This window comes from Streptomyces sp. NPDC001380, assembly GCF_042895785.1.
Taxonomy (GTDB): Bacteria; Actinomycetota; Actinomycetes; order Streptomycetales; family Streptomycetaceae; genus Peterkaempfera.
In genome coordinates this window covers 339833-454880 of sequence record NZ_JBIAWP010000002.1, presented here as the reverse complement: position 1 = coordinate 454880, position 115048 = coordinate 339833, and the positions used below count along the sequence as shown (strand labels likewise).

Annotated in this window: 96 protein-coding genes and 1 pseudogene (1 of these 97 only partly in view); 48 read left to right on the top strand and 49 right to left on the bottom strand. The window is 76.7% G+C overall.

Annotation, left to right across the window (positions count from 1 at the left end; all coding sequences use genetic code 11):
• Window positions 1–693, top strand: the 3' portion of a protein-coding gene (locus ACFY07_RS04695) for an MBL fold metallo-hydrolase (protein WP_390867423.1). Its footprint begins 540 nt before the window's first position; the window shows 693 of its 1233 coding nt (coding positions 541–1233); its start codon lies beyond the left edge, outside the window; it ends in the stop codon at window positions 691–693.
• Window positions 694–719: 26 nt separating this feature from the next.
• Here ACFY07_RS04695 and ACFY07_RS04690 read toward each other — a convergent pair whose 3' ends face one another.
• On the bottom strand, window positions 720–2084 hold the full coding sequence (locus ACFY07_RS04690; protein ID WP_390867422.1) for an MFS transporter: 1365 nt from the start codon (window positions 2082–2084) through the stop codon (window positions 720–722).
• Window positions 2085–2123: 39 nt separating this feature from the next.
• Here ACFY07_RS04690 and ACFY07_RS04685 point away from each other — a divergent pair, with 39 nt between their 5' ends.
• From ACFY07_RS04685 to ACFY07_RS04675, 3 genes are all read left to right on the top strand, one after another.
• Window positions 2124–3095: a LysR family transcriptional regulator gene (locus ACFY07_RS04685; protein ID WP_230647995.1), complete on the top strand. Its 972-nt coding sequence runs from the start codon at window positions 2124–2126 to the stop codon at window positions 3093–3095.
• 441 nt (window positions 3096–3536) lie between these two features.
• Window positions 3537–4406: an EamA family transporter gene (locus tag ACFY07_RS04680; protein ID WP_390867421.1), complete on the top strand. Its 870-nt coding sequence runs from the start codon at window positions 3537–3539 to the stop codon at window positions 4404–4406.
• A gap of 109 nt (window positions 4407–4515) precedes the next feature.
• Window positions 4516–6579, top strand: coding sequence for a S9 family peptidase (locus ACFY07_RS04675; protein WP_390867363.1), 2064 nt, complete (start codon window positions 4516–4518; stop codon window positions 6577–6579).
• A 96-nt stretch (window positions 6580–6675) separates the two neighbouring features.
• Here ACFY07_RS04675 and ACFY07_RS04670 read toward each other — a convergent pair whose 3' ends face one another.
• The 3 genes from ACFY07_RS04670 to ACFY07_RS04660 form a co-directional block, all read right to left on the bottom strand.
• Window positions 6676–7620 carry a DUF389 domain-containing protein gene (locus tag ACFY07_RS04670; RefSeq protein WP_230647999.1) on the bottom strand — a complete coding sequence of 315 codons (945 nt, stop codon included), beginning with the start codon at window positions 7618–7620 and terminating at the stop codon, window positions 6676–6678.
• A gap of 119 nt (window positions 7621–7739) precedes the next feature.
• A complete protein-coding gene (locus ACFY07_RS04665) occupies window positions 7740–10472 on the bottom strand; it encodes a DUF6493 family protein (protein ID WP_390867361.1) in 2733 nt (910 codons plus the stop codon).
• A gap of 229 nt (window positions 10473–10701) precedes the next feature.
• Window positions 10702–12099, bottom strand: a complete 1398-nt coding sequence (locus ACFY07_RS04660; RefSeq protein WP_390867360.1) for an SWIM zinc finger family protein — start codon at window positions 12097–12099, stop codon at window positions 10702–10704.
• Between the two features lie 303 nt (window positions 12100–12402).
• On the opposite strand from ACFY07_RS04660, the gene ACFY07_RS04655 reads away from it, so the two are divergent.
• Complete coding sequence (locus ACFY07_RS04655) at window positions 12403–13932, top strand: helix-turn-helix domain-containing protein (RefSeq protein WP_390867359.1); 1530 nt, start codon at window positions 12403–12405, stop codon at window positions 13930–13932.
• 419 nt (window positions 13933–14351) lie between these two features.
• On the opposite strand, the gene ACFY07_RS04650 is transcribed toward ACFY07_RS04655, so the two are convergent.
• Window positions 14352–14651 carry a cellulose binding domain-containing protein gene (locus ACFY07_RS04650; protein ID WP_390867358.1) on the bottom strand — a complete coding sequence of 100 codons (300 nt, stop codon included), beginning with the start codon at window positions 14649–14651 and terminating at the stop codon, window positions 14352–14354.
• A 1143-nt stretch (window positions 14652–15794) separates the two neighbouring features.
• Here ACFY07_RS04650 and ACFY07_RS04645 point away from each other — a divergent pair.
• The 4 genes from ACFY07_RS04645 to ACFY07_RS04630 all read left to right on the top strand — a co-directional run bounded on the left by ACFY07_RS04645 (window position 15795) and on the right by ACFY07_RS04630 (window position 19322).
• Window positions 15795–16739, top strand: a complete 945-nt coding sequence (locus ACFY07_RS04645) for an acyl-CoA thioesterase (protein WP_390867357.1) — start codon at window positions 15795–15797, stop codon at window positions 16737–16739.
• A 211-nt stretch (window positions 16740–16950) separates the two neighbouring features.
• Window positions 16951–17562 carry a Rieske (2Fe-2S) protein gene (locus ACFY07_RS04640; RefSeq protein WP_390867356.1) on the top strand — a complete coding sequence of 204 codons (612 nt, stop codon included), beginning with the start codon at window positions 16951–16953 and terminating at the stop codon, window positions 17560–17562.
• 79 nt (window positions 17563–17641) lie between these two features.
• Complete coding sequence (locus tag ACFY07_RS04635) at window positions 17642–18532, top strand: phospholipid scramblase-related protein (protein ID WP_390867355.1); 891 nt, start codon at window positions 17642–17644, stop codon at window positions 18530–18532.
• A 172-nt stretch (window positions 18533–18704) separates the two neighbouring features.
• Window positions 18705–19322, top strand: a complete 618-nt coding sequence (locus tag ACFY07_RS04630; RefSeq protein ID WP_230648005.1) for a TetR/AcrR family transcriptional regulator — start codon at window positions 18705–18707, stop codon at window positions 19320–19322.
• A gap of 87 nt (window positions 19323–19409) precedes the next feature.
• On the opposite strand, the gene ACFY07_RS04625 is transcribed toward ACFY07_RS04630, so the two are convergent.
• The 8 genes from ACFY07_RS04625 to ACFY07_RS04590 form a co-directional block, all read right to left on the bottom strand.
• Window positions 19410–20243, bottom strand: a complete 834-nt coding sequence (locus ACFY07_RS04625) for a cellulase family glycosylhydrolase (RefSeq protein ID WP_390867354.1) — start codon at window positions 20241–20243, stop codon at window positions 19410–19412.
• A 63-nt stretch (window positions 20244–20306) separates the two neighbouring features.
• Window positions 20307–20555 carry a hypothetical protein gene (locus ACFY07_RS04620; protein WP_390867353.1) on the bottom strand — a complete coding sequence of 83 codons (249 nt, stop codon included), beginning with the start codon at window positions 20553–20555 and terminating at the stop codon, window positions 20307–20309.
• 263 nt (window positions 20556–20818) lie between these two features.
• Complete coding sequence (locus ACFY07_RS04615) at window positions 20819–21967, bottom strand: glycerate kinase (RefSeq protein WP_390867352.1); 1149 nt, start codon at window positions 21965–21967, stop codon at window positions 20819–20821.
• Between the two features lie 164 nt (window positions 21968–22131).
• Window positions 22132–23712 (bottom strand): NCS1 family nucleobase:cation symporter-1, encoded by a 1581-nt coding sequence (locus ACFY07_RS04610; RefSeq protein WP_390867351.1) that lies wholly within the window; start codon window positions 23710–23712, stop codon window positions 22132–22134.
• A 56-nt stretch (window positions 23713–23768) separates the two neighbouring features.
• Complete coding sequence (locus tag ACFY07_RS04605; protein ID WP_230648009.1) at window positions 23769–24800, bottom strand: TIGR03842 family LLM class F420-dependent oxidoreductase; 1032 nt, start codon at window positions 24798–24800, stop codon at window positions 23769–23771.
• A 138-nt stretch (window positions 24801–24938) separates the two neighbouring features.
• Window positions 24939–26339: a dihydropyrimidinase gene (hydA, locus tag ACFY07_RS04600; protein WP_390867349.1), complete on the bottom strand. Its 1401-nt coding sequence runs from the start codon at window positions 26337–26339 to the stop codon at window positions 24939–24941.
• Window positions 26336–27748 carry an aspartate aminotransferase family protein gene (locus ACFY07_RS04595; RefSeq protein WP_390867348.1) on the bottom strand — a complete coding sequence of 471 codons (1413 nt, stop codon included), beginning with the start codon at window positions 27746–27748 and terminating at the stop codon, window positions 26336–26338. Before ACFY07_RS04595 ends, hydA begins: the two co-directional genes overlap by 4 nt.
• Window positions 27749–27767: 19 nt before the next feature.
• Window positions 27768–28610: a nitrilase-related carbon-nitrogen hydrolase gene (locus tag ACFY07_RS04590; RefSeq protein WP_390867347.1), complete on the bottom strand. Its 843-nt coding sequence runs from the start codon at window positions 28608–28610 to the stop codon at window positions 27768–27770.
• 305 nt (window positions 28611–28915) lie between these two features.
• Between ACFY07_RS04590 and ACFY07_RS04585 the strand changes: the two genes are divergently transcribed.
• Window positions 28916–29152, top strand: coding sequence for a hypothetical protein (locus ACFY07_RS04585; RefSeq protein WP_390867346.1), 237 nt, complete (start codon window positions 28916–28918; stop codon window positions 29150–29152).
• A gap of 125 nt (window positions 29153–29277) precedes the next feature.
• On the opposite strand, the gene ACFY07_RS04580 is transcribed toward ACFY07_RS04585, so the two are convergent.
• A complete protein-coding gene (locus ACFY07_RS04580; RefSeq protein ID WP_390867345.1) occupies window positions 29278–31161 on the bottom strand; it encodes a DUF2398 family protein in 1884 nt (627 codons plus the stop codon).
• A gap of 117 nt (window positions 31162–31278) precedes the next feature.
• Window positions 31279–31512 (bottom strand): YkvA family protein, encoded by a 234-nt coding sequence (locus ACFY07_RS04575; protein ID WP_390867344.1) that lies wholly within the window; start codon window positions 31510–31512, stop codon window positions 31279–31281.
• Window positions 31513–31750: 238 nt separating this feature from the next.
• Between ACFY07_RS04575 and ACFY07_RS04570 the strand changes: the two genes are divergently transcribed.
• Both ACFY07_RS04570 and ACFY07_RS04565 read left to right on the top strand, forming a co-directional pair.
• The gene (locus tag ACFY07_RS04570) at window positions 31751–32638 is read left to right on the top strand and encodes a sterol desaturase family protein (protein ID WP_390867343.1); all 888 of its coding nucleotides are present in this window, start codon (window positions 31751–31753) and stop codon (window positions 32636–32638) included.
• The gene (locus ACFY07_RS04565) at window positions 32635–33339 is read left to right on the top strand and encodes a lysoplasmalogenase (protein ID WP_390867342.1); all 705 of its coding nucleotides are present in this window, start codon (window positions 32635–32637) and stop codon (window positions 33337–33339) included. The genes ACFY07_RS04570 and ACFY07_RS04565 overlap by 4 nt, the downstream gene beginning before the upstream one ends.
• A gap of 96 nt (window positions 33340–33435) precedes the next feature.
• On the opposite strand, the gene ACFY07_RS04560 is transcribed toward ACFY07_RS04565, so the two are convergent.
• The 6 genes from ACFY07_RS04560 to ACFY07_RS04535 form a co-directional block, all read right to left on the bottom strand.
• Complete coding sequence (locus ACFY07_RS04560; RefSeq protein WP_390867341.1) at window positions 33436–34446, bottom strand: LacI family DNA-binding transcriptional regulator; 1011 nt, start codon at window positions 34444–34446, stop codon at window positions 33436–33438.
• A 441-nt stretch (window positions 34447–34887) separates the two neighbouring features.
• Window positions 34888–35949, bottom strand: coding sequence for an ABC transporter ATP-binding protein (locus ACFY07_RS04555; RefSeq protein ID WP_390867340.1), 1062 nt, complete (start codon window positions 35947–35949; stop codon window positions 34888–34890).
• Complete coding sequence (locus ACFY07_RS04550) at window positions 35946–37184, bottom strand: ABC transporter ATP-binding protein (RefSeq protein WP_390867339.1); 1239 nt, start codon at window positions 37182–37184, stop codon at window positions 35946–35948. The genes ACFY07_RS04555 and ACFY07_RS04550 overlap by 4 nt, the downstream gene beginning before the upstream one ends.
• A complete protein-coding gene (locus ACFY07_RS04545) occupies window positions 37181–38212 on the bottom strand; it encodes an ABC transporter permease (protein ID WP_390867338.1) in 1032 nt (343 codons plus the stop codon). Before ACFY07_RS04545 ends, ACFY07_RS04550 begins: the two co-directional genes overlap by 4 nt.
• Complete coding sequence (locus tag ACFY07_RS04540) at window positions 38209–39192, bottom strand: ABC transporter permease (RefSeq protein ID WP_390867337.1); 984 nt, start codon at window positions 39190–39192, stop codon at window positions 38209–38211. The genes ACFY07_RS04545 and ACFY07_RS04540 overlap by 4 nt, the downstream gene beginning before the upstream one ends.
• 82 nt (window positions 39193–39274) lie before the next feature.
• A complete protein-coding gene (locus ACFY07_RS04535; RefSeq protein WP_390867336.1) occupies window positions 39275–40966 on the bottom strand; it encodes an ABC transporter substrate-binding protein in 1692 nt (563 codons plus the stop codon).
• Window positions 40967–41468: 502 nt separating this feature from the next.
• Here ACFY07_RS04535 and ACFY07_RS04530 point away from each other — a divergent pair.
• From ACFY07_RS04530 to ACFY07_RS04520, 3 genes are all read left to right on the top strand, one after another.
• A complete protein-coding gene (locus ACFY07_RS04530; protein WP_390867335.1) occupies window positions 41469–42581 on the top strand; it encodes a LacI family DNA-binding transcriptional regulator in 1113 nt (370 codons plus the stop codon).
• A gap of 522 nt (window positions 42582–43103) precedes the next feature.
• Window positions 43104–45035 (top strand): cellulase family glycosylhydrolase, encoded by a 1932-nt coding sequence (locus ACFY07_RS04525; RefSeq protein WP_390867334.1) that lies wholly within the window; start codon window positions 43104–43106, stop codon window positions 45033–45035.
• 154 nt (window positions 45036–45189) lie between these two features.
• Window positions 45190–46170, top strand: coding sequence for an acetylxylan esterase (locus ACFY07_RS04520; RefSeq protein ID WP_390867333.1), 981 nt, complete (start codon window positions 45190–45192; stop codon window positions 46168–46170).
• 70 nt (window positions 46171–46240) lie between these two features.
• Here ACFY07_RS04520 and ACFY07_RS04515 read toward each other — a convergent pair whose 3' ends face one another.
• Together ACFY07_RS04515 and ggt are read right to left on the bottom strand one after the other, a co-directional pair.
• Window positions 46241–47044, bottom strand: coding sequence for an exodeoxyribonuclease III (locus ACFY07_RS04515; protein ID WP_390867332.1), 804 nt, complete (start codon window positions 47042–47044; stop codon window positions 46241–46243).
• A gap of 220 nt (window positions 47045–47264) precedes the next feature.
• On the bottom strand, window positions 47265–49115 hold the full coding sequence (ggt, locus tag ACFY07_RS04510) for a gamma-glutamyltransferase (protein WP_390867331.1): 1851 nt from the start codon (window positions 49113–49115) through the stop codon (window positions 47265–47267).
• 348 nt (window positions 49116–49463) lie between these two features.
• Between ggt and ACFY07_RS04505 the strand changes: the two genes are divergently transcribed.
• The 5 genes from ACFY07_RS04505 to ACFY07_RS04485 all read left to right on the top strand — a co-directional run bounded on the left by ACFY07_RS04505 (window position 49464) and on the right by ACFY07_RS04485 (window position 56459).
• The gene (locus ACFY07_RS04505) at window positions 49464–49946 is read left to right on the top strand and encodes a MarR family winged helix-turn-helix transcriptional regulator (RefSeq protein ID WP_230648027.1); all 483 of its coding nucleotides are present in this window, start codon (window positions 49464–49466) and stop codon (window positions 49944–49946) included.
• On the top strand, window positions 49946–52435 hold the full coding sequence (locus ACFY07_RS04500) for an MFS transporter (RefSeq protein ID WP_390867330.1): 2490 nt from the start codon (window positions 49946–49948) through the stop codon (window positions 52433–52435). Before ACFY07_RS04505 ends, ACFY07_RS04500 begins: the two co-directional genes overlap by 1 nt.
• A gap of 282 nt (window positions 52436–52717) precedes the next feature.
• On the top strand, window positions 52718–53587 hold the full coding sequence (locus ACFY07_RS04495) for a YceI family protein (protein WP_390867329.1): 870 nt from the start codon (window positions 52718–52720) through the stop codon (window positions 53585–53587).
• A 207-nt stretch (window positions 53588–53794) separates the two neighbouring features.
• Window positions 53795–55420, top strand: a complete 1626-nt coding sequence (locus ACFY07_RS04490; protein ID WP_390867328.1) for a CocE/NonD family hydrolase — start codon at window positions 53795–53797, stop codon at window positions 55418–55420.
• Window positions 55421–55544: 124 nt separating this feature from the next.
• The gene (locus tag ACFY07_RS04485; protein ID WP_390867327.1) at window positions 55545–56459 is read left to right on the top strand and encodes a 1-aminocyclopropane-1-carboxylate deaminase/D-cysteine desulfhydrase; all 915 of its coding nucleotides are present in this window, start codon (window positions 55545–55547) and stop codon (window positions 56457–56459) included.
• Window positions 56460–56635: 176 nt separating this feature from the next.
• On the opposite strand, the gene ACFY07_RS04480 is transcribed toward ACFY07_RS04485, so the two are convergent.
• On the bottom strand, window positions 56636–57211 hold the full coding sequence (locus tag ACFY07_RS04480) for a hypothetical protein (RefSeq protein WP_390867326.1): 576 nt from the start codon (window positions 57209–57211) through the stop codon (window positions 56636–56638).
• A gap of 391 nt (window positions 57212–57602) precedes the next feature.
• Here ACFY07_RS04480 and ACFY07_RS04475 point away from each other — a divergent pair, with 391 nt between their 5' ends.
• Window positions 57603–58568, top strand: coding sequence for a threonine/serine dehydratase (locus ACFY07_RS04475; RefSeq protein ID WP_230648033.1), 966 nt, complete (start codon window positions 57603–57605; stop codon window positions 58566–58568).
• Between the two features lie 103 nt (window positions 58569–58671).
• Here ACFY07_RS04475 and ACFY07_RS04470 read toward each other — a convergent pair whose 3' ends face one another.
• Window positions 58672–59826: an ROK family glucokinase gene (locus ACFY07_RS04470; RefSeq protein ID WP_230648034.1), complete on the bottom strand. Its 1155-nt coding sequence runs from the start codon at window positions 59824–59826 to the stop codon at window positions 58672–58674.
• A 1536-nt stretch (window positions 59827–61362) separates the two neighbouring features.
• On the opposite strand from ACFY07_RS04470, the gene ACFY07_RS04465 reads away from it, so the two are divergent.
• Complete coding sequence (locus ACFY07_RS04465; protein WP_390867325.1) at window positions 61363–63507, top strand: bifunctional polysaccharide deacetylase/glycosyltransferase family 2 protein; 2145 nt, start codon at window positions 61363–61365, stop codon at window positions 63505–63507.
• Window positions 63508–63632: 125 nt separating this feature from the next.
• Window positions 63633–64883, top strand: a complete 1251-nt coding sequence (locus ACFY07_RS04460) for an acyltransferase (RefSeq protein WP_390867324.1) — start codon at window positions 63633–63635, stop codon at window positions 64881–64883.
• Here ACFY07_RS04460 and ACFY07_RS04455 read toward each other — a convergent pair.
• Window positions 64859–66481, bottom strand: coding sequence for a PucR family transcriptional regulator (locus ACFY07_RS04455; RefSeq protein WP_390867323.1), 1623 nt, complete (start codon window positions 66479–66481; stop codon window positions 64859–64861). The genes ACFY07_RS04460 and ACFY07_RS04455 overlap by 25 nt on opposite strands.
• Before the next feature lie 412 nt (window positions 66482–66893).
• Here ACFY07_RS04455 and ACFY07_RS04450 point away from each other — a divergent pair, with 412 nt between their 5' ends.
• From ACFY07_RS04450 to ACFY07_RS04430, 5 genes are all read left to right on the top strand, one after another.
• Complete coding sequence (locus ACFY07_RS04450) at window positions 66894–67784, top strand: xanthine dehydrogenase family protein subunit M (RefSeq protein WP_230648039.1); 891 nt, start codon at window positions 66894–66896, stop codon at window positions 67782–67784.
• On the top strand, window positions 67781–68263 hold the full coding sequence (locus ACFY07_RS04445; RefSeq protein WP_230648040.1) for a (2Fe-2S)-binding protein: 483 nt from the start codon (window positions 67781–67783) through the stop codon (window positions 68261–68263). The genes ACFY07_RS04450 and ACFY07_RS04445 overlap by 4 nt, the downstream gene beginning before the upstream one ends.
• Window positions 68260–70617 carry a xanthine dehydrogenase subunit D gene (gene pucD, locus ACFY07_RS04440; protein ID WP_390867322.1) on the top strand — a complete coding sequence of 786 codons (2358 nt, stop codon included), beginning with the start codon at window positions 68260–68262 and terminating at the stop codon, window positions 70615–70617. The genes ACFY07_RS04445 and pucD overlap by 4 nt, the downstream gene beginning before the upstream one ends.
• A 104-nt stretch (window positions 70618–70721) precedes the next feature.
• Entirely contained in the window at window positions 70722–71936 is a 1215-nt protein-coding gene (locus ACFY07_RS04435; RefSeq protein WP_390867321.1) for an XdhC family protein, read from the top strand.
• 110 nt (window positions 71937–72046) lie between these two features.
• Window positions 72047–72184, top strand: coding sequence for a hypothetical protein (locus ACFY07_RS04430; protein WP_390867320.1), 138 nt, complete (start codon window positions 72047–72049; stop codon window positions 72182–72184).
• Between the two features lie 73 nt (window positions 72185–72257).
• Here ACFY07_RS04430 and ACFY07_RS04425 read toward each other — a convergent pair whose 3' ends face one another.
• Together ACFY07_RS04425 and ACFY07_RS04420 are read right to left on the bottom strand one after the other, a co-directional pair.
• Window positions 72258–72698, bottom strand: a complete 441-nt coding sequence (locus ACFY07_RS04425; RefSeq protein WP_390867319.1) for a hypothetical protein — start codon at window positions 72696–72698, stop codon at window positions 72258–72260.
• On the bottom strand, window positions 72665–73006 hold the full coding sequence (locus ACFY07_RS04420) for a hypothetical protein (RefSeq protein ID WP_390867317.1): 342 nt from the start codon (window positions 73004–73006) through the stop codon (window positions 72665–72667). Before ACFY07_RS04420 ends, ACFY07_RS04425 begins: the two co-directional genes overlap by 34 nt.
• Before the next feature lie 245 nt (window positions 73007–73251).
• On the opposite strand from ACFY07_RS04420, the gene ACFY07_RS04415 reads away from it, so the two are divergent.
• Together ACFY07_RS04415 and ACFY07_RS04410 are read left to right on the top strand one after the other, a co-directional pair.
• Window positions 73252–73731 carry a hypothetical protein gene (locus ACFY07_RS04415; protein ID WP_390867316.1) on the top strand — a complete coding sequence of 160 codons (480 nt, stop codon included), beginning with the start codon at window positions 73252–73254 and terminating at the stop codon, window positions 73729–73731.
• Complete coding sequence (locus tag ACFY07_RS04410) at window positions 73728–74081, top strand: hypothetical protein (protein WP_390867315.1); 354 nt, start codon at window positions 73728–73730, stop codon at window positions 74079–74081. The genes ACFY07_RS04415 and ACFY07_RS04410 overlap by 4 nt, the downstream gene beginning before the upstream one ends.
• 1013 nt (window positions 74082–75094) lie before the next feature.
• On the opposite strand, the gene ACFY07_RS04405 is transcribed toward ACFY07_RS04410, so the two are convergent.
• Entirely contained in the window at window positions 75095–75466 is a 372-nt protein-coding gene (locus ACFY07_RS04405) for a GntR family transcriptional regulator (protein WP_390867314.1), read from the bottom strand.
• Between the two features lie 376 nt (window positions 75467–75842).
• Between ACFY07_RS04405 and ACFY07_RS04400 the strand changes: the two genes are divergently transcribed.
• Window positions 75843–76160 carry an Imm51 family immunity protein gene (locus tag ACFY07_RS04400; protein WP_390867313.1) on the top strand — a complete coding sequence of 106 codons (318 nt, stop codon included), beginning with the start codon at window positions 75843–75845 and terminating at the stop codon, window positions 76158–76160.
• 28 nt (window positions 76161–76188) lie between these two features.
• On the opposite strand, the pseudogene ACFY07_RS04395 reads toward ACFY07_RS04400, so the two are convergent.
• Window positions 76189–77310, bottom strand: a pseudogene (locus ACFY07_RS04395) (IS630 family transposase).
• Window positions 77311–77452: 142 nt separating this feature from the next.
• Between ACFY07_RS04395 and ACFY07_RS04390 the strand changes: the two are divergent.
• A complete protein-coding gene (locus tag ACFY07_RS04390; RefSeq protein ID WP_390867312.1) occupies window positions 77453–77803 on the top strand; it encodes a hypothetical protein in 351 nt (116 codons plus the stop codon).
• Between the two features lie 240 nt (window positions 77804–78043).
• Here ACFY07_RS04390 and ACFY07_RS04385 read toward each other — a convergent pair whose 3' ends face one another.
• The gene (locus ACFY07_RS04385; RefSeq protein ID WP_390867311.1) at window positions 78044–78415 is read right to left on the bottom strand and encodes a DUF6188 family protein; all 372 of its coding nucleotides are present in this window, start codon (window positions 78413–78415) and stop codon (window positions 78044–78046) included.
• A 211-nt stretch (window positions 78416–78626) separates the two neighbouring features.
• On the opposite strand from ACFY07_RS04385, the gene ACFY07_RS04380 reads away from it, so the two are divergent.
• Window positions 78627–78995, top strand: coding sequence for a hypothetical protein (locus tag ACFY07_RS04380; protein ID WP_390867310.1), 369 nt, complete (start codon window positions 78627–78629; stop codon window positions 78993–78995).
• Between the two features lie 446 nt (window positions 78996–79441).
• Here the strand turns inward: ACFY07_RS04380 and ACFY07_RS04375 are convergent, their stop codons facing one another.
• The 4 genes from ACFY07_RS04375 to allB all read right to left on the bottom strand — a co-directional run bounded on the left by ACFY07_RS04375 (window position 79442) and on the right by allB (window position 86352).
• A complete protein-coding gene (locus tag ACFY07_RS04375; RefSeq protein WP_390867309.1) occupies window positions 79442–82396 on the bottom strand; it encodes an SCO7613 C-terminal domain-containing membrane protein in 2955 nt (984 codons plus the stop codon).
• Window positions 82397–82727: 331 nt separating this feature from the next.
• Window positions 82728–83483: an IclR family transcriptional regulator gene (locus ACFY07_RS04370; protein ID WP_390867308.1), complete on the bottom strand. Its 756-nt coding sequence runs from the start codon at window positions 83481–83483 to the stop codon at window positions 82728–82730.
• A gap of 224 nt (window positions 83484–83707) precedes the next feature.
• Window positions 83708–84973 (bottom strand): allantoicase, encoded by a 1266-nt coding sequence (gene alc, locus ACFY07_RS04365; protein ID WP_390867307.1) that lies wholly within the window; start codon window positions 84971–84973, stop codon window positions 83708–83710.
• Window positions 84970–86352, bottom strand: a complete 1383-nt coding sequence (gene allB / locus ACFY07_RS04360) for an allantoinase AllB (protein ID WP_390867420.1) — start codon at window positions 86350–86352, stop codon at window positions 84970–84972. Before allB ends, alc begins: the two co-directional genes overlap by 4 nt.
• Window positions 86353–86783: 431 nt before the next feature.
• On the opposite strand from allB, the gene ACFY07_RS04355 reads away from it, so the two are divergent.
• From ACFY07_RS04355 to ACFY07_RS04330, 6 genes are all read left to right on the top strand, one after another.
• Window positions 86784–87032 (top strand): thiamine-binding protein, encoded by a 249-nt coding sequence (locus ACFY07_RS04355; protein ID WP_230648053.1) that lies wholly within the window; start codon window positions 86784–86786, stop codon window positions 87030–87032.
• Window positions 87029–87394 carry a helix-turn-helix domain-containing protein gene (locus ACFY07_RS04350; RefSeq protein WP_390867306.1) on the top strand — a complete coding sequence of 122 codons (366 nt, stop codon included), beginning with the start codon at window positions 87029–87031 and terminating at the stop codon, window positions 87392–87394. The genes ACFY07_RS04355 and ACFY07_RS04350 overlap by 4 nt, the downstream gene beginning before the upstream one ends.
• Window positions 87395–87592: 198 nt before the next feature.
• Window positions 87593–88174, top strand: coding sequence for a 2-oxo-4-hydroxy-4-carboxy-5-ureidoimidazoline decarboxylase (locus tag ACFY07_RS04345; protein WP_390867305.1), 582 nt, complete (start codon window positions 87593–87595; stop codon window positions 88172–88174).
• The gene (gene uraH, locus ACFY07_RS04340; protein ID WP_390867304.1) at window positions 88171–88542 is read left to right on the top strand and encodes a hydroxyisourate hydrolase; all 372 of its coding nucleotides are present in this window, start codon (window positions 88171–88173) and stop codon (window positions 88540–88542) included. Before ACFY07_RS04345 ends, uraH begins: the two co-directional genes overlap by 4 nt.
• A 6-nt stretch (window positions 88543–88548) precedes the next feature.
• Window positions 88549–89529 (top strand): factor-independent urate hydroxylase, encoded by a 981-nt coding sequence (pucL, locus tag ACFY07_RS04335; RefSeq protein ID WP_390867303.1) that lies wholly within the window; start codon window positions 88549–88551, stop codon window positions 89527–89529.
• A gap of 50 nt (window positions 89530–89579) precedes the next feature.
• Complete coding sequence (locus ACFY07_RS04330; protein WP_390867302.1) at window positions 89580–90956, top strand: 8-oxoguanine deaminase; 1377 nt, start codon at window positions 89580–89582, stop codon at window positions 90954–90956.
• Window positions 90957–91190: 234 nt separating this feature from the next.
• Here the strand turns inward: ACFY07_RS04330 and ACFY07_RS04325 are convergent, their stop codons facing one another.
• Window positions 91191–92006, bottom strand: coding sequence for a methyltransferase domain-containing protein (locus ACFY07_RS04325; RefSeq protein ID WP_390867301.1), 816 nt, complete (start codon window positions 92004–92006; stop codon window positions 91191–91193).
• 233 nt (window positions 92007–92239) lie between these two features.
• Here ACFY07_RS04325 and ACFY07_RS04320 point away from each other — a divergent pair, with 233 nt between their 5' ends.
• On the top strand, window positions 92240–93193 hold the full coding sequence (locus ACFY07_RS04320) for a zinc-binding alcohol dehydrogenase family protein (protein ID WP_390867300.1): 954 nt from the start codon (window positions 92240–92242) through the stop codon (window positions 93191–93193).
• Window positions 93194–93262: 69 nt separating this feature from the next.
• Here ACFY07_RS04320 and aceB read toward each other — a convergent pair whose 3' ends face one another.
• Both aceB and ACFY07_RS04310 read right to left on the bottom strand, forming a co-directional pair.
• Window positions 93263–94879, bottom strand: coding sequence for a malate synthase A (aceB, locus tag ACFY07_RS04315; RefSeq protein ID WP_390867299.1), 1617 nt, complete (start codon window positions 94877–94879; stop codon window positions 93263–93265).
• A gap of 231 nt (window positions 94880–95110) precedes the next feature.
• Window positions 95111–96256 carry an alpha/beta hydrolase gene (locus ACFY07_RS04310; protein ID WP_390867298.1) on the bottom strand — a complete coding sequence of 382 codons (1146 nt, stop codon included), beginning with the start codon at window positions 96254–96256 and terminating at the stop codon, window positions 95111–95113.
• Window positions 96257–96557: 301 nt separating this feature from the next.
• On the opposite strand from ACFY07_RS04310, the gene ACFY07_RS04305 reads away from it, so the two are divergent.
• Entirely contained in the window at window positions 96558–96893 is a 336-nt protein-coding gene (locus tag ACFY07_RS04305) for a MoaF N-terminal domain-containing protein (RefSeq protein WP_230648063.1), read from the top strand.
• A 112-nt stretch (window positions 96894–97005) separates the two neighbouring features.
• Here ACFY07_RS04305 and ACFY07_RS04300 read toward each other — a convergent pair whose 3' ends face one another.
• Window positions 97006–97665: a transglycosylase SLT domain-containing protein gene (locus tag ACFY07_RS04300; protein ID WP_390867297.1), complete on the bottom strand. Its 660-nt coding sequence runs from the start codon at window positions 97663–97665 to the stop codon at window positions 97006–97008.
• A gap of 666 nt (window positions 97666–98331) precedes the next feature.
• On the opposite strand from ACFY07_RS04300, the gene ACFY07_RS04295 reads away from it, so the two are divergent.
• The 3 genes from ACFY07_RS04295 (at window position 98332) to ACFY07_RS04285 (ending at window position 101294) form a co-directional block, all read left to right on the top strand.
• Complete coding sequence (locus ACFY07_RS04295; protein WP_390867296.1) at window positions 98332–99327, top strand: adenosine deaminase; 996 nt, start codon at window positions 98332–98334, stop codon at window positions 99325–99327.
• A gap of 156 nt (window positions 99328–99483) precedes the next feature.
• On the top strand, window positions 99484–100041 hold the full coding sequence (locus ACFY07_RS04290; RefSeq protein ID WP_390867295.1) for a DoxX family protein: 558 nt from the start codon (window positions 99484–99486) through the stop codon (window positions 100039–100041).
• 227 nt (window positions 100042–100268) lie between these two features.
• Window positions 100269–101294 carry an aldo/keto reductase gene (locus tag ACFY07_RS04285; RefSeq protein ID WP_390867294.1) on the top strand — a complete coding sequence of 342 codons (1026 nt, stop codon included), beginning with the start codon at window positions 100269–100271 and terminating at the stop codon, window positions 101292–101294.
• A 62-nt stretch (window positions 101295–101356) separates the two neighbouring features.
• On the opposite strand, the gene ACFY07_RS04280 is transcribed toward ACFY07_RS04285, so the two are convergent.
• The 6 genes from ACFY07_RS04280 to ACFY07_RS04255 form a co-directional block, all read right to left on the bottom strand.
• Window positions 101357–101968: a YceI family protein gene (locus tag ACFY07_RS04280; RefSeq protein WP_390867419.1), complete on the bottom strand. Its 612-nt coding sequence runs from the start codon at window positions 101966–101968 to the stop codon at window positions 101357–101359.
• 233 nt (window positions 101969–102201) lie between these two features.
• On the bottom strand, window positions 102202–102843 hold the full coding sequence (locus ACFY07_RS04275) for a GNAT family N-acetyltransferase (RefSeq protein ID WP_390867293.1): 642 nt from the start codon (window positions 102841–102843) through the stop codon (window positions 102202–102204).
• 286 nt (window positions 102844–103129) lie between these two features.
• Window positions 103130–103759, bottom strand: coding sequence for an MBL fold metallo-hydrolase (locus ACFY07_RS04270; protein ID WP_390867292.1), 630 nt, complete (start codon window positions 103757–103759; stop codon window positions 103130–103132).
• Window positions 103759–104859: an S-(hydroxymethyl)mycothiol dehydrogenase gene (locus tag ACFY07_RS04265; RefSeq protein ID WP_390867291.1), complete on the bottom strand. Its 1101-nt coding sequence runs from the start codon at window positions 104857–104859 to the stop codon at window positions 103759–103761. Before ACFY07_RS04265 ends, ACFY07_RS04270 begins: the two co-directional genes overlap by 1 nt.
• A gap of 67 nt (window positions 104860–104926) precedes the next feature.
• Window positions 104927–105079: a DUF6126 family protein gene (locus tag ACFY07_RS04260; protein ID WP_390867290.1), complete on the bottom strand. Its 153-nt coding sequence runs from the start codon at window positions 105077–105079 to the stop codon at window positions 104927–104929.
• A 104-nt stretch (window positions 105080–105183) separates the two neighbouring features.
• A complete protein-coding gene (locus ACFY07_RS04255; protein ID WP_390867289.1) occupies window positions 105184–105861 on the bottom strand; it encodes a helix-turn-helix domain-containing protein in 678 nt (225 codons plus the stop codon).
• A 146-nt stretch (window positions 105862–106007) separates the two neighbouring features.
• Here ACFY07_RS04255 and ACFY07_RS04250 point away from each other — a divergent pair, with 146 nt between their 5' ends.
• Complete coding sequence (locus ACFY07_RS04250; RefSeq protein WP_390867287.1) at window positions 106008–106511, top strand: hypothetical protein; 504 nt, start codon at window positions 106008–106010, stop codon at window positions 106509–106511.
• A gap of 70 nt (window positions 106512–106581) precedes the next feature.
• Here the strand turns inward: ACFY07_RS04250 and ACFY07_RS04245 are convergent, their stop codons facing one another.
• Both ACFY07_RS04245 and ACFY07_RS04240 read right to left on the bottom strand, forming a co-directional pair.
• The gene (locus ACFY07_RS04245) at window positions 106582–108315 is read right to left on the bottom strand and encodes an AMP-binding protein (protein ID WP_390867286.1); all 1734 of its coding nucleotides are present in this window, start codon (window positions 108313–108315) and stop codon (window positions 106582–106584) included.
• Complete coding sequence (locus ACFY07_RS04240; protein ID WP_390867285.1) at window positions 108312–109994, bottom strand: AMP-binding protein; 1683 nt, start codon at window positions 109992–109994, stop codon at window positions 108312–108314. The genes ACFY07_RS04245 and ACFY07_RS04240 overlap by 4 nt, the downstream gene beginning before the upstream one ends.
• A 97-nt stretch (window positions 109995–110091) precedes the next feature.
• Here ACFY07_RS04240 and ACFY07_RS04235 point away from each other — a divergent pair, with 97 nt between their 5' ends.
• Window positions 110092–111039 (top strand): response regulator transcription factor, encoded by a 948-nt coding sequence (locus ACFY07_RS04235; RefSeq protein ID WP_390867284.1) that lies wholly within the window; start codon window positions 110092–110094, stop codon window positions 111037–111039.
• 72 nt (window positions 111040–111111) lie between these two features.
• Here the strand turns inward: ACFY07_RS04235 and ACFY07_RS04230 are convergent, their stop codons facing one another.
• Window positions 111112–111630 carry an HD domain-containing protein gene (locus ACFY07_RS04230; protein ID WP_390867283.1) on the bottom strand — a complete coding sequence of 173 codons (519 nt, stop codon included), beginning with the start codon at window positions 111628–111630 and terminating at the stop codon, window positions 111112–111114.
• Between the two features lie 147 nt (window positions 111631–111777).
• Between ACFY07_RS04230 and ACFY07_RS04225 the strand changes: the two genes are divergently transcribed.
• Window positions 111778–112173: a VOC family protein gene (locus ACFY07_RS04225; RefSeq protein WP_390867282.1), complete on the top strand. Its 396-nt coding sequence runs from the start codon at window positions 111778–111780 to the stop codon at window positions 112171–112173.
• 230 nt (window positions 112174–112403) lie between these two features.
• Window positions 112404–113873, top strand: a complete 1470-nt coding sequence (locus tag ACFY07_RS04220; RefSeq protein WP_390867281.1) for a hydrolase — start codon at window positions 112404–112406, stop codon at window positions 113871–113873.
• A gap of 108 nt (window positions 113874–113981) precedes the next feature.
• Here ACFY07_RS04220 and ACFY07_RS04215 read toward each other — a convergent pair whose 3' ends face one another.
• Window positions 113982–114950, bottom strand: a complete 969-nt coding sequence (locus ACFY07_RS04215; RefSeq protein ID WP_390867280.1) for a hypothetical protein — start codon at window positions 114948–114950, stop codon at window positions 113982–113984.
• Between the last annotated feature and the right edge of the window lie 98 nt (window positions 114951–115048).

Genomic DNA, 115048 nt, shown 5'->3' with positions numbered 1-115048 from the left:
GGCGTGCCGGAGGGGCGGATCACCGAGCTCGACTGGTGGGAGTCGGCGCAGGTCGCCGGGCTCACCCTGACCGCGGCCCCGGCCCGCCACTACTGCAGCCGCGGCCCGCGCACCAGCCCGCACCTGCTGTGGGCGTCGTGGGTGGTGGCCGGTCCGGACCACCGGGTCTACCACAGCGGGGACACCGGGTACTTCCCCGGCTTCGCGGGCATCGGGGAGCGGCTCGGCCCGTTCGACGCGGCCATGGTGCAGGTCGGCGCGTACGGCGACCTGTGGCCGGAGGTGCACATGACGCCCGAGGAGGGCGTGCGGGCCCACCTCGACCTGCGGGGCGGCCTCCTGCTCCCGATCCACTGGGGCACCTTCGACCTGGCGCCGCACCCGTGGGAGGAGCCCGCGGAGCGCACGGTCGCGGCGGCGCTGGCCGCCGGGGCGCCGGTGGCGGTGCCGCGGCCGGGCGAGCCGGTGGAGCCGGCGGACCCGCCGGGGCTGCGGCTGTGGTGGCGGACGGCGGCCGTGGTGCCGCCGGGCGGCACCGGGTGGCCCGCGCTCGGCACCCGGGCCGTCCGCGGGGCGTCGGGGGAGGCGGCCGAGGCGAGGGCGGCCGCGGAGGCGGCCGAGGCGCCGGGACGGGCGGGGCCGGGGGCGCCGCCCGACGAGGACACCGTCCGGCCGGGCGGCGTGCACGCCTGACGGACGGCCGGGCCCCGCGGACCCGCTCAGCGCTCGGGCACGGGTTCGGGTGCGGGTGCGGGTGCGGGTGCGGGGGCGGCTGCCGGTGCGGGGGCGGCTGCCGCGGCCCCCGAGGCCACCCGCACCGAGCCCGTGCCCGGACCCGCGCCCGCCCGGCCGGCTCGGCGCGACAGGACGGTGAGCAGGGCGAGGCCGCCGCCGACGACCGGGACCGCGTAGGCGGCCACGGGGCCGCGGTGGTCCACCGTCCAGCCCCCGACGGCCTGGCCCGCGGCGATGCCGCCGACGATGGCGGTGACCAGCAGGCTCATCCCCTCGTGGAGGCGCGCGGCGGGGACACGGGCCTGCAGCAGGCCGGTGCCGCTCGTCATGGCCGGGGCGGTGGCCATCCCCGCCACCAGCAGGCAGGCCGCGAGGACGGCGGTGTGCCCGCCGCCCCACAGTGCGCCGGCCAGGGGCAGCAGCGTCGCCAGGGCCATCCGGGTGACGGCGCGGGTGAAGCGGCCCTCCGCGGTGCCGCGCGGCGCAGCCGTGCCGTACAGGATCCCGGCGGCGCAGGAGCCGGTGGCCTGGAGGGCGAGCATCCAGCCCGCCGAGGCGCGGTGGCCGAGGTGGTCGGCGAGGGCGATGGTGGCCACCTCCATGCCGCCGAAGACGACGCCGGCGGCGAGGAAGGCCGCCAGCAGCGGCGCGGTGCCGGGCGGCGGTGCGAGCGGGTGGCCGTGGGCGTCGGGCCGGTGCGGCGCCACGGGGGGCTCGGTGGCGCGCTGGGCGGTGAAGAGCAGCACGCCGGCGAGGAGGAGGACCGCGCCCGCGACCGTGCCGGCCTGCGGGGAGAGCGAGGTGCAGAGCCAGACGGCGAGGACCGGGCCGAGCATGAAGCAGAGTTCGTCGACGGCCTGTTCGAGGGCGTTGGCGGTGTGGCGGGCCGACGGGTCGTCACGGTGCAGGTGGGCCCAGCGGGCGCGGGACATGCCGCCGGTGTTGGGGGCGGCCGCGGTGGCGGCGTGCGCGGCGAAGAGCGTCCAGACGGGGGCGTGCCAGCGGGCGCAGAGGGCGAACGCGACGGCCCCGGCGGCGGCGAGGACGGCGGCCGGGAGGGCGACGCGCGCCTGGCCGCGCCGGTCGACCAGCCGGGCGGTGAGCGGTCCCGCCACGGCGGTGGCGGCGAGCCCGGTGGCGACGACCGCGCCGGCCAGGGCGTAGGAGCCGTGGGCGGCGGCCACCATGGTGAGGGCGCTGACGCCGAACATGCCCGCGGGCAGCCGGGCGACGAGGCCGCCCGCGGTGAAGGCGAGGGCTCCGGGGGTGGTGAGGAGGCGGCGGTAGGCGTTCACGCGACCACCCTGTCCGGGGGGCCGGGAAGGGTCAAACACCTGTTCAGACGGTATTCACACGGAGACGTTGTCAATCCGGTGTTGAATGGCGGGGTGCACCCGCGTACCGATCCCCGCCTGCTGCGCGCCTTCACGGCCGCCGCCGAGACCCTGCACTTCACCCAGGCCGCGGCGCGGCTCCACGTCGCCCAGCAGGCGCTGAGCCGGGACATCCGCACCCTGGAGCGCGACCTGGGCTGCGACCTGTTCGTGCGCACCACCCGGCGGGTGCAGCTGACCGCCGACGGCGAGCGGCTGCTGCCGTACGCCCGCCGGGTGCTGGCCGCCTGCGACGAACTGGCCGCCGCCTTCGCCCCGGCCGCCCGCCCGCTGCTCGTCGACGTCGGCGCGGAGCGGACCACCCCGGCGCGGGTGCTCGCGGCGGCCCGCGAGGCCGCCCCGGAGACGGAGCTGGTCGCCCGGTACAGCAGCGGCCTGACCGGGGCCGCGGACGCGATCCTCGCCGGACGGCTGGACGTCGCCTTCGGCCGGGCGGCCGGACTCGCCCCCGCCGTCCGGTCCCGGCTCGCCCACTGCCCGGTGCGCTACGAGCCGATGGCCGTGCTCCTGCCCGCCGACCACCCGCTCGCCGCCCGCCGCGAGGTCCCGCTGTCCGCGCTCACCGGCGAGGCCCTGTACGCGGCGGCGGGCAACCCGGCCACCGCCGAGTGGACGGACCTGGCCCGGCGGCTGCTGGACGGCCGGGGCGTGGACCTGGTCGCGCCCTTCCCCGGGATCGACGGCGCCCGGGAGTTCACCCGGCTGGTCGGCAAGCACCGCTGGTCGGTGCTGGCCAGTACGGACTTCGGCGAGGTGCCCGGCTTCGTGCTGCGCCCGCTCACCGACCCGGTGCCGCTCTCCCCGGTGGCGATGGTCTGGCGGCGCGGCCTGCGCCACCCGGGCCTGGACGCCCTGCTGTCCGCCGTCCGGGAGCTGGCCGGGGCCGCCGGGTGGCTGGAGCGCCCGCCCGGGAGCTGGCTGCCCGCGGCGGACGCCCGGCTGATGGCCGCCCCCTCGTCCGGCTGAGCGCGCGGAGGCCGGACGGACCCGGCGCGCAGCGCGGGCGGGGGCGGAGCCGGGGCGAGGACGGGAACGCGGCACGTCGGGCGGCGCGCGCCGGGCGGACGCGCCGGGACGGGACGGTGCGGCGGCCGGAGTGGACGGCCGATTGCCGCTGGCGCCTGGGCGGCGGCGTGCGGTGTGATGGTGTCCGCAGCCGTACAGCACCGTAACGAGGAGACGCCCATGACAGCCCAGGTGTCCGGGACCCCGGAGGGAGCAGCCCCCGCGGAGGCCTGCGCGCCCTCCGCCGTGCGGGCGGCGGCCCCGCCCGAGGCGCAGGCGGGCGCGGCGGTCACTGCGGCCGCGGTGCCCGCCTCCCCGACCGGTCCGGCCGGTCCGGCCGCTCCGGCCGCTCCGGCCGCCGGAGCGGCGCCCGCCGCCGCACGGCAGCGGACCGGCGGGGCCGTGTGGGCCGCCCTGGCCGTCGTCTACGTCGTCTGGGGCTCGACCTACCTCGGCATCCGGATCGTCGTGGAGACCATGCCGCCGTTCCTCTCCGCCGCCGCCCGGTTCGTGACGGCGGGTCTGCTGCTGGCCGGCCTGGTCGCGTGGCGCCAGGGTCCGGCGGCGCTGCGCGCCACACCCCGGCAGCTGGCCTCGGCCGCCCTGGTGGGGCTGCTGCTCCTGGTCGGCGGCAACGGCCTGGTGGTGCTCGCCGAGACCTCCGTGCCGTCAGGTCTCACCGCGCTGCTGATCGCGGTGGTGCCGGTGTGGGTGGTGCTGCTGCGCACCGCCACCGGCGACCGCCCCCGCCGGGCGACCTTCGGCGGGGTGCTGCTGGGCCTGGCAGGGCTGCTGGTGCTCACCGCCCCGGGCCTGAGCGGCACGATGAAGCTCGGCGGACTGGCCACCGTGGTCGCGGCCACCCTGATGTGGTCGGCGGGCTCCTTCTGGTCCGCCCGCATCCCGATGCCCGCCAACCCCTTCGCCGCGAGCGCCTACGAGATGGCCGCCGGCGGCCTGGGCTGCCTGGTGCTGGGACTGGTGCGCGGCGAGCAGCACGGGCTCGACCCCGCCGCGGTGTCGGGCCGCTCCTGGGCGGCGCTGGCCTACCTGGTGGTCTTCGGCTCCCTGGTGGCCTTCACGGCGTACGCCTGGCTGCTGCACACCGCGCCGCTCTCGCTCGTCGCCACCTACGCCTACGTGAACCCCGTGGTCGCGGTCCTGCTGGGGTGGCTGGTCCTGGACGAGCCGGTGAGCGCGTCGATCCTGCTGGGCGGCGCGGTCGTGGTGGCGGGCGTCTGCGTGGTGGTCAGCACCGAGCGGCGGCACTGAGGACGCGCCCGGGGCCGCCTCCCGGGCGCGCGGGTTTCGCCGAGGGCTGAGCGGTGGTTCGCAGGCGCACCCTGGCGGCGGCCGGGGGGCGGGGAGCAGGATGGCGGCCATGCCCGAAACCACTTCCTTCCACGACCTCGCGGCGTTCACCGCGCTCCCCCGGGTCTCCTCCCTGGCGCTGTCACCGGACGGGACCCGTCTGGTGACGGCCGTCCAGGAACTCTCCGCCGACGGCACCCGCTACACCGGGTCGCTGTGGGAGGTCGACCCCGCCGGGGAGCGCCCCGCCCGGCGGCTGACGCGCTCCGGGCGCGGCGAGTCGGCCCCCCGCTTCCTCCCCGACGGCACCCTGCTCTTCCTCTCCTCCCGCCCCGCGCCGGACCCCGCCGAGGGCGAGGAGGACCGCAAGGAGGCCGCCCTGTGGGCGCTGCCCCCCGGCGGCGGCGAGGCCGCCCCGCTGCTGCGGCGGTCCGGCGGGATCGGCGAGTACGCGGTGGCGTCCGCGGCCGGCGCGGACCGGGTGGCGTTCGCCGCGTCGCTGCTGCCCGGCGCCGAGGACGCCGCGCAGGACGCCGACCTGCGCAAGGCCCGCGAGAAGGCCAAGGTGACGGCGGTCCTGCACGAGGCGCCGATCGTCCGGTACTGGGACCGCGACCTGGGCCCCGACGTGCCGCACGTGTTCACGGCGGCCGCCGGGCCGGCCGTCGCCGCCGCGGGCACGGTCGCCGACGCCGACGCCGTCGACTGCGGCACGCGCGGCGTGGACGCCGCGGAGGGCCTCGCCCTCTCCCCCGACGGGACGCTGGTGGCGTACACCGTCTACCTCGGCACCCGGCCCGACGAGATCCGCGCCGCCGTCGTGGTGGCGGACGCCGCCACCGGCAAGGTGCTGCGCACCCTCCAGGAGCCGGAGGCCGAGTACTCCTCGCCCGCCTTCGCCCCGGACGGCCGCACGCTGGTCTGCGTCCGGGAGCGGCGCCTGACCTGGGAGGAGAGCTCCGACACCACCCTGTGGCTGGTCGACGCCGCCGACGAGCAGGACGCCGGGCGGGACCTGCTGCCCGGCTTCGACCAGTGGCCGGGCGCGCCGGTGGTCTCGCCCGTGCCCGGCCCGGACGGCGCGCCGGTGGTCTTCTTCACCGCCGACGAGGCCGGCCACGCCCCGGTCTTCCGGGTCTCCGCCGGGAGCGGCGAGGTCGTCCGGCTGACGGCCTCCGGCGCGTACACGAACGTGGTGGCCGCGCCGGACGGCGGCGCGGTCTACGCGCTGCGGTCCGCGATCGACGCCGCCCCGGCGCCCGTCCGGCTGGACGCGGCGGCGGCGGACCAGCGTCCCGAGGCGCTGCCCTGCCCGGGCGCCGTGGGCGACCTGCCCGGCACGCTCGCCGAGGTGGCGGCCGAGGCCGAGGACGGCACCGCCCTGCGCGCCTGGCTGGTCCTGCCGCACGGCGCGTCGGCCGACGCCCCCGCGCCGCTGCTGCTGTGGGTGCACGGCGGCCCGCAGAGCAGCTGGAACGCCTGGACCTGGCGGTGGAACCCGTGGGTGGCCGCCGCCGCCGGGTACGCGGTGCTGCTGCCCGACCCGGCGCTGTCCACCGGCTACGGGCAGCGGATGCACGACCGCGGCTGGGGCGACTGGGGCGGCGCCCCGTACCGGGACGTGCTGGCGCTCACCGACGCCGCGCTGGAGCGCGACGACCTGGACGCCGCGCGGACCGCGATGATGGGCGGCTCCTTCGGCGGCTACATGGCCAACTGGATCGCCGCCAGCACCGACCGGTTCAAGGCGATCGTCACCCACGCGAGCCTGTGGAACCTGGTCGCCTTCGGCGGCACCACGGACTTCCCGCCGTACTGGATGCGCCACCAGGGCGACCCGCTGGAGCGCACCGAGCGCTACGAGCGGTACTCGCCCCACCTGCGGGCCGCGTCCATCACCACACCGATGCTCGTGGTCCACGGCGACAAGGACTACCGGGTGCCGATCGGCGAGGGGCTGGCGCTCTGGAACGACCTGTGCCGCTTCGGCGTGCCGGCGAAGTTCCTGTACTTCCCCGACGAGGGCCACTGGGTGCTCAAGCCCAACAACAGCCGGCTCTGGTACTCCACCGTCCTCAACTTCCTCGCGCACCACGTGCTGGGCGAGGAGTGGCGGCGGCCCGAGCTGGTCTGACGCCGGGTCGGGACGCCCGGCGGTCCGGTCCTCCGGGCCGCCGGGAGGGCCGGCCTCCGGGAGGGCCGGGTCCGTCCGCGGGCGGCCCGGCACGCGCTACCGCGTGCGGGACCGCCCGCGGCGGCGGGCCAGGCCCCAGCCGCCGCGCTGGACCAGCAGGGTCAGGACGCCCGCGGCCACGATGCCCAGCAGGTTGAGGGCGAGCTGCTGGGACGACCCGACGGCCTGGGCGACGTCGCCGTAGCCGAGCGCCACCGCGGCGTTGGCCGCGGCCGGCACGGTGGTGACGGAGATCGCCACGCCCACCAGGGTCCCGGACCGGGCGGAGGTGAGCGAGAGCAGCCCGGCGATCCCGGCGAGGAAGGCGACCACGAAGGACATCGGGTCGGGCTGCCAGATGAACGAGGTGTTGGGGCGGTCCCCGTCGAAGCGGGCCCGGCTGAACAGCCCCAGGGCGTCCATCAGCAGGGAGAAGCCGACCGTCAGCAGCATCGCGACGGCGAAGCCGACCACCAGCGCCAGGAGCGAGCGCCAGGCCAGCCGGGGCCGCCGCTCGACCAGGGCCACGCACACCCCGGCCAGCGGGCCGAACTCCGGTCCCACCGCCATGGCGCCGACGACCAGGATCGCGCTGTCCAGCACCGCCCCGCAGGCCGCCAGCATCGTCGCCAGCGCGAGGAACGCCAGGAACGTCGCCGAGAGGGTGGACTCCTCGTGGGTGGCGTCCGCCACCGCCTCCCACACCACCGCGTCGGCGCCCTCGCCCGGAGCCTCCTTCTCCGCCCGGTCCGCGTGGCGGGAGAGGGAGAGGCCCACCTCCTCCGCGGTGATGGCGCCCTCCTCCTGGAGGCCGCACTTCTGCAGCGCGGCGATCAGGCCGTCCGCGGCCTCCCGCGCCACGTCGCACAGCACCAGGTCACCGGCGGGGCGGCGGGCCGCGCCGGGGAGGACCACGACGTGGGTGACGCCGACGGTGCCGTCCAGGCAGGCCCGCACCTCGTCGGCGAGGTCGGCGGGCACGATCAGGCGCAGGTGCAGCACGTCAGCTCCAACGGCTCCGGCGGGACGGGGCGGGCCGGACCGGGCTGCGCCCGGCCGGGGTCGGCGCCCCAGGGTACGGGGGCGGTCCAGGCTACGGGGCACGGGCCCGGCGGACGGGCTCAGCCCGCACCCAGGGCGTCCCGCAGCAGCCGGGCCTCCTTCACCAGCCGGGAGGAGCCGCTGCGGGCGGCGAGCGCGGTCACCTCCGGCACGGCGCCGCGCGCCCGGCTGCGGCGGGCGCAGTCCCCGGCGACGGTGAGCAGCTCGGCGGCGCCGCGCGGCGGCTGCCCGGCGAGCAGACCGGGCAGGGCGGCGGCGAGCACGGACCAGACGGTGCCGTGGGCGCCGGTGCGGGAGGCGTCGCGGAGCGCCTCCGCCAGCCGGTTCGGCTTGACCGCGCCGAGGGCGGTGAGCTCGGCGAGCCGCTCCCCGAGCAGTCCGGGACGGAGGTCGCCGCGGGCCGCGAGGACGAGCAGGGCGTCGACGGCGGCCGTGCGGTCCTCGGGGAAGCGGGCGCCGAGGCCGTAGGCGACGCCCAGGTGGACGGCCTCGCCGGCGGGGCCGCCCGCCTCGGCGAGCAGCGGCAGCAGGGCGGCGTTCCCCCGCTGGTCCAGGTCGGCGGCCGCGGCGAAGCGACGCTGGCAGCGCAGGGCGACGGTCTCGCGGTGGCCGGGGAGCACGGCCGCCCAGTGGGCGGAGGAGTCGACCCGGCCCCAGAGGTCGTTCCCCTCCCCCCCGAGGTGGCTGGTGGGCCTCAGCAGGCGTGCCAGGGGGTCGGCGAGCGGGACGGGGGCGGCGGTCTCGGCCGCCTCCAGGAGGACCCGGGTGGCGGAGAGGCTTCCGACCGGGGTCCAGGGGTCCTGGCCGTGCCGCGGGGCCGGGCGCTCGACCGGGACGGCGGCGGGCCGCGTGGTGCCGCCCGCACGCAGCCAGCGGGCGACCGCCTGGCCGTGGGGGGAGGGGAGGGAGTCGGCGGCGGCGAGGACCTCCGGCGCGGCGTCCGGGGTGAGCCGCAGCAGGGCCTGGGAGAAGTCCACCTCGCCGGGCACGGCCCCGGCCTCCTCGTAGGCCCGGAGGCGGCGGACCAGCTCGGCCGGGTCCAGGGCGCCGGTGGAGTGGGTGGGGGTGGCCAGCAGGCCGGGCGGGGGAACGCGGACGACCTGGCACGCGGCCTCGGCGAACCGGGCGGCCAGGACCGCGCCGAAGCCGCTGAGGCCATGGCCGAACGCGCGCCACCGGCCGGCCCGGGCCTCCTGGAGGCTCATGATGCTGTGCCGCCCGAGGACGGCGAGTGCCACGAAGGCGATGTCCGCCGTGGTGCAGTCGCCCCAGCTCTCCCAGCGCTGCCGCGTCTCCCGGGGCAGGACGGGCTCCAGGGCGGCGGCGAGTGCGGCGCGGTCCCGTCGGGCGTGGCGGACCAGGCCGTCCAGGGCGCGTTCGAAGGAGGCGACGTCGGCAGGGCCGGCGAGGAGCGCGGAGACCTCCTCGGCGACCTCCGCCGGAGTGGCGGGCGGCGGGGACAGGGGCTGCGGCACGGGAACGGGCGGCAGCAGGTCGGCCGGACCGTCCTCGGCGGCGTGGTCGGTGCCCAGCAGCGCGGCGGAGCGGGCGTGGTGGACGGGGTCGAGCCCCTCGGCGGCGGCGCGCAGCGCGGGCAGGACACCGTCGCCGGCGCGGGCCAGGTGGCGGGCGATCAGATTGAGGGCCCTTTCCTGGACGGCGGCGTCCTCGTGGCCGAGGGCGTCGGCGGCGGCCTGCACCACGTCGGCGGCCCGTGCGGGATCGCGGCGGGCGGTCCGGTCGAGCCAGGTGAGCTGGGCGCGGACCAGCTTCTTCTCGCTGCGGAACAGGACGGCGCGGGACGCCTCGGCGAGGTGCCCGGGGTCGAGGCGGCCGGCCTCGTCGAGCCCGGCGAGGACCTGCTGGGCGTGCCAGGCCACCGGTGAGGGGGCGTCGGGCAGCAGCCGGACGTAGGTCCGTGCACGCCGTGCCTGCTCGTCGGGGGTGGGGGCGAACGCTTCCAGGACGGCGAGGAAGACGCGCAGCTCCCCGGGCCGCCCGCCGCGCAGCAGCCGGGCGAGGCAGCGGTCGAGGAGGTCGGAGCGGTCGAGGAGGCCCTCGTCGGCGAGCCGGGCCAGGGCGGCGGGCCAGCCGCCCTCGGGGCCCTCCGGGTGCCAGGCCGGGTCCAGGACGGGGGCGGTGCCGGGGGCCTCGAAGAGCCGGGGGGCGAGGGCGGGCAGGTAGCTGTCGTTCCGCAGCCGCTCCAGGAGGGTGGCGCCGGCGGGGAGGACCGCCCGCCACAGGTCGCGGCCCGAGCGGATCCGGACCTGCTGCCGGGTGCGCTCCCCGGCCCAGCGGGCGACGAAGGCGTCGGAGGCGGGCGCGGGGGTGCCGGTGGTCCGCAGCAGGTACTCGACGAACGGGTAGTCGTCCCAGCCCCAGGCCCCGTCGGGGCGTTCGGCGAGCCGCCGGGCGACGTCGGACCGCCACTCGGGGGCGCGGTCGGCGAGGACCTCCACGAGGGCGGGGAGGGCGGGCTCCGGGAGGCCGCCGCGGGCGGCGCGGCCGATCCACTGGGCGGCGGCCGCCGCACCGGAGTGGCACGCGGTGCCGGCGACGAGCAGGGTCGCCGCCCGGGACTGCCTGTCCGGCCCCCACACGTCCCGCAGCTCCCGCCGGAACTCCTTGAGCGCGGGCAGGCAGGCGCGGCGGTCGGCGGGGCCGAGGGCGGGCAGCAGACGGCGCACCAGGTCGAGGCGGCCCTCCCGTACGGCCGCGACGAGCCGGTCCTGCGGTGTCCCCTCCGCCGCGGGACGGGAGGGGGCGGGGGTGGGGAGGGATGCGGTGGTCACGGGATCCTGTTCTTCCTGTTCGGGAGGGGTGCCCGCCCGGGACGGGTGGGCTGCGCATCGGCGGGGTCACCGGTCGCCGGGGCGAGGGACCTGCGGGCCCCGGCGGCGGGGCGGCACGGCGGGACCGTCCGCAGAGGCGGCGGGGAAGGAGGCGGGGTCCGGGCGGGGCAGGCGCCGCGCCGGAGCCGGGATCCGGGCCGCCCCGCGGCGGGGGCCGGACCGGACGGGCTCAGCGGGCGGCGCGCACGGCCGCCCCTGACGGCACACCGGAGCGGCGCAGCATGCGGACGGCGAGTGCGTGCCGGCACGGGCCGCGCCCGCCCCGGTGCCTGGCCCACCACAGGCAGGTGCAGTTGAGCCGCCCGCCGTCGGAGCGGACGTGGTGGACGTGGTCCTCGACGGTGACGACGGCCAGGTCGGGGCCGTCCAGGCGGACCGCGCCGGCGTCCACCAGGGCGCGGGCGGCGCGCAGCCGGGGGTTGTGGCGTTCGGCGCGGTCGGCGTCGTAGGGGAGTTCGCGGTGGAAGTGGGCGGCCTCCGCGGTGTCGTAGCCGATCCGGCCGGCCGTGCCGAGACGGGTGAGGGCCGCCCGTACACGCCCCGGGGGCAGGCCCGACCGGTCGGCGAGGTCGGCGACCTCGACGCGGGGCTCCCAGGCCAGCAGCAGGCCGACCAGTTCGGCGTCCTCGGCGGCCTCGTCGCCGGCGAGGGCCTCCAGGACGGCGCCCTCGCCGGAGAAGCCGCGGGAGGCGTCCGGGGAGAGCGTCAGGGTGAGCCGCATGTCCGGCAGGACGACCTCCCAGGCACTGGCGGCGGGCGCGCTCGCGGCGGTGGCCGGAGGGCCGTAGAGCCGCAGGCCGACGGCGTGGCGCAGGACCCGCCGGAGGGCCGCCAGCCGCTCCGGGCCGGGCAGGCAGACCGCGCCGGGGACGGGCCGCGCGGTGGGGCGGAGCGCACGGCCGGCGGGCACCACCCACTGCGCCCCCCGTGCGGCGCCGCGGGCGCCGCCGCGCGGCAGGGAGCGCAGGAAGCGGACGGCCTCGGCGGCGGGGACCTCGGCCCGCAGGTCGAAGGAGGAGGCGATGACCTGGGTCTCGGCGAAGCCGCGCAGCCAGCGGTCGGGCAGCGGGACCTTCCTCTCGGCCACCGGGCCGTCGAAGGTGGTCACGGTGAGGTCGTCCGGGCCGACCCGGAGGTGGAGGGGGTCGGCGGGGCCGACGAGGGTGAGCGCGTCCCGCAGCGGGTCGTTGACGTCGACGTTGGTGGTGCCGTGGCCGATGTCGCCGCCGTCCAGGCCGCCGGTGAGGACGTCCAGCCGGGCGTGGACTCCGCAGCAGCCGGAGAAGGACTCGAACCGCAGCCGGTCGCCGCTGCCGGTGACCACGGGGTCGAGGGAGGCGGCCAGGAGCGGCTGGTAGTAGCGCGCGGCGGCGACGTCGGCCACGGCGAGCAGGGCCGCCGCGGCCGCCCCGGGGCGCGTCAGGAAGCCGTCGAAGAAGCGGGGGTGGGCGGCGGCGCCCGCGGGGGTGGCGCCGCCGGCGGTCTCCAGGGCGAGGCTGCTGCCGGCGGCGGAGCGGTGGAGCGCGGACGGGCGGAGATAGGCGTACGCCTGTGCGGCTTGCGTCATGCCGAGGACGGTAGGCGCCGCCTCTGACAGTCCGTGGGCGTGCGGTGGGCAGGCGCGCGCCCCCTTCGGGAGCACGGTCCGGGGAGGCGCCCGCGCCCGTGGGGTGCCGGGCTCCCCGGACCCGCCCGCCGCGCCCGGCCGGGGCCCGCGCGCATGGGGGGCACCGGGGCCGCAGGGCGCCCGCCCGCACGGCTGAACCCCGCCCCCGCGGGTACGCGCACCGGGAGGACGCCGCTGCCGGAGGGCGGATCGCCGACCGGCTTCCGGCGGGTGGATATCTCACATGTGAGATACGGTTCGGGTGTGACAGATGACTACCTCGCTCGCATCGGCAGGCTCATCCGCGACGCCCGCAAGCACCGGGGCTGGACCCAACTGCAACTGGCCGAGGCACTGGCCACCAGTCAGAGCGCCGTCAACCGCATCGAACGGGGCGGACAGAACATCAGCCTTGATATGATCGCCCGCATCGGCGAGGCGCTCGACAGCGAGATCGTCTCCCTCGGCTACGCCGGCCCCATGCACCTGCGGGTGGTCGGCGGCCGCCGCCTCTCGGGCAGCATCGACGTCAAGACCAGCAAGAACGCCTGCGTCGCCCTGCTGTGCGCCTCGCTGCTCAACTCCGGCCGCACCACCCTGCGCCGGGTCGCCCGGATCGAGGAGGTCTACCGGATCCTGGAGGTGCTGGCCAGCATCGGCGTGCGCACCCGGTGGACCAACGACGGCCGCGACCTGGAGATCGACCCGCCGGAGCAGCTCAACCTGGCCGGGATGGACGCCGAGGCGGCCCGCCGGACCCGCAGCGTCATCATGTTCCTGGGCCCGCTGATGCACCTCGCCGACCGCTTCCGCCTGCCGTACGCGGGCGGCTGCGACCTGGGCACCCGCACCGTGCAGCCGCACGTCAGCGCCCTGCGCCACTTCGGCCTGGAGATCACCGCCACCGGCGGCATCTACCACGCCGAGGTCGAGCGCGGCGCCTCGCCGGGCCGCCCCATCGTGCTGACCGAGCGCGGCGACACCGTGACCGAGAACGCGCTGCTCGCGGCCGCCCGGCACGACGGCGTGACCGTCATCCGCAACGCCAGCTCCAACTACATGGTGCAGGACCTCTGCTTCTTCCTGGAGCAGCTGGGCGTCAAGGTCGAGGGCGTCGGCTCCACCACGCTCACCGTGCACGGCGTCCCGCACATCCACCGCGACGTGGACTACAGCCCGTCGGAGGACCCGGTGGAGGCGATGAGCCTGCTGGCCGCCGCCGTGGTCACCTCGTCCGAGCTGACGATCCGCCGGGTGCCGATCGAGTTCCTGGAGATCGAGCTCGCGGTGCTGGAGGAGATGGGCCTGGACCACGAGCGCGGCAGCGAGTACGCCGCGGACAACGGCCGCACCCGGCTGGTGGACCTGCTCGTGCGGCCCTCGAAGCTGCGGTCCCCCATCGACAAGATCCACCCGATGCCGTTCCCCGGCCTCAACATCGACAACGTGCCGTTCTTCGCGGCGATCGCCGCGACCGCGCAGGGCTCCACGCTGATCCACGACTGGGTCTACGACAACCGGGCCATCTACCTCACCGAGCTGACCCGCCTCGGCGCCGGCGTCAAACTGCTGGACCCGCACCGGGTCCTGGTGGAGGGTCCGACGCGGTGGCGGGCGGCGGAGATGATGTGCCCGCCGGCGCTGCGGCCGGCGGTGGTGGTCCTGCTGGCGATGATGGCGGCGGAGGGCACGTCGGTGCTGCGCAACGTGTACGTCATCAACCGCGGCTACGAGGAGCTGGCGGAGCGCCTCAACTCGGTCGGCGCGCAGATCGAGATCTTCCGCGACATCTGAGCGGCGGACGGCGCCCTGCGGCCGCCGGCGCGGCACCCCGGCCACCCCGGCCACCCGGGCCGCCGAGGTCCGGGTGGCCGGACGCCGTCCCCGCCCGCGACGACACGAAGAAGCTCCGCCCATGGCAGGGGAACGCGCCGGTACCGGGGAGCCGGACGGGGCCGCCCGCACCTGGCCGGGCGGCCCCCGGGAGCGCTGACGCCCGCCCGGGGCGGGGAGGCGGCCCGGTCTCCCGGCGTGCGGGCGGCCGCCCGCTCCCCCCTCTTCGGCCCACTCCGGGCGCGCCCGTCGCCGCACCGGTCCGCGGCACCCGGCGCGGGCCGCCGCCCCCGCCGACGCGGCGGGGGGGGGGGGGAGGGCCCGCGTGGGCCCGCGTGTGTGCCGCGCGGGCCCACGCGTGTCCCGTGCGCCCTCGCGGGTCAGGCCCGGCAGTCGTCGCCGGCGAGGCTGAACCGGGCCGGAGGGCGGTTGCCCTCCTCCCAGGAGGCGAGGAAGCCCAGGGTGAAGGACTGCCCGGCGGCCACGTCGGTGTTCCAGTCGATCGCGGAGAGCCGGGCGGCGGGTCCCGCGTCGGGGAGCACGGCGTTCCACAGCTGCACGACGCGCTGCCCGTCGGGGAAGTCCCAGCTGAGGGTCCAGCCGTGCAGCGGCCGGGCCGAGGTGACGGTGAGCTCCGCCTGGAACTGCCCGCTCCACTGGTTGACCACCCGGTACGCCACCGAGCAGGACGCCGGCGCGGCGGTCCGGGCGGCCGGCGGCGGGGCGGCAGACCGGGCAGTCGGCGAGGTGGCGGCGCAGGTCCGCGGAGCGCAGGGTGCCGCCGCTGCGGGTGGAGACGTCCAGCAGGCCGGCGTAGCGGCGGCACCGCTCGTCGCCGAGGGTCCCGAGGTGGGCGCGGAGGCAGCGCTCGCGGAACAGTTCGCGTGCCCGGACCAGCTGCTGCTCGGCCTCGGCGGGGTCGACGCCGAGCAGGCGGGCCGCCGCGGCGGGCGGCTCGCCCTCGACGGCGCAGTGCCACAGCAGGCCGCGCGCCGCCTCGGGGACGGCCCGGTAGGCGTGGAGCGCGGGAGGTCCGGGCCGGCCGGCGGCCGGGGGGTGCCCGGCGGCGGGGTCGAGGCCGGCGGCGCGGCCACCGGCCCGCCAGGCCTCGGCGGCCGCGCGGACCTGCAGGAGGAGTTCGGGTCTCCAGGCGGTGGAGGGGCCGTTTCCGGCGCGCACCCGGTGGAGGGTGCGGGAGAAGGCCTGGGCGGCCAGCCGTCCGGCGGCCGCGGGGGACGCGGTGCACGCCGTGCCGTAGGCGAAGGCGGCGGCCCAGTGGCGGGTGAGCAACTGCTCGGCCGCCGCTGCGGGGTCGCCGCGCCGTACCGCCCTGATGAGGGCGCTGTCGGGGGGAGCGGCCGGATCCGCGGACGATGCCGTTAAGTCGGTCACGGAGGGGAGGTCCTTGCGGGGAGCGGGAGCGGGAGCGGGGTCGGGGTGGGGAGGCCGCCGCCTCCCCCGCGGGGCGCCGGGCCGTGCGGCGCCGGACCCGCGCCGGGCGCCGGAACCGGGGGTCCGCGCCCCGGAGCGCACACATGACAAGCGGTCACTCCCCCAAGCGATCACATGCCGCTAACTTGTCATGACCTGTACGGAAATTACCTCCCCGTGGTCCGCCGGGGCCCGCTCCCGCCCGTCGGCGCCCCGACCGGCGCCCCACCCGGGGGCACGTCCCGGTCCCGCCCGGGACCGCCGCCCGCGGCCCGGCGCCGGAGCGCCGCCCCGGGCGAGAACAGGTTCCATCCGCCCGCACGCCGCCCCGGGCCGCCCCGGGGTAACCGGGGTCACACCGGCCGGGCGGACCCGTCTGCCACCATGGGCAGGTGACCGACGTGACGGAGCAGCAGACGGGGGCGGGGACGGCGGGCAGCACCTTCGCGGAGCTGCTGCGGCTGGACGAACTGGACGAGAACCTGTTCCGGGGCACCTGCCACGCCGGCGCCCCGCTGCGGGCCTTCGGCGGCCAGGTCGCGGCGCAGGCCCTCACCGCGGCGGGGCGCACCACGGGCGCCGGCCGGGCGGTGCACTCGCTGCACGGCTACTTCGTCCGCCCCGGCGACCCGCGGCGCCCCATCGTGTACCAGGTGGAGCGGGTCCGCGACGGACGCTCGTACACCACCCGCCGGGTCGGCGCCGTCCAGCGCGGGGAGGTCATCTTCACCCTCTCCGCCTCCTTCAAGGAGCCGGAGGAGGGCGCCGAGCGCCAGCGCAGCGCACCGGGGGTTCCCGGGCCCGAGGAACTGCCCGACCCCTACGCCGCCTGGGCCGAGGCGGACCCGGAGGGGTACGCGGCGTCGGCGCTCTCCCGCACCCTGCGGATGCGCTTCGTGCCGCCCGGCTCCCCGGGGCTGCCGCCGGAGGTGCCCGGCATGCCGCAGCAGTTCGTCTGGCTGCGGGCCGCGGCGCCGCTGCCCGCGGACGAGCCGCTGCTGCACGTCTGCGCCCTGACCTACCTCTCCGACCTCACGCTGGCGTCGACCACCGCCCTGCACCTGCAGGAGCCCCGCTTCCGCCGCTCGGGCCCGCCGCGGCTCACCCTGGCCTCGCTGGACCACGCGATGTGGTTCCACCGCCCGTTCCGCGCGGACGAGTGGCTGCTCTTCGCCCAGCGCAGCCCCTCGTCGTCGGACGGACGGGGCCTGGCCCTCGGCGAGTTCTACGACCGCGGCGGGGCGCTGGTCGCCTCCGCCGTCCAGGAGGCGCTGGTGCGGGAGCGCCGCGCCCCCGCGGCGGACCGGCCCTCCGCACCCGGGCCCCGGACGCCCTGAACCGGCGCCCCGGGCGTTGAACGCCCGGGACCGCGGATCCGTATCCACCGGCGAGGGCCGGACGACCGGGACCGCGGCCGCACCCCCAGGGGGGAGCAGGAGGCGAGGGGCCGTCAGGCCGCCGCACCCGGGACCCGGGCCCCCACGTGTTCCGACGTCCGGGCCGGCCGGGGCATCCGGCCGGCGCCCTCCTGCCCCCGGGGAGTTCCCGATGACCCTCACCCACGGCACGGCCGGCACCGCGGCGGACACAGCCGACGCGGCCTGCGGGATCGCCGCCGCCGCAGGGACCGGCCTGCCGGACCCCTGCGGCTGCCCCTGCGGCTGCCCCTGCGGCGCGGCAGCCGCCGAGGCGGTGCCCCGCCGCACCGCACTGCTCGCGGGCGTCGGCCTGGTGGCGGCGCTCGCGGCGGGCTGCGCCGCCGGCGGCGGCGGGACCCTCGCGCCCGCCGCCCCGCCGTCGGGCGGCGGGCAGGACGGGACGGGGAGCCCCGGGGCCGGGTCGGGGTCCGGGGCCGGCGCCGGGGCCGGGTCCGTGGGGCAGGTGCTGGTGAGGACGGCGGACCTGCCGGTCGGCGGCGGCGTGGTGGTCGGGCGGACGTACGTGGTGACGCAGCCGCGGCAGGGGCGGTTCACGGCGTTCTCGGCGCGCTGCACGAACGCCGGCTGCCCGGTGGAAGCGGTGGCCGGAGGGACCGTCAACTGCCCCTGCCACGGCAGCAGGTTCGACATCGCCGACGGCTCGGTCGTGCACGGCCCCGCGTCGCGGCCCCTGGCGCCGCAGGCCGTCACGGTGAGCGACGGCTCCGTCCGCCTGGCCTGAGAGCCGGCCCGGCAGGCGGCCGCCCGGCCCGGGGCGCCGCGGGTGCGCCGGGCCGGGCGGCCGCCGTGCGTACCCGGACATGCGTTCACCGCCGTCACCGGTTCGGGATACGCTCCTCCGCGTGACGACGGCAACCACTCCCCCCGGCTGGTACCCCGACCCCCACGGCGCTGCCGCGCTGCGCTGGTGGGACGGCTCCCAGTGGACCGGCCACACCCACGCCGGCCAGGGCGCCGGCGGCCTGCCGCCGCAGAGGCCGACGCAGGACGGCTCCCCGTGGGAACTGGCGGTCGACGGGCCCCCCGAGGCGGAGCGCATCCGCCGCCAGGTCCAGCAGAAGGCGGGCGTCGGACCGGTGGCCGGCGGCGGCGGGACGCTCCTCTCCGAGCCGGTCCTGGTGGTGAACCAGAAGACCAAGCTCATCGAGCTCGCCGCAGAGTACGCGGTCTTCGACCAGAACGGCACGCAGATCGGGTCGGTGGCCGAGGTCGGCCAGGGCGTCCTGCGCAAGATCCTGCGCTTCATGACCAGCTGGGACCAGTTCCTGACCCACCGCCTGGAGGTGCGCGACACCGCCGGGCAGCCGGTGATGCTGCTGACCCGCCCGGCGAAGATCTTCAAGTCGCGGGTGCTCGTCGCGCGTGCGGACGGGACGCAGGTCGGCGAGATCATCCAGCAGAACATGATCGGGAAGATCAGCTTCGCGCTGATGTGCGGCGGCACGCAGGTCGGCGCCATCAAGGCCGAGAACTGGCGCGCCTGGAACTTCGCGATCACCGACCACACCGGCACCGAGGTCGCCCGCATCACCAAGACCTTCGAGGGCCTGGCCCGCACCCTCTTCACCACCGCCGACAACTACGTGGTGCAGATCCACCGGCCGCTGGCCGACCCGCTGCTGAGCATGGTCGTGGCCTCGGCGCTGACCGTGGACACCGCGCTCAAGCAGGACAGCCGCGGCCTGGGCTGACCGGGCCCCTGCGCCCCGAGGGCCGGTCCCCGGCCTCGGGGCGCACGGCCCCGCCGCCGGCGCGGCGGGGCCCCTCCCGGGCGCCCCGTCCGGCCGCGCTTCCCAGCCGCCGGACAAAAGGCCAGATCAGGCGGCATACTGCCGCACCATCGATCCCCGTATCATGAGTCCCGTGTCCAAGGTTGACCTGTCGCCGCGGCCGGTCGAGGCGATGTCCCCCCGCCAGCTGGAACGACGCCGGAACCTGATCGCGGCAGCCCTCTCCCTGGTGACCGAGATCGGCGTCGAGAGACTGCAGATGAAGCAGGTCAGCGAGCGCTCCGGGGTGGCCCTGGGAACGGCGTACCGCTACTTCTCCTCCAAGGACCACCTGCTGGCGGCCGCCATCGCGGACTGGCACCGGCTGCTGCTCGCCGACATCGTGGCCGAACTGCGCGGCCCCAAGGCCCCGGCTGCGGCGGCCGACCGGGTGGTCCGCTTCGTGAACCACGGCATGCGCGCCTACCAGCGCCAGCCGCAGCTCGCCCACCTGCTGGTCTCGGTGGCGGCCTCCACCGACCCGTTCGCCAGCGAGGCCCTGCACAGCATGGCCCGCGCCGACCGGGAGGCCCTCCTCGCGGTGATGCCGGACGTGCCGGCGTCGGTGCGGGACGTGGTCCCGCACATCGTGGGCAACGTCTGGCAGGGCGAGCTGACCGCCTGGGTGACCGGCCGCACGACGCTGCGCGACGCCCGGCGCCGCCTGGAGGACGTGGTCCGCCTGGTCCTCACGCCCCACCAGGCGGCCTGAGCACCCCGGGGCGGCCCGGTCGCCGGAGCCCGCCGCCGTGCCCGCGCCCGCACGGGTTCGGATGCGGGCACGGGCACGGCGCGCGGGTCAGCCGAGCGCCCCGCCGGAGGCGGCGGCCGTCCGCCGGGCGTGGTCGGCCAGCAGGCGGGCGGTGCTGGGGCCCGGGTCGGCCGGGTCGTTGTTCCAGGTGACGCGGTACCCGTCGTAGTCGGGGTAGAACGAGCCGTCGTCGACGCGCGAGGTGAGGATCCAGAACTGGGAGCCGGCGCCGCCGTGCTCCTCCACCGCGCGGGTCCAGGCGGCGTAGCCCGCGTCGCGGGCGGCGACGTCGGGTACGCCCCGGCCGGCGTCGATCGCGAGGCCGAACTCCTCCAGCACGACCGGCTTGCCGAGGGCGCGGGCGTCGGCGACGTGGTCGGTGATCCACCGGGTGCCCCAGGCGACGGGGTCGGTGCCGGGCTTGCCGCCCGGGTGCTCGCCCCAGCCCTGCGGGTACAGGTGGCAGGTCGCGTAGTCGACGTGGGGGAGCGCCACCAGCTTCCTCCAGGGCGTGCCCTCGTAGTCGGAGTAGGGGTAGTCGTCGCGGCCCGCCTCGCCGTAGAAGCCCTCGTCGCCGACGGCGACGAGCTGGCGGGGCGCCAGCCGCTTGACGTGGGCGCTCATCTCGGCCGCCCAGGCGAGCAGGGTGGCGCCGGACCTGTCGCTGCGGCAGCGGGGCTCGTTGGCGAGCTCCCAGGCCATGACGGTGGGGTCGTCGCGGTAGCGCAGCCCGGTGTAGCGGTTGCGGCGGCGCAGGACGTGCGCGGCGTACGCCTTGTAGCAGTCCCGGATCGCCCGCTCCGTGTAGAACCGGTCGTGGTGGACGCCGTCGCCGTAGGAGTCGTCCTCCAGGCCGAGGAACCATGTGACGTACTGCCGCATGCCGCCGTAGTCGGGCCAGTTGTTGACCAGCGGGAGGACGAGGCGGATCCCCAGCTGCCCGGCCTAGTGGACGGCGTAGTCCAGGGAGTCGAAGGCGTCCTCGTCGTAGCGGTGCGGCTCGGGCTGGAGCGCCCCCTTGCCGGTGCCGTCGGCGAACGCCCACGCCCGGAGCACCGGCAGGCCCATGGCCGCGGCGTCGTCGAGCACGCTGTCGATCATGTAAGGGGACTGCTGGTGGAGGTAGTAGCAGTTGGTGCCGCCGAAGCGGAGGGGCGCGCCGTCGAGGCGGAAGGCGCCGTCCCGCACCGTCACGAAGCCGCGGTGGCCGGACCGCCGGGCGGGCGTGCCGCCCGGCCCGGCCGCCCGCGCGGCGGGGGCGGGGATGACAACGTTGTCAGACTACGGAGCGGAAGCCACGGGGCGGATACCTCCTGGAGTCGACGGCACGTCACATCGGGGCGGCGGCGGCCGCCCCGGGGGCCGACTGCCGATCGAAGCACCGTTCGGGCCCGCCGGTCAATGGCACGGACACGGCGGGGTCGGCAGGACCGCCCACCGGGGGTGCGGCCGGTCCGTCAGCCGGCCGCCAGGTCGCGGGCGAGCGCCTCGCCGACCAGTTCCAGCAGGGGGCCTGCGTCCTCCATGGAGCGGGCCGGGTCGGGCTGCAGCGCGGTGAGGGCGTACACCCGCAGGAAGCCCGCCGCCTCCAGCTGCGCGCCCGTGAGGGCGCAGCGGCCGCACACGGCCACCACCGGCACACCCCGGCGGTCGGCGGCGGCGGCGACGCCGAGCGGCGCCTTGCCGTGCAGGGTCTGCGCGTCGAGCGAGCCCTCGCCGGCGACGACCAGGGTCGCCTCCTCCAGGGCCCGGTCGAAGCCCAGCACCTCCAGCAGCGTCGCGATGCCGGGGCGGTGCACGGCCCCCAGGGCGGCGAGCGCCGCGTAGCCGGTCCCGCCCGCCGCCCCGGCGCCGGGCAGGTCGGCCGCCCCCGCGGCGGACGGGCCGACGGCCGCGCCCACGGCCTCGGCCAGCCGGGCGAGGCCGCGCTCCAGGCGGGCGACCTCGGCGTGCCCGGCACCCTTCTGCGGCGCGTACACGGCGGCGGCGCCCTTCTCCCCGAGCAGCGGGTTGTCCACGTCGGAGGCGAGGACCAGGTCGGTCCCGGCGAGCCGGGGGTCGAGGCCGGAGAGGTCGACCCGGGCGAGGTCGGGCAGGGCGCCGCCGCCGGGCGGCAGCGGCCGGTCCCGGTCGTCGAGGAGGCGGGCGCCGAGGGCGGCGAGCATCCCTGCGCCGCCGTCGGTGGAGGCGCTGCCGCCGACGCCGAGGACGATGCGGCGGACCCCGGCGTCGAGGGCGGCCCGGAGCAGTTCGCCGGTGCCGCGGGTGCCGGCGCGCAGCGGCTCGGGGCGGCCGCCGGGCAGCCTGCGCAGTCCGGAGGCCTCGGCCATCTCGACGACGGCGGTGTCGCCGCGGACGGCGAAGGCGGCGCGGACGGGGGCGCCCAGCGGTCCGGCGACGAGGGCCTCGCGGCGCCGGAAGCCCGCGGCGACGGCGGCGTCCACGGTCCCGTCGCCGCCGTCGGCGACGGGCAGCTCGGTGACCGCGGTGCCCGGGTCGGCGCGGCGCAGGCCCGCGGCGAGGTGCCGGGCCGCCTCCGGGGCGGTGAGCGAGCCCTTGAACTTGTCGGGGGCGAGCAGCACGTGGGGCGGGCGGGCGGGGCTCACGTTCGTCCTTCCGTTCCGGGGGCGGGGCCGGGGTCCGCACCGGCGGGCGCGGGGTGTCGCGGAGCCACCCTGCCAGGTCGTCCCCGGCGTCCGGACCGGGCCCCCGCTCCCCGCCGGGCGGGGCCGGGCCCCGGCCCGGCGTCAGGCAGGGGCCCGGCCCCGCGTCAGAGCGCGGCCTCCCCCACCGGCTGCGCGGCCGCAGGACGGCGGCGGGCCTCGGGGGCGAGGCGGCTGAGCGCCAGGTACAGCACCAGCGCCGAGGCCAGGCCGACCGCCCATCCGTAGTCCGCGAGCGGCTTGAGCAGCGGGACGAGGCCGCCGGTGGGGAAGGGGCCCTGCGCGGCCCCCTCGGCGTCGACCGTCGAGTACGACCCGCCGACCGCCAGCAGTCCGCCGGCGGCGAAGGCGGTGAGGGCCCGCCAGTTCCAGCCGCCCGCGTACCAGTACCGGCCCTCCGGCGTGTAGAGGTCGAGGAGGTCCAGACGGGTGCGGCGCAGGAGCCAGTAGTCGGCGATGAGGATGCCGGCCACGGTGCCGAGGAGGCCGCCGACGACGCCGAGCCAGGTGAAGATGTAGACGCTGGGGTTCTCGATCAGCTTCCACGGGAAGATCACCACGCCCACCACCCCGGTGACCAGCGCCCCCTTGCGGAAGTCGACGAAGCGGGGGGCGAGGTGGGCGAGGTCGTAGGCGGGGCTGACGACGTTGGCGGCGATGTTCACCGAGAGGGTGGCGACGAGCACCGTGGCCAGGGCGAAGAGGGTCCCCGGAATGCTGTCGATCCTCGCCGCGAGCTGGATGGGGTCCCAGATCGGCTTGCCGTAGACCGCCTGCGACCCCGAGGTGACGAGCACCGAGAGCAGGGCGAAGAGCGTCATGGTGGTGGGCAGGCCGAGGGTCTGCCCGAGGGCCTGGGCGCGCTGGCTGCCGCCGAAGCGGGTGAAGTCGGGGATGTTGAGGGAGAGCGTCGACCAGAAGCCGATCATGCCCATCAGGGCGGGGAAGAACACCTTCCAGAAGCCGGCGCCCCAGCCCAGCCGGGACGGCTGGTCGAGGAGCGGGCCGAAGCCGCCCGCCTTGACCGTGATCCACACCAGGAGGGCGAGCGCGGCGGCGATGACGAAGGGGGCGGCCCAGTTCTCGAAGCGGCGCAGGGTCTCCATGCCGCGGGCGATGATCGCCATCTCGACGGCCCAGAACACGCCGAACGACAGCCACTGCGTCCAGGGGTGGCCGCCGAAGGGCGCGGCGTCCGACCACCAGGGGCCGAAGACCTTGCCCGCCAGGAAGAAGACCCCTTCGCCGCCGATCCAGGTCTGGATGCCGAACCAGGCGCAGGCCACCGCGGCGCGCACCAGGGCGGGCAGGTTGGCGCCGCGCAGGCCGAAGGAGGCACGGGCGAAGACCGGGAAGGGGATGCCGTAGCGGGTGCCGGCGTGTCCGGTGAGCAGCATCGGCACCAGCACGATCAGGTTGCCCAGCGCGATGGTGAGGACGGCCTGCTTCCAGTCCATGCCGAGGAGGACCAGGCCCGAGGCCAGGGTCCAGGAGGGGATGTTGTGGGCCATGCCGACCCACAGGGCGAGGAAGGTGTAGGTGGTCCAGCGGCGGCCCGCCACGGGGACGGGCCGCAGGTCGCCGTTGGTGAAGGGGCCGTCCGGGAGGACGGTGCCGGAGGCGGGTTCCACCCGGCCGTCCGGGTGGGTCGTCTGTCTCTGCGCGTCGGTGCGGTACGGGGAGTCCACGGCGGTGACCTCGGCTTCTCGCGGGAGGGGACGGGAGAGGAGGCTGCGCTGAACGGTCAGGCGGCTGCGGGGGACGCCACGGCGGGGACGACGTCGGAGCCGTAGGCGTCGATGGTCCGCTCCACGGCGTCGTGCATGGCGTAGACGGCGAAGTGGTCCACGCCCAGGGAGCGGAGGTGCTCCAGCTTGGCGACGTGGGCCTCGGGCGGCCCGATGAGGCAGAAGCGGTCCACGATCCCGTCGGGGACGAAGGCGGTGTCGGGGTTCCCGGCGCGGCCGTGGTGGCTGTAGTCGTAGCCGTGGCGCTCCTTGATGTACGCGGTGAGCGCCTCGGGGACCATGTCGGAGTGCTCGCCGTAGCGGGCGACGAGGTCGGCGACGTGGTTGCCGACCATCCCGCCGAACCAGCGGCACTGCTCGCGGGCGTGGGCGAGGGCGGCGGGCGAGTCGTCGGCGGTGACGTAGGCGGGGGCGGCGACGCACACGGTGAGGCTGTCGGGGTCGCGCCCGGCCTCGGCGGCGGCGGTGCGCACGGCCTTGACCATCCACTCGGTGAGGTAGGGGTCGGCGAGCTGGAGGATGAAGCCGTCGGCCTGGCGTCCGGTGAGGGCGAGGGCCTTGGGCCCGTACGCGCCCATCCAGACCGGGAGGGAGGAGCCGGGCCGCACCCAGGGGATGCGCATGACGGTGCCGTCGACCTCGGCCTCGCGGCCCTCGGCGAGCTCCTTGATGGCGTGCATGGCGTGGCCGAGCCGCTCCAGGGTGGCGGGGCGGCGGCCGGCGACGCGCATGGCGGAGTCGCCGCGGCCGATGCCGCAGACGAGGCGGTTGCCGTACATCTCGTTGAGGGTCGCGAAGAGGGAGGCGGTGACCTCCCAGGTGCGGGTGCCGGGGTTGGTGACCATGGGGCCGACGGTGAGCCGCTCGGTCTCGGCGAGGATCCGGCTGTAGATCACGAAGGGCTCCTGCCACAGCACGCAGGAGTCGAAGGTCCAGCCGTGGGTGAAGCCGGCCTGCTCGGCGCGCTTCATCCGTTCGACGAGCAGCCGGGCGGGCGGGTCGGTCTGGAGCACGAGGCCGATGTCCACGGGGGTCCTCCTGGGGTGCGGGGTCGCCGGGACGGCCGGCGGCCGGGCCCGCGGGTGCGGGCGCCGGGCCGCCGGCGGCCGGTCGGTCGGGAACGGGGGCCGGCCCCGGGGGCGGGCCGGGATGCGGGCCGGGCGGGGTCAGCCGAGGTACTGGCAGGTGGCGCGCGGCTGGTACCGGCCGTGGCCCGCCCGGCCGAGCCAGCGGCCGTCGTCGAGGACGACGGTGCCGCGGGAGAGCACGGTGCGGGAGCGGCCGGTGACCTGCCTGCCCTCGTAGGCGGAGTAGTCGACGTTCATGTGGTGGGTGGCGGCGGAGAGGGTCTGCACGGCCGCCGGGTCGTAGACGACGAGGTCCGCGTCGGCACCGGGCGCGATGGTGCCCTTGCGCGGGTACAGGCCGAACATCCGGGCCGGGGTGGCGCAGGCGATGTCGATCCAGCGGCGGCGGGTGAGGTGCCCGTCGACGACGGCCTGGTGGAGGAGGTCCATGCGGTTCTCCACCCCGGGCAGCCCGTTGGGGATCCTCGAGAAGTCGCCGCGGCCCATCTCCTTCTGCCCGGAGAAGCAGAACGGGCAGTGGTCGGTGGAGACCACCTGGAGGTCGCCGGTGCGCAGGCCCTTCCACAGCTCGGCCTGGTGCTCCCTCGGCCGCAGCGGGGTGGAGCAGACGTACTTGGCGCCCTCGAAGTCCGGCTCGGCGAGGTTGTCGGTGGAGAGGAAGAGGTACTGGGGGCAGGTCTCGCCGAAGACGGGCAGGCCCTGGCGGCGGGCGGCGGCCAGCTCGGCGACGGCGGAGGCGGCGGAGACGTGGACCACGTACAGCGGCGCGTCGGCGACCTGGGCGAGCTTGACCGCGCGGTGGGTGGCCTCGGCCTCCAGGAGTTCGCGGCGGACCTCGCCGTGGTACCGGGGGTCGGTCCGCCCGGCGGCGAGGGCCTGCTCGACGAGGACGTCGATGGCGATGCCGTTCTCCGCGTGCATCATGATCAGGCCGCCGTTGGCGGCGCCGCGCTGCATGGCCCGCAGGATGCGGCCGTCGTCGCTGTAGAAGACGCCGGGGTAGGCCATGAACATCTTGAAGGAGGTCACCCCCTCCCCCACCAGCGCGTCCATCTCCTTGAGGCTGCTCTCGGTGACGTCCGAGAGGATCATGTGGAAGCCGTAGTCGACCGCGCAGACGCCCTCGGCCTTGGCGTGCCAGGCGTCCAGGCCCTCGCGGAGCGAGGAGCCGACGGACTGGATCGCGAAGTCGACGATCGTGGTGGTGCCGCCCCAGGCGGCGGCGCGGGTGCCGGTCTCGAAGGTGTCGGCGGCGGTGGTGCCGCCGAACGGCATCTGCATGTGGGTGTGGGCGTCGACGCCGCCCGGGATGACGTAGTGGCCGGTCGCGTCGATCACCGTGTCGGCGGTCCAGGCCTCGGCGGCGGAGGAGCCGGTGGCGGCGAGGGCGACGACCTTCTCGCCCTCGACCAGGACGTCGGCCTCGGTCTCCTCGGCGGCGGTGACGACGAGTCCGCCGCGGATGACGGTGCGGGTCACGGGGTCTGCTCCTTCCCGCCGACCTCGCGGTCGGCCTCGCGGAGGGCCTGGACGAGGAGGCCGGCGCCCTCCTCGGCCTCGGCCGCGGTGAGGGAGAGCGGGGGCGCGATCCGCAGGGCGTTGCCGTGCCGCCCGCCCTTGCCGACGAGCAGGCCCCGCTCGCGGGCGTGCTCCAGGGCGGCCGCGGCGGCGCGCGCCGAGGGGCCGCCGTCCCGCTCGACGAGCTCCACGCCGATCATCAGCCCGCGGCCGCGGACCTCGCGGATGACGGGAAGCCCCGGGGCGGCGGCGCGCAGCCGGTCGAGGATCAGCGCGCCGGTGGTGCGGGCGTTGCCCTGGAGGTCGTTCTCCAGCAGGTACCGGAGGTTGGCGAGGGCCCCGGCGGTGGTGACCGGGCTGCCGCCGAAGGTGGAGATGGAGTTGGCGCCGAGGCAGTCCATGACCTCGGCGCGGGCGACGACGCCGCCCATGGAGAGGCCGTTGCCGACGCCCTTGGCGAAGGTGAGGATGTCGGGCGGGCCGGCGGCGGCGTGCGCCTGCCAGCCCCAGAAGTGGTCGCCGGTACGGCCCCAGCCGGTCTGCACCTCGTCGCTGATCCACAGGATGCCGTGCCGGTCGAGCACCTCCTTGAAGGCGGCGAGCAGGCCGTCGGGGCCGGAGGTGAAGCCGCCGACGCCCTGGACCGGCTCGGCGATGAGGGCGGCGACGGTCCCCTCGGCCTGGCCGAGGAGGTCCTCCAGGTCGGCGACGCAGGCGGCGGTGAAGGCCGCGTCGTCCAGGTGGGCGAAGGGGCCGCGGGTCCGCACGCCGCCGTGGACGTAGAGGGTCTGCAGCGGGGAGAGGCTGGTGGGCGACCAGGCGGTGTTGCCGGTGATGCCCACGGTGGTGAAGGAGCGGCCGTGGTAGCTGTTGCGCAGCGCCACGACCTGGTTGGAGCGCCGGTACGCGGTCGCCAGGAGCAGGGCGGCGTCGTTGGCCTCGGTGCCGGAGGTGGTGAGGAAGACCTTGGCGTCGGGGATGCCGGAGAGGTCCGCGATCCGCTCGCACAGCTCCACCATGGGCGTGGAGAGGTAGAGGGTGGAGGTGTGCAGGATCCGCCCGGCCTGCTCGGCGACGGCCTTGGTGACCTCGGGGAGGGCGTGGGCGGTCATGGTGGTGAGGATGCCGCCGAAGAAGTCCAGGTAGCGGCGGCCCTCGGCGTCCCAGACGTGGCGGCCCTCGCCGTGGGTGACCTCGATGGGCTCGCGGTAGTAGGTGGCGAGCCAGGCGGGGGTGACCGCGCGGTGGCGGGCGAGGAGGGCGGCGTGCGGACCGGGGGCGGCCGCCGGTGCGGCGGGGGCCGGGGCGTGCGTGCCGGCGGTGCGGGTGCCGTGCGTGCCGGCGGTGGGCGGGACGGTGGCGTCGTCCATGGGCTCGGCCGTCCTTCCGTCAGGCCCCGGTGAGGGGTCCGTAGGCGTCGGGCCTGCGGTCGCGGTAGAAGGCCCACTGCTGCCGGACCTGCTCGATCAGGCCGAGGTCGAGGTCGCGGACGACGAGCTCCTCGTCCTTGTCGGAGGCCACGTCGCCGACGAACTGCCCGCGCGGGTCGACGAAGTAGGAGGTGCCGTAGAAGTCGTTGTCGCCGTACTCCTCGACGCCGACCCGGTTGATGGCGGCGACGAAGTACTCGTTGGCCACGGCGGCGGCGGGCTGCTCCAGCTGCCACAGGTACTGGGAGAGGGAGCGGCTGGTGGCGGAGGGGTTGTAGACGATCTCGGCGCCCGCCAGGCCGAGGGCGCGCCACCCCTCGGGGAAGTGGCGGTCGTAGCAGATGTACACGCCGACCCGGCCGACGGCGGTGTCGAAGACCGGCCAGCCGAGGTTGCCGGGCCTGAAGTAGTACTTCTCCCAGAACCCCTTGACCTGGGGGATGTGGTGCTTGCGGTACTTGCCGAGGTAGGAGCCGTCGGCGTCGATGATGGCGGCGGTGTTGTAGTACAGGCCGGCCTGCTCGACCTCGTACACCGGGACGACGAGGACCATGCCGAGCTCCCGGGCGAGCGCCCGCATCCGGGTGACGGTGGGGCCGTCGGGGACGGGCTCGGCCCAGCGGTGGTGCTCCTCCTCCTGCACCTGGCAGAAGTACGGGGCGTTGAAGACCTCCTGGAAGCCCATGATGCGGGCGCCCTGGGCGGCGGCCTCGCGGGCGTACCGCTCGTGGACGTCGATCATGGACTCGGTGTCGCCCGTCCACTTGGTCTGGACGAGGGCGGCGCGGACGATCCTGGACATGAGGCCCCCTCAACTCCGGCACCCGCCGGGGAGGCGGGTGCGCGGGTGGCTGGTCGGTGAACACTCGGCGTGGATCTACGTGCGTAGAAGCTTGGACCTGCGGACGGCGGGTGGCAATACGCCCGTCGTGACATCGAGAAGACGATCACGTTTCACGGCCTCCCGGCCATCCTCCTACCGGGTGATTCCAGGATATTCCGCCCGGGAGAGGGCGTCTGCGGCGTCTCCGCGCCGACGCGCGCCACCCGTACGGGCTTCACGCGGACGTAAGGACCGTTTAACGCCGCTCTGGAAGGCTTTCCCCCATGACGGACCACCGGAACCGCGACCCGCACCCGGCCCCGGCCGCCCCTGCGGGGGCCGCCCGGGGCGCACGCCCCGGCTTCCCGCTCCCCCGGCGCCACCGGCGCCTGCTCGCGGCCTGCGGCGCCGCCGCGGCCCTGCTGCTCGGCGGCCTGTCGGCCGGCACGGCCCTGCAGGCGTCGCACGACGGCACGGCGGGGGCCGCGGGCCCGGCTGCGGCGGCGCCGGCCGGGCGCTGAACCGTCCGCGGAGCCCGCCCGCCGGAGCGCGCGCGGGCGTTCCCGCCGCCGTGCGCCCTCGTCCGCACGGCCGTCGGCGGGCGGCCCCGCCCTGCGCCGCCGGTCCCGTCCTGCTGCGCGGCGGGTCAGCGCCGCCCCGGGTCCGGCGGCCCGTCCGGGGCCCGCCGGGCGTGGCGTCCGGCGCCGCCGGCCGGCGCGGGGGCGGCGGGGGCGTAGCGCGCGGCGGGCGCCAGCAGCACCCAGCCGGACACCGCCGTGCCGCGTGCCCCGCGCACGTCGGCCGCCACGCGCCCCTCGCCCTCGGCGTCGGCGTCCGGTCCGGGGCCGGGCGGGGCGTCCTCCGGGCCGGGTGCGTCCGGACCGGGCGCGTCCGGACCGGCCAGGGCGCGGGCCGGACCGGCGGGCGCCACCAGGTGCATCCGGTGCAGCAGGTCGAGGACGTCGCGGCGGAGGGCCGCCCGGTCGGCGAGCCAGGCCGCGGGCCAGCGGCCCGCGCCGCCGTGCTCGTCGGCGATGTCGCCCAGCACCCCGTCGATCGCGGCGTCCGGCACCGGCACGCCGATCACCGGCCCGGCCGCCGTCCGGGACACCGGGTCGCCCGGGACCGGCCGCAGCTGCTCCACCAGGCGCTCCGCGAGCAGCAGCGCGGCCCGGGCGAGCGGACCGGACCCGGGCAGGCCCAGGTCGCAGAGCTCGTCGGCGGGGTCGAGCAGCGCCACGCCCTCGGCACGGACCTCGGCCTCCAGGCCGAGGAAGGCGGCGAAGGCGTCGGCCTCGCGGCGCTGCCGGGTGCGCAGCCAGACGCGTTCGCGGGCGGTGAGCTCGTCCAGCAGCACCGCGGGTGTCTCGGCGAGCCTGCGCCGGACGTACAGCCTCTCCCCGCCGGGCCCCGGATCGGTGGCCCGGCGTACGAGGTCCGCCGGTCCGCCGTCGGCGGCGGTCGGTGGGACGGCCACCAGCAGCCGGGCGACGGCGCGGTCCACGGCCACCTCGCCGTCGGCGCGGAGGCCGGAGTCGCAGCCGCAGTCGCAGCCGCAGCCGGGGCCGGAGTCGGCTCCCGAGCCGGCCCCGGCGCCCGGTCCGGTGCCCGCTCCCCCGCCGGTGAGCACCTGCCGGTCCGCCAGTGCCCGCAGGGCGTCCGCCAGGTGGGGTCCGTCGGCGGCGGCCGCCAGCCCCGCCTCCTCGGCGGCCCCCCGGACGGCGTCGCGCAGCGCGGCGGACGGCAGCCGGTCGGGGAGGGCCGGCAGCACGGACAGGGCGAGGGCGAGGGCGGCGTACGAGCGGGGCGGGAAGGGCGTGCCGCAGGGTCGGCGCAGGCAGCGGCCGGACCCGGTGCCCAGCCCGGCCTTGAAGAGCCGGGCCGCACCGTCGCCGACCAGCAGCCGGTAGCCGAGGAGGCGCTCGAACCGCTGGGCGAGCGCGTCCGCGTGGCGGCGTATCTGCGGCAGGCTGGCGCCCCACGGACCGGCGGCGGTGACGAGCGGGTGGGCGAGCAGCAGGCGGGCGGCCGCCCGCAGCTCCGCGGCGGGGGCGTCGTCGGCGGCGCCGTCCGCGGCCGGGTGCAGCGGCCGGGCGTGGCGGGGCGCGCGGGGGCGCGGATCCGGCGCTCCCCCGGCGGGGGCGCCCGGGAGGCGCCCGTCCGGGGCCTGGGCCGGGGACGGGGACTGCGGCGCCCGGCCGCGCGGGCTGCGGACCGTGCCGGCCCGGAGCGCGGCGGGGAGCGGCGCCGGTGCGGCCGGGCCGTGCCACCAGCTGGTGTGGGCGGGCACGGCGGCGGCAGGGCCGGGGGCGGCCCCGAGGTGCCGGGCGCCGTAGAGGCCGAAGGCCGCGGTGTACAGGTCGTGCGCGGCATCCGGACCGGCCGCCGCGAACCAGCGGGCGAGCCGCAGCAGCTCGTCCGGCACGGCGGCGTCCTCCGGACCGTCGGTGGCCACCGCCGCGGCGGCGCCCCCGGTCCCGACCGCACCCCCGCTCCGGGCGGCATCCCCGGTCCTGGTCAACTGCACCACGTCCCCCGGCTGCCGTACTCGTCCATCGTGCTCAGCCTAGGTGATGATCGCACCGGCTCAGCGTCCGGTCGGGAGTCCGGTCCGGCGTCCGGTCCGGCGTCCGGTCCGGCGTCCGGCTCAGCGCCCGCGGCCCACCGCGGGCGGCCCGCCCGCACGCTCCCACTCCACGAAGCGGCCGGACTCGCGGACCATGCCGCGCAGCGCCCACATCAGCACGCCCGCGTCGTCGGTCCAGCCGATCACGGGGAAGACGTCCGGGATCGCGTCCACCGGCGAGGCCACGTAGGCGGCCGTCAGCAGCACGTACAGCAGGGCCCGGCCGCGCGGCAGGTGCGGGTACGCACCGCGCACCGCGCACCGCCGCCCGCAGCATCCGCGGCGCCGCGCCGATCCGCGCGCCCAGTCCGGGCGCCCCCGGGCGCCGCGTCTCGCCGTACAGCTCCCACGCCTCGCGGGCGCCGGGACGACGCCTCCCCCTGCCTGCCGCCACCGGTCTCTCCTTCCGTCCGTGCGGTGCCGCTCCACCGCGCCCCTGCGCGTGGGTGGCAACCTCTTCCCCCCGCGCCACCGCTGACCTATGGTGCCCGACATGCCGAACCTGCCCGACGTGGTGCTCTGGTCCGTGCCCGCCTTCCTGCTGCTCACCGTCCTGGAGATGGCCTCCTACCGGTTCCACCCGGACGACGACGAGCAGGGCTACGGCGGCAGGGACACCGCGACCAGCCTCTCCATGGGTCTGGGCAGCCTCCTCTTCGACGCGCTGTGGAAGGTCCCCGTGGTGGCCGTCTACAGCGCGCTGTACGCAGCGACACCGCTCCGCGTTCCCCTGCTGTGGTGGACGGTACCGCTGATGCTGCTGGGGCAGGACTTCTTCTACTACTGGTCGCACCGCGGCCACCACGTGGTCCGCATCCTGTGGGCCTGCCACGTGGTGCACCACTCCAGCCGCCGGTACAACCTCTCCACCGCGCTGCGCCAGCCCTGGACCAGCGCCACCGGATGGGTCTTCTACGTGCCGCTGGTGCTGGCCGGGGTGCACCCGGCGGTCCTCGCCTTCTGCTCCTCCGTCAACCTCGTGTACCAGTTCTGGATCCACACCGAGCGCATCGGCCGGCTTCCCCGGCCGGTGGAGCTCGTCCTCAACACTCCTTCCCACCACCGGGTCCACCACGCCTCCCAGGGGGGCTACCTGGACCGCAACTTCGGCGGGATCCTGATCGTCTGGGACCGGCTGTTCGGCACCTTCGCACCGGAGACCGTCCGCCCGGTGTACGGCCTCACCAAGAACATCGCCACCCACAACCCGCTGCGGGTGGCCACCCACGAGTACGCCGCCATCGCCCGCGACGTCGCCGCCGCGCGCACCTGGCGCGACCGGGTCGGACACGTCGTCAGGGGGCCGGGCTGGCAGCCGTCCCCGCGCCCGGAGGCGCCCGCCGCGCCCGCGGACGGCCTCCCGGAGGGGAGCGCCGCGTGACGCCCCGCCGCCGGGCCCTCGCCCGCGCCCTGCTCTGCGCGTTCGCCCTCGCCGCGGCCGCGCACCTCGCCGCCCTGCTCGGGGGCGTCCGGGGCCTGGAGCTCGCCACCAAGCCCGTCCTGATGCCGCTGCTCGCCGGGTACGCGGCGGCCGCGTCCGACCGGCTCCCCCGGCTGCTCACCGCGGCCCTGCTCTGCGGGGCGGCGGGCGACGCGCTGCTGGAGGCGGGCGGCCCCGCCTTCCTGGCGGGGATGGGGGCCTTCGCGGCCGGCCACGTCTGCTCCGTGGTGCTGCTCACCCGCCTCGGCGCCCTGGCGGACCGCCGCCGCGCCGCCCTGCGCGCCGCCGCGTACGCGATCGTGTGGGCCGCCGCGGTCGGCCTGCTCTGGTCCGGCCTGGGCGTGCTCAGGGCGCCGGTCGCCCTGTACAGCCTGCTCCTCACCGCCACCGCCGCCGCCTCCGGGGGGCTCGGTGCGCGCGCCGGCCTCGGCGGGGCGCTCTTCCTGCTCTCCGACACCCTGATCGCGGTGCGGATGGCCGACCGGCCGCTGCTCCCCGGCCACGACGTCTGGGTGATGGCCACCTACCTGGCCGCCCAGTACCTCCTCGCGACCGCCGTCCTCCGCGCCGGCCGCCCGCGCCCGGGCGCCCCCGCCGACCCCCTGCCCCGCACCGCACCGGCCGCGGGCGCACCCGTCTGACGGCGCGCCGCCCCCGCCCCGCGCGGGCGGGACCGGGAACGGCCGGGACCGGGCCGGGGAGGGCGTCGGGGCCGGAGCCGGTCGGGGGACGCGGCGTCAGGCCGCGGCCGGACGCTCCAGCGGGGCGGTGCTGCCCCGGCGGACCAGCTCCGGCGGTGCCACCTGGAGGTCCCGGACCTCCTCGCCCGCGACCAGGTCGCACAGCTGCCGGGCGGCGTGCGCGCCGTAGGCGGCGATGTCGCGGCGCAGCGCGGTGAGTCCGGGCCGGACCGCCCCGCACAGGGGCGAGTCGTCCCAGGCCAGCAGGGAGACGTCGGCCGGCACCCGGAAGCCGTGCTGCTGGGCAACACTGAGGCCGGAGACCGCCATCAGGTCGTTGTCGTACAGGACCGCGGTGTGCCGGTCGGGCCCCTCCAGCAGGGCGAGGGTGGCGGCGGCCCCGCCCTCGCCGGTGTAGTCGGCCTCGACCGTGGTGGCGCGCAGGCCCAGCTCGGCGGTGACGGCGTCGAAGGCGGCGCTGCGCTGGCGGGTGTGGAGCAGGTCGGCGGGTCCGCTGACCCGGGCGACCGAGCGGTGCCCCAGGCCCGCCAGGTGCTCGACGGCGAGCCGGACGCCGTCCGCCTCGTCGTTCCACACCGCGGGCAGGCTGCCGGAGGCCACCGGCGAGCCGATCACCACGGCGGGGAGCTGCAGCTCCTCCAGCGCGGCGATCCGGGGGTCGCCGACGTGGACGTCGACGAGGAAGACCCCGTCGACGCGGCGGCTGGCCCACCAGTCGCGGTGCACGGCGACCTGGGCGCGGACGTCCTCGGCGAGGGTGAACAGCAGGGCCACGCCGTCGCGGGACAGCTCGGCCTGGATGCCGGAGATCAGCTGCATGAAGAACGGTTCGACGCCGAGCGCGGGCGCGGGCCGGTCGACGACGAGGCCGAAGGCGCCGGCCCGGCCGTCGGACAGGGCGCGGGCGGCGCTGTTGGGCTGCCAGCCCAGCTCCTCGGCGATGGCCAGGACGCGGCGGCGGGTCGCCTCCGACACGCCGGGCTTGCCGTTGAGGGCGAACGAGACGGCGCCCTTGGTCAGCCCGGCCCGCCGCGCGATGTCCGCCATCGTCGGACGCTTCAACCCCGCACCCCCTCCGGCCCGCCGTGCGCACCGCGGCCCGGTCGGGCGGGGCCGGTCCCGACGGTGCGGGGACCAGTCTACGCGCGGCACGCCCGCCCGGAGCCCGCCCGGAACGGCCCGGAACCGCCCGGCGCGGGGCGGCGGGGACCGGCCGGGGAGGCGACGGGGCGGGGGGCCGGGGAGGGGGCGGGGCAGGGTCGGCCGGGGAGGGGGCGGCACGGACGGGTGTGCGGCGGAGGGGCGCGCGGCGCAGGGGGCAGCCGCCGGGCGTGCGGGCCGGGCGCAGGACGGCCCGCACGCCCGGGGCGCACCGGCGGGGGCGCACCGGCGGGGGCGCACCGGCGGGGGCGCCGGTGGCGGGCGGTGCGTGGTGGACGCACCGACCGGGCGCCGGGGCCCCGGGACACCGGTCCCGGGGCCCCGGCCTCAGGGCGCCGCCCGGTGCGGCGGCACGGCGGCGGCCGCTCCCGCCGCGGGCAGCGCACCGGCCGCGGCGGCGGGGTCCGCGTACAGCCAGCACAGGGCGCGGTGGCCCGTCCCGCCGTCGCCGTCGGGGGGCGGCGCGACCTGCACCTCGGGCGGCCGCCGGGCGCAGCTGTCCATGGCGAACGGGCAGCGGGGCCGGAAGCGGCACCCCTCCCCCACCACGACCTCGCGCCGCTCGGCGTCCCGCCGGGCGCGGGACTCCAGCCGCACCCGCCGCGCCTCGCGGACCTCCTCGCGGCTCGCGCCGGTCCGGGGCGCGGCGGCGGCGAGCAGCCGGGTGTAGGGGTGGCGCGGGTCCAGGATGACCTCGTCACTGGGACCGCGCTCGACGACCTCCCCGCGGTACATCACCATGATCTCGGAGGAGAAGTGCCGGGCCGTGGCCAGGTCGTGGGTGACGTAGAGCAGGGCGAGGTCGCGTTCGCGCTTGAGGCGGTCCAGCAGGTTGAGGATCTCCAGGCGGATGGAGACGTCCAGCATGGAGACGGGCTCGTCGGCGAGGAGGACGGCGGGCTCGGGCGCCAGGGCGCGGGCGATGGCGACGCGCTGGCGCTGGCCGCCGGAGAGCTCGTGGGGCCGCTTGCGGGCCACGTCGGCGGCCGGGGTGAGGTTGACCTGGCGCAGCAGCGCGGCGACGGCCTCGTCGGCCTCCGCGCCGCGGCGGGCGCGGCCGGTGGCGAGCAGCGGGCGGCGCAGGTGGTGGTCGACGGTGTGGGAGGGGTTGAGCGAGGCGAAGGGGTCCTGGAAGACCATCTGCACGGCCCGCCGGTACTCCCGGCCGCGCACGCCCTCCCGCCCGTCGAGCAGGATGCTCCCCTCGGCGGGCCGCACCAGGCGCGACAGCGCCTTGAGGACGCTGGACTTGCCGCTGCCGCTCTCCCCGACCAGGGCCAGGGTGCGGCCGGCGCGCAGGGAGAAGGAGAGCCGTTCGACGGCGCGGAAGGGCCTTCCGTGGGCCTGCGGGTAGGCGACGGTGAGGTCGCGGACGTCGAGTGCGGTCACGGCTGCCGCCCTTCCGTGGTCGGGCCGCCGCCGGGGGCGGCGGGGGCGGCGGGGGCGGCGGGGGCGGCGGGGGCGGCGGGGGCGGGCTCGGGCGTCCCGGCCGGTACGGGGGTGCCGGACGGCGCGGGGACGTCGGACGGCGCGGGTGCGCCGGGCCGGGCGGGCGCCCCGGCCGGCGGCCGGTGGGCGGGGTCGTGGAGGTGGCAGGCGGCGGACCAGGGCCCGGCCGCGCGGCCGAGGTCCAGCAGGCGCGGCGCGGTGGTGCGGCAGGGCTCGAAGGCGTGCTCGCAGCGGTCGGCGAAGGCGCAGCCCGCGAGGTCGCCGCGCAGGTCGGGCGGCGAGCCGGGGATGCCCCGCAGTTCGCGCCGCTCGCCGGCCAGGTCGGGGAAGGAGCGCAGCAGGCCCTGGGTGTAAGGGTGGGCGGCGCCGCCGGCGAGCTGCTCGGCGGGCGCGTACTCGACGACCTCGCCCGCGTACATGACGGCCAGCCGGTCGCTGATCTCCAGCAGCAGGCCGAGGTCGTGGGTGATGAGGACGACGCTGAAGCCGAGTTCGGCGCGGAGCCGCTCGACCTCGTCGAGGATCTCCCGCTGCACCACCACGTCGAGGGCGGTGGTGGGCTCGTCCATGATGACGACGTCGGGCTCCAGGGCGAGGGCCATGGCGATGACGACGCGCTGGCGCATGCCGCCGGAGAGCTCGTGGGGGTGGCTGCGGAACCGATCGGCGTCGATGCCGACCATCTCCAGCAGCTCGCGGGCGCGCCGGTCGCGCTCCTCGGGGCCCATGCCGGGGCGGTGGGCGCGGAAGACGTCGGCGAACTGGCGGCCGACGGTGGTGACGGGGTTGAGGGCGTTCATGGCGCTCTGGAAGACCAGGGAGAGCCGGCTCCAGCGGAAGGTCCGCAGCCCCTCCTCGTCCAGGGCGAGCAGGTCGAGCTCCTCGCCCTCGCGGGTGCGGAAGGAGAGGCTGCCGCCGGTCATCCGGGCGGGCGCTTTCAGCATGCGGGTGACGGCGTAGGCGAGGGTGGACTTGCCGCAGCCGCTCTCGCCGGCGATGCCGAGGACCTCGCCGCGGCGCAGTTCGAAGGAGACGCCGCGGACGGCGCGGGTGGGGCGCTCGCCGTCGTACTCGACGCGGACGTCGCGGGCGCGCAGGACGACGTCGCGACCGTCCGGGCCGTCCGGACCGGCGGGGCTGCCGGGTCCGGCGGGGGCGGTGGCGGGGGCGTTCACCGGTCGGCCTCCTGTCGCCGGGCTGCCTGCTGCTGGGGTGCGGTCCGCCGGGGTGCGGTCCGCTGCCGTCCGGCGCGGCCGCGCCGGGCGGGGCGGTACACGCGGAGCCGGGGGTCGAGGACCTCGTCGAGGCCGAAGCTGACCAGCGACATGGCGGCGCCGAAGACGGCGATGCACAGGCCCGGCGGGACGAACCACCACCACGCGCCGCCGGAGAGCGCGTCCGCGTTCTGGGCGAAGTAGAGCATGTTGCCCCAGGTCAGGTCGGAGGGGTTCTGCAGGCCGAGGAAGGCGAGGCCGGCCTGGGTGAGGATGGCGAAGATGACGGCGAAGATGAACTGGGAGACGATGATCGCCGCCTCGTTCGGCAGGATCTCCACCAGCACGATCCGCCACCGCCGCTCGCCGTAGAGGCGGGCGGCGAGGACGTAGTCGCGGGTGCGCAGCGAGAGGGTCTGGGCGCGCAGCACGCGGGCGGAGGCGGCCCAGCTGGTGACGGCGATGACGCCGATGGTGGCGAGCAGGCTGCCGCCCTTGGTGTACGAGGAGATGACGATCACCAGGGGCAGACCGGGGATCACCAGGAAGACGTTGCTGAGCAGCGAGAGCGCCTCGTCGGACCAGCCGCCGAGGAAGCCGCCGCCGATGCCGATGACGACCGAGATGGCGGTGGCGGCGAGCGCGGCGGCGAAGCCGATCAGCAGCGAGGTGCGGGTCGAGACCATGAGCTGGTCGAAGACGTCCTGGCCGGTCTGGGTGGTGCCCAGCCAGTGGGCGCCGGAGGGGGGCTGGGAGAGGTCGGTGCCGAAGCCCTGCGGGTCGGTGGCGAGGAACGGGCCGACGGCGGCGGTCAGCAGGAAGAGGGCGATCAGCGCGAGGCCGGCGGAGAGCCGCCGGGAGCGGCGGACGGTGCGCCAGGCGGCGGCGAGGCGGGCGCCGGGGCCGCCGCCGGAGGGCGCGGGCGGGAGCGCCGCAGCGGGGACGGGGGCGTGGGTGGCGTCGGCGGAGGTGATGTCGGCGGTGGTCATCGGGCGAGCCTTGTCCGCGGGTCGACGAAGCCGTACAGGACGTCCACCAGGAAGTTGGCGGACAGCACGGTGAAGGTGATGGCGAGGAAGATCGCCTGCATCAGGGGGTAGTCGCTGTTGGTGACGGCCTGGAGGAGCTGGTAGCCGATGCCCTGGTAGGAGAAGACCATCTCCATGACCAGGGAGCCGCTGATGACGAAGCCGAGCGAGATGGCGAAGCCGGCGACCGAGGGCAGCACGGCGTTGCGGGCGGCGTAGCCGAGCATGACGGTGCGGGGGCGCAGGCCCTTGGCCTCGGCGGCGGAGACGTAGTCCTCGTAGAGGGTGGAGACCATCATGTTGCGCATGCCGAGCATCCAGCCGCCCACCGAGCTGACGACGATGGTGAGGGCGGGCAGGATCGCGTGGCGCAGCGCGGAGGAGGCGAACTCCCCGGACCAGCCGATGTCGAGGCCGGGGTCGTAGCTGAACTGGTCGGGGAAGACCGGCCAGACCTGGGTGAAGAGGTAGATCAGCAGCAGCGCCACCCAGAAGTAGGGCACCGCGGCGAGGAAGGTGGTGGCGGGGACGAGGGAGTCCAGCCAGGTGCCCCGCCTCCAGCCGGCGAGGGTGCCGAGGGTGAGGCCGATGACGACGCTGATCACCGTGGCGGTGCCGACGAGGACCACGGTCCACAGCACGGAGGAGCGCAGGATGTCGGCGACGGGGGTGGGGAAGTAGGTGACGGAGAGTCCGAACCTGAGCCGGGCGATGGAGGCGAGGTAGTCGCCGTACTGGCTGAGGATGCTGCCGTGGCCGAGGCCCAGCATCTTCTCCAGCGCCTCCTTCTCCCCCGGCGGCACCGGTCCGAGCTGGGACTGGCGGGCCATGATGAGCTGGACCGGGTCGCCCGGGATGAGGCGGGGGAGGGCGAAGTTGAGGGTGACCGCCATCCAGGCGGCGATCAGGTAGAACCCGAGTTTTCTGAGGATGTACCGCATGGCACGGGGCTCCTTGCCGTGGTCGGCGGCCGGGGGCCGCCGGGCGGGGCGGGTGGGCCCCCGCCCGGCGGCGCCGGGGCGGCTACTTCTTGCCCGCGTTCCCGGCCACGGGGGAGATCCGGGCGGCGACCCAGCCGCTGTCGGGGGCCAGCCAGATCGCGGCGCCGGCGTAGGGGTCGTCCTTGGTCGGGTAGCCGGTGACGTCGTTGCCGTCGAACTCCTGCTCGTTCTGGGAGTTGAAGAGCGGGATGAGCGGCATGTCCTTCACGAACGCCTGCTGGATCTGGTGGAAGTACGGCTTCTGCTTCTCCAGGTCGGGGGTGGCGGCGATGGCGTCGAGCGCCTTGTCGACCGCGGGGTTGGAGTAGCCGCCGTAGTTGCCGACCGTGCTGTTCTGCCCGTCCCTGGGCGCGATCCGGCTGTCGAGGAGCTGGTCGTAGTAGGCGTAGGGGACGGGCGTGTAGCCGTAGTTGCTGAGCAGCATCTGGAACTTGCCCGCGGACTGGTTGGCGCCCCACTGCGCGTACGCCTCGGCGCGGACCTCCAGGTCGATGCCGACCTTGGCCAGCTGCTGCTTGGCCATCTGGGCGACGCTGATGTAGTCGGTCCAGCCGGCGACGGTCTCCAGGGTGATGGTGAGCTTCTTGCCGTCCTTCGCGTAGAAGCCGTCGCCGCCCTTGGTGTAGCCGGCCGCCTTGAGGTAGCCCTCGGCCTTGTCGGGGGTGTCGAACGCCGCGTCCTTGAGGGAGGGGTCGAGGACGGACTCGAAGTTCGGCGTGAGCAGGGCCATCGGGTTGGTGGGGCCGGCCTGCCCGTTGTAGACGGTCTTCGACATGAAGTCGCGGTCGAGGGCGGCGCTGACCGCCTTGCGGACGTTGACGTCGGCGGTGGGGCCGGACCTGACGTTGGGGACGAGGTAGGTGACGGCCAGCGGGATGTTGACCAGGTCGAACCCGGGGTTCTTCGCCAGGTAGTTCTTCTCGATGTCCGGGATGAAGCTGCCGGCCCAGTCGATCTTCCCGGAGGTGACCGCGGCGTTGGAGCCGTTGTTGCCGGAGAAGGAGAGGTAGCGCAGGGTCTTGATCTTCGGCAGGCCCTTGACGTAGTAGTCCGTGCGGGCCTGGAGGTCCATCGACATGCCGGCGACCTTTCTGACCTTCCAGGCGCCGGTGCCGACGGGGTTCTTGTTGAGGACGGTCTTCTTCCGGTCGTCGGGGATGGACGCCCAGACGTGCTCGGGCAGCTGGTCCTGCTTGCCCAGGATGAAGAACTCCTTGGTGTAGGCCGACTCGGAGAACGTCAGCACCACCGTGTCGTCGCCCTTGGCGGCGACGGAGGCGAGCGGCAGGGCGAAGCTGTTGAAGTCCTTGTTCTTCAGCGCGAGGCCGAAGGTGAAGGCGACGTCCCTGGCGGTGAACGGCTTGCCGTCGTTCCAGGTCGCGTCGGTGCGGAGCTTGACCGTGAGCGTCCTCCCGCCGTCCGACCAGGCGTAGGACTTCCCGAGCCACGGCTGGACGTCGCCGGCCTTGGCCTGGTTGAAGAGGAAGAGCGGCTCGTAGATCATGCCGTGGGTCGCCTGGAGGGCGTTCGGCGAGAACGGGTTGAAGTTCTCGGTGAAGTTGCCGGTGGACCCGGTGGTGACCGTGAGCACGCCGGTCGCGGCCGGGCTGTCCTTCCCGGAGGAGCCGCTGCTGCAGGCGGCGGTGGAGACGGCGAGGGACAGCACGGCGCCGGCGGCGAGGAGGCGCCGGGCGGCCGGTCTCATGACGTTCATCGGTTCCCCTTGGATCGGTGGGCGGGCGGGACGGCCGTCGGGGCGGGGTGCGGGCGGTGCCGGCCAGGGCGCCGGGACCGCCGGTCCGGACGCCGTGGCGAGGTGACAACGTTGTCCGGCACCCGTGGGGGCCTGGGTCGGGCGGGGGTGGTGCTGCGCGTCGGCACGAAGGGGTGGCACGGGTGGTCGCGCGGGTGGTGCGCGGCCGGCCGGCGGGGTCCGCACACCACCGGCCCGGAGCAGGCGACGGTCTCCCGGCCGCGCATCGGCACGTCCGGGGACGCGGCACCGCAGCAGGGCCCCGCGGGTCCGCGACGGTGCGTCGTGGCCGAAAAATTAGAGCGCGTGCAACGCGGTGTCAATGGCGCGGGAACAATTCCTCGCCACCCGCCGGGTCCGTCACTACACTGCCGCGCATCCGCACCGCTGAACCGGTTTTTCCCTCCCGCCGGAATTCCCGCACCGCAGCGCGTGCGGCACCCCGCGCCCTCCTGGAGCCCACGTGAAGCGTCCGACCATGGCGGACATCGCCCGCCGTGCAGGTGTGACCAAGGCCGCCGTCTCCTTCGCCCTCAACGGCAGACCGGGGGTCTCCGACCCCACCCGCCGCCGCATCCTCGCCATCGCCGACGAGCTGGGCTGGCAGCCCAACAGCGCCGCCCGCGCCCTCTCCGACGGCCGGGCCGGCGCCTTCGGCCTCGTCGTCGACCGGCCCGCCCGCATGCTGGGCCTGGAGCCGTTCTTCATGCAGCTGATCTCCGGGATCCAGGCCGAGCTGTCCGCCGACGGCACGCCGCTGCTGTTCACCGTGGCCGAGGACCAGCGGGCCGAGATCGCCACCTACCGCTCCTGGTGGGCGCAGCGCCGGGTGGACGGCGTCTTCCTGGTGGACGTGCAGCTGGAGGACGCCCGGGTGCCCGTCCTGGAGGAGCTGGGCATGCCCACGGTGGTGATCGGCGCGCCCGTCGGGACCGGACGGCTGCCCGCCGCGTGGAGCGACGACGCGGCGGCGGCCGGCACCGCCCTGCGGCACCTGGCGGCGCTGGGGCACCGGCGCGTGGGGCGGGTCTGCGGGCCCGCCCGCCTGCGGCACACCGAGATCCGCTCGGCGGCGGTCGCGCGACTGGCCCCGGAGCTCGGCATGGAGTGCGCGACGGTGGCCACCGACTACAGCGCGGACGAGGGCGCCGCGGCGGCCCGCACCCTGCTGACCAGGCCGGACCCGCCGACGGCGATCCTCTTCGACAGCGACCTGACCGCCGTGTCGGGACTGACGGCGGCCCAGGCGATGGGCCTGCGGGTGCCGCAGGACGTCTCCGTGGTGGGGTGGGGCGACTCGGCGCTCTGCGAACTGGTGCACCCGCCGCTGACGGCGCTCAGCCGCGACGTCGCCGCCCACGGGGGCCGCGCGGCCCGCATGCTGCGCGCGGCGGCCGGGGGCGCCCGGGTGGCGGACCTGGAGGACGAGGCGGCCCGGCTGGTCCTGCGCGGTTCCACGGGGCCGGCCCCCGTCGCCGCCACCGCGGGGGCCGCCGCGGTCCCCGCGGCCGGGGGCGGCGCGCAGGGCGCGAACGCGCCCGGACCCGGGCAGCGGCAGACCGTTGCAGAGCTGTGATGTAAACCGGTTTACGGCCCGCCCCCGCAAATACACCTGAAGGGTTGACACTAAACCGGTGCAGTGCTTGCATCGTGCTGCTGCCCGCGGGGCCGCCCGTCCGCAACGGGCCCGTCCGGGACGCCCGCCCGCCGTGCCGCACGGCGGCGGCCGATGCGGTGCCCCGCACCGCGCGCCCCCGACCCTCCGACCCCCGCCCCCGACCCCTGCCCGGCGGCACCGGGCCCCGGCGGCCCGTGCACCCCGCAGTCGGCACACCCCGGCCCGCGCACCCGCCCGCCCGCTCCGCCGGGGCGGGACCGCCCGGCACGGCTCCGCCCGGCAGACCTGCCCCGCACGCCCCCGGACGCCCCCGGACGTCCGGGAACGGCGGGCACGGCCGGGCCGCACCCCGCACCCCCGCACCCGGCACCCCCGCCCGGCACCGCACCGTGCCCCGGCCGCACCCGCACCCGCACCCGCCCGCACCCGCCCGCACACGTGCCCGTGCACGTCCGCACACGTCCGAAGGAGACCCCGCCCATGCTGCGCAACTCCGCCCGGCTCACCGACGCCGACGGAAACCCGGTCACCTGGCTCGGCGCCAACTACTGGTCCCGCACCGGCGGCCCGCTGATGTGGCGCTCCTACGACCCGCAGGTCGTCGAGGAGGAGCTGCTCGCGCTGCGCGACCACGGCATGAACGTGACCCGGTCCTTCTACTACTGGCCGGACTTCATGCCCACGCCCCACACCGTCGACGAGGAGAAGTGCGCGCACTTCGCCGACTTCCTGGACCGCCACCGGGCGCTCGGCATGTCCACCATCCCCACCTTCATCGTCGGCCACATGTCCGGCGAGAACTGGGACCCCTCCTGGCGGGGCGGCCGCGACCTCTACACCGACGTGTGGATGGTGGCCCGTCAGGCCTGGTTCGCCGGCGAGATGGTCCGCCGGTTCAAGGACCACCCGGCGGTCGCCGGCTGGCTGGTCTCCAACGAGATGCCGATCTACGGCGAGGCCACCCGCGACCGCGAGTCCGTCTCCTCCTGGGCCCAGATCGTCGTCGACGCCGTGCGCGCCGCCGGCGGCACCCAGCCGGTCTCGCTGGGCGACGGCGCCTGGGGCAGGGAGAACACCGGGCACGAGAACGGCTTCTCCGTGCGGCACTCCGCCGAGATCTGCGACTTCCTCGGCCCGCACGTCTACCGCATGGAGGACGACCCGGTCCGCCAGCACCACGCGGCCGCCTGGGTCTGCGAGCTGACCGGCACCTTCGGCCGGCCGGTGGTGCTGGAGGAGTTCGGCGTCAGCTCCGACTTCGTCTCCGGCGACAGGGCCGCCCGCTACTACCGGCAGGTGCTGCACAACACGCTGCTGGCCGGCGCCACCGGATGGATCGCCTGGAACAACACCGACTACGACGACCTGCGCCACCAGCCCCCGTACTCGCACCACGCCTTCGAGATGCACTTCGGCCTCGTCGACCGGCACGGGCGGCCCAAGCCGCAGCTGCGGGAGTTCAAGGAGTTCACGGAGGTGCTGGAGCGGGTGGGCTTCGGGCACACCTCCCGGCCGGACAGCGACACCGCCCTGGTCGTCTCCTCCTACCTGGACACCCCCTACCCCTTCACCCGCGAGGAGGACGGCGACCACGTCTACAGCGCCGCCCGCCAGGCGTGGGTGGCGGGCCGGCTCGCCGACCTCGCCCCCGCCGTCACCCGCGAGAGCGACGGCCTGGCCGACGACGCCCGGCTGTACCTGGTGCCCTCCGCCAAGCAGCTGCTCTCCCCCACCTGGTACGCGCTGGAGGACCGCGCCCGGGCCGGCGCCACCGTGTACGTCTCCTACTGCCCCGGCGCCCACGACGAGCAGCGCGGCCCCTGGTACGCCCACCTCGACGAGCTGTTCGGGGTGCGGCACCAGCTGGAGTACGGCCTGGTGGACCCGATCGAGGACGACGAGGTGGTCCTCACCTTCACCCGGGCCTTCGGCAGCCTCCCGGAGGGCGCGAAGCTGGCCTTCAGGGCCGCCGGCACCCCCGACAGCCGGGTCTTCCTCCCCGTGGAGCCCGACGGCGCCGAGGTCCTCGCGGTGGACGGCCGCGGCCGCCCCGCGCTGCTGCTGCGCCGGGTCGGCGAGGGCGCGACCGTGCTGTGCACCTACCCCCTGGAGCACATGGCGGCGGTGACGCCGCGGGTCAACCCCGAGGACACCGCCGTGCTGTACGACGCCCTGGGCGCGTACGCGGGCGTGCGGCGGCCCGTGGCCGTCGCCGACCCGCGGGTCGCCGTCGACCGGCTGGTGCACGAGGACGGCCGCACCTTCGTCTGGCTGGTCAGCCAGGGGGTCGAGGAGCTGACCGTCAAGCCGGCCGTCGGGAACGGCACCCTGCACGACCTCGACGGCGCCGCCGTGGACGCGGTGACCCTGCCCGCGTACGGGGTCCGGGTGCTGGAGCTGCGCACGGCCTGAGCCGCGCAGCCCGCCCCGCAGGCCCGGCCCCCGCCGGGCGGGCGGTGCCGTGCCCGTACGATCGGGCCCGCGCCGCCGCCCGCACCGCACCGCCGGGCGGCCCGTCCGCGACCGGGCCGCCCGGCGCACCGCCCGACCACGCCAGGAGGAGCCCATGCCGCTCACCGACCTCCCCCTCGACGCACTGCGCGACTACCGCCCCGACCTGCCCGCCCCGGCCGGCTTCGACGCCTTCTGGGCCGAGACCCTGGACGAGGCCCGGGAGCACGGCGGATCCCCGGCCGTCGCCCCCGTCCGCGACCACCTGCTGCCCGCCCTGGAGGTGCACGACGTGCGCTTCCCCGGCTGGAACGGCGAACCCGTCGCCGCCTGGCTGCTGCTGCCGCGGGGCGCCGGGGGCCCGCTGCCGGTCGTGGTGAAGTACATGGGCTGCAGCGGCGGCCGGGGCCTGCCCACCGACCACGTGCTGATGCCGGCCGCCGGCTACGCCCACCTCGTCGTGGACAGCCGCGGCCAGGGCCACGACACCCCCGACCACGGCACGGGGCAGGGCACGCAGTGGGTCGAGGGCGTCATGACCCGCGGCATCGAGGACCCGCGCAACCACTACTACCGGCGGCTGGTCACCGACTGCGTGCGCGCCGTCGACGCGGCCCGGGCGCTCCCCGGGGTGGACCCGGAGCGGGTCGTCGTCTCGGGCGCCAGCCAGGGCGGCGGCCTCGCCCTGGCGGTGGCCGGACTGGCGGGCGACCTGGTGCGGGCCGCGCTGGTCGACGTGCCGTTCCTCTGCCACTACCGGCGCGGCGCCGACGTGGCGTCCGACGGCCCCTACCTGGAGCTCGTGCAGTACCTGCGGCGGCACAGCCAGGGGATGGCGGAGACCGCCTTCGCCACGCTGGACCACTTCGACGGCGTGCACTTCGCCGCCCGTGCGACCGCCCCGGCGCTGTTCAGCGTGGGGCTGATGGACCCGGTCTGCCCGCCGTCCACCGTCTTCGCCGCCTACCACCGCTACGCGGGCGAGCGGGACATCCGGGTCTGGCGCTACGCCGACCACGGCGGCGGGTACGGCGCGAACCCGCCGGAGCAGCTGGCGTGGCTGCGCGGCCAGGGGCTGGCCCCCAAGCCCGCCTGACGGACGGTCACCCTCCTTCCGGGGGGCGCCCGGGACCGCCGACGGAGGACCAGCGGTGCGGGGCGCGGGATCAGAGGTCGAGGTCGACCACCACCGGGGCGTGGTCCGAGGTGCCCTTGCCCTTGCGGGCCTCCCGGTCGACGTAGGCGTCCGAGACCGCGTCGGCGAACGGCCGGTTGCCGTAGACCAGGTCGATCCGCATGCCGTTGTTCTTGGGGAAGGCCAGCTGGCGGTAGTCCCAGTAGGTGTACGGGTGGTCGTACTTGAGGGGCCGCGGCACCACGTCGGAGAGCCCCGTGGCGCGCAGCGCGGCGAGGGCGTCCCGCTCGGCGGGGGTGACGTGGGTCGAGCCCTCGAAGACGGAGCGGTCCCAGACGTCCTCGTCGGCGGGGGCGACGTTGAAGTCGCCGAGGACGGCGAAGGGGCGCCCGCCCGCGGCGTCGTCGGCGACCGAGGCGCGCAGGGCCCCCAGCCACTCCAGCTTGTAGGCGTAGTGCGCGTGGCCGACCTCGCGGCCGTTGGGCACGTACACCGACCAGACGCGGACCGGGCCGCAGGTCGCGGCGACGGCGCGCGGCTCGACCTCGGGGATCATGGCGCCGTCGGCGAGGTAGCCGGGCTGGCCGGGCAGGCCGCGGACGACGTCGTCCAGGCCGATCCGGGAGACGACCGCGACGCCGTTCCACCGGCCGGTGCCGTGGGCGGCGGTCTCGTACCCCAGCTCCTTGACCGCGTCGTGGGGGAACGCCTCGGTCGAGCACTTGAGCTCCTGGAGGCAGACCACGTCGGGCCGGGCGCCCTCCAGCCACTCCAGGAACTTCGGGAGCCGTGCGGTGATGGAGTTGATGTTCCAGGTGGCGATGCGGACGGTCACGGCGGGCGGGCCTCCGGGCGGTGCGGACGTCGGGCCGGGGCGCCGGGCCTGACGGCCCGGGACACCCCGGTCCAAAGCTACCGCCGCCCTCCGACAACGGGGGGACGCGGCCAGGGGGAGCCCCGGAGTCCCGGCGGCCGGGGATCCGGACGGCGGGGGCTCCCGCCGCCCGCCGGGGGCGGGCGGCGGGGTGCGGGCGCGCCGCCCCGCCGCCCCCGGGTCAGCGCCGGTCGGGCACCACCACGGCGGCCGCGCCGCCGCCGCGGCGCACCGGCTCGGCGGCGGCGAGCCACCGGCCGTCGGGCAGCCGCTCCACGCCCGTCGCGGCGCCGATCTCGCCCGCGTCGGTGAAGACGTGTCCGATCGCCTCGAGCTTGGCGCGCTCCGGCAGGGCCAGGAAGGCCGGCTCCGCGCCGGTGGCGGCCGCGTTGCGCTGGCTGGCGCGCGGCGCGGCGATGGCCTGCTCCAGGCTCAGGCCGCGGTCGATGCGGCCGGTGAGGACCTGGAGCACGGTGGTGATGATGGTGGCGCCGCCGGGCGACCCCGCCGCGAGGAACGGCCTGCCGTCGCGGAGCACGACCGTCGGGGAGATCGAGGAGCGCGGGCGCTTGCCGGGGCCGGGGAGGTTGGGGTCGGGGACGCCGGGGACGGCCGGGGTGAAGGAGAAGTCGGTGAGCTCGTTGTTGAGCAGGAAGCCGCGGCCGGGCACGGTGATGCCGCTGCCGCCGGTCTGCTCGATGGTGAGGGTGTAGGAGACGACGTTCCCCCAGCGGTCGGCGACCGTCAGGTGGGTGGTGTTGGGCCCCTCGTACGCCTCGGGGGCGCCCTTCCCGGCGGCGGTGCAGCCGGCGGCGCCCGGGTGCCGGGGGTCGCCGGGGGCGAGCGGGCTGGTGAGGACGTGGTCGGGGGTGATCAGGCAGGCGCGGGAGTCGGCGTACCGCTGGGAGAGGAGCTCCCGGGTGGGGACGTCGGAGAAGCGGGGGTCGCCGACCCAGCGGTTGCGGTCGGCGAAGGCGATCCGGGACGCCTCCAGGAAGCGGTGGTCGTACTGGACGGCGTCGAGGCGGCGGAGGCCGCTGCGCTCCAGGATGTTGAGGGCCTCGCCGACGGTGGTGCCGCCGGAGGAGGACGGCGCGATGCCGTAGACGTCCAGCCCGCGGTACTCCACGTGGGTGGGCCTCTGCCGGCGGACGCCGTAGGCGCGCAGGTCGTCCGCGGTCATCCGGCCGGGCCGGACCCTCCGCGCGGCGGCGGGGTCGACGGGCGGGTGCTGCACGGTGCGGACGATGTCGGCCCCGACGGACCCGCGGTAGAGGGCGGCGGTCCCCTCCCTGCCGAGCTGCCGGTAGGTGGCGGCGAGGTCGGGGTTGCGCAGCGTGGAGCCGACGGCGGGGGGCGCGCCGCCGGGGAGGAAGAGCTGCCGGGTGGCGGGGAAGTCGCGGAAGCGCGCCTGGTTGGCGGCGGTCTGGTCGCGGAAGGTGGCGTCGACGGTGAAGCCCCGGTCGGCGATGCGCTCGGCCGGTTTCAGCACGTCGGCGAGGGGTCTGCTGCCCCACAGCCTCAGCGCCCGCTCCCAGGTGGCGGGGGTTCCGGGGACGCCGACGGAGAGGCCGCTGGTGACGGCGTCGGCGAAGGGCAGCGGCCTGCCGTCCTCCAGGAAGAGGCCGGCGTCGGCGGTGCGGGGGGCGGTCTCGCGCCCGTCGAGGGTCTGCACCCTCCGGGTGCGGGCGTCGTAGTACACGAGGTACCCGCCGCCGCCGATGCCCGCGGAGTAGGGCTCGGTGACGCCGAGGGCCGCGGCGGTGGCCACGGCGGCGTCGACGGCGTTGCCGCCGCGGCGCAGGACCTCGATGCCGGCGGCGGTCGCGTCGGCGTCCACGCTCGCCACCGCCCCGCCCCGCCCGACGGCCTCGGGCGCCTTGGCCGCCGCGTGCGCCCCCGCCGCCCCGCGCACCCCGTCCGGGGGAGGTGGCGCCGCGGACGAGGCGGTGGCGCCGGGGGCAGCGGCGAGGGCGGCGGTGAGCGCGGCGGCCAGGGCGAGGGAGGGGGTGAGGCGGGTCAGGACGCGCATGCGTACCTCCTGAGTCGGCGTCCCGACCGTTCTTTCACAGCCGCCCCGGGGGCACAACAGGGCCTCGCGGGCCTCCGGGGCGCGCGGTCCTCCCGGGGGCGGGGCCGACCGGTCGAGGGCGCCGGGGCGACGGCGAGCGGGTGGCGGTGACCGGGTGGCGGTGACCGGGTGAGGCGCCCGGCGGACGCGCCTCCGGGGGGCGCGACGGCGGCTCCGGGGGCGCGGAGGGGGCTCCGGCAGGCGCGCGGAGGCTCCGTGGAGCGGTCACCGGACGGCACGCTCCGGCAAAAGTTGCTTGAGGCAACCAAGGGAGTTATGGTTGCTTCAGGCAACTAGATGGAGGCGGTCATGGTCTCGCAGGAGAGCTGCGGAGAGCTGCTGCTGCAGCTCAGCAGCACCGACGCGCTGATCAGGACCTTCAAACGCGAACTGCGGCCCGGCGGCCCGCGGGGCGGCTTCGCCCTGCTCGCGGCGCTGCACCGCTGCGGCGGACTCCGGGTCGGCGACCTGGCGGAGCTCTTCGAGATCGACGTGTCGGCGGCCAGCCGGCAGCTCGCCGACCTGGAGGAGCGCGGCTGGGCGGAGCGCGTCCCCAACCCGCAGGACCGGCGCTCCTGGCACGCCCGGCTGACGCCGGAGGGCGAGCGCGTCGCCCGGGAGCGCACGGCCCGGGCCCGCGACCTGCTGGCCGAGGCCATCGCCGACTGGCCCGAGGAGGACGCCGCCGCACTGGCGGACCTCCTCGGCCGCCTCCGCACGAGCTTCGACGCGCGCCGCGTGCGCGTACCGGACCACCCCTCCCGCACGGCTTCGGGAGCGAAAGGACTCTGATGGAAACCGCAGCACCCGCCGGGGTGCGGGAGGCCGCACCCGCCGGCAAGGCCGCGGACGCGGCCGAGCCGATGTCCCACCGGCAGATCATGGAGGCCCTCTCGGGCCTCCTGCTCGGCCTGTTCGTGGCGATCCTGTCGTCCACCGTGGTGTCCAACGCCCTGCCGACGATCATCGCCGACCTGGACGCGAGCCAGACCGCCTACACCTGGGTCATCACCGCCACCCTGCTGGCGACCACCGTCTCCACCCCCATCTGGGGCAAGCTCGCCGACCTGACCAGCAAGAAGCTCCTGGTCCAGCTCGGCCTGGTCATCTACGTCGCCGGCTCGGCCGTGGCGGGCCTGTCGCAGAACGCCGGCATGCTGATCGGGGCCCGGGTGGTCCAGGGCCTCGGCGCGGGCGGCCTCACCGCCCTCGCCCAGGTGATCATGGCCGCGATGATCTCCCCCCGCGAGCGCGGCCGGTACTCCGGCTACCTCGGCGCGGTCTTCGCGCTGGCCACCATCGGCGGCCCGCTGATCGGCGGCGTGATCGTCGACACCTCGTGGCTCGGCTGGCGCTGGTGCTTCTACGTCGGCGTGCCGTTCGCCGTGCTCGCCCTGGTCGTGCTGCAGAAGACGCTGCACCTGCCCGTCCACCGGCGCAAGGTCAAGGTCGACTGGGGCGGCGCCACGCTGATCGCCGCGGCCGTGTCGCTGCTGCTGGTCTGGGTCTCCTTCGCGGGCGACAAGTACGACTGGCTGTCCTGGCAGACCGGGGCCATGGTGGGCGGCGCCGCGGTGCTCTCCCTGCTGGTCCTGCTGGTGGAGTCGAGGGCCGCCGAGCCGATCATCCCGCTGCACCTGTTCCGCAACCGCACGGTGACCCTGGCCGTCGTCGCCAGCCTCATGGTGGGTGTCGCGATGTTCGGCGCCACCACCTTCCTCAGCCAGTACTTCCAGCTCGCCCGGGGCGACTCCCCGACCCGGGCCGGCGTGATGACGCTGCCGATGATCGTCGGCCTGGCGCTCTCCTCCACCGTCGCGGGCCGGATCATCACCCGCACCGGCCGCTGGAAGGTCTTCCTGGTCACGGGCGGCATCCTGCTCACCGCGGGCTTCGGCCTGATGGGCGGCCTGCGCAACGACACCGACTACTGGCTCGCCTCGGTCTACATGTTCCTGATCGGCGTGGGCCTCGGCATCACCATGCAGAACCTGGTCCTCGCCGTGCAGAACCAGGTCCGCCCGCAGGAGCTGGGCGCGGCCAGCTCGGTCGTCGCGTTCTTCCGGACCCTCGGCGGCGCCGTCGGCGTCTCGGCGCTCGGCGCGGTCCTCTCCCACCGGGTCACCGACTACACCAGCGAGGGCCTGGCGAAGCTCGGCGTGCACGCCGCCCCGGGCCACGGTGCGATCCCGAAGCTCTCCGCGCTGCCCGCCCCGGTGCGCGGCGTGGTGGAGAGCGCCTTCGGCCACGGCGTGGGCGACGTGTTCCTCTACGCGGCCCCCACCGCCCTGGTGGCGCTGCTCGCGGTCCTGTTCATCAAGGAGGTGCCGCTGCGCACCGAGAACTCCGAGCAGCAGCGCACCGGTGCCCCGGCGGCGGCCCCGGCCGCAGCCCCGGCCGAGGTCGCCGGCCACGGCCGGCACGCCCAGCGCGAGGAGCCCGCGGCGGCGGCCGACCCGGTGGCCTCGGCCGCCGACGGCCTGGTCGGGGGCGTCGGGACGGAGGCCGTGCCACCCGGCGGCGGCCTGATCCGCGGGTACGTCCGCCGCGCCGACGGTGTGCCGGTCGGCTCCGCGACCCTCACCCTGATCGACGTCCGCGGCCACCAGCTGGCCCGCGCGGCGGCCCGCCAGGACGGCCGGTACTCCCTGCCGACGCCGGGCAGCGGCACCTTCGTGCTGATCGCCGCCGCCGGGGAGCACGAGCCGTACGCCGCGACGCTGGTCGTCGGCGACCAGCCGGTCGACTTCGACCTGGTGCTGGCGGGCTCCGGCGGCCTGGCGGGCACCGTCCGCGCCGCGGACGGCGCGCCGGTCGAGGACGCGACGGTCGTCGTGACCGACCTGCGCGGCGAGGTCGTCGCCACCGGCAAGACCGACGCCGCGGGCGGCTTCTCCTTCGCCGAGGTGGGCGCCGGGACGTACACCCTCGCGGTGAGCTCCGCCGTGCACCGCCCCGCCGCGCTGCCGGTCGAGGTGGTCGGCAGCGGCCAGACCGTGCAGGACGTGGAGCTGCAGCCCGGGGCCCGGGTCGCGGGCACCGTGCGGGTGCAGGGCGGCGGCCCGGTCGCCGACGCGCGGGTCACGCTGCTGGACGCGGCGGGCAACGTGGTCGGCGTGGCCACCACCGGTCCGGACGGGCAGTACGCCTTCGCCGACCTCACCGGCGGCCAGTACACCGTGACCGCCACCGGATACCCGCCCGTGGCGAGCGCGCTCAACCTGGCCGCGGAGGGCGCAGACGCCCACGACCTGTGGCTGGGGCACCCCGCCGCCGGCTGAGACGGCACGCACTCCGGACCGGGGGGCATCCGGTCCGACGGCCCCGCCCCGTGGGACACCGGGGCGGGGCGACGGGAGGGCCGTCCGGGACCGAAGGGCATCCGGTCCCGGGCGTCCCCGCCCGGCGGGGACCCGCCCCGCACCCGCGGCACGCCCCGCGGGCCCGCACCGGCCCTCACCGGTCCGCCCGCACCGGTCCGCCCGGACCGTCCACGCGCACCGGCCGCCCGCACCGCCCGCCACCCCGACGAGAGCACACCCCGAAGCGAGAGCAGGAGCACCATGCAGATCGGCACCGAGTCCGCCTCCGTCGCCGGAAGCGCCCCGACCGGGGGCCGCGGCCTGCACGCCAGGGTGTCCACCCGGGACGGCTGGGCGGTGCCGCACGCGGTCGCCACGGTCACCGACACCGCCGGCCGCCAGGTGGCGCGGGCGGAGGCCGCCGACGACGGCACCGTGGCCACCGGCCCGCTGGCGCCGGGCGCGTACACCGTGGTGGTGACGGCGGTCGGCTACCTGCCCGCCGCGCGCACCGCGATCGCCACCGGGTCGGGCGCGGCCGAGCTGGGCACCCTCGTCCTCGCCCGGCAGGGCGGGGTGGAGCTGCCGCCGCCGGGCACGTGGACGATCGACCCGGCGCACTCCACCGTCGCCGCCACGGCGCAGCACCTCGGACTGTCCAGCGTGCACGGGCGGTTCACCGCGTTCGGCGGGCGGATCGAGATCTCCCCCGCGGTGGAGGGGTCCGCCGTGGTCGCCGAGATCGACGCCGCGTCGGTGGACACCGGCAACGCGATGCGCGACGAGCACCTGCGCTCCGCGGACTTCCTGGACGTGGCGCACCACCCGGTGATCGCCTACCGCGGCGGCGGGCTCACCCCGGCCGGTCCGGACCGCTGGACGGTGCACGGGGAGCTGACGCTGGCGGGCGTCTCCCGGCCGGTCGACCTGGACCTGTCCTACCTGGGCACCGGCCCCGACCCGTGGGGCGGGGTGCGGGCGGCCTTCCGTGCCACCGCGGAGCTGCGCCGGGAGGACTTCGCGATGAACTGGAACCAGGTCGTGCAGGCCGGCATCGCCGCGATCGGCGCCACCCTGCGGGTGGAGCTGGACGTCCAGGCGGTGCAGGGCGAGGTGCTGCCGCAGGCGTGAGTACGGGCCCGCCCCGGGCGGGGGTGCGGGCGGCGCGGGGTCGGACGGGCGCGGGAGCGGGAACCCACTCGCCGGCCATTCTTTACCTGTACATGACCTTACGGCCCGTTACTGACAGCAAGTCTCACAAGCTACGCTCCAGATGCCGCATCCGGTCGGACGTGCGCCCACCCACCGCACGCGGATCGCGGCAGACTGGAGCACCGCATGCGCGCGCACGCACGCCGGGCGGCGGCCACCGCCCTGGCCGCCGCCCTGCTCACCGCCGGGCCCCTCGCCCTCGCCGCCCCCGCCCAGGCCGCCCCGGCCGCCACCGCAGCGGCCGCCGCCTCCCCCGTCCTCCGCTTCACCGACATCCCCGGCTCGGGCGGCGTCGTCCTCAAGGGCAACGTCTACGCCCCCGCCGACACCGCCACCCCCCACCCCCTGGTCGTGCTCCCCTCCAGCTGGAGCCTCAACGACCTGGAGTACCTCGCCCAGGCCCGGCAGCTGGCGCAGGCCGGCTACGTGGTCGTCAGCTACACGCCCCGCGGCTTCTGGGGCTCCGGCGGCCGCATCGAGGTCGCCGGGCCGCCCGACGTCGCCGACGCCGCGAAGGTCGTCGACTGGGCGCTCGCCCACACCGCCGCCGACCCCTCCCGCATCGGCATGGCCGGCGTCTCCTACGGCGCCGGGATCAGCCTCCTCGCCGCCGCCTCCGACCCCCGGGTGCGGACCGTCGCCGCCCTCAGCGGCTGGGCCGACCTGGTCGGCTCGCTGTACAGCGACGAGACCCAGCACCTGCAGTCCGCCGGCCTGCTCGCCCTCGCCGGCTACCTCACCGGGCGGCCCGGCGCCGAGCTCCAGCAGGTCCTCACCGACTTCTTCGGCTCGGAGTACCCGAAGGAGGAGCAGGTCAAGGCGTGGGCACGGCTCCGCTCCCCCGCCACCTACCTCGACCGCATCAACGCCAACGGCACGGCCGTCATGCTGGCCAACGCCTGGGGCGACTCCATCTTCCCGCCCAACCAGCTCACCTCCTTCTACGAGGGGCTGACCGGGCCCAAGCGGCTGGAGCTGCGGCCCGGCGACCACGCCACCGCCGAGGCCGCCGGACTGCTGGGGCTGCCCAACGACGTGTGGACCGACGCGCGCCGCTGGCTCGACCACCACCTCATGGGCGCCGGCAACGGCATCGACCGGGAGCCGCCGGTCCACCTCCAGCCGCAGCTCCAGGACTCCTACGAGGACTACCCGAGCTGGCAGGCCGTCAGCACCTCCAGCCGCAGGCTCGCCCTCGGCGCCCGCAACTGGCTGGGCACCGGCGGCCTGGGCGGCGGCGCGGCCGCCGGCTGGCGCACCACCGTCGCCACCGGCCTCGACTCCGGCGCGGACGGCGGCACGGTCTTCCTCAGCAACCTCGCCGAGCAGTTCCTCAAAGTCCCGCCGCTGGTCTCCGTGCCGCTGCTGCCGCGCGCGGTGAGCGCGGTGTGGCAGTCCGACCCGTACGGGACGGAGCAGCGGATCCGGGGCAGCGTCCGGGTCCACCTCGGCGTCGTCCCCGGCGACGACCGGGGCAGCCTGGTGGCCTACCTGTACGACGTGGGGCCGCTCGGCGTCGGGCGGCTCGTCGCCCACGCGCCGTACACCTTCGTGGAGCGCACGGCCGGGAGCCGGTTCACCGCCGACTTCGCCCTCCAGGCCACGGCCTACGACGTGCCCGCCGGGCACCGCCTGGCGCTGGTGGTGGACACCGTGGACCCGCTGTACCTCACCCACAACGCCGCCGGCACCCGGATCGGCTTCGACTCGCCGGACGCCGACCCCTCGTGGATCTCGGTGCCGCTGAGGTGAGCCGCCGGTCCCGGGCGGGGCGGCCGGACCGGCTCGGGCCGGGTCCGGCCGCCCCGCCCGGGACCACCCGTGCGCACGGGGGCGCCCGGGTCCCGGCACCCGGGCACCCCCGTACGCTGGCCCCGTGCTCGCGCCCGCCGCCCTCCCCTCACCGCTCCAGCAGGTCGACGACCCCGTGCTGGCACGGGCGGGCGTCCGGCTGCGGCTCAAGCGGGACGACCTGGTCCACCCCTCGGTGCCCGGCAACAAGTGGCGCAAACTGGTCCCCAACCTGCACGCCGCGGCCGACGCCGGGCACACCCGGCTGCTGGCCTTCGGCGGCGCGTACTCCAACCTCCTGCGGGCCGCCGCGGCGGCCGCGGCCGCCCACGGCATGGCCAGCACCGGGATCGTCCGCGGCGAGGAACTGGCGGACCGGCCGCGCAACTGGTCGCTGCGGGCCGCCGAGGCGTACGGCATGGAGCTGGCGTTCCTGCCGCGCTCCGCCTACCGCGCCACCCTGGAGGGCCTGGCGGACCTCGGCGTCCGCCGCGCCCTGGAGGAGCGCTGGGGCCGCTGCTGGATCCTGCCCGAGGGCGGCACCAACGTGCACGCCGCCCGCGGCAGCGCCGCCACCGCCGCCGAGCTCACCGACCTCGGCCCGGACGACCTGGTCTGCTGCCCCGTCGGCACCGGCGGCACCCTCGCGGGCCTGGCGGCCGGGCTGCCGCCGGGGGCGCGGGCCCTCGGCGTCGCCGTCGTCGCCGGGGCCCGCCACCTCGACGGGGAGGTGGCGCGGCTGCACGCGGAGGGCTGGGGGCGCTCCTTCGCCAACTGGCGGATCGACCACGACCACCACGGGGGCGGCTACGGCCGCGTCCCGCCCGCGCTGGCGGACTTCGCGGCCGGCTTCGCGCTCCGGCACGGCACCGCCCTGGAGCTGCGGTACGTCGCCAAGACCCTGCACGCCGTGTACCGGCTGGCGGAGGCGGGCCGGCTGCGGCCGGGCACGCGGGTCACCGCCGTCGTGACGGGACCGCCCGACCCGGTCCCGGCGTGATCCCGCGCGGCCCGCGCCCCTCGGCCCGCGCCACCCCGGCGGGGCCGTGACGGCGGGGCCGCCACAGCGGGCGGCGCGGCAGCGCCGCCGCGCGGGGATCCGGGGCACGGGCGGCGGTCCGGGGGCGGGAGGCACCGGTGCCGGGTCGGGGGCGGGGGCGGGGGCCGCCGGGCGCCTCAGCCCGGTCCGCGGCGCCCCGGGAGGGCGGGCGCGGCGGCCCAGCGGACGGCGACGGCGCCGGCGGCGCGGGCCTCGACGGCGGTCCGCCACGCCTCCAGGCGGGCGGTGAGCGGACCCGGGTCCACGGCCGGGTCGACCGCACGCAGCCCGACGACGATGCGGGCGGCGGCCCCCGGGGCGCCGTCGGGGGCGCCCTCCGGACCCGGCTCCCGCGCGGCGGGCAGCACGGCCATGTCGGCGAGGAGGACGCCCTCGCCCCACAGGGCCCGGTCGAGCAGCTCCAGGGAGACGCCGACGGGGTCGGGCCGCTCGGGCACCGCGCACAGGACGACGATCTCGTGGCCGCGGGGGCCGAGCGGGCGGCTGTGCAGCACGCGCGGGCCGGTGGCGGCGCCGGTACCGGTGGCGGCGACGCACAGGGCGCGGCCGGAGCCGTGGACGGCGGTGCCCGTCCCGGCGCTGAGCAGACCGCGGAGTCCCGGCAGGAAGGCCGCGGCGGCGGCGACCCGGGCGTCGAGCCGGGAGGCGGGAACGGCTGCGGCCGCGACTGCGGAGGAGGCGGTGCTCGTCATGGCCCGCGCCCCACCCTCCCCCTCGCCCGGCCGCGCCCACACCTGTCGTGTCCGCACCACACTGCCCGAAGACCCGACGCCCCGTCCACTCCTTCTTCACATCTCCGTGCGGTGCACCTCGCCGTCCGGGACCTGGGTGCACGGTCGCGTCCCGGGCGACGGCGGCGGGCCGGACCACGCCCCCGAGCCGCCCCTCCCGTCTGCGCCGCCCCACCGCCCGTGCAGCCGCCCCTCCCCCCGCGTCCCCCCGTGGACCGCGGGCACCGCACCGCTCGGCGGCCGCCCGGAGCGCGGCCGTTCCTCCGTGGACGGACCACCGTCCTCCGCGGAACGGAAGGGGCGGCAGCGACAGCAGGGACGGGAGGGGCCCGGCGGGCGTAGGGTCGGCCGCATGCTGACCCGTGCAGACGTCGAGGAGGCGGCCGCCCGCATCGCCGGCCGCGTCCGGACCACCCCCGTCGCAGTGCTGGAGCCCGAGGACGCGGGCGGCGCACCCGTGGGGCCGTCGCTGTTCAAGCTGGAGATGCTCCAGCACTCCGGCTCGTTCAAGGCCCGCGGCGCCTTCAACCGGCTGCTCGCGGCCCGGGAGGCGGGCGCGCTGCCCGCCGCCGGCGTGATCGCGGCGTCCGGCGGCAACCACGGCCTGGCGGTCGGGCACGCCGCCGCGCGGCTCGGCGTCCGGGCGGAGATCCTCGTGCCCGCCACCGCCCCGCCGGTGAAGCTGGCCGCCCTCAGGGAGACCGGGGCGGCGGTCGGCCTGCACGGCACCGAGTACGCGGAGGCCTACACCGCGGCCAAGCAGCGCGCGGCGGACACCGGGGCGCTGTTCTGCCACGCCTACGACCAGCCGGAGGTGTGCGCGGGCCAGGGCACGGTGGGGCTGGAGCTGATGGAGCAGGCCGGGCCGGACGGCCTGGACACGGTGCTGGTGGCGGTGGGCGGCGGCGGCCTGCTCGCGGGGGTCGCGGCGGCGGTGGACGGCCGGGCGCGGGTGGTGGCGGTGGAGCCGGAGGCGATCCCGACGCTGCACGACGCGCTCACGGCGGGCGGTCCGGTGGACGTGCCCGTCTCCGGGATCGCCGCCGACTCGCTCGGCGCCCGGCGGCTGGGCGCGGTCGCCCACGACGCGGCCGTGCGGCACGGCGTCGTCTCCGTGCTGGTGCCGGACGCGGAGATCGCGGCGGCCCGGCGGGCGCTGTGGGAGCGCCGCCGCCTGCTGGTGGAGCCGGCCGGGGCGGCCGCCCTGGCGGCGCTGCGGTGCGGCGCGTACCGGCCGGAGCCCGGCGAGCGGGTCGGCGTGGTGCTCTGCGGCGCCAACACCGACCCGTCCGACCTCGGGGACGGCGGCGCGCTGTAGGGCGCCCCCGGGACCCACCGGCGCCCGGGACACCGGCACACGGCCCCCGGCGCCCCGCCGCACCCCCGCGGCGGTGCGCGGCCCCGGCCGGCCGCCCCGGCGGTCAGGCGCCGCCGCGGCGCTCCACCCGGCGGCGCCTGACGGTGCGGAAGCGGCGGGCGACCTGGCGGGCCAGGTCGGCGGCGCCCACGAGTCCGGCCTCGCCGCCGAGTTCGGCGAGGACGATCTGCGCCTCGGGCCGGAAGCCGCGGCCGGTGAGGGTCCGCCGGAAGGCGTCCCGGGCGGGCTCGATGAGCAGGTCGCCCGCGGCGGAGACCCCTCCGCCGACGACGAACCGGCCGGGGTCGAGGGCGGCGGCGAGGTTGGCGATGCCGACGCCGAGCCAGCGGCCGACGTCGTGCAGCAGCTCCACGGCGACCGCGTCGCCCTCCCGGGCGGCCTCGGTGACCAGCGGGCCGGTGATGGCGGAGACGTCGCCGCCGACGCGGTCGAGGAGCGGTTCGGCGACGGGGGACTCGGCGGCGGCGAGCTCGCGGGCGTCGCGGACCAGCGCGTTGCCGGAGGAGTACTGCTCCCAGCAGCCGCGGTTGCCGCAGGGGCAGCGGTGGCCGCCGGCGACGACCTGCATGTGGCCGAACTCGCCGGCCAGGCCCCACTTCCCGCGCTCCAGCAGCCCCTCCCGGACGACGCCGCCGCCGATGCCGGTGCCGAGGGTGATCATGACGAGGTGGTCCTCGCCGCGGCCGGCGCCGAACCGCCACTCGGCCCAGGCGGCGGCGTTGGCGTCGTTCTCCACGACCACCGGGAACCGCAGCCGGTCGCTGAGGGCCTGCCGCAGCGGTTCGCCGCGCCAGTTGAGGTGGGGGGCGAAGAGCACCCGGGACCGGTCGGCGTCGACCCACCCGGCGGCACCGACGCCCACGGCGTGGACGTCGTGCCGGTCGGCGAGGTCGAGGACGAGCTCCACGATGGTGTCCTCGACCACCTTGGGGCTCTTGCTCTTGTGGGGGGTCTCGGTGCGCAGCTGCTCCAGCACCCGCCCGTCGGCGTCCACGGCCCCGGCGGCGACCTTGGTGCCGCCGATGTCGACCCCGACGGTGGTCAGCCGCAGGGAGCTGAGGTGGACCGCGCGCCGGCGGCGGCTCGCGCTGCGCTGCGCGGTGCGGCCGCCGTGCCCCCCGGTTGCGGAACCGGCTCCGGGGACGAGCCCGGAGAGGGGGCGCCGCCCCTCCCGTCCGGCGTCTGCGCTGCTGCTCACGTCCTGCTCCGCCCCCGCCGTGTCGGCGTGCTCGTCGTCGTGGATGCCTGCCGGTGGCCGTCCCGGACGCCCCCGGCGCACGGCCCCGCGGGCGCCGTATGCCGGTCTCCGCGGGGGGCCGGCTGCTATCCTCCCCCATACGCGCGGGCCTCTTCCCGCACGCGGAGCGAGACGGCTCAGGTCAGGGCGGGCGCAGTGCCGGCGCAGCCCGCGGGAGCCGCGCCCGGGGGTGCCGCCCCGGACGGAGCGGCTGCGCGCCGCGGAACGACCGCAGGACGGACGCCCCGCCACCCGGACGGCGACGGACACCCGCGGGCCGCCGTGACGTCCGCCGCACCGGCCCGTGTCCGCGCCGCCTCCTGCCGCGCCGCCGCCTCCACCACCGCGCCCCGAGAGCCGCACGCCCGTACCGGGCCGCCGGACCCGGCGGGACCGCGCACGCCCCCGGACACCCGACCCGGACACCCGACCCGGACACCCGACCCGGGCACCCGCCACCCCACGGCACCTCCGCATCCCGGCACCACCGACCGCGTACCACCGCCATGTCCGGCAGCCCCCCAGCGGCGGCCGGCGGCGGGCGCCCGGCCCCCAGGCTCCGGACGCCCGGCAGGTGCGCGCCCGTTCCGAAAGGCTTCTGCTCCCGTGACGACCACGCCATCGCGGGCCCCGCGGCGACCCGGGCCCCGGAAGAACGCACCCGGGGCCCACCCCCGTGTCCCGGAGGACACCGGGCATCCGCCGGGCGGCCTCCCGCAGGACGGCGCCGACCTGCCCACGGTGGCCCTGCGCGTCCTGGGGGCGCACGCCCGGCCCGCCGCGCCGGCCGCCCCGCCCCGGCAGGTCCCGGTGCGCCGGCAGGTCCCGGTGCGCGGCCAGGCCCCGGGGCTCCGGCAGGCCGCCCCGGGGCGCCGACGGGCCCCGGCCCCCGCCTCCGGGGCCGGGGACGCCGCCGGTCCCGTCTTCGCCGACAGCACCGGACGCCGCAGGCGCGGCCTGCGCCTGGTCGGCTGGCTGGTGGGCACGTCCTGCGCGGCCTTCACGGCGGTGTTCACCACCGCCGTGCTGAGCGCGCGCTCCGAGGTCCCGGGGCTCGACATCCCCGAACGGCGCGGCGCCAGCGCCCCCGCCACCGCGCGGCCCGGCCCCTCCGGGCCGACAGGGCCCCGGACCCCGTCGGCGGAGGCCTCCGGGTCCGCCGCACCGGACGGCACCGCGTCCGCGGACGCCGCTCCCGGATCCCTCCTCCCGGGCGGCGCCGGCGGGCGGCCCGCCCGCCCGGCCGCCCGTCCGGGGACGCACGGAGCCACGCCCCGGCCGCCCTCGCGGACGGCGGCTCCCGCCGCGGGCTCCGCCCCGGCCCGCGCCCCCGCGGGACCGCCGGCCACCACCGGGCCCGCCACCACGGCGGCCCCGTCGTCCGCCCCCGCCGGGGGCACCCCGGCCGGACCCCCGCCGTCCGACGGCACCCGCGACCCGCGGGCCGGGAGCGCCTTCCCGAGCCTCCCCTCGTTCCCCTAGCGGAGAAGCCAGCTGATGCACCGTCACCGACGTCACCGGGCCGCCGCCCGGACGCGCCGCAGGTCCGCACCGCCGCTGCGCTTCCTGCTGCCCTCCCTCGTCATGGTCGCCCTGATGGGCCTGCTCCTGCTGCGCGGCCTGGTCACCAACGAGGTGTTCCACGACAGCCGGGTCGCCGAGTCGGTGGACAAGACGACCGTCCCGCGCCACCTGCTCACCGGCGGACCGGTCGTCGACTCCCGCCACGGCAGGGAGCGCAGCTACCGCCCCGCGGACCGCACCGTGGCGCTCACCTTCGACGACGGCCCCGACCCGGTCTGGACGCCGAGGGTGCTCGACATCCTGGCGAAGCACCACGCCCGTGCGACGTTCTTCGTGACGGGCGCGATGGTCTCGCGCCACCCCGCCCTGGTGCGGCGGATCGTCGCCGAGGGCCACGAGGTCGGCGTGCACACCTTCGACCACCCGGACCTCGCCCTGCAGTCCGACACCCGGCTCTCCTGGGAACTGGCCCAGACGCAGCTGGCCCTGGCGGGCGCCGCCGGCATCCACAGCTCGCTGTTCCGCCCCCCGTACTCCTCCAGGGCGAGCGCACTCGACGACCTCACCTGGCCGGTCGTCAGGAAGGCCGGCGCGCGCGGGTACATCACCGCCTTCATCGACACCGACACCGACGACTGGAAGCGGCCGGGCGTCGACGCCATCGTCAGGGCGGCCCTGCCCCGGCATCCCGGCGAGGGGGCCGTGGTGCTGATGCACGACTCCGGCGGCGACCGCTCCCAGACGGTGGCCGCCCTGGACCGGCTGATGCCCCTGCTGGAGGCGGAGCACTACCGCTTCACCACGGTGAGCGGGTCGCTGGGCGCCCCGAGCGCGCACACCGCGGTCAGCGGCTTCCCGCTCTGGTCCGGCAGGGTGTTCATCGGGTTCGTCTCCGTCTCCGTGGCCCTGCTGCCGGTCCTGGTGGCGCTGCTGGCCGTGGTCGGCGGCCTGGTGCTGGCGCGGTTCGCGCTGATGCTGGCGCTGTCCTTCCGGCACGTGCGGCGCACGCGTGCCGACGGGTTCTCCTGGGGGCCGCCGGTGACCGCGCCGGTCACCGTGCTGGTGCCCGCCTACAACGAGCGGGAGTGCATCGCCCACACGGTGCGGTCGCTCGCCCGGAGCGACCACCCGGTCGAGGTGGTCGTCGTCGACGACGGGTCGACGGACGGCACCGCGGCCGTCGTCGAGGCGCTGGGGCTGCCCGGGGTGCGGGTCGTGCGGCAGGCCAACGCCGGCAAGGCGGCGGCGCTCGACACCGGCCTGGCGCACGCCTCGCACGACCTGGTCGTGATGATGGACGGCGACACGGTCTTCGAGCCCTGCACCGTCCGCGAGCTGGTGCAGCCCTTCGCCGACCCGCGCGTCGGCGCGGTGGCGGGCAACGCCAAGGTCGGCAACCGGGACACCCTGATCGGCGCCTGGCAGCACATCGAGTACGTCATGGGCTTCAACCTCGACCGGCGGATGTACGACGTGCTCGGCTGCATCCCCACCATCCCCGGCGCCGTCGGGGCCTACCGCCGCTCCGCGCTGGCCGGGGTCGGCGGCATGAGCGACGACACCCTCGCCGAGGACACCGACGTCACCATGGCCCTGCACCGGGCCGGCTGGAGGATCGTCTACGCCGAGGACGCCCGCGCCTGGACGGAGGCGCCGCAGTCCATGGACCAGCTGTGGTCGCAGCGCTACCGGTGGAGCTACGGCACCATGCAGGCGATGTGGAAGCACCGGCACGCGGTGCTGGAGCGCGGCACCGCCGGACGGTTCGGCCGGGTCGGCCTGCCGCTGGTGGCGCTCTTCACCGTGGTCGCGCCGCTGCTGGCGCCGCTGATCGACGTCTTCCTGATCTACGGCATGGTCTTCGTCGACCTGGGGCGGACCCTGCTGGCCTGGCTGGCCGTGCTCGCCGTCCAGGCGGTGTGCGCCGGGTACGCCTTCCGGCTCGACCGGGAGAGGCCCTGGCACCTGGTCAGCCTGCCGATCCAGCAGGTCGTCTACCGGCAGCTGATGTACCTGGTGCTGCTGCAGTCCTGGATCACCGCCCTGACCGGCGGCCGGCTGCGCTGGCAGAAGCTCCGCCGGACCGGCGAGGTCGAGGCCCCCGTCGCCGCCGTGTGAGGCCCCCGCGGCGGCACGGACCGGCAGCACGGAGCCGCCCGTCCCCGCGCACCGTGCCGCCGCCCGGCACGGCCCCCGCACCGCCCCGCACCGCCACGCACCGCCCCGCCACGAAAGGCACCCGCATGACCCTCCCGGCAACGGCCCCCGCCCCGGCCGGGGCTGCCGTCCCCGTCGCACCGCGCCCGGAGGGCGGTGCGCCGCCCTCCGGGCGCGACCGCTACCTCGACCTGCTGCGCGCCCTGGCCCTGGTCCGGGTGGTGGCGTACCACCAGTTCGGCTGGGCCTGGCTGACGCTCCTCCTCCCGTCCATGGGCGTGATGTTCGCGCTCGCCGGGTCGCTGATGGCGCGGTCGCTGGAGCGGCCGGCGCTGCACGTGGTCCGGAGCCGGATGCGGCGGCTGCTGGTGCCGATGTGGCTCTTCGGGGCCGTGGCGATGGGCGGGACGGTCCTGCAGGGCTGGGGCCCGGGCAGCGGCGGCGGCACCCGCTGGTGGCTGAGGATGCTCTTCTGGGTGGTGCCGCTCAGCGACCCGCCGTACCCGTCGCACCTGCCCGGCGTGGACGGGATCCTGGACGGCGGCTGGGCCGAGCAGGTGGCCGTCCCGCTGTGGTACCTGCGGGCCTACCTGTGGTTCGTGCTGCTCTCCCCGCTGATGCTGCGGCTGCTGCGCCGCGCGCCCTGGCCGGTGCTGCTGGCCCCGCTGGGCCTCGCGGTGGTCCTGGGCTCGGGCCGGATCGCCCTGCCGGACCGGGTGGGCGCCGCCGCGACCGACTTCGCGGTCTTCGCCTCCTGCTGGCTGCTGGGCTTCGCCCACCACGACGGGCTGCTGCGCCGCCTCCCGCGCTACGTGACGCCGTCCGTCGCCCCGTTCGTGCTGCTGGCCGGGCTGTGGTTCGCCGTGGACCACCAGGACCCGGAGAGCGGCTACGACCTGGACGGCATCCCGGTCGCCCAGGCGGTCTGGTCGTTCGGCTTCGTCCTGGTGCTGCTGCACCTCAGCCCCTCGTGGACCTCCTGGCCGCGGCGGCTGCGGCGGTGGTCGGGGGTGATCGGCCTGCTCAACGCCCGCGCGGTGACCGTCTACCTGTGGCACGAGGCGGCGCTGATCGCCACCGTGCCGCTGATCGACCAGCTCTGGCGGTTCCCGGTACTGGAGCGGAACGTGCCGTGGCTGCTGGACAGCCCCTGGCTGAACTTCCTCGGCGCCTGGCCGCTGATCGCCCTGTGCGTCGTGCTCTTCGGCTGGGTCGAGGACGTCGCCGCGCGGCGGCGGCCGCGGCTCCTGCCGTGGCCGCGCCGGTCCGCCGGGCCGGGCACCGTCCGGGGGCACCGCGGCGGCAGGCGGCGTCAGGCGAGCGCCAGGGCCAGGTAGAAGTCCACCCGGTCCTCCAGGCGTGCCAGGTCGCGGCCGGTCAGCTCCTCGATCCGGCGGATGCGGTAGCGCAGGGTGTTGACGTGGACGTGGAGGGCCGCCGCGCAGCGCGTCCAGGAGCCGTCGGCGCGCAGGAACGCGTCCAGGGTGCGGACCAGGTCCGCCTGGTGCTCCAGGTCGTAGGCGACCACCCGGTCCAGCAGCCGGCTGCGGAAGGCGCGGCGCACGTCGTCGGGGACGGCCGCCAGCAGCAGCACGTGGGAGGCGAGCCCCTCGGGCCCGGCGGCGCGGATCCGGCCGGTGCGGGCCGCGGCGACGCGGCGGGCGTGGCGGGCCTCCTCCCAGGCGCCGCGCAGCGCCCCCGGCCCCTCGGCGGGGGCGCTCACGCCGAGGGTGATCCGGCCCTCGGGGCCCAGGCCGGCCTCCAGGGGGGCGAGCAGGGCGCCCAGCCGGGCCGCGGCGTCGCCGCCCTCGGAGGCGCCGGGGGCCCCGGGGCCCTCCCCGCAGGCCCCGCCCCCGGCGGGGACGGGCAGCAGCACCACGGCCTCGGCGCCGCTCCCGGCGACCAGCGCCCGGTCGTCGTCGTCGGTGAGCGCCTCCTCCAGCGCGGCCCGCAGCGCGCCGTCGGGCAGGCCGGTGCCCTCGGCGGCGACGACCAGCCGGGCGGCGGGCGGCGTCTGCGGACCGGGGCCGGACATGGCCTCGGCCGCGTCCAGGACGCGGGCGGTCTCGGCGGAGCCCGCGTCCCGGACGAGCAGGGCGGCGAGCTCGTCGGCGAGGCGGCGGCGCAGCGCGCGCCCCTGGTCGCGGCGGACCCGCTCGGCGGCGACGAGGCGGGCGAGGTTCTCCGCGAGCTGGCCGCGCTTGGCGCTCCACTCGGCGTCGTCGCCCGCGACGGCGAGCAGCCAGTCGGCGAGCGGGGCCGGGGCCGCCGGGTCGGCGGGGGCGGGCAGCAGGGCGTAGGGGCGGCCGTGCGCGCGGGCGCGGTGGGGCGGGCGGGTGCGGCGGCGCAGGGCGGCGAGATGGGTGCGGACCAGCCGCTCGCGGTCGGCGGCGGGCAGGCGGCCGGCGGGCCCGGCGACGACCCGGCCGGTGGGGGCGAGCACCCAGCAGTCCAGGTCGAGGTCGCCGCCGACCAGGTCGAGGACGGCGTCCAGGCCGCTGCCGCCCGCGGCGGAGACCAGCAGCCGGTGGCGTTCGACGAGGGCGGCGAGGTCCGCGGCGCGGTCGGCGGAGACCTGGCGGCCCACGTACTCGCCGACGGCGGCGAAGGCGATGTCCTCGGGGACGGCGAAGAGCGGCATGCGGTGGCGCCGGCACGCCTCGACGAGGTCGGCGGGGACCGGTCCGACCTCGGCCTCCCCGGCGGCGAGGGCGACGGCGCCGGCGTCGGCCAGCACCCGCACGAACCGCTCGGAGTCCTCGGGGCGGGAGCGCCAGAGCATGCCGGTGAGGACGAGTTCACCCCCGTGGAGGTACCGGCCGGGGTCGTGCAGGTCGGTGGTCATCACGCCGGTGACCTGCCGGTCGAGCTCGTCCTCGCCCGTGAGGAGCCGCAGGCCGGGGGCGCCGGGGGACAGCAGGGCGGCGACGCGCATCTCCTGCCTCCTCCCGCCGGGGGCTCCTGCCGCCGGGGGTTGCTGCCGCCGGGGGGTTCCTCCCGCCGGGGGTTGCTGCCGCCGGCGGCCGCCCGCGCTCCCGGCGGCGGATCCCGCGGGGGATCCGGGCGGCGGATCCGGGCGGCGCGGATTGCGGAGGTCCGGCTTTGGAGAAAGCTACAGGAGAGCGCGGTACGGCGCCGCGCGGGGTTCATGCCATCGGTGACTGCCCGCGCCCGCCCGCACGCGTGTGTACTGGCTCACAGAGGCACCGGTCCGCCGGGCGCACCGGTCCGCAGGGGTCCCGGTCCGCAGGGCGCGCCGGTCCACAGGCGCGGCGGCCCGCACGGCGGCCGGTCCTCCGGGACGGCCGGCCCCCCGGGCGGGTGCGCCGCTCGACGAGGGAGACCGGATGGAGTTCCTGCGGCCCGAGACGTGGGACGAGGCGCTGGCACTGAAGGCGGAGCACCCCGACGCGGTCCCGGTCGCGGGCGGGACGGACGTGATGGTCGAGCTGAACTTCGACCGCCGCCGCCCGCCGGCGCTGCTGGACCTGAACCGGGTGGCCGAGGCGGCCCGGTGGGAGTCGGACGGCGCGGTGGTGCGGCTGGGCGCCGCGGTCCCGTACGCGCGGATCGTCTCCGAGCTGGGACGGGAGCTGCCGGGGCTGGCCCTGGCGGCCCGCACGGTGGGCTCGCCGCAGATCCGCAACCGCGGCACGGTCGGCGGCAACCTGGGCTCGGCGTCGCCCGCCGGGGACGCGCACCCGCCGCTGCTGGCCGCGGGCCGCGGGGTGCGGGTGGAGGCCGCGTCGGTGCGCGGCACCCGGATGGTGCCGGTCGACGACTTCTACCTCGGCCCCAAGCGCAGCGCGCTGGAGCCGGACGAGCTGGTGCGGGCGGTGCACGTGCCGGTCGCGGGCGGCCCGCAGCAGTTCTCCAAGGTCGGCACGCGCAACGCGATGGTGATCTCGGTCTGCTCGTTCGCGCTGGCGCTGCACCCGGCGGACCGGACGGTGGGCACCGGCATCGGGTCGGCCGCCCCCACCCCGCGCCGCGCCGCGGAGGCGGAGGCGTTCCTGGCCGGGGAGCTGGCGGAGCGCGGCCTGTGGGAGCGCGGCGGGGAGCTGGACGAGGCCGTGGTGCGGCGCTTCGGGGAGCTGGCCGCCGCCGCGGCCTCCCCCATCGACGACGTGCGCGGCAGCGCCGACTACCGGCGCCACGCGCTGGCCGTCATGGCGCGGCGCACCCTGGGCTGGTGCTGGGCCGGGTATACCGGTCTGCCGGAGAGGAGCGCGGCATGAGGGTGGTGTTCACGGCCAACGGGCGCCGGGTGGAGGCCGACGACGTGTGGGAGGGCGAGAGCCTGCTGTACGTGCTGCGCGAGCGGCTCGGCCTGCCGGGCTCGAAGAACGCCTGCGAGCAGGGCGAGTGCGGCTCCTGCACGGTCTACCTGGACGGCGAGCCGGTCTGCGCCTGCCTGGTGGCCGCCGGGCAGGCGGAGGGCCGGGAGGTGCGCACCGTGGAGGGCCTGGCCGGGGAGGACGGCCTCGACCCGGTGCAGCAGGCGTTCCTGGACGCCGGGGCCGTGCAGTGCGGCTTCTGCACGCCGGGCCTGCTGGTGCAGACCCACGCCCTGCTGGAGCGGGACCCGCGCCCCGCCGACGCGGACATCCGCGAGGCGCTGTCGGGCAACCTGTGCCGCTGCACCGGCTACGAGAAGATCATGGACGCGGTGCGGCTGGCGGCCGCCCGCCGGGCCGGGGAGGGGGCGCAGGGATGACCCCGCTGCGGACCGAGAAGAACCTGGTGAAGATCACCACCGACCACCCGCACGGCGTCGGCACCGACGCCGCCCGGCCCGACGGCATTCTCAAGGTGCGGGGCGAGTTCGCCTACTCCTCCGACCTGTGGGCCGAGGACATGCTCTGGGGGACCGCCCTGCGCTCCCCGCACGCCCGCGCCCGCATCCGCTCGGTGGACGTGAGCCGTGCGCTGGCGGTGCCGGGCGTGCACGCGGTGCTCACCCACGAGGACCTCCCCGGCGTGAAGACGTACGGCCTGGAGATCCAGGACCAGCCCGCGCTCGCCGTCGACCAGGTCCGCCACCACGGCGAGCCGGTCGCCCTGGTCGCCGCCGACCACCCCGAGACGGCCCGCCGCGCGGCCGCCGCGATCGCGGTCGACTACGAGGTGCTGGAGCCGGTCTGCACCGAGGAGCAGGCCCTCGACCCCGAGCGGTACGGGTACGTGCACGCGCCCGCGGAGTACCGGGGCAAGGCGTCCGGCAACGTGCTGCACCGGCAGCGGGTCGTCTCCGGCGGCGGCGTCACCGACGAGGTGCGGGCCCGCGCCGACGTCGTGGTGCGCGGCACGTACGAGGTCGGCATGCAGGACCAGGCGTTCCTCGGCCCCGAGTCCGGCCTCGCGGTGCCCGCCGAGGACGGCGGCGTGGACCTGTACGTCGCCACCCAGTGGCTGCACGTCGACCGGCGGCAGATGGCGCCGGTGCTGGGCCTGCCCGAGGAGAGGGTGCGGATCACGCTCGCCGGCGTCGGCGGCGCCTTCGGCGGCCGCGAGGACCTGTCCATGCAGATCCACGCCTGCCTGCTGGCGCTGCGCACCGGCCGCCCGGTCAAGGTCGTGTACGGGCGCGAGGAGTCGTTCTTCGGGCACGTCCACCGGCACCCGGCGCGGCTGCGCTACGAGCACGGCGCGACCCGCGACGGCCGGCTGGTCTACGTCGACGCCCGGATCGTGCTCGACGGCGGCGCCTACGCCTCCTCCTCCCCCGCCGTGGTCGGCAACGCCGCCTCGCTGGGCGTCGGCCCGTACGTGGTGCCGCACGTGTCGATGGAGGCGCTGGCCCTCTACACCAACAACCCGCCGTGCGGGGCGATGCGCGGCTTCGGCGCCGTGCAGGCCTGCTTCGCGTACGAGAGCCAGATGGACCGGCTCGCCGCCGCGCTCGGCACGGACCCGGTGGAGCTGCGGCGGCTCAACGCCGTCGAGGAGGGCGACGCCCTGCCGACCGGGCAGCGCATCGACTCCCCGGCCCCCGTCGCGGAGCTGCTGCGGCGCGTGAAGGCGCTGCCGCTGCCGCCCGCCGCCGGGGCGGACCTGCGGGAGATGCCGGGCGCGCTCTCCAACACCACCCACGGCGAGGGCGTGGTGCGCGGCGTCGGCTACGGCGTCGGCATCAAGAACGTCGGCTTCTCCGAGGGCTTCGACGACTACTCCACCGCCCGGGTGCGGCTGGAGGTCGTCGGCGGGGAGCCCGTCGCCCTGGTGCACACCGCCGCCGCCGAGGTCGGGCAGGGCGGCGTCACCGTCCACGGGCAGATCGCCCGCACCGAGCTGGGCGTGGAGCGGGTCACCATCCACCCCGCGGACACCGGCGTCGGCTCGGCCGGCTCCACCTCCGCCTCCCGGCAGACCTACATGACCGGCGGCGCCGTCAAGATGGCCTGCGAGGCGGTGCGCGAGGAGCTGTTCGCGCGCGGCCGCGCCCGGCACGGCTGGACGCACGACGACCTCTCCCTGGCCGGCGGCAAGGTCGTCTCCGAGGCGGGCGGGGTGCTGGCGTCGGTGGCGGACCTGCTGGGCGACGACGCGATCGAGCGGACCCGGGAGCACCACCACCGGCCCACCCAGCCCTTCGACCCGGAGACCGGGCAGGGCTTCGGCCACGTCCAGTACTCCTTCTGCGCGCACCGGGCCGTCGTCGACGTGGACGTCGAGCTCGGCCTGGTCAAGGTGGTGGAACTGGCCGCCGCGCAGGACGTGGGACGGGCCGTCAACCCCGGCGCGGTCGTCGGCCAGATCCACGGCGGCTCCGTGCAGGGGCTGGGGCTCGCCGTGATGGAGGAGGTCGCCACGGAGGGCGGACGCGTCCGCAACCCGTCCTTCACCGACTACCTCATCCCGACCCTGCTGGACACCCCGCCGCAGCCCGTGGACGTCCTCGAGCTCGCCGACCCGCACGCCCCCTACGGCCTGCGCGGCGCCGGCGAGGCCCCGACGCTCTCCTCCACCCCGGCGATCGTCTCCGCGATCCGGGCCGCCACCGGGCTGGCCCTGCGGCGGGTGCCGGTCCGTCCCGAGCACCTCACCGTGCGGAGGCCGGAGGAGGACTGACATCCTCTCAGTGCGGCCGGCCGGCGCCCGGCGCCCCGGACAGCCGGTCCGCCGGCCCGGACGGCCGGCCGCGCGACCCGAGAGCGGACGAAGGAGCACCCCGGATGCAGGACATCGCCGGACAGCTGCACGCCTGGCACACCGCCGGACGGCCCTTCGCCGTGGCCACCGTCACCGCCGTCTCCGGCAGCGCGCCGCGCGAGCCGGGCGCGGCGCTCGCCGTCGACGAGGACGGCGAGGCGGTCGGCAGCGTCTCCGGCGGCTGCGTCGAGGGCGAGGTGTACGAGCTGTGCCGGGAGGTGCTGCGCACCGGGCGGCCCGTGGTGCGGCACTTCGGGTACGGCGACGAGGACGCCTTCGCGGCCGGCCTGACCTGCGGCGGGTCCGTGGACGTGCTGGTGCAGCGGGTGCGGCCCGGGGCGGACGCGGGCCTCGACGCGGCGCTGGCCGCCGTCGCCGAGGGCCTGCCCGTCGCCCTGGTGCGGGTGGTGGCGGGCCCGCCGGGGCTGCTGGGCGCCGCCCTCGCCGTCACCGCCGACGGCAGCCGCGGCTCGCTGGGCGGCGGGCCGCTGGAGGCCGCGGCGGCGGACGGCGCGCGCGCGATGCTCGCGGCCGGGCGCACCGGCCGGGTCGTCCTGGACCGGGAGGGGCGGCCCTGCGGCGAGGAGGCGGCGGACGGCGTCGTGCTGCTCGTCGAGTCCTACGCCGCGCCGCCGCGGATGCTCGTCTTCGGCGCCATCGACTTCGCGGCGGCCGTCGCCCGCATCGGCGCCTTCCTCGGCTACCGGGTGACGGTCTGCGACGCCCGCGCGGTCTTCGCCACCGCCCGGCGCTTCCCCGACGCCGACGAGGTCGTCGTGGACTGGCCGCACCGCTACCTGGAGCGGGAGGCCGCCGCCGGGGCGCTGGACGGGCGGACGGTGGTGTGCGTCCTCACCCACGACGAGAAGTTCGACGTGCCGCTGCTGACGGCGGCGCTGCGGCTGCCCGTCGCCTACGTCGGCGCCATGGGCTCCCGCCGCACCCACCGGGACCGCCTGGCGCGGCTGCGGGCCGCCGGGCTCACCGGCGCCGAACTGGCCCGGCTCCGCTCCCCCATCGGCCTCGACCTGGGCGGCCGCACCCCGGAGGAGACGGCGGTGGCCGTCGCCGCCGAGATCGTCGCCCACCGCCGCGGCGGCACCTGCCTGCCCCTCACCCTCGGCGAGGGGCCGGTCCACGGCGGTCCGACCCGCGGGGGCCCGCTGCACGGCGCCCGGGCCCGGGGCGGCCTCCCGTCGCTGCCGTTCCCGCCGGAGGCCGCATCCGTCTCCCCATGATCCGGCACCCGGCACCCGGCACCCGGCGGCCGCCCTCCGCCCGGAACAAGGCACGGCACCGACCCTGATCGGGCGCCCGCGGCCGCGCCCACATCGGCGTCACCGCAACCGTGTACGCCCACGTCCGGCTCCGCCTCCAGCGCGACGCCATCGACCTCCTCGGCAACGCCCTCCGCGGCCCGACAGACGAGACGGCCGACCCCGACAACGGCGACGAACCGCCACTTCCTGCAGCGTCCGTCCGCTGACGTTGCCGTCAACTACTGCCGTCAAACGCGCCCGAGGCCCCTCCCGAAATTTCGGAGGGACCTCGGGCGATCGCTATTTCTTCGAGCGCTCTTCGAGCTGCCTCGAAGCCTTCTCGCGGACCTGCCCCCAGTGATGCCGAGACAACCCCAGGAGGGCATTTATCGGCGTTCCCGGATTTCCAGCAACCGACGACACTACGGCATCATGCTCGTCGCGAGATAGGAGATCCAGAATATCCTCCGGCACTCCCTTGCGGCCCGCAATCTTCCCCCTCACTCGCCAGTCATCGTCGCGGACCAGAAACCTCAGCGCTTCGTCGGGAACAGTCCGATTAAAGGTCACCCAGAAGCGCATGCCGGGGTAGTTGTTCACGATGTCGAGCCAGACATCAAGCGGAGCCTCTTCCTGCTTGAGGCGCTGATAGTCGGCACTATCGCCACTCATACGTAGCCGGACGAACTCTTCGGCGCTCTCAATCATCAGCAGCCCTTCACCGTCTTCAGTCCACTCCAAGAGATGAACTTGCCGGTCTTTCCCTTGTACTTGCCCTCAATGAACTTGCCGCCCTCACCCGCATCCGCGAACCATTCGAGCCCCTTGGTGGTTTCTCGGAACACCTTCCACTTAGAGCCGCCATGTCCAGCCTTATCCGGGCTCCACCAATAAACATCACCATTGGTGTCGGGAACCTGCTGGTAGCAGTTGGCTCCAAATGGGCCGCCACGCATAATCCTGGGCGACCCGTTCGGGTCTATGCTCCAAACCCCGGGAGGGGCTCCACCATCATTATGAAAAAGAACCGGCGTGTCGCCTGCCAGCACATAGTACGTGCGCTGGGCACCCCCTCTCCACCTGCGTTTTCGCAGGTCAATGGCGATTCGGCGGTCCGCTGACGTCCGTGGAAGTGCGGTGGTGTCGGGTCCGGTTGCCGTCAGCGTTGCCGTCAGAGGTATAGACCTGTTGCCATGCGGATCGCACGGCAGTGATCGCGATCATCTCCTTGCCGAGCGGCACCCAGACCGCGATCCGCTATCCGAGGCAGGACATCCGAGCTACTGTGGATGTCATGACGACGGCCTACGAGGACGTGCCCTTCAGCGAGCTGCTCCACCACCCCGCGGCCACCGCCCGACGCCTGGACGCGGTCCGCGCCCTACGCCTGCGCCGACGCGACGCGGGCGATCTCGCGCTCATTCGCGCCGACCAGCTGGAGCAGGACTCCACCGTGGTCGACTTCACCGCCCGCCTGCTCGCCGGGCTGGTCCGCACCGAGAACACCGCCGCACTGCGCCAGGCCCTGCCTGATGCCCTGCCCTGGTCGGTCTTCCTCCCTGAGGACGACGTCGAAGCGATGCTCCGCGAGCTCGTGGACACCGCCCGCGGGGCTGCTGCGCTGGAGAACTTGGCTCCCATCGCGCTGCTGCTGGCCCAGTGGCGGCACAGCGCCGAGATCTACGCCGACCCCGCCCTGCACGCCCTCCTCACCCGCGAGCCCGACGGCGACCTCGGCACTGTCCCCGTACCCGAAGGCGAGACCGCCGAGTGAGCCCCAAGCGCGGTGACCGCGCGGCCCCACCCCCGGTCGGCGATGAATTCGACCTACGCTTCGCCAACACCGAGGCCGCCAACGGCTGGGACCACCTCTCCCGCCACGCAGCAGGCAACCTCCGCCGCGCCTTCGACAAAATCCGCTCTGCCCCGCGCGCCACCGACGACCCCGAGCGCCACCACCGCCTCAAGGGCAAGCTCGGCTCCACGATCTGGAAGGGGCAGACGCTGGAGCGCTGGCAGTACGAGGTCACCGGCGGCGGCCGCATCTGGTACCTGGTCGACGACGCCAACCGCACCGCCTGGATCACCTACGCAGGCACCGGACACCCCAAAGCCACCGACTGATCGCCCTTCACCTCCTGTCCACCAGCTGAGTCCACGATCCGCGCGAATGTTGGCGCGACCTTGAGCTGGTGGCCTGCCCGATCCCGGACCCCGACCCGGGCAGGTGGGCGGTCCGGGGGCTTTCAGCGGCTCGGCGCTCGATTACCGGAGCCGCCCTCGGTCGGCGTACGGCGGGGCTGGTGCGTCGGCCAGTCCGGCAGCGTGGGGGCCGGGGCGGGAGGCGGTCCGGTCGACGGCGAGTGGCCGGGACCTTCGCTCCCCTGCCGGAGGAGACGCCAGCTACCCGCCCGGCGGTGAGCCCGGCGACGCCCATTGAGGGTTGGCCCCCTGGGTCGGCCCTCTTCCCGTTGGATAGCCCGTTGGGATATCCAACGGGCTAACTTGCTGCGCCAGCAGCCGGGTTGTGGTCGGCCCGGTCGCCCTGCCGTTCCCCGGATTCTCGGTCGGCTTCCGCCTGGGCCGACGTGCATCCGCAGGCTCAGCGGTGGGCCGGCCTCAACGGGCGGCGGTCACCGCAGAGGAGTCGCACGTCCGGACGCCGGGCGGGAACGGGTCCGCCGCTCGGCAGGTGGCTGGGAGCTTCGCTCCCCGCCGGAGGCAAACGTCAGCCACCGCCCCCGGTGAGCTGACGTGACGGGCGGAAGGTCGGCCCCCCGGTCGGCCCTGCCTGCGATCCGGCCGTAGGACGGTCGTAGGCGACAACTTGCTCCGCAACGCGGCAAGGAATCCACAGCCCACAACGTGCTCCCAGCGGGCACAACGCCGGGGTCCGTCTCGGCCTGGTCCCGGTTGCCGCCGGCACCCAGCGCAGGCGTCGGACGCCTGCCCGGCTGTGGGTCGGTCGGCGACGTTCGGCCAGCTCAGACGGCGGGACGCCGCCTTGAACCTCGAACCTCGTAGAGAAAATCTGAACGCACACCCCGTGCCCAGCGTCCCGGCACGGCGGGTCAGCGGCCCCGCTCGCCGCCGCCCGTCTCGAGGGCCTCGACGCGGGCGCGGAGGTCGGCGAGCTGCTACACGGCGTCGGCCAGTGCCCGTTCGAGCGTGTCGACACGGGCTGCCGTCCCGCCGAGGGGGGCGGCCGTGTCTGGGCGGTCGAGGTCATCTGCGTCGTCAGGATGATCGTGGTGAGCGACGAAGGCGCCCTTGCCGGGGCGGGAGACCGCCCACCCCTCCTGCTTCAGCAGGGTCATGGCCTTCTGCACGGTCAGGCTCGCCGCCCCGAACTCCCGCATCAACACGGCCTGCGTCGGCAGCGCGTCCCCCGGCCGCAACCCACCCGAGCGGATCCGCTCACGCACGGCCTCGGCGATCACCTCGAACGTCAGCGGCACCCCGCTGCCCGCCGACCTGCGCCCACGCCGCCCCACCACCACGCCGGTCACCCCCGCTTTCCACGCCCTCTACCAGCCAAATCCGGCCCGTCCAAACCGGGAAACCGGCCCCACACTACCCGCGTCCCACCAGCTACAGCGGCGCCATCAGCCATCAGGACGTCGGTGCCAGCAGGAAAGCTGTTGCCACTGCAATTGACACGCCCACTGACAAGACTGGCCTTTCGGGCTTCCGCTGCGGCCTGATATTGTCGGGACCGCACAAACTTTGGAGAAATAACCCCAGAAAGCGCTGTTTTTGCAGCAGCGAAGCTTGATAAAAAGCCAGCTACGACATCTAGTGCCGTGACCGGAAAGGTTCACCGGGGTCGAGAGCGGCGAGGAAGCGGATCCGGTGGCCCGTGCCGGGCGTGAGAGGATCGCGGCCGTGACCATCAAGCTTCATGACTTCGACGGCGAGCACTCGCTGACGTTGAATGTCGGTGACCTGGCTGCTGACGTGGCAGTAGCCGACGCAGGGCATGAACCGAACGGGTACTTCTGGGAAGGTCTCGTGCGGTTTGCCTGGCCGGACATCGCCGAGCCGCTCGACTTCGACAGCGAAGCCGGCATGTTCTGCGCTGTCGGGAATCCGAGTGACCTCGCGCAACTCAAGACCGCCCTTGAGCCGGTCATTACGAGCCCCGACGCGGTCCGCGACATCATCGCCCGGGCGGAGAGTTCGGGCTTCGAGTTCGACGACTAGGCGCTGTGACCGCCTGGGTTCGCCGGGTTCATGCTGCTTGGGCGAGTGGGCGTCCGCCCCAGCGGATGCGCTTCTCGCTGCGGATGCGGGCGCGTTCTCGGCGTTGGGCGGCGAGGACGTCGGGGTGGCGGGCGTTGGTGTTGCGCCAGCGCAGGTAGGCGTGCAGGGCCCGGGTCTGGACGATGTGGTTGGGGTGGTTCGAGTTGGCGATGGTGAACTGCCGCAGCGGCCCGAAGTGGGCTTCTATCGGGTTGGCCCAGGACGCGCAGGTCGGGGTGAAGCACAGTTCGAGCCGGTGCTTCTTCGCACAGCGGCGGATCTGCTCGCCTTTGTGTGCGGACAGGTTGTCCAAGATCACGTAGATGGGGGCGCCGTCGGGCCGGGCCGCACGGATCGACTTCAAAGCGGCCAGAGTGTTGGCGGCGCCCTTCTTGCACCGGCTGACACCCCACAGGGTGTCGTCACCGATTGAGTAGCAGCCGTGGAAGTACCGGACGCCGTGGGTGCGGTGGTAGGTCGCCGGCACCCGGTCGGGCTTGGTCTGCTCGGCCCAGCAGCTGCCACCGGTGGGCCGGATCCCCAGCGGACCGAACTCGTCGAACGAGAAAACGCGGGCGGGGAAGCGGTCCAGGACGCGCTCGATCCGATCGAGCTTGGTCTCACGCTCGGGGTCCGGCGATTCCTTCCAGGTCTTGGTGCGCTGGAAGGTGATGCCGCGGCGCAAAAGCAGTCGCCGTAAGGTCTCACGGCTGATCCGGATCACGCGGCCGTGGATTTTCCGCAGGTAGGCGGCCAGTTTCCGGATGGACCAGCGGGTGAAGGGCTGGCCGAGTTTGGTCGGGCGGGTGGCGGCCGTCTGGATGACGAAGTCCTCGTCGTCAGGACTGAGCAGGCGGGGACGGCCTCCCGCTCACTGAGGGTTCAGGCAGGCCAGGCCGATCTCGTTGAACCGGTGGATCACATCGCGGACGGTGTCCTCGTCGGCCTGGACCAGCTGGGCGATCACCGGGACGCGGTTACCGCCGGCGGAGGCCAGCAGCATCATCGCGCGCCGGTAGCGCACCGAACTGGTGCTGCCCCGGCGCACGATCTGCTGCAGCTTCTGCCCCTCCTGATCGGTCAATCTGCGCACACGGACAGGCTCAGCCACCGCGCCTCCAGCGGTCGGATCGGACGTCACCGAACATCCAACCGCCCCAACTGCCAACCCGGCGAACCTATGCGGTCACAGCACTAGCTCCGCCTGGACCGACCGCGACCTGGTCGCCGTTCAGGACATCGGCGGCGACGGCGTGGCCGACATCATCTACCGCACCGGGACCGGCGGGCGGCTGCTCCTCCGTACCGGGATCAAGGATGCGGCCACCGGAGGCGTCGATCTCGCCTCCCTGGCATCAGCGGCGGCCTCCTCCGGAGGCGCGGACGTCGAGTACGTCTCCTCGGGCTGGAGCACCACGACCGTCCGGCTGGTCTTCGGGACGCCGGATGTCAACGGCGACGGGATACCGGACATCTGGGCAGTCAGGACCGACGGAAACGTCCTCTTCCACCCCGGCGGCCGGACCGCCCTGACCAGCGCCGGCACCCAGATCGTCAGCAACAGCGACGGGAAGGGGTGGAAGTACAAGATGGCGATCGGATGACTTCCGCCTCGCGCCGGACAGATGCCCTTCTCCCCGGAAGCCACAGGGTGCCGGGGCATCCGTCCGGCGCGAGGCGGCGCTCCGGTCGTGATCGGGAAAAGCCGGGCCGTGCCCGCATCGGCACCATCGCCGACGCCCAGGCCGTACGCGACCCCGCCTTCGACGAGAGACCGTCGGCTGCTCCCGGGCCGCGCGCCCCGGCGGCCGGACCCACCCGCCGCACGATACGGGGGACGGGGGTCATCTCCCGCTCCACACGGCGACCTCCCCTCCGGGCATGCAGATCGCCCGCCGCCCGCCGGGTCCGACGGTCTCCCACGCCTCGTAGTCGGGGTCCGGACGGACGGTCAGCCGTGTGCCGCTCGCGAACCCGACCACGAGGTCCCCCGCGTCGCCCGCCCCGGCCTCGGTGATCACGTCGCGGGCCAGGCCGACGAGGTGGGCGGCCATGGTGCCCGGGGATTCCGGATCGAAAGCAACAGGTTCCCCGACCGGAGGATGGAGGACCGCCTCGGTCTCGATGATCATTTCCCAGTTCCCGCTGGTCAGGATCCTGACGGCGTAGTCGAAGCAGACGCGGACGACCGTCTGGCCCTGAAGGTCCAGGTTCATGCCGGACACCCTGCCGGAACCAGGGCCCGGAAGCCACCGGGCGCCGGGGCGCCGTGCTCGTCGGAGCGATCGGCCGAGGACGGGCGCACCTGCTCGGCGGGCCGGAGGCGCCAAGCCCTTTGCTGGGCCGGGCCCGTCCCGTCTATCGTCCGGTCCGGCGTCATCGGGGGCGGCGGACAGGACGGCGCCCGGGGCACGGGGAGCGATCGTCGTGGGTGTGCTCGTCAGCGTCAGGGGCTGGCTGGAGTGCGACGGCCGGCAGCTCGCCCGGATCAAGGAGATCATCGGCTCCGAGGACCAGGATCGGACGTACAGCGGCGGCTGGGGCTTCCCGGCGCGGCAGTGCAACTTCGCCAACTGGGTCTTCTTCGGCGCCCAGATGCGCGCGGGGTCCCTCGACCGGTTCCGGGGACAGCTGGGTCGCGTGGCGCGGATTCCGGCCTCGGACGAGGACGGCGACCTGGTCACCGGGCTCTTCCTCGTCAGCCACGACGTCGAGGGCATGGGCGAGTGGCAGGTCCGCGACGGGGCTGTGGTGACCGGTCCCGCGAGCGGGCGGTACCGGTATCTCGACGCGTAGGGCCACGATCGGCCGGTTGCGAAGAGGCGGGCGGTCGGGCCGCGCCGGTCCTCCGCTCGACGGCGGCGGGGCGGTTTGCGGGCCGGTGGCCGGGGCCGTCGACGGCGGTCACCCCGCGGGCGCGGAGGGGACTGCCGGGGACGGCGGTGGCGGGGACTTCGCCGCCGACGGCCCGGCCCCGCCCGCCGGGCGGTCCCCGGCCCTGCCGACCAGGCGGCCAGGCGGCCGGTGGGCGCGGTGACGGTGCCCGGGACGGAGTGAAGCCCCCGACGGGCGGGTTGCCGACCAGGAGCGGCCCGTCCGCCCGGGGTTCCTCGTGCCTGTCCACCCACCGGGGACCGACCTGTCCGGCGCGGTCCTGCGCCGCCTCTCCCGTCCGCCGTGGGCCATGCGCCGGCCGCCGGGGGGCGGGGCACGGCACCTCGGACGAGCCCCGGCGGGTCGGGTCAGTGCAGGCGGCGGAAGGTGTCGCGGAGGCGGCGGGCGTCGCGGAGGCGTTGCTCGTAGGTGGCGCCCGCGAAGAGGAGCAGGAGCCCGGCGGCGGCGAGGGGCGCCCAGCGGGGCAGCAGGCCGAGGGCCTGGGCGACGGTGGGGGCCAGTTCGTGGAGGGCGTCGGCGGCCAGGACCGCTCCGCCGGCCAGCAGCGGGGCGCGCAGGCGGTGGCGGGCGCCGAGGAGGGTCACGGCGAGGGCGGCGATCCCGAGGAGGAGCGGGCGGAGCCAGTGGGCGTCGGTCCACGCGGCGGCCAGGCTCGGGAGCAGGGTGACGGTCAGTCCGGGGCCGTAGGCGGACCAGGAGCCGGTCTCCGGGGCGCGGCGCCGCCGCAGGTACCCGAGGACCAGGGCGGCGGCGGAGACGGGGAGGGTGTACGCCTCGGGGTCGTCCACGCCCGCCAGGGCCAGCCGCACCCAGGAGGAGGCGGTCAGCAGGGCGGTGGCGGCGAGGAGCGCGGGGCGGCGGCGGTCGGCGCGCAGGGCGGTGCCCAGGGCGGCGGCGCCGCAGACGGCGAGGGCGGCGCTGAGGGCGTCCGGGTGGAGCACGGTCGCGGGCAGCGCTGCGGCTGCAACGGCGTACCCGGCCCGTTCGACGGCGGCGGCGCGGGCGGCGCGGGCGCCGGACGGGGCGGCGGAGGTGCGGGGGGCGGCGGGGGCGTGCGGGGCGGCGGGGTCGTCCGCCGGGCCCGGGCTGCGCAGGGCGGCGGCTGCGGGGACCGTGGCGACGGCCACCCCGAGCGCGGCGAAGGCCGCCACGTGCGGCGGCAGGCCGACGGCCGTACCGGCCCGCGCCGCCTCCCCGCCGAGGACGGCCACGGCGGCCGCGGCGGCACCGGCCGCGGTGCGGCCGACCGGAAGCGCGGCCAGGACGGCGGCCAGGACCGCGGTGGCGCCCCACACGGTGAGGGCCGCGGCCTGGTCGGGCAGCGACCAGGCCAGGGCGAGGGCCGCGGGGGCGGTCAGGGCGCAGAGCTGCGCGGCGCGGTCGGCGCCGGGGCGGCGCACCAGGTGGACGGCGGCGACGAGGGCCGGGAGCCAGGCGGCCGCCAGGACGGCGGCGTAGGGCAGTCCGGCGGCGACCGGGGCGAGGGCGACGGCCGGGACGGCCGCCAGGACGGCGGCGCAGCGGAGCACGCGGCGGGCGTCGGCGGGAGCGGGGGCCGCAGGGGCCGGGGCGCGGTCGGGACGGTCGGCGGGGTCGGGACGGTCGGCGGGGTCGGCCGAGGTGCTGTCGGCCTGGGCAGGAGCGGCCGGGGCGGGGGCGGCCGGGGCGGGGGCGGGGCCGCCGGAGCGGCCGAGGAAGGCTGCGGCGGCGGCCAGGACCGCGGCGGTCAGGGCGGCCGTGACCGGGACCGCCGGAGCGGTGCGCCAGCCGTCCGGGAAGGGGCGGGTGTCCCCGTCTCCGTGGTGCAGGACGTGCCGCAGGGGCTCGGCGAGCGCCTCCAGCAGGGCGGGGAGCACCTGGAGGACGGCCAGGGCCAGGACCAGGGCGCCGGCGGCGGTGAGGCCGGTCCACAGGGGGAGGGACTGCGCGGACGCTCCGGTGGGAGTGGCGGGGGCGGCGGGAGCGGCGGCCGGGGTCCCGGCACCGGCGGCGGGGGTGGTGGACGGGTCCGGGGCCGGGGGGCTGGGGACGTCCGGGGCTCCGGGGCCTGCGGCGGGAGGTGGGGTCGGGGACGCACCGTCCGGCGCCGCGCCCTCCCGGGCCGGACCGTCCCCGCCGGGGTCGGCGGCCCGGAGGCGGGTGCGGCGGGCGAGGGCGGCGGTGGCGAGGAGCGCGGCGGGCAGGGCGTACGCGAGGACGGACCAGGTGTCCGGGAGGGCGAGGCGCGGTGCGGCGGCGGCCGCGGCGGTGAGGGCCAGGCCCGCGAGGACGGCCGCGCCGAGGCGGGCCCCGGACGGGAGGCCGGGCCGGCAGGAGGCGGCGGCCCCGAGCAGGACGAGCAGCGCGAGCGGGACGCAGGCGCGCAGGGCCGGTCCGTACGCGGGGGCGGTGAGGGCGGCGGCCGCGGCGAGACCGCCGCCGAGGACCGCCTGGACGGACCCGGCGGCGAGGGCGAGGCCCGCGAGGACGGCGGCGGGGCGGGCTCCGGTGCGCCGGGCGAGCGGGGCCGGGAGGGCGGTCGCGGCGCCGAGGTCGAGGAGGGCGGTGCCCGCCAGGGCCGCGGCCCACCCGGCGGGTCCGGCGCCGGCCGCGGACGCCGCGAGCGGGGCGGTGGTCTGGAGGAGCAGCAGGGCGGCGGAGGGCAGGACGGCGGACCGGGTCCGGTGGGCGTACGCGGCCGCCCCGAGGGCGGTGAGGGCGGTGGCCGCGGCCCAGTGGGCGGCGGCGTCGGTCCGGTGGAGTCCGGCGAGGCCGGCGGCGCGGGCGGCGTACCAGTCGAGCAGGACCAGGGCGAGGCCGACGGCGGAGGCCGTCTCGGCGGTGGCGGTGAGGCGGCGCCGGCGCAGCGGGAAGGGCGCGGCCAGGGCGGCGGCGGTGAGCGCGGCGAGGACGGCGGCACGGCCGCCGATGCCGAGGCTGCCCCAGTTGACGACGGTGAAGGCGAGTCCGGCGAGGGTGACCAGGAGGCCGCCGAGGACCAGGAGCACGGTCTGGACGGACGGCGCCGGGGCGTCCCGGCGGGGCCCGGGTGGCACCGGCGGCGGGCCCCAAACCGGGAGGGCCGCGGGCTCCGGCGCCGGACCGGCCGTCGCGCGGCGGGCCCGGAGGCCGGAGACCAGGGCGGTACGCCGGTGGAGCAGGGCCGCCCGCCGTGCGTCGAGGTCGGCGAGGGCGGTGTCGACGTGCCGCAGTTCGGCGGCGTCGGGCCCGGTGAGCGGCAGGCCGCAGCGGGGGCAGGCGGGGGCGGCGGCCGGGTGGAGGGGCGAGCCGCAGTCGGGGCAGCGGAGCGGGCGGGCGTCCATGGCATGGGAGTGTGGGGCGGCGGGCGCGCCGGCGCATGAGTACGGGTACTCAGACGGCGGCGGGGTGCGCGGAGCCGGCGTCCGCGGCGGGTGGGGACGGCACCGGTGACGGCTCGTCGGACGGGTGGCGGCGGGGTGCCGCGGCGCGGCAGGCCGGGGGCGGGCAGCCGGGGGCGGACGGTCGCCGGGCGGTCCGGCCGGGGACGGGGCGCGCGTGGCGGACGGGGCGGTGCCGCGGCGCGGCAGGCCGGGGACGGGCAGGCGGACGGGGGGACTGGGGGAACTCGGGGGGACCGCAGGACGGGCGGACGGAGGCGCTGGTGGCGTTCCGTCAGAGGGCGAGCGCGAGCAGGACCGTCGCGGCCCGGTCGGCGAGGACGTCGGCGGCGCGGCGGAGCCGGTACGCCTGGTCCAGGGGCAGGGAGACGGCGAGGCAGGCGGCGGTGGAGCCGGCGGTGAGGGGGACGGCGGCGCAGACCGTGCCCAGGGCGTACTCCTGGAGGTCGAGCACCGGCATGGTGGCGGGCTGCCGGTCGAGGCGCTGGAGCAGCTGCCCGGGGTCGGTGGTGGTGCGGGAGGTGAGCCGGACCGGGGGGTGGCGGTCGAGGTGGTCGCGGCGGGCCCGGTCGTCGAGCTGGGCGAGCAGGCACTTGCCGAGGGCGGTGGCGTGCGCGGCGGCGCGGGGGTCGACCCAGGCGGGGCCGCCCGGGGCCCACGGCGCGGTGGCGGACGCCTCGACGACGGCCTCCCCGTCGCGGTAGGCGCCGAGGTGGACGGCGGCGCCCAGCTCGTCGCGGAGGCCGCGCAGCGCGGTGTCGAGCCGGTCCCGGAGGGTGTCGCGGCGGGTGCGGCCGGCCAGCCGGACCAGGGCGCCGCCGAGGACGTACGCGTCGCCGTCGAGGCGCTGCAGGTAGCCGTGGTCCTCCAGTTCGGCGGCGGTGCGGTCGACGACGGCGACGGGCAGGCCCAGTTCGCGGGCGAGCGCGTCGGCGGTGACGCCGTCGCGGTGGCGGTCGACCGCCTCCAGCAGGCGCAGGGCCCGGTGGAGGGAGCCGCGCCGGACGGGCCGGACGTCGTGAAGGGTCACCCGATGTCCCCCTGCTGGGTGGCGGCACGTGGCGTCCCCGGCGGGCGGCACGGCGGCCGGACCGGGTGCGAACACGACAAGAATATCGGTGGGGCGGACGGCCGGGCGGCCTTCTCCCGGAAGATCGCGCCGCAGAACCGCAGCTCAAAATTGGCATATGCCAGAAGCACCACCGGTCGCACTCCGGGCGGGAGCCTCCCCGGGGCTTGGCACCCCGGCCGCCGTCAACCGCCCAGGAGCGCCCGGAGCGCCTCCCGGCGGCGGTCGGCGTCCGCGCCGCCGCCGGTCGGCGGCAGGGCGGCCGCAGCCGCGCGGGCCCCGGCGGCGTCGCGCAGCGGGCGGGCCGCGGTGAGCGCGGCGGCCTCGGCGGAAGTGAGCCCGGCGTCGGCCAGGGCCCGCTCCGCCTCGGGGGCGGGCAGCGTGTCGTACCAGCGCAGAGCCATGGCCGCGCGCCCCTCAGGGGTCAGACGCCCCGTCAGGCGCAGCCGCGCCATCCCGCCGTCGGGGTACACCGCCAGCCGGACGCGGGTGGCGGGCGGGGCGCCGTCCAGCCGGAAGCGGTGGCGGGTGTCGGGCTGGAGGCGGGTGCGGGGCAGCAGCTCGGTCCAGCCGTCCTCGGGGCCGCCGGGGCCGGCGGGGCCGGCGGGGGCGGTGTCGTCGCGGCCCAGGAGGGCGGCCCAGCCCGGGGCGTTGAAGACGAAGTGGGTGGTGTCGATCTCGACCGCCAGCACCTCGCCGCGCCCGGCCAGGGACAGCTCCACCCAGTCGTGCCCGTCGTCGCGCCGCCGCCGGGTCTCCCAGCCGTCGCCCATGACGGCGGCCCGGCCGGGGGCGTTGAGGTGGTGCGGTGAGGAGTAGTGGCGGTCGGAGGCGGCCAGGGCCACTCCCCCGTGCTCCTGGGCGGCGAGGTCGAAGGTGAGGCCGTCCAGGTCGCGGGGGTCGGGGACGGCCTCGCCGTGGACGCGCAGCCGGGCCACGCCGCCGTCGGGCGCGATCACGAGGCGGACGTGGGTGAAGCGGCGGCCGACCGCCACCGGGAACGCGTGCGCGGTGTCCCCCTCGAGGGGGCTGTCCGGCACCAGGACGGTCCACTCCACGTCGTCGGCCAGCAGGTCCTCCGGTGCGGGGTGGCCGGGCACGGAGGCGGCCTCGACCCGGGCGGAGACGGGGTGGTTGCCGTTGAAGTGGGCGGTGTCCACGACGACGCCCCGGACCACGCCGGGCGCGCCGAGCCGCACCAGGGCCCAGTCGTGGTCCCCGGCGGCGGGGTGCGGGCGGTCGGGGCCTGCGCCGCGGCGGCGGCGGGTCTCCCAGCCGTCCATGACCTGGCCCTTGTTGCCGAAGGTGCGCGGGCGGAAGACGGGGGGCGCGGGCGCCAGCAGGTTCTCCTTCTCGGCGAAGGACTCGTCGGAGGCGGCGATCACACCCGCGCCCAGGGCGCGGGAGGCGAGGTCGAGCAGGTCGGTGAAGGGGGTCTCCGCGGGGCTCAACGGGCACGTCCTTCCGGGTCGGGGCCGGCGGCCCGGGGGGTCCCGGGGGTCCCGGGGGTCCCGGGGCGGTCGAGGAGGCGGCCGAGGGGTTCGCCGTCCGGCTCCACCGGCCGGCCGCGCAGCCAGGTGGCGCGGACGGCCCCGGTGAGGGTCCGCCCGGCGTACGGGGTGACGGGGTTGCGGTGGTGCAGGGCGGCCGGGTCGACGCGGAGGGCGGCGTCCGGGTCGAAGGCGACCAGGTCCGCGTCACGGCCGGGCGCGATGGCGCCCTTGGCGTCCAGGCCGGCCAGCGCGGCGGGTCCGGCCGACATCCAGCGGACCACGTCGGCGAGGGTGTGCCCGCGGCGGCGGGCCTCGGTCCAGACGGCGGGCAGGCCCAGCTGCAGGGAGGCGACGCCGCCCCAGGCGGCGGCGAAGTCGCCGGAGCCGCGCTGCTTGAGGTCGGCGGTGCAGGGCGAGTGGTCGGAGACCACGGCGGCGAACTCCCCCGCCGCCAGCGCCGCCCACAGCCGGTCGCGGTTGGCCTCGTCGCGGATCGGCGGGCAGCACTTGAAGGCGGTGTCCCCGTCGGGGACCTCCTCCGCCGCCAGGCACAGGTAGTGCGGGCAGGTCTCGGCGGTGACCCGGACCCCGTCGGCGCGGGCGGCGGCGAGCAGCGGCAGCACGGCGGCGGAGGAGACGTGCAGGACGTGCACCCGGGCGCCGGTGCGGCGGGCCGCGTCCAGCAGGCGGGCGACGGCGGCGGTCTCGGCGCCGTCGGGGCGGGAGGCGAGGAAGTCCCGGTACCGGCGGCCGGGGCGCTGCGGGGCCGCGTCGAGGACGGCGGGGTCCTCGGCGTGGACGAGGGCGAGCGCGCCGAGGCGGGCCAGCTCCGCGAGGGCCTCCTCCAGGTCGGCCGGCTCCAGGTGGGGGAACTCCTCGACGCCGGACGGGGAGAGGAAGCCCTTGAAGCCGAAGACCCCGGCCCGGTGCAGCGGCTCCAGCTCGGCGGTGTTGCCGGGGACCGCACCGCCCCAGAAGCCGGTGTCCACCCGGACCCGGCCCTCGGCGGCGCCGCGCTTGGCGGCCAGTCCGGCGGGGGTGGTGGTCGGGGGGACGGAGTTGAGCGGCATGTCGACGAGGGTGGTCACGCCGCCCGCGGCGGCCGCGCGGGTCGCCGAGTCGAAGCCTTCCCACTCCGTGCGGCCGGGCTCGTTGACGTGCACGTGGGTGTCGACCAGGCCGGGCAGCAGGGCGGTGGCGCCCAGGTCGACGACCGGCCCGGCGGGGGCGTCGAGGGTGCCGTGCGGGGCGACGCGCTCGATCCGGCCGTCGCGGACCAGGACGTCGGCGGGGCGCTCGCCCTCGGGCAGCACGGCCCGGCGGGAGCGGAGCAGCAGGGTGCCGGACGGGCGGGGCGCGGTCCCGGTGCGGCGCGCGGCCCGGGCACGGTGGTCCGCGCGCAGGTCGCGGGGGTGCAGCGGGTCCGGGTCGGGGCGGGGGGCCGGATCGGGGCCGGGGGCCGGGCCCGTCGGCGCGGGGCGCGGCGCGTCGGGGGGCGGTGGAGCGGGCAACGGCACCTCCGGACTGTGCGGGGCCGGTGTTCGCGGCGCTCGGAGCGTAGGCCGGGCTTCAACAGAACGTCAACGACGCGCAGCCCGGGCGGTCCGCGTGCCAGGCCCGGCGCGGGCGCCCCGGCCCGGCCCGCCCGCGCCGGGCCGGGCCGGGCACTCCGGGCGCCGGGTCCGGCGGCGGTCCGACGGTCGGGGGCCGGGGGGCCGCGGTCGGGCGGCCGGGGGCCGGACGGCCCGTCCCTCGATAGGGTGAGCGGGTGCGACTGATGGTGGAGTTCACGACCGAACCGTTCGCCCTGGACGCCTTCCCCGAGCACGCCAGGGCGGCCCGCCGGGCGGTGGACGAGGCGGGGCTGGCCGTCGAGGTCGGGCCGTTCGGGACCAGCGCCGAGGGCGGCGCGGAGGAGGCCCTGGCCGCCGTCTCCCGGGTCCTGCGCGACTCCCTCGCCGCCGGCGCCACCCGGATCTCGCTGCAGGTCAGCGTGGTCGACGGCGGTGAGCGGTGAGCGCCGGTCCGGCCCACCCCCTGGCGACGGCGATACGCCCGCTGCTGGACGCGGTGGGGGCCGTGCCGGTGGCGGTGGACGAGGCGCGCCCCGAGGACCTGGTCCTGGAGTGGGACGGCGCCCCGGCCCTCGCGGTGCGGCTGCCGCACCTGGGCAGCGCCCTGGACCGGCTGCTGGCCGAGATGGAGCAGCGGTTCGGCGGCCCGCTCCCCGGGCTGGCCCGCGCCGACAAGCAGCGGGTGGTGGCCCTGCTGGAGGAGCGGGGGGCCTTCACGGTGCGGCACGGCGTGGAGACGGTGGCGGCGGCGCTGGGCGTCAGCCGGTTCACGGTCTACAACTACCTCAACCGGGAGCGGTCCTGATCCGCCCCGGCGGCCAGGCGAACGGCCCCGAGCGGCACGGAACAGCCCGGAAGGGTCCGGAAGGGTCCGGAACGGCCCGCAACACTCCGGCAACCGCCGCGACCACGGAACGTCACACCCCCGCTTCAACAGTCTGTTGACGGGGGCGGGCGGCGGATCTAGCTTTCTCGGGAGGCACCAGTCCCCGGGAGGCCGCCCGTGCCCGACAGCCCAGCCGCGCCCCACGGCACAGCCGCGCCGGGCACCCCGCCCGGCCCGGCCCGCGCCCCCGCACCGGGCGGCGCACCGGTCCTCGACCGGCTGAACGCCGCCCCCCGCGCCGAGCTGGAGGCGCTGCTCCGCGGCGTCTGCACCGCCCGCGCCTGGGTCTCGGCCGTCGCCGCGTCCCGCCCCTGGGCGGACGGCGCCGCGCTGCTGGCCGCGGGGGCGGCGGCGACCGCCGCCCTGACCCCGGACGGCCTGGCCGAGGCGGTGGCCGGGCACGCCCGGATCGGCGCGCCCGAGGAGGGCGGCGCGGACTCCCGCCGCGAGCAGGCGGGCGTGGCGGACGCCGACCCGGCGCTGCTGGCGGAGCTGCGGACGGCCGTCGCCGCGTACGAGGAGCGGTTCGGCCACGCCTTCCTCATCCGGGCGACCGGCCGCACGGCCGCCGAGATGCTGGCCGCCGCGCGCGACCGGTACGCGAACGCCCCCGCCGCCGAGTGGGAGCACGTCCGCCGCGAGCTGGGCGGCATCAACGTGCTGCGCCTGGAGCGCCTGCTGGCGGGAGGGGCCCCGTGACCGGCGTCTCCACCCACGTCCTGGACACCGCCCGCGGCCGCCCCGCGGCCGGCGTGGGGGTCGAGCTGGCCGTGCGCGACGGGGGCGCCGCAGGGTCCGGGCCGGGCGGCGGCGGCTGGCGGGTGCTGGCGGTCTCCGCCACCGACGCCGACGGCCGCTGCCGCGACCTGCCGGACGTGCCGGACGCGGGGGGCCCGGCGGGCGGCGCGGTGGTGCTGCGGCTGCGCTTCGCCACCGGCGCGTACCTCCCCGCGCCCGCCTTCCTCCCGGAGGTGTCAGTGGTCTTCGCCGTCGAGCCCGGCCAGGACCACTACCACGTGCCGCTGCTGCTCAGCCCGTACGGATACTCCGTCTACCGAGGGAGCTGACGACCCATGGCCCACGTGCTCGGCCAGAACCAGTACGGCAAGGCGGAGACCCGCGTGGTCCGCGTGGTCCGCGACGGCCCCCGCCACACGGTCCGGGACCTGAACGTCTCCGTCGCCCTCTCCGGCGACCTCGACGACGTGCACCTCACGGGGAGCAACGCCCACTGCCTGCCGACCGACACGGTCAAGAACACCTGCTACGCCTTCGCCGCGCAGTACGGCGTCGGCTCGCCGGAGGCGTACGGCATCCGGCTCGCCCGGCACTTCGTGGGGACGGCGGCGCCGATCCACCGGGCCCGGGTGCGGATCGAGGAGTACGCCTGGGACCGCATCCCGGCGGGCCCGGCGGAGCCCGGCACGGCGGAGCCCGGCACGGGGGGCGGCGGCACGGGGGACGGCCGCATGGCGGACGGGGGCCCGGCGGACGGCGGCCCGGAGCCGGGCCACTCCTTCGTGCGGCGCGGCGGGGAGGTCCGGACCGCCGAGGTCCGGTGGGACGGGGAGCACCTCGCGGTGGTGTCGGGGCTGCGCGGTCTGACGGTCATGAACACCACCGGCTCGGAGTTCCGCGGCTACCTGCGGGACCGGTACACCACGCTGGAGGAGGCGTCCGACCGCATCCTCGCCACCGAGGTCACCGCCCGCTGGCGGCACACCCCCGCCGCCCCGGACGACGCGGCGGCCCGCACCGACTGGGACGCGGGCTGGGCCCGGGTGCGGAGCCGGCTGCTGGAGGCGTTCGCCGGGACGTACAGCCACTCGCTGCAGGAGACCCTGCACGCCATGGGCGCCCGGGTGCTGGACCAGGAGCCCGGCGTGGACGAGGTCCGGCTGCAGCTGCCGAACAGGCACCACTTCCCCGTCGACCTGACGCCTTTCGGCCTGGAGAACGGGAACGAGGTCTTCCACGCGGCGGACCGGCCGTACGGTCTCATCGAGGGGACCGTGCACCGCGAGGGCGCCGTGCCCGCCATCCCCGCCGACTGAGCCCGGCCCCGCCGACCGGGCCGGCAGGCCCCGCACACCCAGGAGGTCCCGTGACCGGCCAGACCCCGCCGCGCCGCACCGTCATCGAGCACTGCGCCGTCGCCACCGTGGACGCGGAGTCCACCGAGCACGCCTCCGGGCACGTGGTGGTCGCCGACGGCGTCATCGAGGCGGTGGGGCCGGGACCGGCCCCGGCGGGCCTGGAGGGGGTGGAGCGCCGGGTGGACGGCACCGGGCACCTGCTGACGCCGGGCCTGGTCAACACCCACCACCACTTCTACCAGTGGATCACCCGGGGCCTGGCCCAGGACTCCATCCTCTTCGACTGGCTGGTGGAGCTGTACCCGGTCTGGTCGCGGATCGACGACCGCCTCGTGCACGCTGCGGCGCAGGGGTCGGTGGCGGCCCTGCTGAAGTCGGGCTGCACCACGGCCGTGGACCACCACTACGTCTTCCCGCGCGGCGGCGGCGACATCCTGGGCGCGGAGATCGAGGCCGTGGCGGAGCTGGGGCTGCGGTTCACCGCGACCCGGGGGTCGATGTCGCGCGGCCGCAGCGAGGGCGGGCTGCCGCCGGACTCGGCGGTGGAGCGCACCGAGGACATCCTCGTCGCCAGCGAGGAGGCGGTGGACCGCTGGCACGACCCGTCGTTCGGCTCGATGCTGCACGTGGCGATCGCGCCGTGCTCGCCGTTCTCGGTGACCACCGGGCTGATGCGGGAGGCCGCGGAGCTGGCGCGGCGCAAGGGCGTGCGGCTGCACACCCACGGGTCGGAGACGGCCGAGGAGGAGCAGTTCTGCAAGGAGCTGTTCGGGATGGGGCCGACGGACTACTTCGAGAGCGTCGGCTGGCTCGGCGAGGACGTGTGGATGGCGCACTGCGTCCACATGGCCGACTCCGACATCGCCAAGTTCGCCGCCACCGGGACCGGCGTGGCGCACTGCCCGTCGTCCAACGCCCGCCTGGCCGCCGGGATCGCCCGGGTGCCGGACATGCTGGCCGCCGGGGTGCCGGTGGGGCTCGGCGTGGACGGGACCGCCTCCAACGAGTCCGGGGAGCTGGGCACCGAGCTGCGCAACGCGCTGCTGGTCAACCGCCTGCGCGGCCGCCCCGACGCGCTGACGGCGCGCCAGGCGCTGCGGCTGGGCACCATGGGCGGGGCCCGGGTGCTGGGCCGGGACGCGGAGATCGGGTCCGTGGAGCCGGGGAAGCTCGCCGACCTGGCGCTGTGGCGGATCGACGGGGTGATGCACTCCTCGATCGCCGACCCGGTGGCCGCCCTCGTCATGGGCGCGCTGCCGCCGCTGAGCCTGCTGCTGGTCGGCGGGCGGCCGGTGGTGGAGGACGGGCACCTGGTGCGGGCCGACGAGGAGGCCGTGGCGAAGGCGTGCGCGGCGGCGGCCCGCGAGCTGGCCTCGCGGGCCTGACGGGGCCGGGGCGGCCCGGCGGGAGCCCCCGGGCCGGCCCTCCGGGGCGGCCGGGACCCGGGACCGGAAGGGCCCGCCCCCGCTCCGCCGCCCCCGCCGGTCCTGCGGAGGCGTGCGGCGTGCGGGCCCGTTATCCGGCCCGGACCCGGCCGGCGGGCGCCGCCGGCCCCGGGCCGGTCCTGCCGGTCCCCCGCGGCGGGCGCCCGCGGCGCTCCTGCGCCCGCGGACCCGCCGTCAGGCCCGGCAGAGCACCTCGCCGTGCAGCACGGCGAACCAGCCGTCGTCCGCCGCGCCCCACGCCCGCCAGCCGTCGGCGATGCGGCGCAGCTCCGCCTCGTCGGCGCGGCCCTGGGCCACGGCCTGCCGGGCGAACGCGGAGGAGGTGGTGCGCTCCGCCCACAGCCCGCCCCACCAGGCCCGCTCCTCCGGGGTCGCATAGCACCAGGCGGACGCGGAGGCGGCGACCTCGGCGAAGCCGGCCTCCCGGGCCCAGGAGAGGAGCCGGCGCCCGGCGTCCGGTTCGCCGCCGTTGGCGGCGGCGGTGGCGCGGTACAGGTCCAGCCAGGCGCCGAGGGCGTCGGACGCCGGGTACCAGGCCATCGCGGCGTAGTCGGAGTCCCGGGCGGCCACGGTCCCGCCGGGGCGGCAGACGCGGCGCATCTCGCGCAGCGCCCGGACCGGGTCGGCGACGTGCTGGAGCACCTGGTGGGCGTGGACGACGTCGAAGGAGCCGTCGGGGAAGGGCAGGGCGTGGACGTCGCCGGCGGCGAGGCGGAGGCGGTCGCCGTCCAGGCCGCGGCCGGCGGCGGTGCGGCGGGCCTGCTCCAGCACCTCCGCCGAGGCGTCCAGGCCGGTGACGTGCCCGCCGGGGCCGACCCGCTCGGCGAGGTCGGCGGTGACGGTGCCGGGACCGCAGCCGACGTCCAGCACGGCGGCGCCGGGGGCGAGGTGCGGCAGCAGGTACCCGGCGGAGTTCTCGGCGGTGCGCCAGGTGTGGGAGCGCAGCACGCTGGCGTGGAATCCGTGGGTGTAGACGGCGCGTGACGTCATGGGTCCACCTTCGTCGGGGCGGGCGCGGCCGCTCCGACGATAGGGCCGCATCCCATGCAGTGAGAATTGCATATCAGCATGCGGACGGCATCCGGGGGCGCGGGGCTGCGGGCCCGCAGCCGCGCGCCGCACCGCCCTTGGGCGGACGGCCCGGGACGGGTAGGCTCGCGGCGACATACCGACTGGTCGGTAACACGTGCGTCCGGCCGGTGCCACGCATGGAGGGAGTCGCGGTGCGCGCGATACAGATCACCGAGTTCGGCGGGCCCGAGGTGCTGCGGGCGGTCGACCTGCCGGACCCGCAGGCGGGCCCCGGACAGGTGCTGCTGGAGGTGTCGGCGGCGGGCGTCAACTACGCCGACACCCACGCCGTCGAGGACTCCTACCTCTCCCGGACCATCCTCCCGCTGGTGCCCGGCGCCGAGGTCGTCGGCCGCACCGCCGACGGGCGGCGGCTGGTCGCGCTCACCGACCACGGCGGCTACGCCCAGAGGGCGGCGGTGCAGGAGGCCCTGGCCCACGAGGTGCCGGACGGCGTCACCGACGGCCAGGCCCTCGCCCTGGTCGTGCAGGGCCTCACCGCCTGGCACCTGCTGCGCACCTCCGCCCGGCTCGCCCCGGGCGAGTCCGTGGTCGTCCACGCCGCGGCGGGCGGCACCGGCTCCCTCGCCGTGCAGCTGGCCAGGCACTTCGGCGCGGGCCGCGTCATCGCGACCGCCTCCTCCGAGGAGAAGCGGAAGCTGGCCCTGGAGCTGGGCGCCGACGCCGCCGTGGACCCCTCCCCCGAGGGCCTGAAGGAGCGCCTGGTCGAGGCCAACGGCGGCCACCGGGTCGACGTGGTGCTGGAGATGACCGGCGGTCCGGTCTTCGACGCCTCGCTGGAGGCACTGGCGCCGTTCGGGCGGCTGGTGGCGTACGGGATGGCGTCCCGGACCCCGCCGACCCCGGTGCAGGCCGCGCAGCTCATGGCCCGCTCCCGGGCCGTGGTCGGCTTCTGGCTGATGCACTGCCTCGGGCGGCCCGGGATGTACGCCGAGCCGATGGCGGAGCTGATGCGGATGACCGCGGACGGGCTGCTGGAGCCCCGGGTCGGCGGCGTGTACGGGCTCACCGAGGCGGCCCGCGCCCACGAGGACCTGCGGGCCCGCCGCACCGTCGGCAAGCTGCTGCTCGACCCGTCGCGCTGAGCCGCCGGGCGGGGGCGCGGCGCGCCCCCGCCCGGACCCGCCGCCCCCGCCCGGCTGCGGGCCGGCGGCTCAGTCCAGCAGGGCGTACCCGGGCAGGGTGAGGAACTCGGCGAAGTCCTCGGCCAGGGCGACCTGCTCGAAGAGCGCCCGGGCCTCCTCCCAGCGACCGGCGGCGTACGCCTCCTCCCCCAGCTCCGCCCGCAGGCCGGCCAGCTCCTCGGCGGCCAGGCGGCGCACCAGCTCCGCCTCGACCTTCTCGCCGGTGTCGAGCACCACGCCGTTGCGGATCCACTGCCAGACCTGGGAGCGGGAGATCTCGGCGGTCGCGGCGTCCTCCATGAGGTTGAAGATCGCCACCGCGCCCTGGCCCCGCAGCCACGCCTCGGTGTAGCGCAGGCCGACCGCGACCGCGTTGCGCAGGCCGGCGGCGGTGCGGCCGCCGCCGGTCGCGGCCACGTCCAGCAGGTCCGCGGCGGTGACCCCGCCCTCCGGGATCCGCTGCTTCTGGTGCGGCGCCCCGCCCAGCACGGCGTCGAAGGCGTCGCGGCAGACCGGCACCAGGTCGGGGTGGGCGACCCACGAGCCGTCGAAGCCGCCCGCGGCCTCCCGGTCCTTGTCGGCCCGGACCTTGGCGAGGGCGGCCTCGTTGACGGCCGGGTCGCGGCGCGAGGGGATGAACGCGGCCATGCCGCCGATGGCGTGGGCGCCGCGGCGGTGGCAGGTGCGCACCAGCAGGCGGGTGTAGGCGCGCATGAAGGGGGCGTCCATGGTGACGGCGTTGCGGTCGGGCAGCACGAACCGCTCGCCGGCGTCGCGGAAGTTCTTGATGACGGAGAACAGGTAGTCCCAGCGGCCCGCGTTGAGCCCGGCGGCGTGCTCGCGCAGCTCGTACAGGATCTCGTCCATCTCGAAGGCCGCGGTGACCGTCTCGATGAGGACGGTGGCGCGCACGGTGCCGCGCGGGATGCCGAGGGCGTCCTGGGCGTGGACGAAGACGTCGTTCCACAGCCGGGCCTCCAGGTGGCCCTCCGTCTTCGGCAGGTAGAAGTAGGGGCCGGAGTTGGGGTCCGCCGGGCCGCGGGCGGTGAGGCGGGCGGCGTTGTGGAAGAAGTACAGGCCGAAGTCGGCCAGGGCGCCCGCCACGGGCTCCCCGTCCACGAGGAGGTGCCGCTCGTCGAGGTGCCAGCCGCGGGGGCGGACCACGACGGTGGCCAGCTCGGCGTCGGGCCGCAGCGCGTACGCCTTGCCCCCGGGCGCGGTGAAGTCGATGCGGCGCTCGAAGGCGTCGATGAGGTTGAGCTGTCCGGAGACGAGGTTGGACCAGGTGGGGGCGGTGGCGTCCTCGAAGTCGGCGAGCCAGACGCGGGCACCGGAGTTGAGGGCGTTGACGGTCATCCGGCGGTCGGTGGGGCCGGTGATCTCGACCCGGCGGTCCTGGAGGGCGGGCGGGGCGCCGGCGACCCGCCACTCCCCCGCCCGCACGTCGGCGGTCCCGGGCAGGAAGTCCAGCCGCCCGGTGCGGGCGATCTCCGCGCGGCGCTCGCGGCGCAGGGCGAGCAGCTCCCGCCGCCGGGGGTCGAAGGCGCGGTGGAGCCCGGCGACGAACGCGAGCGCGTCGGGGGTGAGCACCTCCGCGGAGCGCTCGACCGGGGGGCCGGAGACGGTGACGACCGGGGCTGCTGCCATGTCGGGAGGCTCCTCGGATGCGGTGCTGCGCGGACGGCTCCTGCTGCACCGGTGAGGCTAGTTCGCCCCGGCCCCGACTTCAACACTCTGTTGAGCGGGCGTCACCCGCGGGCGCGGGGGCGGCCGCCCCCGCACCGGCCCCGGCGGCCGCACCGCCGGCCTCCCCGGCCGGTCGCCCCCGTCGGCGCCCCCGTCGGCGCCCCGGTCAATCATCCCGGTCAGTCGCCCCGGTCAGTCGCCCCGGAGGTGCTCGGCGAGCCAGGGCAGTGCCACCGGGATCTCCAGCTTCCAGGTGTGGAAGTTGTGGCCGCCGCTGGGCAGGGTGATCGAGGAGACCCGCAGCGGGGGCCGGGCGGCCGCGATGAACGCCCGGGTGGCCCGGTAGTCCGCCTCGCCCTGGCGGCTGGTGGTGACGAGCACGGGCACGTCGGGCGCGGGCAGGTGCCTGAGCCGCCACATCAGGTCGTGCCCCTGGTGCAGCCGGGCGCTGCCGTGGAAGAGGTCGCCGGTGGTCGGGTCGTGGGCGGCGCGATAGTAGCCGGAGAGCGAGACCGCCGCCCCGTAGGCGTCCGGGTGGCGCAGGGTGAGGGAGAGGGCGCAGTAGCCGCCGGTGGAGTCCCCGATGACGCCCCAGGACCGCGGCCCGGACGCCACCCGGTAGGCGGCGGCGACGGCCCTCGGGACGTCCCGCGTGAAGTAGGTCTCGGCCTGCGGGCCGCCCGGCACGTCCACGCACTCGGTGTCGCGCGGCGGCGCGACGGTCGGCCGCAGCATCACCAGGACCGTCGGCCGCATCCGGCCCGCCTGCACCTCGCGGAGCTCGGTGCCCGGGTAGTCCAGCCGGGTGACGAGGTTGCGGGCGTCCCCCGGGTAGCCGGTGAGCACCACGGCGGCCGGCAGCCGGCGGTGCGCCTCCTGGGGCCGGAAGTACTGCGGCGGCAGGTAGACGTAGCCGTCGCTGGAGATGCCGGAGGCGCCGCCGGAGATCCGGACGTGCTCGAGCAGGCCCGACTGCCGGGGGCCGCCGGGGCCCCCCGCGGGGAGCGTGCCGAGGTGGTCGACACCGGTGGCGGTGCCGGACGGGTCCTGGGGACGCCCGCCCGCCGCCGCCCGGAAGTGGTCCTGGACCGCGACCGGCTGCCCGCCGCCGGTGCCCAGCAGGTCGTCCCAGGAGGCGTAGAAGCCGAAGTAGTCGTTGCCCGCCACACCCAGCGCCGCGAGGGCGGCCAGCTGGGTGGCGACCAGGGTGCCGAGCCGGCCGAGCACGGCGGTCCAGTGCCGCCTCGCCAGGCGCGGCCACACCCAGACCGTCGCCGCCACGCAGCCCGCGGCCACGACCGCGAGGAGCACCAGCAGTCCCTGGCCCGTCAGTCCCATGCTCGGTCCACTCCGTCGTCCATGCGGGTCCCCCCGGCGCTCGGACCGGCGGCGGTGCGCCGCCGGTGCTCCGGACCAGCTTCACCCGGCCCGGGGGAGGGTCCGTCGCCGCGGAGGCGGACAGCACCCCCGCCGATCGGCGGGGCTCCGCGGTTCCTCCCGACAGGAGACGGACGGGGCCGCGGCCCGGTTCCGCCGGACGGCCGCGACGGGGCCGCGGCCCGGTCGCTCCGGACGGCCGCGATATCGTCGCCGGGGGCGGCCGGACGCCGTCCGCCGCCTATCCGGGAGCCGCAGCACCATGAGCGACAGCGCACCGCCCCCGGCCTTCGCCGGCCGGACCTTCCTCTTCCGCGTCGACAACGGGGCGGAGTTCCGCAACACCTACTCCGCCGACGGCGGGCGCCTCCGCTGGGAGGGGCTGGGCGAGTCGGCGGGCCAGTGGGACGACGTGGCGCTGCACGTCGCGGAGGTCGGGCCGCAGCTGTACTTCGTGAACTGGACCGAGCGCAGCGGCCTCACCGTCAGCCACGTGATGGACCTCTCCGCCCTCACCGTGCGCGTCTTCTGGACGTACGAGGGCGCGGGCGGCCGGGTGGGCGAGCTGCACACGGGCACCCTGGAGCCCGTCGGCTGAGCGGCGCCGCGGTGCGGCGCACGGCTGCGCCCCGCCCCCGTCGGACGACGACGGGGGCGGGGCGCAGCCGCTGGGGGGCGGGCCGTCCGGGGCCGGACGGGCCGGGGGCCGGTCAGTACCAGTGGTGGGTCTGCCAGAAGGCCCAGGCGGCGTTCGGGCTGCCGTAGCGCTCGTTCATGTAGGCGAGACCCCAGCGGATCTGGGTGGCCGGGTTGGTCCGCCAGTCGGAGGCGACGGAGGCCATCTTCGAGCCGGGCAGGGCCTGGACCAGGCCGTAGGCGCCGGAGGAGGCGTTGGTGGCCCGGAAGTTCCAGTCGCTCTCGTGCGTGACGATGGCGTCGAAGGCGGCCCACTGGTCGGCGGGGACCATGGTGCGGGCGAGGGCGCGCACGCCGCTCGGGCTGGTGTCGGTGACCGGCGCGAGGACGGAGCGCTCCGCGGAGCGGGAGGCGGCCTGGGCGGCCTCGTGGGCCGCGACGCGCGCCTGGGTGTTCAGGTGGGCGATGTGCAGGCGGTGCAGGCGGGCCTGCTCGGCGCGGGCGGCGGTGTTGGCGGCCTCGCGGGCGGCGGTGTTGGCGTGCGCGATGTGCAGCACGTGCAGGTGGTGCAGGTGGGCCTGGTGCGCCACATGGGCCTGGTGCGCCGAGGCGGGGGCCGGGGTGGCCGCCGAGGCGCTCGCCGGCGCGGCCAGGGCCGCGGCGGAGGCCAGGCCCGCGGCGGTGGCGGCGAGGGCGGTACTCCGGCGCAGGCCGGTCACGGAGGGAAGACGCATGTGGGAAGACCTCAATCGGTTGGCTCGGGCCCGGTGCGCACGACCGCACGGCGGCTCGGGGCCGCGGGTGCGGGGGTGGCGCCGGGACCGTGGGCACCCGGTTTCGGGTTGGTGCCGGGACGGGAACGCCCCGCCTTCCGACCCCCGGGAGTCCGGGCGGTTCGGCGGGCAGGGCGCCTAGCGACGGCCACAGTCTTAGCCCCGGCCGCCGGACCGGCCAAGATGCGTTGCTACGGCCGCGGATCGTAGACGGGGCGTCCGCGGCCGGATCGGAGGGCGGCGCGGGTTACCCGCCCTCCCGGATGCTCAAACGTCAGCACCGGAAATCCCCCGGCCTCCACATTTCCCCCTCTGACCTGCCACGACGCGGGACGGCGGGCCCCGTCGGCGCGGTGGCGCCCGATCCCTCCCGGACGGCGGCCCGACCGGGTCCGGCGAGCGCGTGCGGCGGCCCGCCGCACCAACTACCGCGCTTCGTTGACGCCTGCGGGCCTGTGAGCGGCATCACCTCCGGCGGCCTCCGGGCGGCACCGGGGCCTGGCGCGGGGTGCCGAAGGGGACGACAACGGGATACGGCCGCGCATTCCCGGCGGACGGCCCCAACCGGACACCGGAAGCGGTTACCGTGGTGCGACCCCGCACCGCACGACACGCAGAAGGACGTCGATGACCACCCCGCTGCCCAAGGCCGAGCTGCACCTCCACATCGAGGGCACCCTCGAACCCGAGCTGGCCCTGGCCCTCGCCGCCCGCAACGGGGTGGAGCTGCCCTACCGCTCCGCCGACGAGCTGCGCGCCGCGTACTCCTTCCGCGACCTGCAGTCCTTCCTCGACCTCTACTACGCGCTCACGGCGGTGCTCCGCACCGAGCAGGACTTCACCGACCTCGCCGACGCGTACCTGGCCCGTGCGGCCCGCCAGGGCGTGCGGCACGCGGAGATCTTCTTCGACCCGCAGGCGCACACCGCGCGCGGCGTCGACATCCACACCGTGGTGGCCGGCCTCGGCCGGGCGCTGGACGCCGCCGGGGAGCGCCACGGGATCAGCACCCGGCTCATCCTCTCCTTCCTGCGCGACCTGTCGGTGCAGTCCGCCCTGGAGACCCTGGAGAGCGCCCGGCCGTACTTCGGCACCCTGATCACCGCCGTGGGCCTGGACTCGGCCGAGGCCGGCAACCCGCCCGCGAAGTTCCAGGAGGTCTTCGCGCTCGCCCGCGAGGCGGGGCTGCGGTGCGTGGCGCACGCGGGCGAGGAGGGGCCGCCGGAGTACGTCTGGGAGGCCCTGGACCTGCTGGGCGTGGAGCGGATCGACCACGGCATCCGCAGCCTGGAGGACGGGAAGCTGGTGGAGCGGCTGCGCCGGGAGCAGGTGCCGCTGACCGTCTGCCCGCTCTCGAACGTGCGGCTGCGGTGCGTGGACCGGCTCGAGGACCACCCGCTGCCGCGGATGCTCGACGCGGGCCTGCTGGTGACGGTCAACTCCGACGACCCCTCCTACTTCGGCGGGTACGTCGAGGACAACTTCCGGGCCGTGACCGCGGCGCTCGGCCTCGGCGAGGAGCAGCGGCGCATGCTCGCGGCCAACTCCTTCCGGGCGGCGTTCCTCGACGAGCCGGCGCGGGCCGCGTACCTCGCCGAGGTCGAGGCGCACCGCTTCGGCTGAGACCGGCCGGGCCCCGGCCGCGGGACGGCCCGCGGACGGGCGCGGGGGCGGAGGCCGGGCTCCGGGGGCGGCGGGCGGGCTCCGGGGGCGGCGGGCGGCCGCCCGGGTTACGGTGCGAACGGGGGTGTCCCTGCTGCCGCTGGCCTGGAGGCGGACATGACCTGTGCGTACACCCGAGACGTGGGCCTGCTCGTCCTGCGGGGCGCCGTCGGCGGCTCCCTCGTCGCCCACGGCGTGCAGAAGCTCTTCGGCTGGCTGGACGGGCCCGGCCTCGACGGCATGGCCGGGGCCATGGACCACATGGGCTTCCGCCCGGGCCGTGCGAACGCCGTCGCCGCGGGCGTCGGCGAGGCAGGGGGCGGCACGCTGATGCTCCTGGGCCTGGCGACCCCCGCAGCGGGAGCGGCGGGCCTGGGCACCATGGCGGCGGCGGCGGCCGTGCACGCCCCGCACGGGTTCTTCGCCGGCAACGGCGGCCTGGAGCACCCGCTGGTCCTGGGCGTGGCGTCGGGCGCGCTGGCCCTGACCGGGCCGGGCCGCTACTCGCTGGACCGGCTGCTCGGCGACCGGCTCTGCGGGCCCGCCGCGGGCGTGGCGGCGGTGGCCGCCGCGGCGGCCGCGTCCTGCGCGGTGCTCGTCCGGCGCCGCCGGGCGCTGCACGCCGAGGCCGCGGCCGTCGAGGCGCGGGCGGCCGACCTCGACCTCCTGCCCTGAGCCGCGGGACCGCCGCGGGGGCCCGCAGGGCCTCCGCAGGGCCCCACGGGGCCTGCGCAGGTGCGGCGGCGGGCCGGTCCGGGGCGGCCCGTCCCGGGCGGCGGGGCGGCGGGTCCGGGGCCGCCCGTCCGGCCGGGCGGACCCGTTCGGCCGCGTTCGGTCCCGTTCGACCCCGCGGGTAACGTGAGCCGGGCAGATCCGCACCCTGCGAGCAGAGAGACCCGCCGATGACCGTCCCTCCCCCGTACCGCGCAGCCGACGACCGCTACGACTCCATGCGGTACCGCCGCAGCGGCCGCAGCGGCGTCCTGCTGCCCGCCGTCTCGCTCGGCCTGTGGCACAACTTCGGCGACACCGCCCCGCTGGAGACCCAGCGGGCCGTGCTGCGCCGCGCCTTCGACCTGGGCGTCACCCACTTCGACCTGGCCAACAACTACGGCCCGCCCTACGGCTCCGCCGAGGAGAACTTCGGCCGCCACTTCGCCGCGGACTTCCGCCCGTACCGCGACGAGATGTTCGTCGCCACCAAGGCGGGCTTCGACATGTGGCCCGGCCCGTACGGCGAGTGGGGCTCGCGCAAGTACCTGCTGTCCAGCCTCGACCAGTCGCTGGCCCGCACGGGCCTGGACCACGTCGACGTCTTCTACTCGCACCGCCCCGACCCGGACACCCCGCTCGAGGAGACGATGGGGGCGCTGGCGACCGCGGTGCGGCAGGGCAAGGCGCTCTACGCGGGCCTGTCCAACTACAGCCCGGAGCGGATGGCGGAGGGCGCGGCGATCCTGCGGGGGATGGGCGTGCCGCTGCTGGTCAACCAGCACCCGTACTCGATGCTGAACCGCGACGTCGAGGGCGGGCTGCTGGAGCGCTCGGAGGAGGCGGGCGCGGGCGTGGTCGCGTTCTCGCCGCTGGCGCAGGGCCTGCTGACGGACCGCTACCTGGACGGCGTGCCGGCCGGGTCGCGGATGTCGGTGGGCCACTTCCTGAAGTCCGACGCCCTGACCGGCGGCCGGCTGGCCATGCTGCGGGCGCTGAACGAGGTGGCCGCGAAGCGCGGGCAGACCCTGGCGCAGCTGGCGCTGACCTGGCTGCTGCGCGACCGCCGGGTCACCTCGGTGCTGGTCGGCGCGAGCAGCGTGGAACAGCTGGAGCAGAACCTCTCAGCCCTGGACGGGGCCGCCCTCTCGGACGAGGAGCTGGCGGAGATCGACCGGATCGGCGCCGAGGGCGGCGTCGAGGTCCCGGGCCGCTGACACGGGCGCCCGGCCCGGGGCGTCCCGGGCCGGGTCTCCCGGCGTGCGGCGTTCGGCGCGGGTCAGGCCGCCTTGATCGCGGAGATGTCGAGGACCAGCTTCGCCTTGTCGCTGATCAGCACGCCGCCGCCCTCGAGGGCCGCGTTGTAGGTCAGGCCCCACTCGCTGCGGTTGACGGTGGTGCCGCCCTCGAAGCCGACGCGGAGGTTGCCGTAGGGGTCGGTGGCGGACCCGTTGAAGACCAGGTCGAGGGTGACCGGGCGGGTGGTGGCCTTGATGGTGAGGTCACCGGTCATCCGGTAGGTCTCGTCGTCGACGCGCTGGGCGGAGGTGCTGCGGAAGGTGATCTCCGGGTAGGCCTCGGCCTCGAAGAAGTCGCCGGTCCGCAGGTGCTCGTCGCGCTGCTGCTGGTTCGTGTCGATGCTGGCCACCTTGATGGTGAGCTCGGCGGTGGAGCGGGACGGGTCGGAGCCGTCGAGGTGGAGCTTGCCCTCGTACTCGCCGAACTCGCCGCGCACGGTGGTGACCATGGCGTGGCGGACGGTGAAGCCGATGCTGCTGTGGGTCGGGTCGATGGTGTAGTCGCCGGTCAGGGCGGAGAGGTCGCTCGCGGCGGGAGCGGCGGGAGCGGTGGCGGCGGGCGCCTCACTCTTGGTACGGCTGAACAGGCCCATGACGTCCTCCAAAGGTTTAGCTTTCAACTAAACCCACTGTAGACCCCCCTGGTTCTCTTTTCAACTACCTGCACAGGCCTTCCGCCCGGCGGACTGCGGCGCGGCACGCGGCACGGCGCGCGTGACGCAGGTCACACTCCACGATGCCACACGGCGGCGCCCCGCTCCCGTCGCACGGGTGCGGGGCGCCGCGGCCCGGCCGCGGGGGCCGGAACGGGGGAGGCGGCGGCCGGTCAGCCCTCCGGGTCCGTCGACCGGCCCAGGTAGGTCAGGGGGCCGGGGTCGGGCACGTCGAGGACGCGGAAGCCGAGGCGGTCGTAGAAGGCGCGGGCCCCGGTGTTCTCGGTGAGCATGCCGAGGTGGACCCGGTCCGCACCCGCCCGGCGGGCCGCACCCAGGAAGGCGAGCAGCAGGGCGCGGCCGTGGCCGGCGCGCTGGTGGGACGGCAGCAGGTCGATGGGGAGGTGGGCCGGGTGGTCCCGCAGCTCCGGGACGACCAGGCGCTCGGGCCGGTGCAGCAGGGCCGCCATCTCCTCGTCCGGGCCCCGCGGGGGGCCGGACGGCGCGGGGTGGCGGTCGGCGACGCGCGGCAGCCAGGAGCGGCGGAACGCCTCGACGAAGGCCGGGGTGTCGGAGGTGCCGAGGACGTAGCCGACCGCGCGGCCGCCGCCGTCGTCGAGGACGAAGGCGAGCCCGGGCTCCAGGTGCAGGTAGGGGCCGGCGAAGTTGTCCCCCAGGAGGTCGGGGTCGCGGTACAGGCCGGTGGCGTCGCCGCCGGCCGCGGCGGTGCGCAGGCAGACCTCGTACACGGCGTCCCGGTCGCCGGGCCGGTAGGCGCGGATGAACGGGGGGCGGCCGGGCGGGCTCTGCTGCATGCCGCTTCCTCGTCTCGGCGGGTGGCGCCGGCTCTCCCGGGGCGCCGGGGCGGCGCCCTCTGGGAGCGCCCCCTGGGAGCGCTCCCACATGGAACCGGAGCGCCCGGCCCCGGACAAGGGGTCCGGCGGCAGGACGCACCCGGCCGCCCCGGGACCCCCGCCCGGCGGGGGGGCGCGGGAGCCGGGGGGCCGGCGCGGGGACCGGGCGGCCACTCAGGCGGGCGGCGCGGCGGGCCCGGGCGCGTCTCCCGGACGCACCCGGGCCCGCGGCGGCCGTACCGGGCGGTCAGTGCCCCCGGTCGATCCACTCCTGGAGGTGGGGGGCCTCCGCGCCGACCGTGGTGGAGTCGCCGTGGCCGGTGCGGACCACCGTCTCCGGCGGCAGGGTCAGCAGCCGTTCCCGGATCGAGCCGATGATCGTCGGGAAGTCCGAGAAGGACCGGCCGGTGGCGCCCGGGCCGCCCTGGAAGAGCGTGTCGCCGGTGAGGACCGTGCCCAGCGACGGCGCGTACAGGCAGACCGCGCCCGGGGCGTGGCCGGGGGTGTGCAGCACCGTCAGCTCCGTGCCCGCCACGGTGAGGACCTGGCCGTCCGCCAGCTCCCCGTCCGGCGCCCGGTCCGGGTGGGTGAGCCTCCACAGCGGGAGGTCGTCGGGGTGCAGCAGGACCGGCGCCCCGGTCCGGGCGGCGAGCGCCGGGGCCGCGTCCACGTGGTCGTCGTGGGCGTGGGTGCAGGCGATCGCCACCACCCGCCGGTCCCCGACGGCGGCCGCGATCGCGTCGGCGTCGTGGGCGGCGTCCACGACCAGCACCTCGCTGTCGTCGCCGACGAGCCAGACGTTGTTGTCCACCTCCCAGGTGCCGCCGTCCAGGGAGAAGGTGCCGGAGGTGACCAGGCGGTCCACGCGGGCGGCCATCAGAACAGCACCACCGAGCGCAGCACCTCGCCGCGGTGCATCTTCTCGAAGGCCTCCTCGACGCCGTCCAGCGCGATGGTCTCGCTGACGAACGCGTCCAGGTCGAGCCGGCCCTGGAGGTAGAGGTCGACGAGCATCGGGAAGTCCCGCGAGGGCAGGCAGTCGCCGTACCAGGACGACGTGAGGGCGCCGCCGCGGCCGAAGACGTCCAGCAGCGGCAGCTCCAGCTGCATCTCCGGCGTCGGCACGCCCACGAGGACGACCGTGCCCGCCAGGTCGCGGGCGTAGAAGGCCTGCCGGTAGGTCTCGGGCCGGCCCACCGCCTCGATGACGACGTCGGCGCCGTTGCCGCCCGTCAGCTCGCGGATCGCCTCGACGACGTCGCCGCCGTCCGCCGCCACCGTGCGGGAGTTGACGGTGTGGGTGGCACCGAGCCGCCGGGCCGTCTCCAGCTTGCTGTCGTCCACGTCGACCGCGATGATCCGGGACGCGCCCGCGAGGCGGGACCCCATCAGCGCGGCGCCGCCGACGCCGCCGCAGCCGATGACGGCGACCGAGTCGCCGCGGGTGACGGCGCCGGTGTTGATCGCGGCGCCCAGGCCCGCCATCACGCCGCAGCCCAGCAGGCCCGCGGCGGCCGGGGAGGCGGCGGGGTCGACCTTGGTGCACTGGCCGGCGTGGACGAGGGTCTTCTCGGCGAAGGCGCCGATGCCGAGCGCGGGCGACAGCTCGGTGCCGTCCGCGAGCGTCATCCGCTGCTTCGCGTTGTGGGTGTCGAAGCAGTACCAGGGCCGGCCGCGTCGGCAGGCGCGGCACTGGCCGCACACCGCACGCCAGTTGAGGACGACGAAGTCGCCGGGGGCCACCTCGGTCACCCCCTCCCCCACCGACTCGACCACGCCGGCCGCCTCGTGGCCCAGCAGGAAGGGGAACTCGTCGTTGATGCCGCCCTCGCGGTAGTGGAGGTCGGTGTGGCACACGCCGCACGCCTGGACCTTCACCACCGCCTCGCCCGGCCCGGGGTCCGGCACGGTGATCGTCTCGACGGAGACCGGCTCGCCCTTGCCCCGGGCCACCACGCCTCGGACCTGCTGCGCCATGGGCACCTCTCTCACGGTGGGGATCTCTTGCCCCTCCAACCTAGCGACCCGGGGCCGGTCCGGGGCGTCAGCGGGCCCCGAGGGCGAACATCGCGAAGAGCAGCGCGGCGAAGAGGTGCACCACGCCGACGTAGATGAACGCCCGCAGGTAGGCGCGGCGGCGGGCGGGCCGGTCGGGGTCCCCGGCCGCGCCGGGGGTGGGGCGGGTCTCGGCGGTCATGTCGGGATCTTCCTTCCTTCCCGCCACCCCGGGACGCGGGGCACTGCGGGGGTTCGTACGCCGGGAGGGCGGCCGGGCCTCCGGGGTCCGGCGGGTCGGGGGCATCAGTGGACGGCGGGTCCGGTGCAGAGGTCGCCCAGCGGACTCTGCAGCAGGGTGTGGACGAAGAGCAGCTCCGCACCGCTCGAAGAGTCGGCGGCCAGCCGGTGCGGGGTGAGCGAGTCGAAGTGGGCGGCGTCGCCCGGGTCGAGCAGGTGCTCGGCGGCGCCGAGGGTGAGGCGCAGCCGCCCCGCCGTGACGTACAGCCACTCCTCACCCGGATGGACGCGCACCACCGCGTCCTGGAGGGCCGGGGGCACGTGCACCCGCAGGGCCTGCATGGCGCGGCCCGGGGAGCCGACCCGCACGTAGCCCCAGCCGCCGGTCCGGACGGGGACGGGGCGGCCGCCGCGGACCACGGGGTCCTGCTGCGGCGGCTCCTCGCCCAGCAGTTCGGCGACGGTGGTCGCGTACGCTCGGGAGAGGCCCAGCATGACGGGCAGCGACGGCTGGCGGCGGCCGGTCTCCAGGCGGGAGAGGTGGGCGGGCGAGAGGCCGACCCGGGCGGCGGCGGCCTCCAGGGTCAGCCCGCTGCGGCGGCGCTCCTCACGCAGCCGGGGACCGAGGCCGGGCACGTCCGCGCCGGAAGGGGCGTCGGCGGCGGGTCCGGAGCCGGGGTGCGGGCCTGGGTGCGGACCGGGCACGGGGTCCGGATCCGGGTCGGGCGCGTCGGTCCTGCTCATGGCTCCAGTGGACACCTTCCGTGCCCGATGGGCAAAATTCTTGCCTCCGGGGCAAGGGGCGTTCGAACGCAACCACGGGTGGCGGACGGCCGTCCTGGACGGTAAGACAGGTTCTGTCCCCACCACCACCCGAAGGGGGACGCACGATGCCTCTTCCGATCCGCACGGCGGCCCTGGCCGCCGCAGGCACCCTCCTCGCGGCGGCAGGCGCCGTCGCCACCCCCGCCTCCGCGGCGGCACCCCGCACGACCGCCGCCGCCCCGGCGGTGTCCCAGGTGGTCGACGCCCGCGTCGCCGGGCACCGCACCTACGACCGCATCGTCATCGACGTCAAGGGCAGGCTGCCGGGCGCGACCGTCCGGCGGGTCTCCGAGCTGCGCTACGACGGCTCCGGGGAGAAGGTCCCGCTGCCGGGGAGGACCTTCCTGCAGATCGTGCTGCACCCGGCGGTGGCGCACAACAGCGCCGGCGACCCGGTCTACCGGGGCCCGCGGCTGGTCAGGCTGCACCTGACCCGCGTCAAGGGCTTCGCCTTCACCGGCGACTTCGAGGGGTACGTCTCCTTCGGCGTCGCCCTGGACAGGAAGACGGCCTTCACCGTGCACCGGCTGGCGTCCCCCGGCCGGCTCGTGGTGGACATCCGCCACTGACGGCCGCCGGACGGCCGCCCCCGCGGCGGAGGCACGGTGTCCGGCCACCGTCCTCCGCCGCGGGGTGTCCTCACCGCGGCCCGAGGTCCTCCCCCGCCCCGGTCCGCCGCAGCCCCAGCTCGCGGGCCGCCCGTTCCCGCAGCTCCACCTTGCGCACCTTGCCGCTGACCGTCATCGGGAACTCCCGGACGACCCGGACGTACCGGGGGACCTTGCAGTGCGCGAGACGGCCGCGGCAGAAGTCGGCGACGTCCTCGGCGGTCAGGGACGCGTCCGGGTCGCGCAGCACCACGACGGCGCAGACCTCCTCGCCGTACCGCTCGTCGGGCACGCCCACCACCTGCACGTCCGCGACCGCCGGGTGGGTGTGCAGGAACTCCTCCACCTCGCGCGGGTAGACGTTCTCCCCGCCCCTGATGACCATGTCCTTGATCCGGCCGACGATCGCCACGCAGCCGTCCTCGCGCATCACCGCCAGGTCGCCGGTGTGCATCCAGCGGTCGGCGTCGACGACCTCGGCGGTGCGCTCCGGGTCGTCCCAGTAGCCGAGCATCACCGAGTAGCCGCGGGTGCACAGCTCCCCGGGCTCCCCGCGCGGCACGGTCGCACCGGTCGCCGGGTCGGCCACCCTGACGTCCAGGTGCGGCAGCACCCGGCCGACGGTGGCGGTGCGGCGCTCCAGGTCGTCGTCCCGGCGGGTCTGCAGGGAGACCGGGGAGGTCTCCGTCATGCCGTAGCAGATCGCGACCTCGCCCATGTCCATGTCGGCGACGACCCGCCTCATCACCTCCACCGGGCAGGGCGAGCCCGCCATGACGCCGGTGCGCAGCGAGGTGAGGTCGTACGCGGCGAAGTCGGGCAGGTTCAGCTCGGCGATGAACATCGTCGGCACGCCGTAGAGCGAGGTGCAGCGCTCGGACGCGACCGCGCGCAGCGTGGCGGCCGGGTCGAAGGCGGGCGCGGGGACCACGACGCAGGCGCCGTGGCTGGTGGCCGCGAGGTTGCCCATGACCATGCCGAAGCAGTGGTGGAACGGCACGGGCACGCAGATCCGGTCCTGCTCGGTGTACCCGAGCAGCTCCCCCACCCAGAAGCCGTTGTTGAGGATGTTGCGGTGCGAGAGGGTGGCGCCCTTGGGGAAGCCGGTCGTGCCCGAGGTGTACTGGATGTTGACCGGGTCGTCGCAGTCCAGCCCGGCCTCCCGGGCGGCGAGGGCCGTCGGGTCCACGCCCGCGCCGTCGTCGAGCAGGCCCTGCCAGGAGGCGTCGTCGACCATGACGGCGCCGCGCAGGGCGGGGCGGCGCGGCCGGACCTCCTCGACCATCCCGCGGTAGGCGTCGTCGACCATGACGGCGCCGCGCAGGGCGGGGCGGCGCGGCCGGACCTCCTCGACCATCCCGCGGTAGGCGCTGCCGCGGTGGGCGGTCTGGGTGAAGAGCAGGCTCACGCCGGACTGGTTGAGGACGTACTCCAGCTCGTGCACCCGGTAGGCGGGGTTGACGGTCACCATGACGGCGCCGACGCGGGCGGTGGCGTACTGGACCAGCACCCACTCGGGGCGGTTGACGGCCCAGATGCCGACCCGGTCCCCCGCGGCGACGCCCCGGGCCAGCAGTCCGAGGGCGACCTGCTCCACGGCCCGGCCGAAGGCGGCGTACGTCCAGCGGCGGCCGCTCGCCACGTCGACCAGCGCCTCGCGGCCGGGGTGGGCGGCGACCGCGCGGGCGAGGTTCGCGCCGATGGTCTCGTCGAGGAGCGGGACGTCGGTGGGGCCGGCGGCGAGGGAGGGCCGGGGGGCCGTCACCGGAAGTCCTCCTCGCGGTACTCGGCGGCGGCGCCCAGGCCCTGCTCCTCGCGGCCGCGCAGGTCGGTCCGGCGGATCTTGCCGGAGACGGTCCTGGGCAGCTCGGAGAACTCCAGCCGGCGCACCCGCTTGTAGGGGGCGAGCACCTCCCGGGAGTGGGCGAAGAGCGCCTTCGCGGTCTCCGGCCCGGGCTCCCAGCCGGCCGCGAGGACGACGTACGCCTTGGGCACGGCGAGCCGCACCGCGTCGGGGGCCGGGACGACGGCGGCCTCGGCCACCGCCGGGTGCTCCAGCAGGGCGCTCTCCAGCTCGAACGGGGAGATGCGGTAGTCGGACGCCTTGAAGACGTCGTCGGCCCGGCCGACGTAGGTGAGGTGGCCGTCCGCGTCGCGGGAGCCGATGTCGCCGGTGCGGTAGTAGCCGCCCGCCATGACCTCGGCGGTGCGCTCCGGGTCGCCGTGGTAGCCGGCCATCAGGCCGACCGGGCGCTCGGCGGTGAGGTCGAGGCAGATCTCGCCCTCGTCGCCGGGCTCCCCGGTGACCGGGTCGAGCAGGACGACGGCGAAGCCGGGCACCGGGCGGCCCATGGAGCCCGGCTTGAGCGGCTGGCCGGGGGTGTTGGCGATCTGCACGGTGGTCTCGGTCTGGCCGAAGCCGTCCCGGACGGTGACGCCCCAGGCGCGGCGCACCGCCTCGATCACCTCGGGGTTGAGCGGCTCGCCCGCCGCGGCGGCGCTGCGCGGCGGGGTCGCCAGGCGGCCGAGGTCGGCCTGGACGAGCATCCGCCACACCGTGGGCGGGGCGCAGAAGCTGGTGACGCCGCACCGCCCCATCTCGTCGAGCAGCCGGTCGGCGTCGAAGCGCGTGTAGTTGTGCACGAAGACGGTCGCCTCGGCGTTCCACGGCGCGAAGACGTTGCTCCAGGCGTGCTTGGCCCAGCCCGGCGAGGAGATGTTGAGGTGCACGTCGCCGGGCCGCAGCCCGAGCCAGTACATGGTCGACAGATGGCCCACCGGGTACGAGGTGTGGGTGTGCTCGACCAGCTTCGGGCGGGCGGTGGTGCCGGAGGTGAAGTAGAGCAGCAGGGTCTCGTCGGCCCCGGTGGGGGCGGTGGGGGTGAAGCCGGCGGGGGCGGTGTACGCCTCCGCGTACCGCAGCCAGCCGTCGGCGGGCGCGCCGACGGCGACGCCGGTCCAGTCGCCGGGGACGTCCGCGAACCTCGCCGCGTCCTCCGTGCGGGCGACCACGAAGCGGCAGCCGCCGCGCCCGACGCGGTCGCGCAGGTCGGCCGGGCCGAGCAGGGGGGTGGCGGGGACGACGACGGCGCGCAGCTTCATCGCGGCGAGCAGGGTCTCCCACAGCTCGACCTGGTTGCCGAGCATGAGCAGGATCCGGTCGCCGGGGCCCACGCCGCGGTCGGCGAGCCAGTGGGCGACCCGGTCGGAGCGGGCGGACATCTCCGCGAAGGAGTACCGCGCCTCGGAGCCGTCCTCCTCGACGATCCACAGCGCGGTGCGGTCGTTGCCGCGCGCCACCACGTCGAACCAGTCCAGCGCCCAGTTGAAGGCCTGGGGGCGGGGCCAGCGGAACTCCCGGTGGGCGGCGGCCCAGTCCTCCCGGTGCGCGAGGAGGAGGTCCCGCGCCTCGCGGAAGGCGTCCGCACCGTTCGTCGCCGTCATGTTCCCTCCAGATCATCGCCCGGTTACCGTGCATCGTGGAGCGTGCGACAGGGGTCCCGCCACCCCCGGACGGGGGTGGCGGCCGGAGAGGGCACCGATGGAGGACGCGGCGGAGCTGCGCACCGCGCTGCTGGGGCTGAGGCGGGCCGGCGGGCTGCCGGTGGCCTTCGCCGCCGTGGCGGCCGGCGGGGGGCGGCTGCGGATCGTGGAGCTCTCCGGCCACACGACGGAGGCGCTGCGCGGGCTGTCGGTGGCGTCCGGCACCGGGCTGGGCGGCAAGGCGGCGGCGCTGACGCGGCCGCAGGCGGTCTCCGACTACCGCACCGCACGCACCATCAGCCACGAGTACGACGGCGCGGTGGCCGCCGAGGGCCTGTGCTCGGTGCTGGCCGTCCCGGTCGTGGTGCGGCGCAGCGTCCGGGCGGTGCTGTACGGGGCGCTGCGGGAGCCGCTGGCCCTGGGCGACCGGAGCCTGGACGCGGCGGTGGGCGCGGCGCGGGAGCTGGAGCAGGCGCTGGCGGTGGGGGACGCGCGGCGCCGGGCCGAGCGGGAGGCCGCGGGGGCGGCGCGCGGGTCCGGGCCGGGGGCGGGCGGGGACGCGGCGGCGCGGCGGGGCGCGGCCGCGTGGGAGGGGGTCAGGGCCGCCCACGGGGAGCTGCGGCTGCTGGCGCAGGAGGTGGCCGACCCGCGGCTGCGGGAGCGGCTGCACGCGGTGTGCGCGCGGCTGGCGGGTGCGTCCGGGGGGCCCGGCGGGTCCCGCGGGCCCGGGGGGCCCGGGGGGCCGCTGCGGGACGGCGCGGGGACCGCGCCCCCGCCGCGGGTGCCGGCCGCGGGGAAGGCGGCACCGCGGCCGCCGCTGTCGCCGCGCGAGCTGGACGTGCTGGCCCAGGTCGCGGCGGGCGCCACCAACGCGGACGCGGCGCGGGCGCTCGGGGTGCGGCCCGAGACCGTGAAGAGCTACCTGCGGTCGGTCATGCGGAAGCTGGACGCCCACACCCGGCTGGGGGCCGTGGTCGCCGCCCGCCGCACGGGGCTGCTGCCCTGAGCCGCCCGGGCGGTGCGGGGTCCGGGCGGTGCTGGTCCGGGCGGTGCCGCGCGGGTCCGGCGGCCGGACCGGTCAGCGGGCTGCGGCGTCCCCCGCGCCCTCCCCGAGCAGCGCCGGGTTGACACGGCGGACGACCGCCTCGACGTCGGCGCGGGGCACCGCGTGCCACAGGATCTCCCGGGCCCGCCCGTACTTGGCGGCCAGCTGCTCGCGCCGTTCGCGGGACAGCCGGCCGGCGCGCTCGGCCAGCGCGTTGTGGGCGTTGTCGGCGATCTTCACCAGAGCGGCGGCGTAGTCGCCCGCGACCCGGCGGACCATCTCCTCGTAGGGGACGGCCGGGTCGTGGGTGAGCCGCTCCACGAGGGCGACGACCGCGGACGGGACGCCCGCGGCCAGCAGGTCGTCCGCCGTGAGGTCGGTGTCCTCCAGGGTGTCGTGCAGCAGTCCGGCCATGGCCAGTCCGGTGCCGAAGGGCGCCACGCCGTGGGCCACCGCGCGGACGTGGGCGACGTAGGGTTCGCCGATCTTGTCGGTCTGGCCGCGGTGGGCGCGCTCGGCGAGGGCGTCGGCGTCGGCGAGGGTGAAGGACACGGGGTGCTCCTGGCGGGCGCGGCGGAGGGCGGGACTGCGGCGTTCCGGGGCTGCGGACGCCCCGGGACGCGGGCGTTCCAGGACTCCAGTGTTCCGCAACGCCGCCGCTGCGCCTTCCCGGGCGCCGCGGACCGTAGGCTCGTGGGCGTGGTCCACGTCCTGAGCAGCCGCGTGCTGCTGCGCCCCGCCGACCCGGAGCGCACCCGCGCCTTCTACCGCGACGACCTGGGGCTGGAGGTGTACCGGGAGTTCGGGACCGGCCCGGAGCGGGGCACGGTCTTCTTCCTCGGCGGCGGGTTCCTGGAGGTCTCCGGACGCCTGGAGCCCGGCGCGCCGCCCGCCTCCCCGGCGGCGCGGCTGTGGCTGCAGGTCGGCGACGTGGCGGCGGCGCACCGGGAGCTGGCCGCGCGCGGGGTGCCGGTGGTGCGGGAGCCGCTGCGCGAGCCCTGGGGGCTGGTGGAGATGTGGATCCGGGACCCGGACGGGACCGACGTCTGCGTGGTGGAGGTGCCGGCGGACCACCCGCTGCGCCACCGCCCGTGAACCCCCGGCCGTGAAGCCCCGCGCGTGAACTCCCGGCCGTGGAACCGGCCGTGAGGCCCCGGCCGGCGGGTGCGCCGGCCCGCCCGGGCACGGCACTCCCTTGACCGTTTGGGCATGAACAGTTCAAGACACCTTTACCTCCGAGGTCTGGCAGCCCGCTTGTCTACGCGCGGATACTCCTTCGCGGGCGTGCCCCCGCGCCCCATCCACTCCCCTCGGAGGAACCGAAGATGACGGGCCCTCGCACCACCCCCCGCCGCCGGACGCTCGGCGCGGCCACCGTCCTGGCCGCCGCCCTGGCGGGCACCGTGCTGCCCGCGACAGCCACCCCCGCGGCCGCCGCGACGACCACCAGGCACCGGGTGCTGTTCGACAACAGCAAGGCGGAGACGGCCGGGAACGCCGACTGGATCATCAGCACCAGCCAGCCCGACCCGCTGGCGCAGAACCCCTCCCCCGGCAGCGAGACCTCCTGGACCGGCGCGCTCTCCTCCTGGGGCGTGGCGCTCCAGAAGACCGGCGCCTACAGCCTGAAGACCCTCCCGTCGGGCTCCACCATCACCTACGGCAACACCTCCAACGCCCTGGACCTGTCGAACTTCGACACCTTCGTCCTGCCGGAGCCCAACATCCGGCTGAGCAGCGCCGAGAAGACCGCCGTGATGAAGTTCGTCCAGAACGGCGGCGGGCTCTTCCTCATCTCGGACCACAACCAGAGCGACCGCAACAACGACGGGTACGACTCCCCCGCCGTCATCAACGACCTGATGACGAGCAACGGCGTCGACAACACCGACCCCTTCGGCTTCTCCGTCGACCTGCTCAACATCACCACCGACAACCCGCGCGCCGTCACCGGTACCGCCGACCCGGTGCTCAACGGCTCCTTCGGGACCGTCACCGGCAGCATCCTGCGCAACGGCACCACCTTCACCCTCAAGCCGGCCGACAACCCCGCCGTCAAGGGCCTGCTCTGGCGCACCGGGTACAGCTCCTCCGGCACCACCGGGGCGTTCTTCGCCACCAGCACCTTCGGCAGCGGCCGGGTGGCGGTGTGGGGCGACAGCTCGCCGGTCGACGACGGCACCGGCCAGTCCGGCAACACCCTCTACGACGGGTGGAACGACCCGGCCGGCACCGACGCCGCGCTCGCCCTCAACGCCACCGAGTGGCTCTCCGGCGCCTCCGGCACGGGCACGGGCGGGGGCGGCACCGGCGGCTGCACGGCGGCCCAGCTGATCGGCAACCCCGGCTTCGAGACCGGCACCGCCGCGCCCTGGACGGCGAGCAGCACCGCGATCGTCAGCAGCAGCAGCAGCAGCGAGCCCGCCCGCACCGGCAGCTGGGACGCCTGGCTGGACGGGTACGGCAGCGCCACCACCGACACCCTCGCGCAGACCGTGTCGGTGCCCGCGGGCTGCACCTCGGCCTCCTTCTCCTTCGGCCTGCACGTCGACACGGCGGAGACCGGCTCCACGGCCTACGACACCCTCAAGGTGCAGGTGGTCAACGGCTCCGGCACGGTGCTCTCCACCCTGGCGACCTACTCCAACGCGAACGCCGCCTCCGGCTACACGGTGAGGAGCTTCGACCTGTCCGCGTACGCCGGGCAAACCGTCACCCTGAGGTTCACCGGCACCGAGGACTCCAGCCTGCAGACGTCGTTCGTGGTGGACGACGCCGCGCTGAACGTCGGCTGAGGTCCGGCGCCGGGCCCCTTCCCGCCCCCGGGCCCCTTCCCGCCCCCGGGTCCCTCCCGGCCGCGCGCCTCCGTCCGGCCCCGCGGCCGGACGGGCGGCGGCCCCGGCTCACGGGGTCGGGAAGGAGCGCGCGTCCAGGCCGGTGGTGCGGGCGTTGCCCCCGGCCACCGGCTGCAGGGTGAGCCGCCAGGTGGTCCAGCGGATCTGCGTGGCCGTCGTGACGGTGGCGAACCGCATCGTGTCGTCGAACCTGCTGAAGCCGCAGTCCCGCGTGAAGCGCCTGGCGGAGCCGTCCCAGTCCCGGCCGCTGGTGAAGTAGACGGCGTACGTGCCGTCCCGCACGCCGCGCACCTTGAAGGTCGAGCCCCTGCGGACGTAGACCGAGTGGACGGTGCGCCCGCCCCTGGCCAGCGAGACCACGGCGTCGCGGCCGCCGCCGTTCTCGATCGTGAGCGAGCCGCGGCCGGTGCGGCTGCCGCTGCGGACGTAGGAGCCCGTCGCCCGGCGCCGGTCCCGGACCGGTCCGGTGCGCGGCGGGCGGTAGGAGGTGCGGTAGCCGGCGTCGGCGAGCCGGCGCAGCGGTCCCGGCAGGGCGCGCAGCCCCGCGGAGGCACCGAGGCCGGCCAGGGCGGCGGAGGCGGTGCAGTAGCGGCCGGCGCCCATGCCGGAGCGGACCGCGTCGATGTCGCCGGCGAGCCGGTCGAGGGCCGCCGCCAGGTCGCGGTGCGGCTGCGCCGCGTCCGCGGGCGGCACGGCGGCGTCCAGTCCCCGGGCGGCGTCGGAGGCGGCCCGGCGGGCGTCGTCGAGCCGGCCGTCCAGGGCCCCGGTGCTGCGGGCGGCGGCCGCCCGCTCCAGGGCCCTCCCCACCGGGTCGACCAGCCCGGCCAGGGTGCGGCCGTACGGGACGGGCTCCGGGCTCGGTGCCGGGTCCGGCGCGGACGCGGCCGGGGCGGACGCCGCGGCCGCGGGCGCGGAGGACCCCTCCGGGGCGCGGCTCCCGCCGGACTCGCACCCCGCCGCCAGAAGCAGCACCGCGGCCGCCGCGGCGACCGTCCGCACACCCGTCGAAGATCCCACCGCATGTCCCCCTCATGCCGTGTGCGGCGGGGCGTCGCGCACCCCGCCGGGCGCCCCCGGACGCCTCCGCCCCAGCATCCCGACCGGGTGCCGCGGGG

Coding starts and splice junctions, on each gene's coding strand:
- ACFY07_RS04415 (WP_390867316.1), top strand. CDS start 73,252: ATGACGACGGCCTACGAGGACGTGCCCTTCAGCGAGCTGCTCCACCAC.
- ACFY07_RS04660 (WP_390867360.1), bottom strand. CDS start 12,099: ATGACGCAAGCCGCACAGGCGTACGCCTATCTCCGCCCGTCCGCGCTC.
- ACFY07_RS04450 (WP_230648039.1), top strand. CDS start 66,894: ATGGAGTTCCTGCGGCCCGAGACGTGGGACGAGGCGCTGGCACTGAAG.
- ACFY07_RS04300 (WP_390867297.1), bottom strand. CDS start 97,665: ATGCGTCTTCCCTCCGTGACCGGCCTGCGCCGGAGTACCGCCCTCGCC.
- ACFY07_RS04240 (WP_390867285.1), bottom strand. CDS start 109,994: ATGACGGCGACGAACGGTGCGGACGCCTTCCGCGAGGCGCGGGACCTC.
- ACFY07_RS04265 (WP_390867291.1), bottom strand. CDS start 104,859: ATGGCGCAGCAGGTCCGAGGCGTGGTGGCCCGGGGCAAGGGCGAGCCG.
- ACFY07_RS04595 (WP_390867348.1), bottom strand. CDS start 27,748: ATGGACGACGCCACCGTCCCGCCCACCGCCGGCACGCACGGCACCCGC.
- ACFY07_RS04275 (WP_390867293.1), bottom strand. CDS start 102,843: ATGCAGCAGAGCCCGCCCGGCCGCCCCCCGTTCATCCGCGCCTACCGG.
- ACFY07_RS04255 (WP_390867289.1), bottom strand. CDS start 105,861: ATGAGCAGGACCGACGCGCCCGACCCGGATCCGGACCCCGTGCCCGGT.
- ACFY07_RS04290 (WP_390867295.1), top strand. CDS start 99,484: ATGACCTGTGCGTACACCCGAGACGTGGGCCTGCTCGTCCTGCGGGGC.
- ACFY07_RS04475 (WP_230648033.1), top strand. CDS start 57,603: ATGCTGACCCGTGCAGACGTCGAGGAGGCGGCCGCCCGCATCGCCGGC.
- ACFY07_RS04310 (WP_390867298.1), bottom strand. CDS start 96,256: ATGGGACTGACGGGCCAGGGACTGCTGGTGCTCCTCGCGGTCGTGGCC.
- ACFY07_RS04250 (WP_390867287.1), top strand. CDS start 106,008: ATGCCTCTTCCGATCCGCACGGCGGCCCTGGCCGCCGCAGGCACCCTC.
- ACFY07_RS04220 (WP_390867281.1), top strand. CDS start 112,404: ATGACGGGCCCTCGCACCACCCCCCGCCGCCGGACGCTCGGCGCGGCC.
- ACFY07_RS04490 (WP_390867328.1), top strand. CDS start 53,795: ATGCGCGCGCACGCACGCCGGGCGGCGGCCACCGCCCTGGCCGCCGCC.
- pucL (WP_390867303.1), top strand. CDS start 88,549: ATGGCCCACGTGCTCGGCCAGAACCAGTACGGCAAGGCGGAGACCCGC.
- ACFY07_RS04525 (WP_390867334.1), top strand. CDS start 43,104: ATGCTGCGCAACTCCGCCCGGCTCACCGACGCCGACGGAAACCCGGTC.
- ACFY07_RS04270 (WP_390867292.1), bottom strand. CDS start 103,759: ATGGCCGCCCGCGTGGACCGCCTGGTCACCTCCGGCACCTTCTCCCTG.
- ACFY07_RS04570 (WP_390867343.1), top strand. CDS start 31,751: ATGCCGAACCTGCCCGACGTGGTGCTCTGGTCCGTGCCCGCCTTCCTG.
- ACFY07_RS04460 (WP_390867324.1), top strand. CDS start 63,633: ATGACCCTCCCGGCAACGGCCCCCGCCCCGGCCGGGGCTGCCGTCCCC.
- ACFY07_RS04295 (WP_390867296.1), top strand. CDS start 98,332: ATGACCACCCCGCTGCCCAAGGCCGAGCTGCACCTCCACATCGAGGGC.
- ACFY07_RS04495 (WP_390867329.1), top strand. CDS start 52,718: ATGCAGATCGGCACCGAGTCCGCCTCCGTCGCCGGAAGCGCCCCGACC.
- ACFY07_RS04675 (WP_390867363.1), top strand. CDS start 4,516: ATGCCCGAAACCACTTCCTTCCACGACCTCGCGGCGTTCACCGCGCTC.
- pucD (WP_390867322.1), top strand. CDS start 68,260: ATGACCCCGCTGCGGACCGAGAAGAACCTGGTGAAGATCACCACCGAC.
- ACFY07_RS04520 (WP_390867333.1), top strand. CDS start 45,190: ATGCCGCTCACCGACCTCCCCCTCGACGCACTGCGCGACTACCGCCCC.
- ACFY07_RS04585 (WP_390867346.1), top strand. CDS start 28,916: ATGACGGACCACCGGAACCGCGACCCGCACCCGGCCCCGGCCGCCCCT.
- ggt (WP_390867331.1), bottom strand. CDS start 49,115: ATGCGCGTCCTGACCCGCCTCACCCCCTCCCTCGCCCTGGCCGCCGCG.
- ACFY07_RS04545 (WP_390867338.1), bottom strand. CDS start 38,212: ATGACCACCGCCGACATCACCTCCGCCGACGCCACCCACGCCCCCGTC.
- ACFY07_RS04625 (WP_390867354.1), bottom strand. CDS start 20,243: ATGCGGCAGTACGTCACATGGTTCCTCGGCCTGGAGGACGACTCCTAC.
- ACFY07_RS04280 (WP_390867419.1), bottom strand. CDS start 101,968: ATGGGCCTGTTCAGCCGTACCAAGAGTGAGGCGCCCGCCGCCACCGCT.
- ACFY07_RS04540 (WP_390867337.1), bottom strand. CDS start 39,192: ATGCGGTACATCCTCAGAAAACTCGGGTTCTACCTGATCGCCGCCTGG.
- ACFY07_RS04285 (WP_390867294.1), top strand. CDS start 100,269: ATGACCGTCCCTCCCCCGTACCGCGCAGCCGACGACCGCTACGACTCC.
- ACFY07_RS04500 (WP_390867330.1), top strand. CDS start 49,946: ATGGAAACCGCAGCACCCGCCGGGGTGCGGGAGGCCGCACCCGCCGGC.
- ACFY07_RS04560 (WP_390867341.1), bottom strand. CDS start 34,446: ATGGCGGACATCGCGCGGCGGGCCGGGCTGACCAAGGGCGCCGTCTCG.
- ACFY07_RS04305 (WP_230648063.1), top strand. CDS start 96,558: ATGAGCGACAGCGCACCGCCCCCGGCCTTCGCCGGCCGGACCTTCCTC.
- ACFY07_RS04640 (WP_390867356.1), top strand. CDS start 16,951: ATGACCCTCACCCACGGCACGGCCGGCACCGCGGCGGACACAGCCGAC.
- ACFY07_RS04385 (WP_390867311.1), bottom strand. CDS start 78,415: ATGAACCTGGACCTTCAGGGCCAGACGGTCGTCCGCGTCTGCTTCGAC.
- ACFY07_RS04445 (WP_230648040.1), top strand. CDS start 67,781: ATGAGGGTGGTGTTCACGGCCAACGGGCGCCGGGTGGAGGCCGACGAC.
- ACFY07_RS04235 (WP_390867284.1), top strand. CDS start 110,092: ATGGAGGACGCGGCGGAGCTGCGCACCGCGCTGCTGGGGCTGAGGCGG.
- ACFY07_RS04435 (WP_390867321.1), top strand. CDS start 70,722: ATGCAGGACATCGCCGGACAGCTGCACGCCTGGCACACCGCCGGACGG.
- ACFY07_RS04260 (WP_390867290.1), bottom strand. CDS start 105,079: ATGACCGCCGAGACCCGCCCCACCCCCGGCGCGGCCGGGGACCCCGAC.
- ACFY07_RS04325 (WP_390867301.1), bottom strand. CDS start 92,006: ATGACGTCACGCGCCGTCTACACCCACGGATTCCACGCCAGCGTGCTG.
- aceB (WP_390867299.1), bottom strand. CDS start 94,879: ATGGCAGCAGCCCCGGTCGTCACCGTCTCCGGCCCCCCGGTCGAGCGC.
- ACFY07_RS04505 (WP_230648027.1), top strand. CDS start 49,464: ATGGTCTCGCAGGAGAGCTGCGGAGAGCTGCTGCTGCAGCTCAGCAGC.
- ACFY07_RS04635 (WP_390867355.1), top strand. CDS start 17,642: ATGCGTTCACCGCCGTCACCGGTTCGGGATACGCTCCTCCGCGTGACG.
- ACFY07_RS04535 (WP_390867336.1), bottom strand. CDS start 40,966: ATGAACGTCATGAGACCGGCCGCCCGGCGCCTCCTCGCCGCCGGCGCC.
- ACFY07_RS04480 (WP_390867326.1), bottom strand. CDS start 57,211: ATGACGAGCACCGCCTCCTCCGCAGTCGCGGCCGCAGCCGTTCCCGCC.
- ACFY07_RS04465 (WP_390867325.1), top strand. CDS start 61,363: ATGCACCGTCACCGACGTCACCGGGCCGCCGCCCGGACGCGCCGCAGG.
- ACFY07_RS04455 (WP_390867323.1), bottom strand. CDS start 66,481: ATGCGCGTCGCCGCCCTGCTGTCCCCCGGCGCCCCCGGCCTGCGGCTC.
- ACFY07_RS04375 (WP_390867309.1), bottom strand. CDS start 82,396: ATGGACGCCCGCCCGCTCCGCTGCCCCGACTGCGGCTCGCCCCTCCAC.
- ACFY07_RS04590 (WP_390867347.1), bottom strand. CDS start 28,610: ATGTCCAGGATCGTCCGCGCCGCCCTCGTCCAGACCAAGTGGACGGGC.